105 protein-coding genes, 1 other RNA gene and 1 pseudogene (2 of these 107 cut by a window edge) are annotated in these 111,840 nt (G+C 72.7%); 51 read left to right on the top strand and 56 right to left on the bottom strand.

Annotated features, from left to right (window positions below; translation table 11 throughout):
• Positions 1–17, bottom strand: partial view of an MFS transporter gene (locus IG05_RS0109940; protein WP_030341148.1) — the start only. The gene continues 1,726 nt to the left of window position 1, outside the view; only the first 17 of its 1,743 coding nucleotides appear in the window; the start codon lies at positions 15–17; the stop codon falls past the left edge of the window.
• A gap of 163 nt (positions 18–180) precedes the next feature.
• Here IG05_RS0109940 and IG05_RS0109935 point away from each other — a divergent pair, with 163 nt between their 5' ends.
• A complete protein-coding gene (locus tag IG05_RS0109935) occupies positions 181–1,374 on the top strand; it encodes a lipid-transfer protein (protein ID WP_030341146.1) in 1,194 nt (397 codons plus the stop codon).
• 106 nt (positions 1,375–1,480) lie between these two features.
• Here IG05_RS0109935 and IG05_RS0109930 read toward each other — a convergent pair whose 3' ends face one another.
• A complete protein-coding gene (locus IG05_RS0109930; protein ID WP_030341144.1) occupies positions 1,481–2,122 on the bottom strand; it encodes a response regulator transcription factor in 642 nt (213 codons plus the stop codon).
• A 152-nt stretch (positions 2,123–2,274) separates the two neighbouring features.
• On the opposite strand from IG05_RS0109930, the gene IG05_RS0109925 reads away from it, so the two are divergent.
• Both IG05_RS0109925 and IG05_RS0109920 read left to right on the top strand, forming a co-directional pair.
• Positions 2,275–2,904 (top strand): TOPRIM nucleotidyl transferase/hydrolase domain-containing protein, encoded by a 630-nt coding sequence (locus tag IG05_RS0109925; RefSeq protein WP_030341142.1) that lies wholly within the window; start codon positions 2,275–2,277, stop codon positions 2,902–2,904.
• A 228-nt stretch (positions 2,905–3,132) separates the two neighbouring features.
• Entirely contained in the window at positions 3,133–4,671 is a 1,539-nt protein-coding gene (locus IG05_RS0109920; protein WP_199808282.1) for an alpha-L-arabinofuranosidase B, read from the top strand.
• Here the strand turns inward: IG05_RS0109920 and IG05_RS0109915 are convergent.
• Entirely contained in the window at positions 4,637–5,923 is a 1,287-nt protein-coding gene (locus tag IG05_RS0109915; protein ID WP_051789693.1) for a sensor histidine kinase, read from the bottom strand. The genes IG05_RS0109920 and IG05_RS0109915 overlap by 35 nt on opposite strands.
• 291 nt (positions 5,924–6,214) lie before the next feature.
• On the opposite strand from IG05_RS0109915, the gene IG05_RS0109910 reads away from it, so the two are divergent.
• Genes IG05_RS0109910 through IG05_RS0109900 form a run of 3 tightly spaced genes read left to right on the top strand, consistent with a single transcriptional unit; the run spans position 6,215 to position 9,139 of the window.
• Complete coding sequence (locus IG05_RS0109910; RefSeq protein ID WP_030341138.1) at positions 6,215–7,090, top strand: MaoC/PaaZ C-terminal domain-containing protein; 876 nt, start codon at positions 6,215–6,217, stop codon at positions 7,088–7,090.
• Between the two features lie 24 nt (positions 7,091–7,114).
• Positions 7,115–8,191 carry a Zn-dependent alcohol dehydrogenase gene (locus tag IG05_RS0109905; protein ID WP_030341136.1) on the top strand — a complete coding sequence of 359 codons (1,077 nt, stop codon included), beginning with the start codon at positions 7,115–7,117 and terminating at the stop codon, positions 8,189–8,191.
• Positions 8,192–8,200: 9 nt separating this feature from the next.
• Positions 8,201–9,139: a 3-oxoacyl-ACP reductase gene (locus tag IG05_RS0109900; protein WP_030341134.1), complete on the top strand. Its 939-nt coding sequence runs from the start codon at positions 8,201–8,203 to the stop codon at positions 9,137–9,139.
• Between the two features lie 194 nt (positions 9,140–9,333).
• On the opposite strand, the gene IG05_RS48305 is transcribed toward IG05_RS0109900, so the two are convergent.
• Both IG05_RS48305 and IG05_RS0109890 read right to left on the bottom strand, forming a co-directional pair.
• A complete protein-coding gene (locus IG05_RS48305; RefSeq protein ID WP_199808281.1) occupies positions 9,334–9,489 on the bottom strand; it encodes a hypothetical protein in 156 nt (51 codons plus the stop codon).
• A 97-nt stretch (positions 9,490–9,586) separates the two neighbouring features.
• Positions 9,587–10,744, bottom strand: coding sequence for a hypothetical protein (locus tag IG05_RS0109890; RefSeq protein ID WP_030341133.1), 1,158 nt, complete (start codon positions 10,742–10,744; stop codon positions 9,587–9,589).
• Between the two features lie 187 nt (positions 10,745–10,931).
• Here IG05_RS0109890 and IG05_RS0109885 point away from each other — a divergent pair, with 187 nt between their 5' ends.
• The 3 genes from IG05_RS0109885 to IG05_RS0109870 are packed head-to-tail and all read left to right on the top strand — an operon-like array spanning position 10,932 to position 14,107.
• Entirely contained in the window at positions 10,932–11,771 is an 840-nt protein-coding gene (locus IG05_RS0109885; protein ID WP_030341132.1) for a Nif3-like dinuclear metal center hexameric protein, read from the top strand.
• Positions 11,772–11,784: 13 nt separating this feature from the next.
• The gene (locus tag IG05_RS0109875; protein WP_078894016.1) at positions 11,785–12,528 is read left to right on the top strand and encodes a zinc ribbon domain-containing protein; all 744 of its coding nucleotides are present in this window, start codon (positions 11,785–11,787) and stop codon (positions 12,526–12,528) included.
• A 16-nt stretch (positions 12,529–12,544) separates the two neighbouring features.
• Entirely contained in the window at positions 12,545–14,107 is a 1,563-nt protein-coding gene (locus tag IG05_RS0109870; RefSeq protein WP_030341130.1) for a bifunctional RNase H/acid phosphatase, read from the top strand.
• On the opposite strand, the gene eda is transcribed toward IG05_RS0109870, so the two are convergent.
• Together eda and yaaA are read right to left on the bottom strand one after the other, a co-directional pair.
• Entirely contained in the window at positions 14,079–14,741 is a 663-nt protein-coding gene (eda, locus tag IG05_RS0109865) for a bifunctional 4-hydroxy-2-oxoglutarate aldolase/2-dehydro-3-deoxy-phosphogluconate aldolase (protein ID WP_030341129.1), read from the bottom strand. The genes IG05_RS0109870 and eda overlap by 29 nt on opposite strands.
• A 77-nt stretch (positions 14,742–14,818) precedes the next feature.
• Complete coding sequence (gene yaaA / locus IG05_RS0109860; RefSeq protein WP_030341128.1) at positions 14,819–15,601, bottom strand: peroxide stress protein YaaA; 783 nt, start codon at positions 15,599–15,601, stop codon at positions 14,819–14,821.
• A gap of 102 nt (positions 15,602–15,703) precedes the next feature.
• Here yaaA and IG05_RS0109855 point away from each other — a divergent pair, with 102 nt between their 5' ends.
• The 3 genes and pseudogenes from IG05_RS0109855 to rnpB all read left to right on the top strand — a co-directional run bounded on the left by IG05_RS0109855 (position 15,704) and on the right by rnpB (position 17,857).
• The gene (locus tag IG05_RS0109855) at positions 15,704–16,531 is read left to right on the top strand and encodes an AraC family transcriptional regulator (RefSeq protein WP_030341127.1); all 828 of its coding nucleotides are present in this window, start codon (positions 15,704–15,706) and stop codon (positions 16,529–16,531) included.
• Between the two features lie 17 nt (positions 16,532–16,548).
• A pseudogene (locus IG05_RS50535) lies at positions 16,549–17,328 on the top strand (DMT family transporter); the annotation flags it as partial.
• Between the two features lie 115 nt (positions 17,329–17,443).
• Positions 17,444–17,857: RNase P RNA component class A (gene rnpB / locus IG05_RS43630), an RNA gene on the top strand.
• Between the two features lie 46 nt (positions 17,858–17,903).
• Here the strand turns inward: rnpB and IG05_RS0109845 are convergent.
• Positions 17,904–19,238 carry a hypothetical protein gene (locus IG05_RS0109845; RefSeq protein WP_030341125.1) on the bottom strand — a complete coding sequence of 445 codons (1,335 nt, stop codon included), beginning with the start codon at positions 19,236–19,238 and terminating at the stop codon, positions 17,904–17,906.
• A 244-nt stretch (positions 19,239–19,482) separates the two neighbouring features.
• Between IG05_RS0109845 and IG05_RS0109840 the strand changes: the two genes are divergently transcribed.
• The gene (locus IG05_RS0109840) at positions 19,483–19,857 is read left to right on the top strand and encodes an ATP-binding protein (protein WP_234335817.1); all 375 of its coding nucleotides are present in this window, start codon (positions 19,483–19,485) and stop codon (positions 19,855–19,857) included.
• 215 nt (positions 19,858–20,072) lie between these two features.
• On the opposite strand, the gene IG05_RS0109835 is transcribed toward IG05_RS0109840, so the two are convergent.
• Positions 20,073–20,618 (bottom strand): DoxX family protein, encoded by a 546-nt coding sequence (locus IG05_RS0109835; RefSeq protein WP_030341123.1) that lies wholly within the window; start codon positions 20,616–20,618, stop codon positions 20,073–20,075.
• Between the two features lie 129 nt (positions 20,619–20,747).
• Between IG05_RS0109835 and IG05_RS0109830 the strand changes: the two genes are divergently transcribed.
• The 3 genes from IG05_RS0109830 to IG05_RS0109820 all read left to right on the top strand — a co-directional run bounded on the left by IG05_RS0109830 (position 20,748) and on the right by IG05_RS0109820 (position 23,528).
• Entirely contained in the window at positions 20,748–21,074 is a 327-nt protein-coding gene (locus IG05_RS0109830; RefSeq protein ID WP_030341122.1) for a hypothetical protein, read from the top strand.
• A gap of 93 nt (positions 21,075–21,167) precedes the next feature.
• Complete coding sequence (locus IG05_RS0109825) at positions 21,168–22,175, top strand: aldo/keto reductase (RefSeq protein ID WP_030341121.1); 1,008 nt, start codon at positions 21,168–21,170, stop codon at positions 22,173–22,175.
• Between the two features lie 132 nt (positions 22,176–22,307).
• Positions 22,308–23,528: a D-alanyl-D-alanine carboxypeptidase family protein gene (locus tag IG05_RS0109820; protein ID WP_234335816.1), complete on the top strand. Its 1,221-nt coding sequence runs from the start codon at positions 22,308–22,310 to the stop codon at positions 23,526–23,528.
• Positions 23,529–23,631: 103 nt separating this feature from the next.
• On the opposite strand, the gene IG05_RS0109815 is transcribed toward IG05_RS0109820, so the two are convergent.
• Both IG05_RS0109815 and IG05_RS0109810 read right to left on the bottom strand, forming a co-directional pair.
• Complete coding sequence (locus IG05_RS0109815; protein WP_030341119.1) at positions 23,632–24,390, bottom strand: SDR family oxidoreductase; 759 nt, start codon at positions 24,388–24,390, stop codon at positions 23,632–23,634.
• 56 nt (positions 24,391–24,446) lie between these two features.
• Positions 24,447–25,460: a Gfo/Idh/MocA family protein gene (locus IG05_RS0109810; protein WP_199808286.1), complete on the bottom strand. Its 1,014-nt coding sequence runs from the start codon at positions 25,458–25,460 to the stop codon at positions 24,447–24,449.
• A 120-nt stretch (positions 25,461–25,580) separates the two neighbouring features.
• On the opposite strand from IG05_RS0109810, the gene IG05_RS0109805 reads away from it, so the two are divergent.
• The 5 genes from IG05_RS0109805 to IG05_RS0109785 all read left to right on the top strand — a co-directional run bounded on the left by IG05_RS0109805 (position 25,581) and on the right by IG05_RS0109785 (position 30,519).
• The gene (locus IG05_RS0109805; protein WP_030341117.1) at positions 25,581–26,888 is read left to right on the top strand and encodes a multidrug effflux MFS transporter; all 1,308 of its coding nucleotides are present in this window, start codon (positions 25,581–25,583) and stop codon (positions 26,886–26,888) included.
• A complete protein-coding gene (locus IG05_RS0109800; RefSeq protein WP_030341116.1) occupies positions 26,828–28,009 on the top strand; it encodes a serine hydrolase domain-containing protein in 1,182 nt (393 codons plus the stop codon). The genes IG05_RS0109805 and IG05_RS0109800 overlap by 61 nt, the downstream gene beginning before the upstream one ends.
• A gap of 46 nt (positions 28,010–28,055) precedes the next feature.
• Positions 28,056–29,033, top strand: a complete 978-nt coding sequence (locus tag IG05_RS0109795) for a small ribosomal subunit Rsm22 family protein (RefSeq protein ID WP_030341115.1) — start codon at positions 28,056–28,058, stop codon at positions 29,031–29,033.
• A 31-nt stretch (positions 29,034–29,064) separates the two neighbouring features.
• Positions 29,065–29,679 carry a TetR/AcrR family transcriptional regulator gene (locus tag IG05_RS0109790; RefSeq protein ID WP_030341114.1) on the top strand — a complete coding sequence of 205 codons (615 nt, stop codon included), beginning with the start codon at positions 29,065–29,067 and terminating at the stop codon, positions 29,677–29,679.
• Between the two features lie 102 nt (positions 29,680–29,781).
• Positions 29,782–30,519: a bifunctional DNA primase/polymerase gene (locus IG05_RS0109785; protein WP_030341113.1), complete on the top strand. Its 738-nt coding sequence runs from the start codon at positions 29,782–29,784 to the stop codon at positions 30,517–30,519.
• A gap of 12 nt (positions 30,520–30,531) precedes the next feature.
• Here IG05_RS0109785 and IG05_RS0109780 read toward each other — a convergent pair whose 3' ends face one another.
• Genes IG05_RS0109780 through efeO form a run of 4 tightly spaced genes read right to left on the bottom strand, consistent with a single transcriptional unit; the run spans position 30,532 to position 34,770 of the window.
• Complete coding sequence (locus IG05_RS0109780; protein WP_078894014.1) at positions 30,532–31,524, bottom strand: hypothetical protein; 993 nt, start codon at positions 31,522–31,524, stop codon at positions 30,532–30,534.
• Positions 31,484–32,356, bottom strand: a complete 873-nt coding sequence (gene efeU, locus IG05_RS0109775; RefSeq protein WP_030341111.1) for an iron uptake transporter permease EfeU — start codon at positions 32,354–32,356, stop codon at positions 31,484–31,486. Before efeU ends, IG05_RS0109780 begins: the two co-directional genes overlap by 41 nt.
• Before the next feature lie 3 nt (positions 32,357–32,359).
• Positions 32,360–33,616 (bottom strand): iron uptake transporter deferrochelatase/peroxidase subunit, encoded by a 1,257-nt coding sequence (gene efeB, locus IG05_RS0109770; RefSeq protein ID WP_030341110.1) that lies wholly within the window; start codon positions 33,614–33,616, stop codon positions 32,360–32,362.
• A gap of 17 nt (positions 33,617–33,633) precedes the next feature.
• Positions 33,634–34,770: an iron uptake system protein EfeO gene (efeO, locus tag IG05_RS0109765; protein ID WP_030341109.1), complete on the bottom strand. Its 1,137-nt coding sequence runs from the start codon at positions 34,768–34,770 to the stop codon at positions 33,634–33,636.
• 198 nt (positions 34,771–34,968) lie between these two features.
• Here efeO and IG05_RS0109760 point away from each other — a divergent pair, with 198 nt between their 5' ends.
• Complete coding sequence (locus IG05_RS0109760) at positions 34,969–35,613, top strand: PhzF family phenazine biosynthesis protein (protein WP_030341108.1); 645 nt, start codon at positions 34,969–34,971, stop codon at positions 35,611–35,613.
• Between the two features lie 116 nt (positions 35,614–35,729).
• Positions 35,730–35,924, top strand: a complete 195-nt coding sequence (locus IG05_RS0109755; RefSeq protein WP_030341107.1) for a hypothetical protein — start codon at positions 35,730–35,732, stop codon at positions 35,922–35,924.
• A 71-nt stretch (positions 35,925–35,995) separates the two neighbouring features.
• On the opposite strand, the gene map is transcribed toward IG05_RS0109755, so the two are convergent.
• The gene (gene map, locus IG05_RS0109750; RefSeq protein ID WP_030341106.1) at positions 35,996–36,853 is read right to left on the bottom strand and encodes a type I methionyl aminopeptidase; all 858 of its coding nucleotides are present in this window, start codon (positions 36,851–36,853) and stop codon (positions 35,996–35,998) included.
• A 58-nt stretch (positions 36,854–36,911) separates the two neighbouring features.
• On the opposite strand from map, the gene IG05_RS0109745 reads away from it, so the two are divergent.
• On the top strand, positions 36,912–37,145 hold the full coding sequence (locus tag IG05_RS0109745) for a hypothetical protein (RefSeq protein WP_030341105.1): 234 nt from the start codon (positions 36,912–36,914) through the stop codon (positions 37,143–37,145).
• A 58-nt stretch (positions 37,146–37,203) separates the two neighbouring features.
• Here the strand turns inward: IG05_RS0109745 and IG05_RS0109740 are convergent, their stop codons facing one another.
• Positions 37,204–37,800: a hypothetical protein gene (locus IG05_RS0109740; protein ID WP_030341103.1), complete on the bottom strand. Its 597-nt coding sequence runs from the start codon at positions 37,798–37,800 to the stop codon at positions 37,204–37,206.
• A gap of 79 nt (positions 37,801–37,879) precedes the next feature.
• On the opposite strand from IG05_RS0109740, the gene IG05_RS0109735 reads away from it, so the two are divergent.
• The 3 genes from IG05_RS0109735 to IG05_RS0109725 all read left to right on the top strand — a co-directional run bounded on the left by IG05_RS0109735 (position 37,880) and on the right by IG05_RS0109725 (position 39,965).
• On the top strand, positions 37,880–38,956 hold the full coding sequence (locus tag IG05_RS0109735; protein WP_030341102.1) for a sialidase family protein: 1,077 nt from the start codon (positions 37,880–37,882) through the stop codon (positions 38,954–38,956).
• A gap of 37 nt (positions 38,957–38,993) precedes the next feature.
• Positions 38,994–39,707: an NADPH-dependent F420 reductase gene (gene npdG / locus IG05_RS0109730; protein WP_030341100.1), complete on the top strand. Its 714-nt coding sequence runs from the start codon at positions 38,994–38,996 to the stop codon at positions 39,705–39,707.
• 72 nt (positions 39,708–39,779) lie between these two features.
• Entirely contained in the window at positions 39,780–39,965 is a 186-nt protein-coding gene (locus IG05_RS0109725) for a hypothetical protein (protein WP_030341098.1), read from the top strand.
• Here the strand turns inward: IG05_RS0109725 and IG05_RS0109720 are convergent.
• A complete protein-coding gene (locus IG05_RS0109720; protein ID WP_030341097.1) occupies positions 39,955–40,758 on the bottom strand; it encodes a site-2 protease family protein in 804 nt (267 codons plus the stop codon). The two genes, IG05_RS0109725 and IG05_RS0109720, sit on opposite strands and share 11 nt — an antisense overlap.
• Before the next feature lie 110 nt (positions 40,759–40,868).
• Between IG05_RS0109720 and IG05_RS0109715 the strand changes: the two genes are divergently transcribed.
• Positions 40,869–41,345, top strand: coding sequence for a DUF6578 domain-containing protein (locus tag IG05_RS0109715; protein WP_234335815.1), 477 nt, complete (start codon positions 40,869–40,871; stop codon positions 41,343–41,345).
• A 14-nt stretch (positions 41,346–41,359) separates the two neighbouring features.
• Positions 41,360–44,620, top strand: a complete 3,261-nt coding sequence (locus IG05_RS0109710) for a BTAD domain-containing putative transcriptional regulator (RefSeq protein ID WP_030341093.1) — start codon at positions 41,360–41,362, stop codon at positions 44,618–44,620.
• 4 nt (positions 44,621–44,624) lie between these two features.
• Here the strand turns inward: IG05_RS0109710 and IG05_RS0109705 are convergent, their stop codons facing one another.
• The 3 genes from IG05_RS0109705 to panB form a co-directional block, all read right to left on the bottom strand.
• The gene (locus tag IG05_RS0109705) at positions 44,625–45,500 is read right to left on the bottom strand and encodes an ABC transporter permease (protein WP_051789689.1); all 876 of its coding nucleotides are present in this window, start codon (positions 45,498–45,500) and stop codon (positions 44,625–44,627) included.
• Complete coding sequence (locus tag IG05_RS0109700) at positions 45,497–46,522, bottom strand: ATP-binding cassette domain-containing protein (RefSeq protein WP_030341089.1); 1,026 nt, start codon at positions 46,520–46,522, stop codon at positions 45,497–45,499. The genes IG05_RS0109705 and IG05_RS0109700 overlap by 4 nt, the downstream gene beginning before the upstream one ends.
• Before the next feature lie 160 nt (positions 46,523–46,682).
• Positions 46,683–47,549, bottom strand: a complete 867-nt coding sequence (gene panB, locus IG05_RS0109695) for a 3-methyl-2-oxobutanoate hydroxymethyltransferase (protein ID WP_030341087.1) — start codon at positions 47,547–47,549, stop codon at positions 46,683–46,685.
• A 179-nt stretch (positions 47,550–47,728) separates the two neighbouring features.
• Here panB and IG05_RS0109690 point away from each other — a divergent pair, with 179 nt between their 5' ends.
• From IG05_RS0109690 to IG05_RS0109675, 4 genes are all read left to right on the top strand, one after another.
• Positions 47,729–49,315, top strand: a complete 1,587-nt coding sequence (locus IG05_RS0109690; protein WP_199808280.1) for an MFS transporter — start codon at positions 47,729–47,731, stop codon at positions 49,313–49,315.
• Between the two features lie 85 nt (positions 49,316–49,400).
• Positions 49,401–50,030 carry a TetR/AcrR family transcriptional regulator gene (locus IG05_RS0109685; protein WP_030341083.1) on the top strand — a complete coding sequence of 210 codons (630 nt, stop codon included), beginning with the start codon at positions 49,401–49,403 and terminating at the stop codon, positions 50,028–50,030.
• 187 nt (positions 50,031–50,217) lie between these two features.
• Positions 50,218–51,267 carry an endonuclease/exonuclease/phosphatase family protein gene (locus tag IG05_RS0109680; RefSeq protein ID WP_030341082.1) on the top strand — a complete coding sequence of 350 codons (1,050 nt, stop codon included), beginning with the start codon at positions 50,218–50,220 and terminating at the stop codon, positions 51,265–51,267.
• A 94-nt stretch (positions 51,268–51,361) separates the two neighbouring features.
• Entirely contained in the window at positions 51,362–52,579 is a 1,218-nt protein-coding gene (locus IG05_RS0109675; protein WP_030341080.1) for an MFS transporter, read from the top strand.
• 37 nt (positions 52,580–52,616) lie between these two features.
• Here the strand turns inward: IG05_RS0109675 and IG05_RS0109670 are convergent, their stop codons facing one another.
• Genes IG05_RS0109670 through IG05_RS0109660 form a run of 3 tightly spaced genes read right to left on the bottom strand, consistent with a single transcriptional unit; the run spans position 52,617 to position 55,081 of the window.
• Positions 52,617–53,432: an ABC transporter permease gene (locus tag IG05_RS0109670; protein ID WP_051789686.1), complete on the bottom strand. Its 816-nt coding sequence runs from the start codon at positions 53,430–53,432 to the stop codon at positions 52,617–52,619.
• A complete protein-coding gene (locus tag IG05_RS0109665; RefSeq protein ID WP_030341076.1) occupies positions 53,429–54,400 on the bottom strand; it encodes an ATP-binding cassette domain-containing protein in 972 nt (323 codons plus the stop codon). The genes IG05_RS0109670 and IG05_RS0109665 overlap by 4 nt, the downstream gene beginning before the upstream one ends.
• Before the next feature lie 15 nt (positions 54,401–54,415).
• On the bottom strand, positions 54,416–55,081 hold the full coding sequence (locus tag IG05_RS0109660; RefSeq protein WP_030341075.1) for a DUF4097 family beta strand repeat-containing protein: 666 nt from the start codon (positions 55,079–55,081) through the stop codon (positions 54,416–54,418).
• A gap of 223 nt (positions 55,082–55,304) precedes the next feature.
• Here IG05_RS0109660 and IG05_RS0109655 point away from each other — a divergent pair, with 223 nt between their 5' ends.
• Positions 55,305–56,048, top strand: coding sequence for a helix-turn-helix domain-containing protein (locus tag IG05_RS0109655; protein ID WP_030341073.1), 744 nt, complete (start codon positions 55,305–55,307; stop codon positions 56,046–56,048).
• Between the two features lie 55 nt (positions 56,049–56,103).
• On the opposite strand, the gene IG05_RS0109650 is transcribed toward IG05_RS0109655, so the two are convergent.
• The 3 genes from IG05_RS0109650 to IG05_RS0109640 form a co-directional block, all read right to left on the bottom strand.
• Positions 56,104–58,047, bottom strand: a complete 1,944-nt coding sequence (locus IG05_RS0109650; RefSeq protein WP_030341071.1) for a S53 family peptidase — start codon at positions 58,045–58,047, stop codon at positions 56,104–56,106.
• Positions 58,048–58,260: 213 nt separating this feature from the next.
• On the bottom strand, positions 58,261–58,893 hold the full coding sequence (locus tag IG05_RS0109645; RefSeq protein WP_030341068.1) for a DUF305 domain-containing protein: 633 nt from the start codon (positions 58,891–58,893) through the stop codon (positions 58,261–58,263).
• On the bottom strand, positions 58,890–59,573 hold the full coding sequence (locus tag IG05_RS0109640; RefSeq protein ID WP_030341066.1) for a DUF3105 domain-containing protein: 684 nt from the start codon (positions 59,571–59,573) through the stop codon (positions 58,890–58,892). Before IG05_RS0109640 ends, IG05_RS0109645 begins: the two co-directional genes overlap by 4 nt.
• Before the next feature lie 136 nt (positions 59,574–59,709).
• On the opposite strand from IG05_RS0109640, the gene IG05_RS0109635 reads away from it, so the two are divergent.
• Positions 59,710–60,159: an RrF2 family transcriptional regulator gene (locus IG05_RS0109635; protein ID WP_030341064.1), complete on the top strand. Its 450-nt coding sequence runs from the start codon at positions 59,710–59,712 to the stop codon at positions 60,157–60,159.
• Positions 60,160–60,304: 145 nt separating this feature from the next.
• On the opposite strand, the gene IG05_RS0109630 is transcribed toward IG05_RS0109635, so the two are convergent.
• Positions 60,305–61,489 (bottom strand): globin domain-containing protein, encoded by a 1,185-nt coding sequence (locus IG05_RS0109630; protein WP_030341062.1) that lies wholly within the window; start codon positions 61,487–61,489, stop codon positions 60,305–60,307.
• A gap of 307 nt (positions 61,490–61,796) precedes the next feature.
• On the opposite strand from IG05_RS0109630, the gene glnA (IG05_RS0109625) reads away from it, so the two are divergent.
• Positions 61,797–63,158 (top strand): type I glutamate--ammonia ligase, encoded by a 1,362-nt coding sequence (glnA, locus tag IG05_RS0109625; protein ID WP_030341060.1) that lies wholly within the window; start codon positions 61,797–61,799, stop codon positions 63,156–63,158.
• 392 nt (positions 63,159–63,550) lie between these two features.
• Here glnA (IG05_RS0109625) and IG05_RS0109620 read toward each other — a convergent pair whose 3' ends face one another.
• The 4 genes from IG05_RS0109620 to IG05_RS0109605 form a co-directional block, all read right to left on the bottom strand.
• A complete protein-coding gene (locus IG05_RS0109620; RefSeq protein WP_030341058.1) occupies positions 63,551–65,908 on the bottom strand; it encodes an Orn/Lys/Arg decarboxylase N-terminal domain-containing protein in 2,358 nt (785 codons plus the stop codon).
• A 143-nt stretch (positions 65,909–66,051) separates the two neighbouring features.
• The gene (locus IG05_RS0109615; RefSeq protein WP_030341056.1) at positions 66,052–67,071 is read right to left on the bottom strand and encodes a TolB family protein; all 1,020 of its coding nucleotides are present in this window, start codon (positions 67,069–67,071) and stop codon (positions 66,052–66,054) included.
• Positions 67,068–68,321, bottom strand: coding sequence for an MFS transporter (locus tag IG05_RS0109610; RefSeq protein WP_030341054.1), 1,254 nt, complete (start codon positions 68,319–68,321; stop codon positions 67,068–67,070). Before IG05_RS0109610 ends, IG05_RS0109615 begins: the two co-directional genes overlap by 4 nt.
• A 1-nt stretch (position 68,322) precedes the next feature.
• Positions 68,323–69,267 carry an alkaline phosphatase family protein gene (locus tag IG05_RS0109605; RefSeq protein ID WP_420707575.1) on the bottom strand — a complete coding sequence of 315 codons (945 nt, stop codon included), beginning with the start codon at positions 69,265–69,267 and terminating at the stop codon, positions 68,323–68,325.
• An 80-nt stretch (positions 69,268–69,347) separates the two neighbouring features.
• Here IG05_RS0109605 and IG05_RS0109600 point away from each other — a divergent pair, with 80 nt between their 5' ends.
• A complete protein-coding gene (locus tag IG05_RS0109600) occupies positions 69,348–70,214 on the top strand; it encodes a DUF72 domain-containing protein (protein WP_030341050.1) in 867 nt (288 codons plus the stop codon).
• Between the two features lie 727 nt (positions 70,215–70,941).
• Positions 70,942–73,962: a bifunctional [glutamine synthetase] adenylyltransferase/[glutamine synthetase]-adenylyl-L-tyrosine phosphorylase gene (locus IG05_RS0109595; protein WP_030341048.1), complete on the top strand. Its 3,021-nt coding sequence runs from the start codon at positions 70,942–70,944 to the stop codon at positions 73,960–73,962.
• Here the strand turns inward: IG05_RS0109595 and IG05_RS0109590 are convergent.
• Both IG05_RS0109590 and IG05_RS0109585 read right to left on the bottom strand, forming a co-directional pair.
• Positions 73,944–74,804, bottom strand: coding sequence for a phosphatase PAP2 family protein (locus IG05_RS0109590; RefSeq protein WP_199808279.1), 861 nt, complete (start codon positions 74,802–74,804; stop codon positions 73,944–73,946). The genes IG05_RS0109595 and IG05_RS0109590 overlap by 19 nt on opposite strands.
• 68 nt (positions 74,805–74,872) lie before the next feature.
• Positions 74,873–75,907: a LacI family DNA-binding transcriptional regulator gene (locus IG05_RS0109585; RefSeq protein WP_030341044.1), complete on the bottom strand. Its 1,035-nt coding sequence runs from the start codon at positions 75,905–75,907 to the stop codon at positions 74,873–74,875.
• Between the two features lie 380 nt (positions 75,908–76,287).
• Between IG05_RS0109585 and IG05_RS0109580 the strand changes: the two genes are divergently transcribed.
• The 7 genes from IG05_RS0109580 (at position 76,288) to IG05_RS0109550 (ending at position 88,892) form a co-directional block, all read left to right on the top strand.
• Positions 76,288–77,562 (top strand): extracellular solute-binding protein, encoded by a 1,275-nt coding sequence (locus tag IG05_RS0109580; protein WP_030341042.1) that lies wholly within the window; start codon positions 76,288–76,290, stop codon positions 77,560–77,562.
• Between the two features lie 106 nt (positions 77,563–77,668).
• A complete protein-coding gene (locus tag IG05_RS0109575; protein WP_030341041.1) occupies positions 77,669–78,673 on the top strand; it encodes a carbohydrate ABC transporter permease in 1,005 nt (334 codons plus the stop codon).
• 19 nt (positions 78,674–78,692) lie between these two features.
• Positions 78,693–79,598: a sugar ABC transporter permease gene (locus tag IG05_RS0109570; protein ID WP_030341039.1), complete on the top strand. Its 906-nt coding sequence runs from the start codon at positions 78,693–78,695 to the stop codon at positions 79,596–79,598.
• A 136-nt stretch (positions 79,599–79,734) separates the two neighbouring features.
• A complete protein-coding gene (locus tag IG05_RS0109565) occupies positions 79,735–81,444 on the top strand; it encodes a glycoside hydrolase family 13 protein (RefSeq protein WP_030341036.1) in 1,710 nt (569 codons plus the stop codon).
• Positions 81,445–81,618: 174 nt separating this feature from the next.
• Positions 81,619–82,995 (top strand): alpha-amylase, encoded by a 1,377-nt coding sequence (locus tag IG05_RS0109560; RefSeq protein ID WP_030341033.1) that lies wholly within the window; start codon positions 81,619–81,621, stop codon positions 82,993–82,995.
• Between the two features lie 93 nt (positions 82,996–83,088).
• Positions 83,089–88,497: a pullulanase-type alpha-1,6-glucosidase gene (gene pulA, locus IG05_RS0109555; protein WP_030341030.1), complete on the top strand. Its 5,409-nt coding sequence runs from the start codon at positions 83,089–83,091 to the stop codon at positions 88,495–88,497.
• Positions 88,498–88,529: 32 nt separating this feature from the next.
• On the top strand, positions 88,530–88,892 hold the full coding sequence (locus IG05_RS0109550) for a 5-carboxymethyl-2-hydroxymuconate Delta-isomerase (protein ID WP_030341028.1): 363 nt from the start codon (positions 88,530–88,532) through the stop codon (positions 88,890–88,892).
• Between the two features lie 7 nt (positions 88,893–88,899).
• Here IG05_RS0109550 and IG05_RS0109545 read toward each other — a convergent pair whose 3' ends face one another.
• From IG05_RS0109545 to IG05_RS0109525, 5 genes are all read right to left on the bottom strand, one after another.
• Positions 88,900–89,589, bottom strand: a complete 690-nt coding sequence (locus tag IG05_RS0109545) for a TetR/AcrR family transcriptional regulator (protein ID WP_078894012.1) — start codon at positions 89,587–89,589, stop codon at positions 88,900–88,902.
• Between the two features lie 36 nt (positions 89,590–89,625).
• Positions 89,626–90,675, bottom strand: a complete 1,050-nt coding sequence (locus IG05_RS0109540) for a PDR/VanB family oxidoreductase (RefSeq protein WP_030341023.1) — start codon at positions 90,673–90,675, stop codon at positions 89,626–89,628.
• Positions 90,675–91,553, bottom strand: coding sequence for a metal-dependent hydrolase (locus IG05_RS0109535; protein ID WP_030341021.1), 879 nt, complete (start codon positions 91,551–91,553; stop codon positions 90,675–90,677). Before IG05_RS0109535 ends, IG05_RS0109540 begins: the two co-directional genes overlap by 1 nt.
• Before the next feature lie 70 nt (positions 91,554–91,623).
• Entirely contained in the window at positions 91,624–93,537 is a 1,914-nt protein-coding gene (locus IG05_RS0109530; protein ID WP_030341018.1) for a hypothetical protein, read from the bottom strand.
• 49 nt (positions 93,538–93,586) lie between these two features.
• Positions 93,587–94,105: a tetratricopeptide repeat protein gene (locus IG05_RS0109525; RefSeq protein ID WP_030341016.1), complete on the bottom strand. Its 519-nt coding sequence runs from the start codon at positions 94,103–94,105 to the stop codon at positions 93,587–93,589.
• 97 nt (positions 94,106–94,202) lie between these two features.
• Here IG05_RS0109525 and IG05_RS0109520 point away from each other — a divergent pair, with 97 nt between their 5' ends.
• A complete protein-coding gene (locus IG05_RS0109520; RefSeq protein ID WP_030341013.1) occupies positions 94,203–94,601 on the top strand; it encodes a hypothetical protein in 399 nt (132 codons plus the stop codon).
• An 80-nt stretch (positions 94,602–94,681) separates the two neighbouring features.
• On the opposite strand, the gene IG05_RS0109515 is transcribed toward IG05_RS0109520, so the two are convergent.
• From IG05_RS0109515 to IG05_RS0109485, 7 genes are all read right to left on the bottom strand, one after another.
• Positions 94,682–96,247 carry a DUF1996 domain-containing protein gene (locus tag IG05_RS0109515; protein WP_030341011.1) on the bottom strand — a complete coding sequence of 522 codons (1,566 nt, stop codon included), beginning with the start codon at positions 96,245–96,247 and terminating at the stop codon, positions 94,682–94,684.
• A gap of 136 nt (positions 96,248–96,383) precedes the next feature.
• Entirely contained in the window at positions 96,384–97,037 is a 654-nt protein-coding gene (locus IG05_RS0109510) for a LuxR C-terminal-related transcriptional regulator (RefSeq protein WP_030341009.1), read from the bottom strand.
• Positions 97,022–98,299 carry a sensor histidine kinase gene (locus tag IG05_RS0109505; protein ID WP_030341007.1) on the bottom strand — a complete coding sequence of 426 codons (1,278 nt, stop codon included), beginning with the start codon at positions 98,297–98,299 and terminating at the stop codon, positions 97,022–97,024. Before IG05_RS0109505 ends, IG05_RS0109510 begins: the two co-directional genes overlap by 16 nt.
• 31 nt (positions 98,300–98,330) lie before the next feature.
• Positions 98,331–99,374: an NAD-dependent epimerase/dehydratase family protein gene (locus tag IG05_RS0109500; protein ID WP_199808278.1), complete on the bottom strand. Its 1,044-nt coding sequence runs from the start codon at positions 99,372–99,374 to the stop codon at positions 98,331–98,333.
• 60 nt (positions 99,375–99,434) lie between these two features.
• Entirely contained in the window at positions 99,435–100,013 is a 579-nt protein-coding gene (locus IG05_RS0109495; RefSeq protein ID WP_030341003.1) for a winged helix-turn-helix domain-containing protein, read from the bottom strand.
• Positions 100,014–100,528: 515 nt separating this feature from the next.
• Positions 100,529–101,560, bottom strand: coding sequence for a glutamine synthetase (gene glnII / locus IG05_RS0109490; protein WP_030341001.1), 1,032 nt, complete (start codon positions 101,558–101,560; stop codon positions 100,529–100,531).
• Positions 101,561–101,755: 195 nt separating this feature from the next.
• Positions 101,756–102,250 (bottom strand): MarR family transcriptional regulator, encoded by a 495-nt coding sequence (locus IG05_RS0109485; RefSeq protein ID WP_051789684.1) that lies wholly within the window; start codon positions 102,248–102,250, stop codon positions 101,756–101,758.
• Positions 102,251–102,297: 47 nt separating this feature from the next.
• Between IG05_RS0109485 and IG05_RS0109480 the strand changes: the two genes are divergently transcribed.
• Positions 102,298–103,152, top strand: coding sequence for an alpha/beta fold hydrolase (locus IG05_RS0109480; protein ID WP_030340998.1), 855 nt, complete (start codon positions 102,298–102,300; stop codon positions 103,150–103,152).
• A 3-nt stretch (positions 103,153–103,155) separates the two neighbouring features.
• Here IG05_RS0109480 and IG05_RS0109475 read toward each other — a convergent pair whose 3' ends face one another.
• Positions 103,156–103,875: a hypothetical protein gene (locus IG05_RS0109475; RefSeq protein WP_030340996.1), complete on the bottom strand. Its 720-nt coding sequence runs from the start codon at positions 103,873–103,875 to the stop codon at positions 103,156–103,158.
• A 119-nt stretch (positions 103,876–103,994) separates the two neighbouring features.
• A complete protein-coding gene (locus IG05_RS0109470; protein WP_030340994.1) occupies positions 103,995–104,363 on the bottom strand; it encodes an ArsC/Spx/MgsR family protein in 369 nt (122 codons plus the stop codon).
• 218 nt (positions 104,364–104,581) lie between these two features.
• On the opposite strand from IG05_RS0109470, the gene IG05_RS0109465 reads away from it, so the two are divergent.
• Entirely contained in the window at positions 104,582–104,896 is a 315-nt protein-coding gene (locus IG05_RS0109465; protein WP_030340992.1) for a hypothetical protein, read from the top strand.
• Between the two features lie 177 nt (positions 104,897–105,073).
• On the opposite strand, the gene IG05_RS0109460 is transcribed toward IG05_RS0109465, so the two are convergent.
• A complete protein-coding gene (locus IG05_RS0109460) occupies positions 105,074–105,853 on the bottom strand; it encodes an alpha/beta hydrolase (protein WP_051789681.1) in 780 nt (259 codons plus the stop codon).
• Between the two features lie 118 nt (positions 105,854–105,971).
• Between IG05_RS0109460 and IG05_RS0109455 the strand changes: the two genes are divergently transcribed.
• A complete protein-coding gene (locus tag IG05_RS0109455) occupies positions 105,972–106,259 on the top strand; it encodes a hypothetical protein (protein ID WP_030340990.1) in 288 nt (95 codons plus the stop codon).
• Positions 106,260–106,278: 19 nt separating this feature from the next.
• On the opposite strand, the gene pspAB is transcribed toward IG05_RS0109455, so the two are convergent.
• The 4 genes from pspAB to IG05_RS0109435 form a co-directional block, all read right to left on the bottom strand.
• Positions 106,279–106,863 carry a PspA-associated protein PspAB gene (pspAB, locus tag IG05_RS0109450; protein ID WP_030340989.1) on the bottom strand — a complete coding sequence of 195 codons (585 nt, stop codon included), beginning with the start codon at positions 106,861–106,863 and terminating at the stop codon, positions 106,279–106,281.
• 2 nt (positions 106,864–106,865) lie between these two features.
• Positions 106,866–107,783 (bottom strand): zinc metalloprotease HtpX, encoded by a 918-nt coding sequence (gene htpX / locus IG05_RS0109445; RefSeq protein WP_030340988.1) that lies wholly within the window; start codon positions 107,781–107,783, stop codon positions 106,866–106,868.
• A gap of 119 nt (positions 107,784–107,902) precedes the next feature.
• Positions 107,903–108,157, bottom strand: a complete 255-nt coding sequence (locus tag IG05_RS0109440; RefSeq protein WP_030340987.1) for a hypothetical protein — start codon at positions 108,155–108,157, stop codon at positions 107,903–107,905.
• 99 nt (positions 108,158–108,256) lie between these two features.
• The gene (locus IG05_RS0109435) at positions 108,257–109,246 is read right to left on the bottom strand and encodes a GlxA family transcriptional regulator (protein WP_030340986.1); all 990 of its coding nucleotides are present in this window, start codon (positions 109,244–109,246) and stop codon (positions 108,257–108,259) included.
• A gap of 115 nt (positions 109,247–109,361) precedes the next feature.
• On the opposite strand from IG05_RS0109435, the gene IG05_RS0109430 reads away from it, so the two are divergent.
• Entirely contained in the window at positions 109,362–109,952 is a 591-nt protein-coding gene (locus IG05_RS0109430) for an isochorismatase family protein (RefSeq protein WP_030340984.1), read from the top strand.
• A 94-nt stretch (positions 109,953–110,046) separates the two neighbouring features.
• Here the strand turns inward: IG05_RS0109430 and IG05_RS0109425 are convergent, their stop codons facing one another.
• Together IG05_RS0109425 and IG05_RS0109420 are read right to left on the bottom strand one after the other, a co-directional pair.
• Positions 110,047–110,319 (bottom strand): hypothetical protein, encoded by a 273-nt coding sequence (locus tag IG05_RS0109425; RefSeq protein WP_158838836.1) that lies wholly within the window; start codon positions 110,317–110,319, stop codon positions 110,047–110,049.
• Positions 110,320–110,341: 22 nt separating this feature from the next.
• Positions 110,342–110,962, bottom strand: coding sequence for a DUF6313 family protein (locus tag IG05_RS0109420; RefSeq protein ID WP_063760075.1), 621 nt, complete (start codon positions 110,960–110,962; stop codon positions 110,342–110,344).
• 340 nt (positions 110,963–111,302) lie between these two features.
• On the opposite strand from IG05_RS0109420, the gene IG05_RS50530 reads away from it, so the two are divergent.
• On the top strand, positions 111,303–111,599 hold the full coding sequence (locus IG05_RS50530) for a hypothetical protein (RefSeq protein WP_078894008.1): 297 nt from the start codon (positions 111,303–111,305) through the stop codon (positions 111,597–111,599).
• Positions 111,600–111,747: 148 nt separating this feature from the next.
• On the opposite strand, the gene glnA (IG05_RS0109415) is transcribed toward IG05_RS50530, so the two are convergent.
• Positions 111,748–111,840, bottom strand: partial view of a type I glutamate--ammonia ligase gene (gene glnA / locus IG05_RS0109415; protein ID WP_030340978.1) — the 3' end only. Its footprint extends 1,317 nt past the window's final position; the window shows 93 of its 1,410 coding nt (coding positions 1,318–1,410); its start codon lies beyond the right edge, outside the window; it ends in the stop codon at positions 111,748–111,750.

The following is a 111,840-nucleotide window of genomic DNA, read 5'->3' as shown; positions in this document are numbered from 1 at the left end:
GTCGTCGTGTCTGGCATGGGGTGAGGCCTTCCGCGTGGCATAAGTGCCGGGTAAACCTCGTATGCACAGGCAACTATTCCGTTGCTTCGGGCCTCTAACGAATCCTTGACCGTTCCATGGCATTCTGACTCGGTGTCAGGGTCTGGTGTGTTGGTGGAACACGTTCTAGCCTGGCGCGCCATGAAGGCCTATGTCGCCGGGGTCGGAATGACCCGCTTCGAGAAGCCCGAGACCAGGCAGTGGCAGTACTGGGACATGGTGCGCGAGGCGGGCAGTGCCGCACTGGCGGACGCGGGCGTGGCCTACACCGACGTGGAACAGGTTCCCGTCGGCTACTGCTTCCAGCCCTCGACCGCCGGCCAGCGCGCCGCCTACGAACTCGGCCTGACCGGCGTCCCCGTCTACAACGTCAACAACAACTGCGCGACCGGCGCGACCTCGCTCATGCTGGCCCGGCAGCTGGTCGAGGGCGGCGCGGCCGACTGCGCCCTGGCCCTCGGCTTCGAACGGATGAAGAAGGGGGCGCTCGGGGCGGGGACCGGCGGCGGCGACTTCGCGGCGTCCCCGGTGGCCCGGCACTACGGCGTCATGGCCGCCCGGCACGGCTTCGCGGCGAGCCCGCCGACCGCGCAGATCTTCGGCGCCGCGGCCCGCGAGCACAGGGAGCGGTACGGCACCACCGAGGCGCAGCTCGCCGCCGTCGCCGCCAAGAACCACCGCCACTCGGCGCACAACCCCTACGCCCAGTTCCGGGACGTGTACGAGGTGGACGACGTCCTCGCCTCCCGTACGGTCCACCGGCCGCTCACCAAGCTCCAGTGCTCGCCCACCTCGGACGGCGCGGCGGCGGCCGTGGTGGTGTCGGAGCGGTTCGCCGAGCAGCGCTCCCTGACCGGCCTGGTGGAGATCGTCGCGCAGGCCATGACCACGGACACCGAGGAGTCCTTCGCCTCCGGGTCCTGCATCGACGCCGTCGGGCAGCCGATGTCCCGGGCGGCGGCCCGGCAGGTCTACGACCGCTGTGGGCTCGGCATCGAGGACGTCGACGTGATCGAGCTGCACGACTGCTTCTCCGTCAACGAACTGCTGACGTACGAGGCGCTCGGCATGTGCGCGCCGGGGGAGTCGGGCGGCCTGGTGGAGTCGGGTGCGACGACCTACGGCGGGCGGTGGGTGGTGAACCCGTCCGGCGGGCTGATCTCCAAGGGCCATCCGCTGGGCGCGACCGGTCTGGCGCAGGCGGCCGAGCTGGTGTGGCAGCTGCGGGGCGAGGCGGGCGCACGGCAGGTGCCGGGGGCGCGGGTCGGGCTCGCGCACAACATCGGGCTGGGCGGTGCGGCGGTGGTGACGGTGCTGCGGGCGGTGGAGGCGTAGCGGCCACGGGGCGTCGGCCGGGGAAAGTCATCGCGTTCCGCGGACCTCTGGTTCGTGTGCGTCGCCGCGGACGTGACGAAGTGACCGGGGACGCGACAGGCACCGCTCACAGCCAGCCCTGCTGCCGGGCCTCCCGTACCGCCTCCGCCCGGTTGCGGGTGCCGGTCTTGCCGATCGCGGAGGAGAGGTAGTTGCGGACGGTGGACTCGGACAGGTGCAGCTTGCCGGCGATGTCGGCGACGGTCGCCCCGTCCACCGACGCCTGGAGCACCTCGCACTCGCGGGCCGTCAGCGGATTCGGCCCGGCGCCGAGCGCGGCGGCGGCCAGCGCCGGATCGACCACGGTCTCCCCGGTGAGCACCCGCCGGATCGCCGCGGCCAGTTCCTCCACCGGCCCGTCCTTGACGAGGAATCCGGCCGCACCGGCCTCCATGGCCCGGCGCAGATAGCCCGGCCGGCCGAAGGTGGTGAGGATCAGCACCCGGCAGTCGGGCGCCTGGTCCCGCAGCTCGGCCGCCGCGTCCAGCCCGCTCCTGCCCGGCAGTTCGATGTCCAGCAGGGCCACGTCAGGCCGGTGCGTGAGCACGGCGTCCACGATGCCGTCCCCCGCCCCCAGCTGGGCCACGACCTCGATGTCCTCCTCCATGCCGAGCAGCAGGGCGAGAGCGCCACGCAGCATGCCCTGGTCCTCGGCGAGCAGCACCCGGATGCACTTGGCGGGCCGACGGTCCCGGGGCAGCTCGTTCATGGAGCCAGATTACGGCGGAGCGGGGGTGAACGGGGGCGGGCCGGCGAAGGGTTGCCGCCCCGGCACGCCAGGGCACCGGCGTCCGGCCGGGCCGTCGCGGGTCCGGTGGAAATCGGCTGTCCGCGGGGCGGGGAAGGGCGGAGACTCGTCCCATGACCGACATGAGGGCGTTCCGGGAGGCGGTCACCGCGTGGGCGGCCGGAGGCGCCGAGGGCCCCGCGCGGGAGCTGGCGGCGCGGCTGTCCGTCCGGACGGCCGTCCTGCTGGAAGGGCCGAGCGACGCCGCGGCGGTCGGCGCGCTGGCCGCGCGCCGCGGCCGGGACCTGGCGGCCGAGGGGGTCTGCGTCCTGTCGATGGGCGGGGCGATGAACGTCGGGCGCTTCGCCCGCCTCCTCGGGCCCACCGGGCTGGACCTGCGCCTCACGGGGCTGTGCGACGAGCGTGAGCGCGGCTATTACGCCCGCGGCTGGGAACGGGCCGGCGCGGCACGGCACGGGTTCTTCGTCTGCGCGGCCGACCTGGAGGACGAGCTGATCCGGGCGCTGGGCGTGACCCGGGTGGCGCAACTGGTCCGGGCGGAGGGCGACCTGCGCGCCCTGGAGACCTTCCTGCGCCAGCCCGCGCAGCAGGGCCGCAGTCCCCAGCAGCAGGTGCGGCGCTTCCTCGGCACCAAGAAGGGCCGCAAGATCCACTACGGCCGGGTGCTGGTCGAGGCGCTCGACCCCGACCGCGTCCCGGCCCCGCTCGACGGCCTGCTCGACGGGCTGCTCGCCGGTTCGTGAAAGCCCGGCGGTGAGGGCCCGGCGGTGAAGGCCCGGCCGTAAAGAATCGGCATGGTCCGGTGCGGCGGGGGTTGACGGCTCCGGGAGGCACCCAAACAATCGCCTCTGCCTTCGCAGGAATCCCGGGAATCTCGCCACGTGAACAGGTTCGGTATATCGGCCGAACAACGTCCGATATCTCGAACGTCTTGAACGCCCCCTTCGATGAACCCGAGGTGCACCGTACCGATGAGAACCCCCCGCGCTCTCCTCTGTCTCCTGGCCGTCTGCGCCACCCTCACCGCGCTGCTCCTCGGCACCGGCGCGCCCCCGGCAGCCGCCGCGAGTTCGCTGCCCTGCGACCTCTACGGCGCCGCCGGCACCCCCTGCGTCGCCGCGCACAGCCTGGCCCGGGCGCTGTACGGGTCGTACAACGGGCCGCTGTACCAGGTGCGGCGGGCCTCGGACGGGGCGAAGAGGAACATCGGTCTGCTGACCGCCGGCGGGTACGCCGACGCCGCCGCCCAGGACTCCTTTTGCTCCGGCACGACCTGCATCGTCACCGAGATCTACGACCAGTCCCCGCGCCACAACGACCTCACCGTCGAGGGCGCGGGCGGGGCCGGGGCCGCCGATGTGGGGGCGCCCGCGGACGCCCTGCCGGTGACCGCCGGCGGCCATCAGGTCTACGGCCTGGAGATCTCCGCCGGCATGGGCTACCGGGACAACTCCACCTCGGGCGTGGCCGTGAACGGACAGGCCGAGGGGATGTACATGGTCACCTCGGGCACGCACGTCAACAACCGCTGCTGCTTCGACTACGGCAACGCCGAGACCAACAACCTGGACACCGGCAACGGCCACATGGACGCCATCAACTTCGGCACCGAGTGCTGGTTCTCGCCCTGCTCCGGGCAGGGCCCGTGGGTGCAGGCCGACCTGGAGAACGGGCTGTTCCAGTCCGACGCCGGCTACAGCAGGAACACCTCCGACACCGGCACCGGACCGCTGCCGTTCGTGACCGCGCTGCTCAAGAACAACGGTCAGAACCACTTCGCGCTGAAACGCGGCAACGCCCAGTCCGGCGGGCTGACCACCACCTATTCCGGGGGTGAGCCGACCGCGGGCGGCTACTCGCCGATGCATCAGGAAGGCGCGATCGTCCTCGGCACCGGCGGCGACAACAGCAACGGCTCCATCGGCTCCTTCTTCGAGGGCGTGATGACCTCCGGCATCCCGACCGACGCCGCCGACGACGCCGTCCAGGCCGACATCGTCTCCGTCGGCTACGGCGGCCCGACCGGCAGCACCGGCACGCTCGGCCCTGCCTCGGAGATCTCCCTGCGCGCCACGACCTCCTGCTGCACCAGCGACTACGTCCGCCACCAGAACGACGCGGCCCTCATCTCGCCGGTGTCGTCCGGCAGTTCGTCCGTCGACAAGGGTGACGCCACCTGGATCGTCCGCCGGGGTCTGGCCGACGGCTCCTGCGTCTCCTTCGAGTCGCGGAACTACCCCGGTGACTTCCTGCGCCACTTCAACTACCGGGTCTACCGGCAGCCCATGGACGGCACCGCCCAGTTCCGGGCCGACGCCACCTTCTGCCCGCAGACCGGCAAGAGCGGCGCCGGTACCTCGTTCGCCTCGTACAACTACCCGACGAGGTACCTGCGCCACTACGACCACAACCTCTACATAGCGAGCAACGGCGGATCCAACGCCTTCGACAGCGCCACGTCCTGGGCGAACGACGTCAGCTGGGCGGTCGGTGCGCCCTGGGCGCCGTAACCGCGGCCGGCACCGCCTCCGCACCGCCGGCCGGGAGGTCGGCGGTGACCGCGAAGCCGCCGCGCGGCGCCGGGCCGGCCGTGAGGGAACCGCCCGCCGCCGCGAGGCGCTCGGTCAGCCCCTTCAGCCCGGTACCGCCGACACCCCCGCTCGTGCCGGTGCCGGTGCCCTCGCCGTCGTCCGTGACCGTCAGCCGCACCCGTTCGGCGGCTCCCTCCACGGTGATCTCGCAGCGGCTCGCGCGGCTGTGCCGGACGACATTGGTGACCGCCTCGCGCACCACCCAGCCGAGCAGCGCCTCGGTCTGCGGGGCGAGCGGTGCCCCGGACTGGCGGACCACCGGCCGCACGCTCGCCGCGGACAGCGCCGACCGGGCCCGGGTCAGCTCGGTGGCCAGGCTGCCCTCGCGGTAGCCGGTCACCGCCTCCCGGATCTCGGTGAGCGCCTGCCGGCCCACCGACTCGATGTCCGAGATCTGCGCCAGCGCCGCGGCCAGATCACGCGGGGCCAGCCGGCGGGCCGCCTCGGACTTCACCACGACCACGGACAGCGTGTGCCCGAGCAGGTCGTGCAGATCCCGGGAGAAACGCAGCCGCTCCTGCTCCACCGCGCGCCGGGCCAACTCCTCGCGGGCGGCCCGCAGTTCCCGCACGGCTTCGGACAGGCTGAGGATCGCGGCCGTCACCATGGCGGAGATGAAGGTGCCGTAGGCCATGGTCGTCGCGTTCGCCCAGTCGTCGCGGACAGCGGAGACGGCCCCCGCGTACACCGCCAGCAGGATGCCGGTGCGGCCCAGCCAGGGCCCGCGCAGGACGGCGCCGGTGGCCAGCCCCAGCAGCGGGAAGAACATCAGCCAGCTGCCGCCGTAGCCGAGGGCGAGGCCGGTGGTGAGCAGTGCGAGCAGGCCCAGCGCCACCCGTGTGCTGACCGACTCCCGCCTGGCCCGGTCGAAGGCGCGGAAGGTGACGTAGACGTACAGCGAGTTGAAGGCCAGCAGGCCCAGGCCGCCGATCCACGGGTTCGCGGTCCGGCCCTGGAGCAGGTTGGAGAAGGAGCCCATGCCCATCAGCAGCCAGGGCAGCAGGGAGAACCCGGTGGGCGGCGGGCCCGGATGGTCCACGGCGGCGGGATCCGCGCCCCGCTTCCGGGCGGCGCGTCGGGCGGCCCTGAACCGCTCCAGGTCGGCCCGCCACCGACGGCGCTCGGTCCGCAGGGCCCGTATGTGGCAGCGTGCTCTCCGCATCCACGTCATGTTCGATGTTTCCCCCGGTCAGATGGTCCCCGCCGACGGCGGTACGACAGCACAGCGTACGAACAACCGCCCCGTCCCCGGCAGACACACATGTACGGACCCGGGCGGGACAAATGTCACAGCCGCCGCCACCGGAGCTGACACGGCGTCAGGAGCCTTCACAACTGTGGAGCGCTGGGCTATACAGAGGGCGCCGGACTGGAACGCGTTCTAGGTCCGCACGTGGACGACCTCGGTGCGGCCGACGGTGCGGACGTCCGCACCGAGGTCTTGAGACCCGTCAGGAGCCCCATGCCCATCGACGCAGCCCAGGCCCTCGCCGCCGAACCCCGCTCCGGTGAGATCGGCTGGACCGCCAAGGACGTCCAGCTCTACCACCTCGGCATCGGCGCGGGCGCCAACCCGGACAAGGACGGTCCCGCCACCGATCCGGACGAGCTGCGCTACACCCTGGAGAGCCGGCTGCACGTCCTGCCGAGCTTCGCCACCGTCGCGGGCGCCGGCTCCCCCGGGGTGATCAGCGGACTGTCCATGCCGGGCGTCGACGTCGACCTGGCCAAGGTCCTGCACGGCGGCCAGAACCTGACCCTGCACCGGCCGATCCCGGTCGCCGGCACCGCCACGGCCGGCAGCCGGATCGCAGCCGTGTACGACAAGGGCAAGGCCGCCGTCCTCGTCCTGCGCACCGAAGTCACCGACGCCGACGGCCCCTTGTGGACGAACGACGCCCAGATCTTCGTACGCGGCGAGGGCGGCTGGGGCGGTGACCGCGGGCCCTCCGCCCGCCCGGAACCGCCCGCCGGCGACCCCGACCGGACCGTCGACCGGCCCGTCCGCCCCGACCAGGCCCTCCTCTACCGGCTCTCCGGCGACTACAACCCCCTGCACGCCGACCCCGAGTTCGCCAAGCTCGCCGGCTTCGACAAGCCGATCCTGCACGGCCTGTGCACCTACGGCATCACCCTCAAGGCGGTCGTGGACACCCTGCTCGGCGGCGACGTGACCCGGGTGCGCGGCTACGCCACCCGGTTCGCCGGGGTCGTGTTCCCGGGGGAGACCCTGCGCGTGCGGATGTGGCGCGAGGAGGGACGGGTGCGGGTCACGGTGGGAGCCGTGGAACGCGGGGACGCTCCGGTGCTCGCCGACACCATCGTTCAGCACTCCTGAGAAGCCTGTGAGGGGAGCCGCACCATGCGCGCAGCCGTACTGCACGAGATCGGCCAGGAAAAGCTGGAGGTCCTCGACGACGTCGAGGCGGTGGGCTTCGGCCCCGGCAAGGTCAGGGTCCGGGTGCGCGCCACCGGGCTGTGCCACTCGGACCTGTCCGCGATGAACGGCGTGCTGCCCCAGCCGGCCCCCTTCGTGCCCGGCCACGAGGGCGCCGGCGAGATCCTCGACGTGGGCGACGGCGTACGGCACCTGAAGCCCGGGGACCGGGTCGTCCTGTGCTGGCTGCCGGCCTGCGGTGCCTGTCCCGCCTGCAAACGCGGGCAGACCCAGCTCTGCCTGGCCGGGTTCATGAACGCGGGCACCCCCAACTTCCGGCGCCCCGGCGGCGACGTGTTCGGCTTCGCGGGCACCGGCACCTTCGCCGAGGAGGTCGTGGTCGACGCCGGCTGCGCCGTGCCGATCCCCGAGGACGTGCCCTTCGACATCGCCGCCCTGATCGGCTGCGGGGTCACCACCGGGCTCGGCGCCGCCCTCAACACCGCCGACGTGGCCGCCGGTTCGTCGGTCGCCGTCATCGGGTGCGGAGGCGTCGGCATCTCCGCCGTCCAGGGGGCCCGGCTGAAGGGCGCCGCCGAGATCGTCGCCGTCGACCCGGTCGCCGCCCGGCGCGAGTCGGCCCTCCGGTTCGGCGCCACCAGGGCCGTCCCGCCGGAGGAGCTGGCCGACGCCAAGCAGCAGGTGACCGGCGGCGAGGGCTTCGACTACGTCTTCGAGGTCGTCGGCAGGTCCGCCACCGCCCGCACCGCCTACGACGCCACCCGGCGCGGCGGCACCCTCGTCGTGGTCGGTGCCGGCGCCATGGACGACGTCCTCCAGCTCAATATGTTCGAGCTGTTCTTCGACGAGAAGCGCATCCTGCCGTCCCTGTACGGCGGCGGCGACGTGCTGCGTTCCTACGAGCGCGCGATCGCCCTGTGGCGGGCCGGCCGCGTCGACCTCGCGGGCCTGATCACCCACCGGGTGCCGCTCGCCGGGATCAACGAGGCGCTGGACCAGATGCGCACCGGGACCGCCCTGCGCACCTGCATCGAGATCTGAGGACGCCGCATGTCACAGCCACTGGCGGGCCTCTCCGCGATCGTCACCGGCGCCGGACGCGGGCTCGGCCGGGCCGAGGCCCTGGAACTCGCCCGGCTCGGCGCGGCGGTCGTCGTCAACGACTACGGGCAGCCCGGACGGGACGGCTCGGGCGCCGCGTCGGCGGGGCCCGCCGAGCAGGTCGCGGCGGAGATCCGGGCGGCCGGCGGCACCGCCGTGCCGCACACCGGGGACGTCTCCGACTTCGCACAGGCACGGGAACTGGTCGAGTCGGCGATCGCCCAGTTCGGCAAGCTGGACATCCTCGTCAACAACGCCGGCATCCTGCGCGACCGCATGGTCTTCTCCATGACGGAGGACGAGTGGGACTCGGTGATCCGCGTCCACCTCAAAGGCCACTTCAACACCACCCGTTTCGCCGCCGCGCACTGGCGGGAGCGGGCCAAGGCGGCCGGGGGACCGGTCTACGGGCGGATCGTGAACACCTCCTCGGAGGCGTTCCTGGCGGGATCCGCCGGGCAGCCCAACTACGCGGCCGCCAAGGGCGGGATCGTCGGCCTCACCACCTCCACCGCCCTCGCCCTCGCCAAGTACGGCGTCACCGCCAACGCCGTCTGCCCGCGCGCCCGGACCCGGATGACCGAGGACGTCTTCGCCGGCCTGCGGAAACCGGACGAGGGCCTCGACCCGCTCGCCCCCGAGCACGTCGCCCCGCTCGTCGGTTACCTGGCCGCACCGGCCGCCGCCGGGGTCAACGGCCAGCTGCTCGTCGTGCACGGCGGCATGGTGGCCGTGGTGGAACGGCCGCGGGTGCGCGCCCGCTTCGACAGCGCGCAGGAAACCTTCACCTACGACGAACTCGACGCGCTGCTCACCCCGCACTACGCGGACCGGCCGCCGGGGGAGACCTTCGCGGCGACGGAGGTGCTGGGGCTCAGGCGGGGGTAGCGCCCGGGGGCCCGGGCGGCGGTCGTGCCCGGGGAGCCGGATGCGGGCAGTGCTCAGGGGCTCGGGCGGCGGTCGTGCTCGGGGAGCCGGATGCTGATGGCGTCCAGGGACCCGGGCGGGGGAGCACGGCGTTCGGGCGGGGGAACGGCGAAGGGGGCGCCCGTCGAGCGGACGCCCCCTCTTCCTCACTGCCGTCAGGCAGCCGCCTCGACCGTCTCCTGGACCGGCTTGCGGTGCCGGCCGTGCGGAGCCGTGTCGCTCTCCTGGGCCGCGACCGGGCCGCGGTGCCGGCCGTGGCCGGCGGTCTCGGAGCCGGCAGACAGCTGCTCAGTCGTGCTGGTGTCGCTCATCGGACGTATTCACCCCGTCAACCATGATCTTTCGTACAGCCGAGCGAGTGTAACCGGCACACCACGGGCCGAATCCAGGCGCACACGCCGACCGGCACTAGTTCGTTACAAGACGTCCCAGAGGTGCCTGCTGCAACGGCACGGGACGGGTCACCGGCCGTACCGCGGGCTCCGGTTGGGCCACCGGCGGGACCGGCCCGGGCACCGGCTCGGCACCGCTTTCCCGGCCGGGATCCGCCGGCGCCGCCAGGTCCGCCACACCGCACGGCGTCTCCCGCGTCGCGTACGGCAGCCGCAGCAGCCCCTCCCGCGTCCACACCCCGGCCCCCGCCAGCCAGCCCTCGGGCGCCGGAAGGTGCCGGACCCGGCGCTCGGCCGGCCGCCAGGTGCCCACCCAGGTGCCGAAGGCGCCGTCGAACCGCAGGCCCACCGCGCAGTCCTCCGGCATCAGCACCTGCCCCGGCTGGATCGCGAACGGCGTCACCACGCAGTCCGGCACCCGCAGGCACTCCGGGAACCGCACCGGCAGGGTGCTGCCGAGCACGCCCCAGCCCAATCGTTCCTGCCCCGGCGAGGGCGCGTCGGAGGAGATCAGCAGCAGGCCGCTGTCCTGGTCGGCGAGCAGCAACCGGTCGTCGCTGCCCTCCGCGATCTGCAACAGCGGCGAGACCTCCGCGCGCTCCAGGTCGAGCACCACCGTCTTGGTGTGCCCGCCCAGCTCCCGGTCGAGCGCCAGCAGCCGCCCGGCGCCGTCCAGCCAGACCCCGCCCGAGCAGCGTCCCGGCACCTCGGCGAGCCGCTCGGGGCCGAACGCCCCGCCCGCCACCAGCCACACCGAGCTGGAGCGCGGCCCGACGGCGAGGGCGTACGCCCGCACGCCCCCCGGCGCCGGCGGCAGCAGGGTGAGCCGGGTGCCGGGCTCGGGGCACTCCACCGCGCCCAGCGGCAGCTCACCGGTGCCGGGACCGGTCGGGTACAGCAGCGCGAAGACGTGCCGCGGCTGCACCGGACGGTGGATCAGCACCCGCCCGTCGCCTATCGGCTGCACCTCGGTGCCGGGCGGCTCCGGCTGGTCGCCGGGCAGCGGTACCGCGTACGGCTCCGGGCCGTCCAGGGTCCAGCGCTCCGGGTACCAGGAGTCACCGTCCCGCGCGAGCCGGGCGGCGTACGCACCGTCCGCCGTGATCGCGCACCCCGCTCCCGGCACGCCGTCGGCCCCGCCCGTGGACGGTGGTTCGATAGCACAGGCCGTCATCGTTCGGTCACCTCCGGCGACGAAGCTAGTTTTCGCACGCACAGGCGGGGCTCCCCCTGTCCCACGCTTCACACATACGGGTGGCGCAGAAGCGATTCACCTGAGGAAACCGGGGCGTCTGTGCTGACCGGGGACAGACCGGACGCATGCGGTACGGCCCCGCCGGGCAGCCAGGTAGCCTTGGGCCGTGCCCCGTCTGTCTGAAGTCATCGCCGCGCTGGAGAACCTGTGGCCCGCCGAGCGGGCCGAGTCCTGGGACGCGGTCGGCACGGTGGTGGGCGACCCCGAGCAGGAGGTCACCCGGGTCCTGTTCGCCGTCGACCCGGTCCAGGAGATCGTCGACGAGGCCCTGAAGCTCGGCGCCGACCTGCTCGTCACCCACCACCCGCTCTACCTCCGCGGGACGACCACGGTCGCGGCCACGCACTTCAAGGGCCGGGTCGTGCACACCCTCATCAAGAACGACATCGCGCTGCACGTCGCCCACACCAACGCCGACACCGCCGACCCGGGGGTCTCCGACGCCCTCGCCGGAGCCCTCGACCTCCGCGTCGTACGGCCCCTCGTGCCGGACCCCACCGACCCGCACGGGTGCCGGGGCCTCGGCCGCGTGTGCGAACTCGACCACCCCCTCACCGTCCGCGAACTCGCCGCCCGCGCCGCCGAGCGGCTGCCCGCCACCGCGCAGGGCATCCGGGTGGCCGGCGACCCCGACGCCGTCGTCCGTACGGTCGCCGTCAGCGGCGGCTCCGGCGACGGCCTCTTCGACCAGGTCCGCGCGGCCGGCGTCGACGCCTTCCTCACCGCCGACCTGCGCCACCACCCCGCATCCGAGGCGGTGGCCCACAGCCCCCTCGCGCTGCTCGACGCGGCGCACTGGGCCACCGAGTGGCCCTGGTGCGAGCTGGCCGCGAGCCAGCTCGACGAGATCTCCGACCGCCACGGCTGGGGCCTGCGCGTCCACGTCTCCAAGACGGTCACCGACCCCTGGACCGCCCACGCGGCGTCCACCACCCCCTCTAGCTAACAGGAGCCCCCAACTGAACGCCGCGCCCGCCGACCAGATCCGTCTCCTCGACGTCCAGGCCCTCGACGTCCGCCTGCAGCAGCTCGCGCACAAGCGGAGGTCCCTGCCCGAGCACGCCGAGATCGAGTCGCTGACCAAGGACCTCACACAGCTGCGCGACCTGCTCGTGGCCGCGCAGACCGAGGAGAGCGACTGCGCCCGCGAGCAGACCAAGGCCGAGCAGGACGTCGACCAGGTGCGCCAGCGCGCCGTCCGTGACCAGCAGCGCCTGGACTCCGGCGCGGTCACCTCGCCCAAGGACCTGTCCAACCTCCAGCACGAGATCGCCTCCCTCGCCAAGCGGCAGGGCGATCTGGAGGACGTCGTCCTGGAGGTCATGGAGCGCCGCGAGGCCGCGCAGGAGCGGGTGAACGAGCTGACCGGGCGGGTCGCCTCCGTGCAGTCGAAGATCGACGACGCGACCGGCCGCCGGGCCGCGGCGTTCGAGGAGATCGACGGCGAGGTGGCCTCGGTGACGAAGGAGCGCGAGGTCGTCGCCGCGTCCGTCCCCGCCGACCTGCTCAAGCTGTACGAAAAGCTGCGCACGCAGCAGGGCGGCATCGGCGCGGCCAAGCTGTACGCGCGCACCTGCCAGGGCTGCCGGCAGGAGCTGGCCATCACCGAGCTGAACGAGATCCGCTCGGCGGCGCCGGACACGGTCGTCCGCTGCGAGAACTGCCGCCGCATCCTGGTGCGTACGGCGGAGTCGGGTCTATAGGCAAGGAGTGGGGCCGGTGCGGGAGTTCATCGTCGAGGCCGACGGCGGCTCGCGGGGCAACCCCGGGCCCGCGGGCTACGGGGCCGTGGTCTGCGACGCGGCGACGGGGCAGACCCTGGCGGAGGCGGCCGAGTACCTCGGCGTCGCCACGAACAACGTCGCCGAGTACCGCGGCCTCCTGGCCGGCCTCCGCTCCGCCCACGCCCTCGACCCCACCGCGCGGGTCCACGTCCGCATGGACTCCAAGCTCGTCGTCGAGCAGATGTCGGGCCGCTGGAAGATCAAGCACCCCGACATGAAGCCCCTGGCCACGGAGGCGAGGTCGGTCTTCCCGCCGGACCAGGTCAGCTACGAGTGGATCCCGCGCGAGCGGAACAAGCACGCGGACCGCCTGGCGAACGAGGCGATGGACGCGGGCGCGAAGGGCCGGCAGTGGTCCCCGTCCGAGTCCAGGGCGGCCTTGGACACCCCGCCCGCCGCCCCCGCGCCGTCGGGGCCGCCCGGGGACGCGGCGGCGGGAGCGGCGAAGGCCCGCGCGGCGCTCGCGGAGGGCCGGACCGGCGGTCCGGTGCGGCCGGTGGCGGCTGCGGCCGAGGACGACGCCGAAGCGGAAGCGGTACGCGAGACGGATACCACCGCCCCGGCACCCACCGGCGAGCCGCGCGTGGCCAGTGCCTCCGGTGAGCCGCGCCTGACCGGTACCTCCGGCGAGCAGCGCGTGGCCAACGCTCCTGACGAGCAGCGCGGAACCGGTACGCCCGGCCAGCAGCGCCTGCCCAGTGCCTCCGGCTCCGGCGAGCAGCGCGTGACCAACGCCCCTGGCGAGCCGCGCGGGACCGGTACCTCCGGCGAGCCGCGCCTGCCCATCGCCCCCGGTGAGCCGCGCCTGCCGAGCACCCCCGGTGAGCAGCGTGTGGTCAGTACCCCGGGCTGGAGCTCCGCCCCCGATCTCGGTGCGCCCGCCACCCTCGTCCTGCTCCGGCACGGCGAGACCCCCCTCACCCCCCAGAAGCGCTTCTCCGGCAGCGGTGGCAGCGATCCCGGCCTCTCCGCCGCCGGCCGCGAGCAGGCGCACCGCGTCGCCGAGGCACTCGCCAGGCGCGGCACGATCCAGGCGGTCGTGGCCTCCCCCCTCGCCCGTACCCGCGAGACCGCCGGCATCGTCGCGGCCCGGCTGAACCTGGACGTCACGATCGAGGACGGTCTGCGCGAGACGGACTTCGGCGCGTGGGAGGGCCTGACCTTCGGCGAGGTCCGCGAGCGTCACCAGGACGACCTGAACGCCTGGCTCGCCGACCCGGAGGCGCACCCCACGGGCGGCGGCGAGAGCTTCGCCGAGACGGCCACCCGGATCGCCGCCACCCGGGACAAGCTGGTCGCGGCCCACGCGGGCCGCACGGTCCTGCTGGTCACGCACGTCACCCCGATCAAGACCCTGATCCGGCTCGCCCTGGGCGCCCCGCCCGAGTCGCTGTTCCGGATGGAGCTCTCGGCGGCCTCCCTGTCGGCGGTGGCGTACTACGCGGACGGCAACGCGAGCGTACGGCTCTTCAACGACACCTCCCACCTGCGTCCCTGAGCCCGGCCGCGGCCCGCGCCAGCCGCTCGACCCGGTCCCAGTCCCCGGCGGCCACCGCCTCCGCCGGGATCATCCAACTCCCGCCCACGCAGCCGACGTTGGACAGGGCCAGGTACTCCGGCGCGGTCTGCGGGCCGATCCCGCCGGTGGGGCAGAACCGGGCCTGCGGCAACGGCCCCGCGAGCGACCTCAGGTACGCCGTACCGCCCGCCGCCTGCGCCGGGAAGAACTTCATCTCCCGCACCCCGCGCTCCAGCAGCGCGACCACCTCCGAGGCGGTCGACACCCCGGGCAGGAACGGCACCCCGGACCCGCGCATCGCCGCCAGCAGCGCCTCCGTCCAGCCGGGACTGACCAGGAACCGCGCCCCGGCCGCCGTACTCGCGTCCACCTGCTCCGGTGCGATCACCGTGCCCGCCCCGACCACGGCCTCCGGGACCTGCTCGGCGATCGCCCGGATCGCGGCCGGCGCCGCCGGGGTCCGCAGGGTCACCTCGATCGCCGGCAGCCCGCCCGCCACCAGCGCCCGCGCGAGCGGTACGGCGTCGGTGGCGTCGGCGAGCACCACGACCGGCACGACGGGGGCGAGATCCAGGACGGAGGCAGCCGGGGAGGAGGGCAGCGGCGAGGTCATGCCCTCATCGTGCCCAGCGGCTGCATCACCCGCAATGAGCGTTGCACATGCTGCAACGCCCTGCGGTGACCGTGCGTTTAGTGGACCTCCTCCACCAGCACGTCCAGCGCCCACGCCTTGCCCGCCTTCCCGGGCGCCTCCGCCTCCACGGCGTACCCCAGGTCCCGCAGCGCCGCGACCAGCTCGGCGGGCCCCTCCGGCACGGCCCCGGCGGTCAGCAGGCTGCGCACGATCCGGCCCTTCGTCGCCTTGTTGAAGTGGCTGACCACCTTCCGGGTCGGCGCGTGCAGCACCCGCACCGTCGCCGTCCGCCCGGCCACCTCGCCCTTCGGCCGCCAGGCCGCCGCGTACGCCGAGGACCGCAGGTCCAGTACCAGCCCCGCCCCGGCCGCCTCCGGCAGCACCTCGGCCATCGGCGCCCGCCAGTGCCCGGCCAGCGCACCGAGTCCCGGCAGCTTCACGCCCATCGAGCAGCGGTAGGAGGGGATCCTGTCCGTCACCCGCACGGCGCCCCACAGCCCGGAGAACACCAGCAGCGAGTCCGCCGCGCGCCGCCGGGCGGGCGCGTCCAGCGTGGCCAGGCCCAGGGCGTCGTAGAGGACACCGGTGTAGATCTCCCCGGCGGGGCGGGCGCCGGCCGTGCGCAGCCCGGCGTTCTTCGCGACCTCGCCCCGCAGGCCCTCGCTCAGCCCGAGCACCTCGCGGGCCTTCTCCTCGTCACCGGAGCACAGCTCCACCAGCTCCCCGAGCACCGCCTCCCGGGCGGCGGTCAGCCCCGGCAGGGACAGCGACCCGAGCTCCAGCGGGGCGCCCCCGCCCGAATTCGCCTTGCCTTCCGAGGGCGGCAGCAGGACCAGCAACACGTACTCCTCACGTAGACCTCCGCGCCAGGGTACGACGGCATGGAATCGGGGCCGTACGGCGTTGCACCCTGGGCAGGGCGACGCGAAGGAGAAGGACCGATGGGGGAACAGGCACGGTGGACACGGGCCCGGCTGGGCCGCTGCGGGCCCCCGCTCGACCTGCTCACCGCGAGCTTCCGCCGGCACGTCTACGCCCCGCACGCGCACGACGAGTACACCATCGGGGTCTGCGTCGGCGGCTCCGAGGTCATCGACTACCGGGGCGGCCACATCCGCACCGGCCCCGGCCGGATCGTCGTCCTCGAACCCGGCGAGATGCACACCGGCGGCCCCGGCAACACCACCGACGGCTACGCCTACCGGGCCCTGTACGCCGAGCCGTCCCTGCTGGCCGACGGCACCCTCGGCGGCCTGCCGCACTTCCGCGAACCCCTCATCGACGACCCCGCGCTGGCCACGGCCCTGCGCACCGCCCACACGGAGCTGAGCGCCTGCCCCGACGCCCTGCACGCCGAGTCCGTCCTGCCCTGGCTGCTGAGCGCCCTCGCCCGGCGCCACTCCACCGCGCGACCGGCCGCCGACCGCGTCCCCGGCGCCGACGCCATCGCCCGCACGGTCCGCGACCGCCTCGCCGGCGAACTCACCGACCCGCCCTCCCTCGCCCTGCTCGCCACCGACCTCGGCCTTTCCCGCTACCAGCTGCTGCGCGCCTTCCGCACGACGATGGGCATACCCCCCTACGCCTGGCTCGCCCAGCACCGGGTGACCAAGGCGCGGGTCCTGCTGGAGAGCGGCCTGCGGCCCGCCGAGGTGGCCCCCCTCGTCGGCTTCGCCGACCAGGCGCACCTGACCCGCTGGTTCCGCCGGGTGCTCGGGGTGACCCCGGCGGTCTATCGCAACAGCGTTCAAGACAGCCGGAGGCCGTGAGGCCGACACTCGGCCGCATGACTGCACGCGGCTGGTTCCTGTTCTCCCTGATGGGAGTGGTCTGGGGCATCCCCTATCTGATGATCAAGGTGGCGGTGGACGCGGTGTCCCCGCCGGTGGTGGTCTTCACGCGGTGCGCGCTCGGCGCGCTCCTGCTGCTCCCGTTCGCCCTGCGGCAAGGCGGCTTCGGCACCGCGATACGGACCCACTGGCGCCCGCTGCTGGCCTTCGCGGTCCTGGAGATCATGATCCCCTGGTTCACCCTCACCGACGCCGAACGGCACCTGTCCAGCTCGACGGCGGGCCTGCTGATCGCGGGCGTGCCGATCGTCGGCGTGGTCCTGGCCCGGCTCCTCGGCGACACCGAGCACCTCGGCGCCCGCCGCGTGACGGGCCTGGCCCTGGGCCTCGCCGGGGTCGCGGTCCTCACCCTGCCGCACCTCACCGGCGGCGACAGCCGCTCCCTGCTGGAGGTCCTGCTGACGGTCCTGGGCTACGCCACCGCGCCCCTGATTGCGGCCCGCCGTCTCAAGGAGGTCCCGTCCCTCCACCTGACCGCCGCCTGCCTGACCCTGGCCGCCCTGGTCTACGCCCCCGCCGCCGCGCTGACCCGCCCGTCCGCCGTGCCCGCGCCCACCGTGCTGGCCGCGCTGGCCGGACTGGGTGTGATCTGCACGGCGGTGGCCTTCGTCGCGTTCCTGGAGCTGATCAGGGAGGCCGGCCCCACCCGGGCCACGGTGATCACCTACGTCAACCCGGCGGTCGCGGTGGCCGCGGGCGCGCTGTTCCTGCACGAGCCGCTCACCCTGCCGGTGCTGGCGGCGTTCGCGCTCATCCTGGCCGGCTCGGTCCTGGCCACCGCCGCCGGTCCCCGGTCCGGTTCGCGCCGGGTACCATGGTCGGCACGGCAGACGAGCCGGGCGGACGGCCGCGTGGAGTCCCCCTAGGGGGCTTCCCGAGGAACGTCCGGGCTCCACAGGGCAGGGTGGTGGCTAACGGCCACCCGGGGTGACCCGCGGGACAGTGCCACAGAAAGCAGACCGCCCGGGGCTTTGGCCCCTGGTAAGGGTGAAACGGTGGTGTAAGAGACCACCAGTGCCCAGGGTGACCTGGGCAGCTAGGTAAACCCCACCCGGAGCAAGGTCAAGAAGGGGCCGCCTTTCTCACGAAGGGCGTCCCTGCGCGGACGATCGAGGGCTGCCCGCCCGAGTCCGCGGGTAGACCGCACGAGGCCGGCGGCAACGCCGGCCCTAGATGGATGGCCGTCGCCCCGGCGTCCGCGAGGACACCGGGGAACAGAACCCGGCGTACAGCCCGACTCGTCTGCCCCATAAGCCCTGCCCTGCGGCAGGGCGTGAAGGGCCCGTGCCGGTCAGGCTGCCGCTTTCAGCCGGGCCACGTCGCGGGCTCGCGCGTCCAGCGTGCGCACGGCCGGCAGGGAGACGTACGGGCGGATGGATGTCCGGAGGGTGGCGAAGTGCTCGTCCCCCCGCGCCGAGGAGATGCCGGCGTAGTCGTCCAGGAACGCGTTCCACTCCCGGGAGGCCTCTTCCACGTGCCTCATCTCCATGAGCCGGGCGGCAAGGAGACCGGTGGCGTGTACGCGACCCTGCCGCTCACCTGACGGCCTGGCCTTGTTGGACCGACGCAGCGCCTTCACCGACCCGGGCCGGTCACCCAGCTCCCACAGGACGTGGGCGACGTGGAACTCGTAGGCGGCGCGGTCGTAGCCGCCGATGTGGTCGTTGCGGCCGTCCGCCTGCGACAGCGCTTCCTCGGTCTCCTTCAGCCGGGCGAACGCCTGCCGACGGTCCTTGACCATGGCCGCGCCGTGGGCCTGTTGACCGCGCAGGAACGCCACCAGGCGCGGCCCCGACGCCGGGGCGGCTTCCGCGGCGGAGTCGGCGAGTTCCAGCGCCTTCGGGCCGTAGCCCAGGTTCGACGCCTGCATTGCCATGCCGCGCAGGGTGCGGCAGTAGGTCACGTGATCCTCGGCCGCGCCGGCAAGCTTGAGGGCCTTGACGTAGTACCGCTGGCCGACGCCGTGCTCCCGCTCGTACATGGCCATCCAGCCCGTCAGGTACGTGAGATCGGACGCGGCGGCCCGCATCGCCCTCCTCACCTCGTCCGTACCGTCCGCCCTCAGGTAGGGGCCCACGGTGTTGACGAGGAAGGCTGCTGCCATCGGTCGGGCGTGGCCGCCTCCGAGGTCGTCGAGGATGTCCGCGATCCGCTCCGTCATCCGCTCCACGGTCTCCACCTCGGACCGGCCGATACGGACGGTGCGACCGGCGGCCACGTGTTCCATCCGGCCCGTCACGTCGTCGTACCGCGGGATGGCCAGTGCCGCCGAGTACAGGCCCGCGCCGAGCACAGCGCGCCGGGACGGATCCATGTCCGCCCTTCCGAGGTCGACAATCCCCGACACCGCGTCCGGGGACCCGGCGTCGGTGTCCCAGCCGAGTTCAGCCGACGTCACGGGCCGCGCGAGGAGCCGTGAGAGCGCTTCGGTGACAGCGGGGCGCGCTTGCCGTTTCGGCCGGTGGCCCTTCAGCCACTGCGAGACCGCCGTCTTCGTGTAGGTCAGGCTCAGGCCGAGTTCCCTGCCGGTGGCGTTGACCCGCCGTGCTAACTGGTCGTTCTGGATGGCCCCCTCTCGCATCAGCGCCGCAAGGGCGTCGTTCGGCATGAGTGGCTGACGTCCCATCGAGACTCCCGAGCGTGTGCAACCAGTGCAACTCACCCTCCACTCTGCTCCCTTACCCGATGAAGCGCAGCGGAGTTGAGTGATTACCGGCCGTCCGGTGATCGCTTACCGGTGGCCAACGGCCGTGGTGGTCACTCCTCCCCGGGGACCACCACGGCATCCCCCCATCCCCGAGCGAGACATGACGATGACGATGGCGATCGCGGAACCGAAACCGACAGGCCACCCCGGCTACAACCTGACGATGTCCTCGACGCCGGAGGCGGCGGCCGAAGCCCGGCGCCTGGTACGCCGGAGCTGCACCCTGTGGGCGTTCGATGACGAGACCGGCGAGACGGCCGCGCTCCTCATCTCGGAACTCGTCGCCAACGCAGTCGTGCACGGGCGCAGTCACTCCATCCGGGTGATCATCGCCCGCCCGGCTGCCGACCGGGTCCGGATCGCCGTCGTGGACAGGAAGCGCTGCATCGTGGAGGCCATCGCTCGCAGCGCTGACGACGTCTCCGGCCGGGGCCTGGTCCTGGTCGACGCCCTGAGCGGCAAGTGGGGAACGGATCTGCTCCACTGGGGCAAACGCGTCTGGGCCGAGATCCATGTGAAACGGCACGACGTCTCGTGACGGGCCGCCACAGGATGCCCGGGGCTGACGGCCGTACCGCCGGTGCAACCCTTCTCGGGGCCGTCGCCGCCGGGCTCGGCCTGGTCGTATGGGCGCCGCCACCAACTTGCGCGCCGCGCCCGCCCGGTCCACGGCCGACCAGGGAACGCGCCCCGACCTGCCGTGGATGTCGGGGCGCGGCGCCGTCCCCGAAGCCGGGCTGCCCGCAGGCCCCCTCACTCCTCGAACAGCGCCTCCTGTTCGCCCTCCTGCTGCCGCCGTACCCGCCGGTTCCGCGCGCCGACCACCACGGCCGTCGCCGCCGCCGTCGCGCCGAGGGCGGCCGGGACCATCCAGCCGCGGTCGAAGACGTGCCCGAGGGCGTGGTCGAGGGAGAGCCGGCCCGGGCCGGTGACGGCGAGTCCGGCGGCGGCCAGGCCCAGGCTCGCCGCGTGCTCGTAGCCGCCCTCCTGGGCGAAGAAGCCGCTCGGCATGTGGACCGCGGCGGCCCCCGCCATCGCCCCGGCCGCCGCCGCGCCCGCCGCCGGGGTGGCGAGGCCCAGCGCCAGCAGCACGCCGCCGCCCGTCTCCGCCAGGCCCGCGGCCGTCGCACTCGCCTTGCCGGGCGTGTAGCCGACGGACTCCATGAACTGGCCGGTGCCCTCGATGCCGTGCCCGCCGAACCAGCCGAACAGCTTCTGCGCGCCGTGCGCCGCCAGTACTCCGCCGGTGCCCAGCCGGAGCAGCAGCAGGCCCAGATCACGTCGGTCGTAACAGGTCACGGTGACTCCCCAGCAGACAGGCGGACAGGTCCCCTCCCGCGTCCCCACCCTCGCACCGCCGGCGGCGTCCGGCTCGCCCTGGCTGCCGTTCGGGTGGCGGGACCGGGGGAGCGGTGTGAGCCTGGCGCCATGACGATTCAGCCAGCCAAGCTGAGCGACCCGGCCGTCCGGGCGTTCGTGCACGCCGTCAACTCGCACGACCGCGAGGGCTTCATGTCCTTGCTCGCGCCCGGCGCGACGATGGCCGACGACGGCTCCGACCGGGACCTCGCCGAGTGGATCGACCGGGAGATCTTCTCCTCCCACGGCCACATGGAGGTCGACAACGAGTCCGACGGCGGCCGGACCCTGCTGGCCCGCTACAGCAACGACGCCTGGGGCGAGATGCGCACCAAGTGGTACTTCACCGTCGACGACGACGGGCGGATCTCCCGGTTCGAGACCGGCCAGGCGTAACGGTCCTCGTGACAGGGCCTCGTAGCAGGGCTTCGTGACAGGGCTTCGCGGGGCTTGTGTTCGCGTGCACTTGAGCCCCTAGCGTCCACGCCCATGACGACACGGACGACAGCTACGACCCGGGCGACCCGGGCGTTGGGACGCAGTGGCATCGAGGTGAGCGCGCTCGGCTTCGGGTGCTGGGCCATAGGGGGCGAGCACCGGACCGCCGACGGGCAGCCCGTCGGCTGGGGGAAGGTGGACGACGACGAGTCCGTACGGGCCGTCCGCCGGGCGCTCGACCTGGGCGTCACCTTCTTCGACACGGCCGACTGCTACGGCACCGGGCACAGCGAGGAGATCCTCGGCCGGGCCCTCGGCAAGCGGCGCGACGAGGTCGTCCTCGCCACCAAGTGGGGCAACGTCTTCGACGCCGGCACCCGCACCCTCACCGGCACCGACGACACCCCGGAGTACGCCCGCCGGGCCCTCACCGCCTCCCTGCGCCGCCTCGGCACCGACCGCGTCGACCTGTACCAGCTGCACCTCTCCGCCGCCGACCCGGCGCGTGCCGCCGAACTCCGTGACGCCTGCGAGGACTTCGTGCGCGAGGGACTCGTACGCGGCTACGGCTGGAGCACCGACGACCCCGCGCGTGCCGCCGTCTTCGCCGAAGGCCCGCACTGCACCGCCGTGCAGCACGCCCTCAACGTCCTGCAGGACGCGCCCGGGCTCGTGTCACTGTGCGAGCGGCGGGAACTGGCCAGTGTCAACCGCAGTCCGCTGGCCATGGGTCTGCTGGCCGGGCGGCGCGGCGGGGCGCTGGAGGCCGGGGACATCCGCAGCCGGCCGCCCGCCTGGCTCCCCGGGTTCGCGGACGACGGCTCCGGCGCCGATCCCGAGTGGCTGGCCCGGATCGACGCGGTCCGTTCCGTCCTCACCAGCGACGGCCGCACCCTCGCCCAGGGCGCCCTCGCCTGGCTGTGGGCCCGCAGCCCGCGCACGGTGCCCATCCCCGGATTCCGGACCGTCGCCCAGGCCGAGGAGAACGCGGGCGCGCTCGCGAAGGGGCCGCTCGCCGCGGACCAGTCGGCCGAGATCGACCGCCTGCTGGGCCGGTGAACGACTCCTGGTAAGAGAGGTGTAAGGCGCGGGAAACCGGGTAGAGCATCGGATTTTCATAACGCGGCAAATTCCGCGCCGTATCGGCCTCCGCTCGCGAATCCCCTGCTCGAAGCGGTGTACGGTCCCCGGGTGCGCGAATGTTCCCGGCTCAGCCGGCGTGCCGTCCTCGGGCTGACGGCCGCCGCCCTTCCCCTGTCCACGGCCACCGAGGCCGCCGCCGCGACCGCCACGGTCGTCGGCGGCGCGCGGCTGGCCCGCACCGGCGTCCAGGTGCGCGGCGCCTCCGGACTGCCCAGGAAGCTCACCGCACGCTCCTGGCTGGTCGCCGACTGCGCGAGCGGGGAGGTGCTCGCGTCGTTCGACGCGCACCGGCGGCTCGCGCCCGCGTCCACGCTGAAGATGCTGTTCGCGGACACGGTGCTGAAGAAGTTCGACCGGAACCAGCGGTACCGGGTCACCGACGCCGACCTCGCCGACGTCCCGGCCGGTTCCAGCCTCGTCGGCATCAAACCCGGCATCACCTACACCGTCGAGCAGCTGTGGCAGGGCGTTTTCCTGCGCTCCGGCAACGACGCCGTGCACGTGCTGTCCCACATGAACGGCGGCATCGCGAAGACCGTCGCCGAGATGCAGGCCAAGGCCGCGGACCTGCAGGCCCTGGACACCCATGTGGTCAGCCCCGACGGCTTCGACCACGCGGGGCAGCTCTCCTCGGCGTACGACCTCACGCTCTTCGCCCGCCACGGCCTGAAGGACGCCGACTTCCGCGGCTACTGCGGCACGCGGACCGCCGACTTCCCGGCGGGCGGCAAGAAGACCTTCCAGATCCAGAACACCGACCGCCTGCTGACCGGGGCGTGGGGTCTGAAGACATACGACGGGCTGATCGGTGTCAAGAACGGCTACACCAGCCATGCCGGCAACACCTTCACCGGCGCGGCGACCCGGGGCGGGCGCACCCTGCTGGTCACCGTGATGCACCCCGACGCCGGCGGCAACGCCGTCTACGAGCACGCGGCGGCCCTGCTCGACTGGGGCTTCACCCACGGGCGTGCGGCGCAGCCGGTCGGCCTGCTGGTCGAACCGCTCAGCGAGGGCGGGGCGAGCGCGAGCCCGGCACCCGGGCGCAAGACCGTCCAGGCGGCGGCCGGCGCGCCCGGCCCGGGGTCCGGGGGCGGCTCGGCGTGGCAGGTCACGGAGGGCGCCGCCGGGGCACTCGCGGTGCTGGGCCTGGGCGCCTGGGCTCTGCGCAGGCGCCGGACCCGGGCGGCGTCGGCCGCGGAGGGCGGCGAGCCGGGGGCACGCGGCACCCGGGACGCGGGCGACGCGGAGGGCGGACACCGGTCCTGAACGGCCGTGCCGTGCGCCGGGGATGCCGTAAGGACACGTCGTGCGGCGGCCGTTCCACCGGCCAGCGGGCACCCGCGGTGCGCCGCGAGGTCCACTGCGTGGTTCAGCCCCGCCCGAGGTACGGCATCGTCGTCGCCAGCACCGTCGCGAACTGCACGTTCGCCTCCAGCGGCAGCTCCGCCATGTGCCGTACGGTGCGCGCCACATCGGCCACGTCCATCACCGGTTCGGGAGCCACCTGCCCGTTCGCCTGGAGCACGCCCGCCTGCATCCGGGCCGTCATGTCGGTGGCCGCGTTGCCGATGTCCACCTGCCCCACCGCGATCCGGTACGGCCGCCCGTCCAGGGACAGCGACTTGGTCAGGCCGGTCAGCGCGTGCTTCGTCGCGGTGTAGGCGACCGAGTGCGGGCGGGGCGTGTGCGCCGAGACGGAACCGTTGTTGATGATCCGGCCGCCCCGCGGCTCCTGCTCCTTCATCCGCCGGTAGGCCGCCTGCGCGCACAGGAAGGCCCCGGTGAGGTTGACGTCCACCACCTGCCGCCAGTCGTCGTACGACAGCTCCTCGACGGGGACCTCGCGGGGCCCGTTGATCCCCGCGTTGTTGAACAGCAGGTCCACCCGCCCGAACCGCTCCACGGCCGCGGTGAACAGCGCGTCCACGTCCTGCGGCCGGGACACGTCGGCGGGTACGGCGAGGGAGGTCGCCTCCGGCACCAGCGCCGCCGTCTGCGCGAGCGGCCCGGGGCGCCGGCCGGCCAGCGCCACCGACCAGCCGGCCCGCAGCAGCTCCACGGCGACCGCCCGCCCGATGCCCGAGCCGGCGCCGGTCACCACCGCGATCTTCGTATTCCTGTCGGTCATGACACCGCAGCGTAGGCGGAACCTCCGCCATGCGGAATCCGGTGTCCGCGATACGGTTACGCGGCCGGAGCGACCGCGTCCCCGGGATACCGCACCCCGATCCGCTCCCGCACCGCGTCCAGCGTCCGCATCACCGCGAGCGTCCCGTCCAGCGGCACCAGCGGCGACTCCTTCTCGCCCGCCCGCAGCGCCCGCATGACCTCCTCGGCCTCGTGCCGCATGCTGGTGCGCGGCCCGTCGGCGGGGTCGGCGGCGAACTCCTCGGGGTCGCGGCCGTCGCGGTGCAGCACCAACCGGTCCGGATGGAAGAACCCGGACGGGATGTCGATCCGGCCGCGCGTGCCGGTCACCGACGCGGTGGCCCCGGTACCGCCGACGATCGAGCAGTGCACCGAGGCCAGCGCCCCGCTGTCCCACGACAGCAGCGCGCCCGTCTGCAGGTCCACGCCCTCCTCCGACAGCACCGCGCGCGCGGCGACCCCGTCCGGCTCACCCAGCAGCAGCTGCGCGAACGACACCGGGTACACCCCCAGGTCCAGCAGCGCCCCGCCGCCCAGTGCCGGATCCCGCAGCCGGTGCGCCGCCGGGAAGGGACCGGCCAGCCCGAAGTCGGCCTGCACGGTGCGCACGTCACCGATCGCCCCGTCGTCCACCAGCGCCTTCAGCCGCCGTACCAGCGGATTGCAGTACATCCACATCGCCTCCATCAGGAAGCGGTCGTGCTCCCGCGCCAGCGCGACGAGTTCCTCCGCCTCGCGCAGGTTCAGCGTGAACGGCTTCTCGCACAGCACGTTCCGGCCCGCCGCCAGGCACAGCCCGGCCGCCGCCCGGTGCGCCGAGTGCGGGGTGGCCACGTACACGACATCGATGTCCGGGTCCCTGGCCAGCGACTCCCAGTCCCCGTAGGCCCGTGCCACCCCGAACCGCTCCGCGAACGCCTCCGCCGGCTCCCGCCGGCGCGAGGCCACCGCCACGATCTCCGCGTCCGGGAGATCGACCAGATCCGCCGCGAACGTCGCCGCGATCCCGCCGGTCGCAAGGATCCCCCACCGCACGCTCTGCTCCGCCATCGCCGCCCCACCCTCGCTCATGTGTGCCTCGGCAGTGTGTACGAGCTGAGAGCATAGGTGCCGGTCGGGTCGGCGACACCGATGTCAGACGAAGCAGGGGCGAGCATCAGGGAGGGACACATGCCGGAGCACGCGGCGGCACCGACACCGGATCAGGACCGTCCGTCCCCCTCCGCACCGGCACCGGCCGGCGCCCCGCGCCGCACCGGCCCGCTCGTCACCTTCCTGCTGGGCGGCCTCACCGCGACGACCCCGCTCGCCATGGACATGTACCTGCCGTCGCTGCCGCAGGTCACCCGCTCCCTCGACGCGCCCGCCGTCACCGTCCAGCTCACCCTCACCGCCTGCATGGCCGGGCTCGCGCTCGGCCAGCTGGTCGTGGGCCCCATGAGCGACCGCTGGGGCCGGCGCCGCCCGCTGCTCACCGGGCTCGCCGTCTATCTCCTCGCCACCGCCCTGTGCGCCCTCGCGCCCACCGTCGAGACGCTGATCGCCTTCCGGCTGGTGCAGGGCCTCGCCGGCGCGGCCGGGGTGGTCATCGCCCGGGCCGTCGTCCGCGACCTGTACGACGGGGTCGCCATGGCCCGCTTCTTCTCCACCCTGATGCTGATATCCGGCGCCGCGCCCATCGTCGCGCCGCTCGTCGGCGGGCAGATCCTCCGGGTGACGGACTGGCGGGGCGTCTTCGTGGTCCTCACGGCGGTCGGCGCCGTGCTCACCGCCCTGGTCTGCGCGCGGCTGCCGGAGACCCTGCCCCCGGCCGAACGGCACCGCGGGGGAGTGGGCGAGGCCCTGCGCGCGATGCGCGGCCTGCTCGCCGACCGGCCCTTCACCGGCTACACGCTCGCCGGCGGCTTCGCCTTCGCCGCGCTGTTCGCCTACGTCAGCGCCTCCCCGTTCGTGATCCAGGAGATCTACGGCGCCTCCCCGCAGACCTTCAGCCTGCTGTTCGGCCTCAACTCCGTCGGCCTGGTGGCCGCCGGCCAGCTCAACGGAAAGGTGCTGGTCGGCCGGGTCAGCCTGGACAAGGTGCTCGCCGCCGGACTGACCGTGATCGTGCTCGCCGCGACCGCGCTGCTGCTGATGGCCACCGGTGCCCTCGGTGACACCGGGCTCGTGCCCGTCGCCGCCGCCCTGTTCGTCCTGATGTCCGCCATGGGCGTCACGCTGCCCAACGCCCAGTCCCTCGCCCTGCTGCGCACCCGGCACGCCGCCGGCTCCGCCTCAGCGCTGCTCGGCACCTCCTCCTTCCTGGTCGGCGCGATCGCGTCCCCGCTGGTCGGGGTCGCCGGGGAGCACACCGCCGTCCCGATGGCCGTCGTCCAGCTGGCGGGAGCACTGGTCGCGGCGGCCTGCTTCGTGGGACTGTGCCGTCCCTGGACGGCACGGGAGACCACCCGTGCCGGGTCGGAGGGAGACGAGAGCTGAGCGCACCGAGACTGCGCACCGGCACACCGGAACGAGCCGGGCTCGACCCCGTCGCGCTCGGGCATCTGGTCGAGGAGGTGCACGCCCTCACCGTCGGCGCCCGCCCCTGGGCGGCCGGAGCCGTCGTGCTGGCCGGCCGCGGCCCCGTGATCGCCGTCGCCGAGGCCACCGGCTGGGCGGTGCGCTACGCCTCCTACGACCCCGAGACCGGCACCGGAGTGGAACTGCCGCCGGCCGCCCGGGTCCCGGCCACCCTCGGCACCCCCTTCGACCTGGCCTCCCTCACCAAGCTGTTCACGTCCGTCGCCGCCGTGCAGCAGATCGAGCGCGGCACCCTCGGCATGGACGCCCGGATCGGCGACTACCTGCCCGACTTCCACGCCGCCGCCGCGCACGGCATCACCGTACGGCAGCTGCTCACCCACACCTCCGGTCTGCGCCCCGAACTGCCCCTGTACGACTGCGCCGACGACGCCACCCGCCTGGACCTGCTGCGCGCCGAGGCCCCGTCCGCCGAGCCGGGCCGCCACCTCTACTCCGACCTCAACATGCTCCTGCTCCAGTACGTCCTGGAGCGCATCACCGGCCGCACCCTCGACGTGCTCGTCCGCGACGGCATCACCCGGCCGCTCGGCATGACCGCCACCGCGTTCGGGCCCTGCCCCGGCGCCGCGGCCACCGAGGACCAGCGGCGGCCCTGGGCCAAGGCCGACCGGGGGATGCTGCGGGGCGTGGTCCACGACGAGAACGCCTGGGCGCTCGGCGGGGTCGCGGGCCACGCCGGCCTGTTCTCCACCGGGCCCGACCTGGCCGTCTTCTGCCGCACCCTGCTCGCCGGCGGCTCCTACGGTCCCGCGCGCATCCTCGGCCCCGACTTCGTGGAACTGCTGTTCACCCCGCCCGGGCTGGGCTTCGCCCTGGACCAGCCGTGGTTCATGGGCGAGCTGGCGGGCCGCGGCGCGGCGGGCCACACCGGCTTCACCGGCACGTCCCTGATCCTCGACCCGGCCACGGACACCTTCCTGATCCTCCTGGCCAACACGGTCCACCCCCGCCGCCGCCACCCGGAGCACGTCCCCCGGGCGACCCTGGCGACGCTCCTGGCCAAGGCGGTGGTCTGACCCCCGGACGTGCCGGCACCGGAGCCGGGCGCCATAGAATCACCGGGTGAACGACCCCCTGCGCACCGCGCTGGCCGAGCTGCTGGACGGTCTGCCCCCCACGGAGGTGACCGCCGCCGTGGACCGCCTGATCACCCACTACCGCGGCGACACCCCCACCCACGCGCCGATCCTGCGCGACCGCGCCGACGTCGCCGCGTACGCCGCCTACCGCATGCCGGCCACTTTCGAAGCGGTCCGCTCCGCACTGGAGGCGTTCGCGGCCACCGTCCCCGGCTGGACCCCCGGCAGCCACGTCGACATCGGCGGCGGCACCGGCGCCGCGACCTGGGCCGTGGCGGAGACCTGGCCCGGCGCGCGCGCCGTCACCGTGCTGGACTGGGCCGAGCCCGCCCTCACCCTGGGCCGGCAGCTCGCCGCCGCCCACCCGGACCTCGGGGACGCCCGCTGGCAGCGCGCCCGGATCGGCGCCGACCTCGCACTCGACGACACCGACCTGGTCACGGTGTCGTACGTCCTCAACGAACTCGCCGGACCCGACCGCGCAGCCCTCGTCGACGCCGCCGCCGGCGCCGCGCGGACCGTCGTCATCGTCGAGGCCGGCACCCCGGCCGGCTACGGACGGATCATCGAGGCCCGCGACCGGCTGATCCGGGCCGGTTTCCGCGTCGCCGCCCCCTGCCCGCACAGCGCCGCCTGCCCCATCGCGCCCGGCACGGACTGGTGCCACTTCTCCGCCCGGGTCGGCCGCTCCTCCCTGCACCGCCAGGTCAAGGGCGGCTCGCTGGCGTACGAGGACGAGAAGTTCAGCTACGTCGCCGCGACCCGGCTGCCCGCGGAGCCGGCCCCGGCCCGGGTGGTCCGCCGCCCGCAGATCCGCAAGGGCCAGGTGCTGCTCGACCTGTGCGGGGCCGAGGAGCGGCTGAGCCGCACGACGGTCACCAAGCGCCACGGCGAGCTGTACAAGGCGGCCCGGGACGCCGACTGGGGCGACGCCTGGCCGCCGTACGGCTCCGCGTCGTAGCCCGCCGCCGCGGCTTGTTACTTTCGACCCCATGGTCGACAAGCCCGCCCCCGACGCCACCCGCCGCAGCGAGAAGTCCCGCAGGGCGATCTACGCCGCCGCCCTCGCCCTGGTCGGGGAGGTCGGCTACCCGAGGACCACCGTCGAAGGGATCGCCGCCCGCGCCGGCGTCGGCAAGCAGACCATCTACCGCTGGTGGTCCTCCAAGGCGGACGTCCTGCTGGAGGCGTTCCTCGACCTGTCCCGGCAGGCGGCCCGGGACGCCGGCCAGGAGCCGTACGCCATCCCGGACACCGGTGACCTCGCCGCCGACCTCAAGACCGTGCTGCGGATCACGGTGGACCAGCTGCTCGACCCGCGCTTCGAGGCGCCCTCCCGGGCGCTGGCCGCGGAAGGCCTCGTCAACGAGCAGCTCGGCCGCGAGGTCGTCGGCACCCTCCTCGAACCGCAGCTCCAGCTGTACGTGGCCCGCCTGCGCTCCGCGCGGGAGGCCGGGCAGGTACGGCACGACGTCGATCCCCGGATCGCCCTGGAACTGTTCGTCTCGCCGCTCGCCCAGCGCTGGCTGCAGCGGACCGGGCCGGTCTCGTACGCGTACACGGACACCCTCGTCGAGTACGCCCTGCACGGACTCGCGCCCCGCTGACCACCGCCCGCCCCCCGGTTCCGCCGGATTCCAGACCCCCGAAGCACGTGAAGATGGGACGATAGGGCATGCTGTCCGCACAACAGCGAGGCGAGGGGATAGATGAGCGCGACGTTCGGCGGCCGGAGCGGCCGGCAGGGCAAACTCTCCCAGTGGCTGCTCGGACGCCGCCCGCAGGAGGCCGCCGACGAAGGCGGCCGTGAGGCCCTGCTGCTCGGCGCCGCCGCGGCGGGACTGCCCCTCGCCCCCGCCGCGCACCCCACCGACGGTTACCGCTGCTCCTGCGACCGCGTGGGCTGTCCCACCCCCGCCCGGCATCCGGTGTCGTTCGCCTGGCAGACGCAGTCCACCACCGACCGCGCCCAGATCGAGCGCTGGGCCCGGCACCAGCCGGAGGCGAACTTCATCACCGCCACCGGCATGGTCCACGACGTGCTGGACGTGCCGCTGGAGGCGGGCCGGGAGGCCCTGGAGCGGCTGCTCGGCTCCGGCGTCGAGGTCGGACCGGTCGCCGAGAGCGACGACGGCCGCATGCTGTTCTTCACCCTCACCCGGGGCACCCCCGAGGACGAGGACGAGTGGTGGCCGTGCGAGCTGGACTGCCACCCGGAGACGATGGACGAGCACCCCGGCCTGCGCTGGCACTGCCGGGGTTCCTACGTCCTCGTACCGCCCGCGCGGCTGCCCGGTGACGCGGACCGGCAGGTGCGCTGGCTGCGCGGCCCGGAGCACGCGCTGCCCGACCCGCTCACCCTGCTGGAGACACTCACCGACGCCTGCGCCCGGCACGTGGGCACCGGAGCCGGCCACCAGGGCGCGGCCTGGCCCCTGCACCGCTGACGGGCCGGCCGGTTATTCGCCCTGCGCGGCCGTCAGGCCCTGCACGCGCCCCAGCATCCGCACCGGGCCGCTGCCGGCCGGGTCGAGCACGGCCTCGTTGGCGATCGACTCCAGCGTCAGGGACTGCTTCGCCTCGCCCTTGACCAGCGCCTGCACGTCCTTGTTCGGGACCGACACGGAGCCGCCGGTGTAGGCGGTCTGCTTCTCGTAGTGGTGGGTGGTGAAGAACACCAGCGCCCCGCCGTCCGCCGTGCGCAGCGCGAGCGGCGCGTAGTCGCGGTGGGTGAGGGGTTCGTCGATGAACTGCCGGACCAGGCCCGGCTTCTCCGCCGCCTTCCTGCGGTCCGCGCGCAGCCCGCTGGTGTCGCGGCCGTCCGCGAAGGCCCGCCCGCCGCTCTTCAGGTAGGCGGCGTACGTCCTGCTCAGCTCGTCCGGCCGGACGGCCAGTTGCGTCGTGTCGGCCGGTACCGCCTCGGCCCAGCCGTCCGCGTCCTTCCTGAACTCCGGTACGGTGCCGGGCGCCATCAGCGTCAGATAGCTCACCTGCCACCGCTCGCCGAGGTCGTTGCGGGTGAACACCAGCACCCAGCGGAAGTTCCCGCCCTTGTTGCCCAGCCCGTCGGCGACGAACCAGCGCGGCCAGCCGGCCTTCTTCGGGATCGTGTACTTCACGTCCGTCAGCTTCAGCGGCGCGTGGGCCCGGTTCCCGGACGGGCTGTTGACGTGCCCGGCCCGCAGCCGGGCGGAGTCGATGTCGGCCACGGCGCCGGTGACGTAGGGCGCGTCCAGGGAGCTGTCGAAGGCCTTGTCGGCCTTGTTGTACGCGGTCGTGAAGGCGGTGAGTGCCTCGGCGGCCTCGGCGCGGGTGCTCGCGGGGAGCACGACACGCTCCCCGTGCACCACCACGCATCCGCTCGCGGTCAGCGACAAAGCGGTCAGCGAGGCCGCTATGAGTGCGTTCCGGTCACGCCTGCGACGCCGCTGACGGCTGCGTTCCCTGGTCATCGGGCTCCTTCACCTTCCCCTTCCCGGAGGCGAACCCTACCGGGGAGAGGAACAGCGCGAGCACCGGGACCAGGTACAGCGCCCACACCGTGATCTGGACGACCGTCGGATCCGGCTGGAAGTTGAAGACGCCCTTGAGCAGGGTGCCGTACCAGCTGTCCGGCGGGATGGTGCCGCTGATGTCGAAGGCCAGGTGGTTGATGCCCGGGACCCAGCCGGCCTCCTGGAGGTCGTGGAAGCCGTACGCGAGCACGCCCGCCGCGACCACGACCAGCATGCCGCCGGTCCAGGTGAAGAACTTGGCCAGGTTGATCTTCAGGGCGCCCCGGTAGAACAGCCAGCCGAGGAGCACCGCCGTGGCGAGGCCGAGGGCGACCCCGACCAGCGGGCGCGGGGTGCCGTCGGAGGCCGCGTGCACCGACGCCCACACGAACAGCGCGGTCTCCAGCCCCTCCCGGCCGACCGCGAGGAACGCGGTGGCGACCAGCGCGCCCGTGCCGAGCGCGAGGGCCGCGTCCAGCTTGCCGTGCAGCTCCGACTTCAGGTGCCGGGCGGTGCGCCGCATCCAGAACACCATCCAGGTGACCAGGCCCACGGCGACGATCGACAGGGAGCCGCCGAGGGCCTCCTGCGCCTGGAAGGTCAGCTCCTGCGAGCCGAACTCCAGGGCGCAGCCGAAGCCCATGGCGATGGCGATCGCGATGCCGATGCCGATCCAGATCGGCCGCAGGGCGTCCTTGCGGCCGGTCTTGACCAGGTAGGCGATCAGGATGCAGACGACGAGCGACGCCTCCAGCCCCTCGCGCAGGCCGATCAGGTAGTTGGAGAACACGGGCTACGCCTCCTTCGAGAACAGCGTGCGGCCCCACCAGTCGCCGGAGTCCCGGACGCCGGGCGGGACCGCGAAGACCGCCGAACCCACGTGCTGGATGTACTCGTTGAGCGCGTCGTGCGCGGCGAGGCTGCGCTGGAGCGGGATGAACCCCTTGCGCACGTCCCGCTGGTAGGCGAGGAAGAACAGACCCGCGTCCAGCCGGCCGAGACCGTCGGTGCCGTCGGTGAAGGAGTAGCCCCGGCGCAGGATGGTGATCCCGTTGTTGGAGTCGGGGTGCGCGAGTCGCACGTGCGCGTCCGGCTTCATCGCCTTCAGGAACGGCTCGTCGTGCTCCTTGGCCTTGCCGACCGGGGCACCCTCGCGCTTGTCCCGGCCGAACACGTCCTCCTGCTCCTGGAGCGAGGTGCGGTCCCAGGTCTCGATGTTCATCCGGATGCGCCGGGCGACCAGGTACGACCCGCCGGTCATCCAGTCCGGTCCGTCCTCGCCGCCGACCCACACGAACTCCTTCAGCCGGCCGGTCTCGGTGCCCGCGATGTTGCGGGTGCCGTCCTTGAAGCCCATCAGGTTGCGCGGGGTCTGCGCGTCCGGGGTGGTGGAGGAGGTCTTGCCGAAGCCGAGCTGGGACCAGCGGATGGCGACCTTGCCGAAGCCGATGCGGGCGAGGTTGCGGATGGCGTGCACGGCGACCTGCGGATCGTCGGAGCAGGCCTGGACGCACAGGTCGCCGCCGGTGCGGGACCGGTCCAGGTTGTCGCCGGGGAACTTGGGCAGGTCGACCAGGGCCTCGGGCCGCCGGTCCTGCAGCCCGAACTTGTCGAACAGCGACGGGCCGAACCCGATGGTCAGGGTCAGCCGGGACGGCTTGAGCCCCAGCGCCTCGCCGGTGTCGTCCGGCGGGGCCTCGGCGAGCCCGCCGTAGGCGCCCTCGCCGACCGGCTTGCCCGCGGTCATCCGGCGGGCCGCGTCGGTCCAGTCCTTGAGCATCTGCACGAACTCGTCGCGGTCCCCGGTCTTCACGTCGAACGCGGCGAAGTGCAGCCGGTCCTGCACCGGGGTGGCGATGCCGGCCTGGTGGGCGCCGTGGAACTCCACCGCGCCACCGGTCTCGGCGGCGGCCGGGTCCATGTCGTCGCCCGTCCTGGCCATCGCCACGGCCCCGCCGGCCGCGGCGGCCCCGAGCGCGAGCCCGGCACCGCCCCAGCCGATCAGCGCGCGGCGCGACGGAGCGGCCTGGGTCTCCTGGGTCTCGGTCATCGCCCTGTCCCCCTTGCTTACTTCGCGACCGCGGCGGCGAGCTTGGACAGCGGCTCGGCGAGCGCGTTCACCGCGTCCGACAGCTCCTTGCGCTGGTCCTTGGTGACCTTGTCGTAGGAGACGAAGTCGTACGCGTTCTTGTCCGAGCGGTACGTGTCGAGCAGCGTGTCCAGCGCCGCGAACTGCTTGTCCAGTTCCTTGGCCAGCGCCGGGTCGTTCTTCGCGGCGACCGGCTTCAGCAGCTCGTACGCCTTCTGGGCGCCCTCGACGTTGCCCTTGAAGTCGACCAGGTCGGTGTGGGCGTAGCGGTCCTCCTCGCCGGTGACCTTGCCGGTGGCGACCTCGTCCAGCAGCTCCTTGGCGCCGTTGGCCATGGAGGTCGGGGTGATCTCGGCCTTGCCGACCCGGCCCTGCCAGTCCTTGAGGTCGGTCAGCAGCCGGCCGGCGAGGGCCTTCTCCTCGGCGCCGATCTTCTTGTCGTGCCAGAGGGCCTTCTCCAGCCGGTGCCAGCCGGTCCACTTCTGGCCGTCCTCCAGGCCGTCCTCGCGGACGTCGACCTTCGGGTCGATGTCACCGAAGGACTCGGCGACCGGCTCGGTGCGCTCCCAGCCGAGGCGGGAGAGGCCGTAGGCCTTCTTCGCGGCGTCCAGGTCGCCGGCCTCGACCGCCTTCACGAAGGTCTCGGCCTTCGGCAGCGTCTCGTCGGCCTGCTCCTGGGCGTACCGGCGGTACTCGGCGACGGCCGAGTCCAGCTTCGGGTCCCGCTCGGCGGTGCTGCCGCCGCCGGTCACGGTCAGCTTCTGCCGGATGCCGTGGCCCTTCATGCCGGGCCGGCAGGCGATCTCGTACGCGCCGGCCTTCACCTCGGCGGTGAGCGTGTACTTGGTGCCGGGGCCGATGTTCTCCTTCTCGGAGACGATCCGGTCGTCCGGGAACAGGATCTCGACCTCGGTGGCCTTGGAACCCTTGTTCTCGATCTTCAGGGTCACCTGGCCGGCCGGCACGGACGTGCTGGAGGTCTTGCACGCGGAGTCGGCGGCCGTGACCTGGATGGCGTCACCGTCCTTGGCATCGCTTTTCGCGGTGCAGGCCGAGAGGGCGGTCAGAGCCGCCGCGGTGGCGGCGGCGGTGACGGTCAGTCGGACGGCGCGCATGCAGGCTCCAAGCGGATCTGGTCTGGTGAGGCTGCCCTAACTTACATGAGGCTAACCTCACCCATATCCGCCGGGGTCGTGATTCAGCTCTCACGGGAAGACCACGGACACGGCTTGATCGCGATGTCTCAAAAGAGACGGCAACGGACGGCAAAGGCGGCGCCAAGCGGGGCCGGCCCGCGATGTTTCAATTTCCCGGTGACTGACTACGACGTACTCCGCGTCTTCTGCGGGCCTGACGGCGGCTACGGCAACGAGCTGGGCGTCGTCCGTGACGGCTCGGTGCTGCCCGAGCGGAGCGACCGGCAGGAGCTGGCGGCCAAGCTCGGCTTCAGCGAGACCGTGTTCGTGGACGACCCCGAGCGCGGAGTGATCGACATCTACACCCCCACGCTGCGCCTGCCCTTCGCCGGTCACCCCTGCGTGGGCACGGCCTGGCTGCTCGACGTACCCGAACTGGTCACCCCGGCCGGGGTCGTCGGGACCCGGCTGGACGGCGAGTTCAGCTGGATCGAGGCCCGCGCCGAGTGGGTGCCGCCACGCACCCTGCGCCAGTACGCGAGCGCCGCCGAGGTGGACGCGCTCCCGGTGCCGCCGAAGGGGGAGTGGATCTACGCCTGGGCCTGGGAGGACGAGGCCGCCGGACGGATCCGGGCCCGCGCCTTCCCGGGGCGCGACGACGGCATCGAGGAGGACGAGGCCACCGGTGCGGCCGCCCTGCTCCTCACCGAGCAGCTGGGCCGGGCCCTCAACATCACCCAGGGCCGGGGCTCGCAGATCCTCACCGCGCCCCAGCCGCACGGGTGGACCGAGGTCGGCGGCCGGGTCCACCTGGAGCGCTGACGCGTACGCGCGTCCGGGTGGGCGTCCGCGCCCCCGTTCGGGGGGACCCGCGTGTGCGTGCGAAGGCGAACGGGGACCTCTGGGCATGACCACTCCGCCTCCCCGAGAGGAGCACCATGCACATCAGATCTGTCCTGGCAGCGACGGTCCTCGCCGCCGCCCTCGCCGCCACCGGCGCGACGACGGCCGGCGCGACCGCCCACGACACCCGGGACGACGAGGCCGTCTGCAGCCCGTACGCCGGCGAACTCAGCTCGCTGGAGAACCACATCTCCTGGTCCGGCGCCCACTGCAGCGGGTACCTGCGCTGATGCGAACCGGGTCCCCCTCGCGCAGGCGGCGGGGGACCCGGTCGCCCAGGCTCGGCCACCTGGGCCGCCGGTCAGGGCAGGGTCAGGATCTCCGCGCCGGTCTCCGTGACCACCAGGGTGTGCTCGAACTGCGCGGTCCGCTTGCGGTCCTTCGTCAGGACCGTCCAGCCGTCGTCCCACATGTCGTACTCGTGGGTGCCGAGCGTCAGCATCGGCTCGATCGTGAACGTCATCCCCGGCTGCATCACCGTCGTGGCGTGCGGGCTGTCGTAGTGCGGGATGATCAGCCCCGAGTGGAACGACGTGCTGATGCCGTGCCCGGTGAAGTCCCGGACGACGCCGTAGCCGAAGCGCTTGGCGTACGACTCGATGACCCGGCCGATGACATTGATCTGCCGGCCCGGCTTCACGGCCCTGATCGCCCGGTCGAGCGCCTCACGGGTGCGCTCCACCAGCAGCCGGGACTCCTCGTCCACGTCACCGACCAGGTAGGTGGCGTTGTTGTCGCCGTGCACCCCGCCGATGTACGCCGTCACGTCCAGGTTGACGATGTCGCCGTCCCTGAGGACCGTCGAGTCCGGGATGCCGTGGCAGATGACCTCGTTGACCGACGTGCACAGCGACTTCGGGAAGCCGCGGTAGCCCAGCGTGGACGGATACGCCCCGTGGTCGCACAAGTAGTCGTGGGCGACCTTGTCCAGCTGGTCCGTGGTGACCCCGGGCGCGATGATCTTCGCGGCCTCCGCCATCGCCTGCGCGGCGATACGGCCGGCGATCCGCATCGCCTCGATGGTCTCGGGGGTCTGCACCTCCGGCCCGGTGTACGGCGCCGGCGCGGGCTTGCCGACGTACTCGGGGCGGCGGATGTTTCCGGGGACCGAACGGGTGGGGGACAGCTCCCCTGGTACGAGCAGCGACTGGCCAGACATGCCAGCGAGTCTAACCAGCGGGCATGGGGGAACATGTCGGTGGCGAGAGGAGCTGTCCATGGCCTTGTTCAAGAAGCGCACCGCCGGCAAGCCGGGGGAGTGGTACTACTGCCTGGAGCACCAGAAGGTCGAGGAGGGCCCGGACTGCCCGGGCAAGGACCGCTTCGGGCCGTACGCCTCCCGTCAGGAGGCCCAGCACGCGATGGAGACCGCCGCCGAGCGCAACCTCCAGTGGGAGAACGACCCGCGCTGGCACGACGCGCCGTCCGGCGGCAAGACCGACGAGGACTGATCCCGCACCGAGACCTGACCTGACTGGTTCCGGGCCGGTTCCCGGCCGACGGGAGCGGTCACCAAGGGGCCGGCGGGGGTGCCGTCAGGGCTTCCGTGAGACGGGCCAGTCTGTCCCGGAAGCCCCGCCGCGCCCGCGGAGAGCCCCCGTTCTCGCCGGCCGCCGCGCTGACCAGGTGCTGGACGGTGTCGAGGTCCAGCTCCGCCCCCTCCGGCACGGCCAGCGTGTCGTGCGCCATCGCGGCCAGCTCGCCCCCGCCCGCGCCCAGCGTCAGCACCGTCACCCCGGCCCGCCGGGCGTCGTGCACCCGCTCCAGCAGCGGCGCGGGCTCATCCCGCGCCACGACCAGCAGGGTCTCGCCGCGCCGCGCCGCCGCGATCCGGCCCGGTCCGACGGCCAGGTGGGGCGGGTCGGAGGGGCTCGCGCGATGCCGTACCAGCGTCGGCGCCAGCTCGGGCGTACCCGACCACGCGGCCTCGTCCACCAGGTGCGCGGCCAGGTGCCAGGGTTCGTACCGGGGCGTGCCGACCAGCAGCAGCCCGCCCCCGTGTGCCACCACCGACCCGCGCAGCACCCCCGCGAACCTGCGGGTGGCCCCCAGCCACTCGGTCCCGGCGAGCACTTCGCGCAGCAACGCGACCCGTACGGCGTCCATGTGACCGCATACTGCCGCAACCGGTCACTCGTGACGTGGAGTTCACCCCGAATTCGCCCGACCCGGGGAGGGTGACGGGATGACCGACGTGACCGTCCCCTTCCGCGCGGGCCACGAGGGGTACGCCAGTTTCCGTATCCCGGCCGTCGTCGCCACCCGGTCCGGCACGCTGCTCGCCTTCTGCGAGGGCCGCGTCGACTCCGCCGCCGACCACGGGCACATCGACATCGTGCTCAAGCGGTCCACGGACGGCGGCCGCACCTGGGGGCCGCTGCGGGCCGCCGCGCCGGGCGGCGGCAACCTCGCCGGCAACCCCGCCCCGGTCGTCCTGGACACCGGCCGGATCCTGCTCGTGCACGTCCGGGCCGCCGCCTCCGCGACCGAGGCCGCCGTCCTGCGCGGCCAGGTCGCGGACGCCGACGGACGGCGGGTGTGGGTGCAGCACAGCGACGACGACGGAGTGACGTGGTCCCCGCCCAGGGAGATCACCCGGCAGGTCAAGCGGCCCGGCTGGCGCTGGTACGCCACCACCCCCGGGCACGCCCTCCAGCTCACCTCCGGCCGCGTCCTCGTCCCGGCCAACCACACCCTGCCGCCCACCGGCACCGACACCGGCGCCGAGGCCAGGTACAACAGCGGCCACTGCCTGCTGAGCGACGACCGCGGCGAGAGCTGGTACCTCGGCTACCTGGACGAGAACACCGACGGCTACGTCAACGCCAACGAGACCACCGCCGCCGAACTCCCCGACGGCCGCGTCTACCTCAACACCCGCAACGACTCCCCGTCGCCCGGCAACCGCGCCGACGCCCACTCCGGGGACGGCGGGAAGACCCTCGTGAAACCCTTCCGGCCGCAGGCCGGTCTGACCGCACCCGTCTGCGAGGCCTCGGTCCTCCAGCTCCGCGACCCCGACCTGCTGCTCTTCTCCGGCCCCGCCGACCCCGGCGGGGCCCGCGCCCTGATGACGATCCGCACCTCCGCCGACGGCGGCACCACCTGGCGCCCGGCGTTCACCGTCGACGGGCTGCCCGCCGCCTACTCCGACCTGGTCCGCGTCGACCCGCACACCGTCGGGCTGCTCTACGAGACGGGCGACTTCGGCGCCTACGAGACGATCACCTTCCGCCGGGTGCCCGTGCACCGGCTGACCTGAGCCGGTACGCGCCCGGCGGCGGACGTAGAGTCGGCCCATGACCTCTACCGACAGCGCACAGACCCCTGCCAAGGCCCCCGCCAAGGACCCCTGGGACCTGCCCGACGTCTCCGGGTACGTCGTCGGCGTGCTCGGCGGCACCGGACCGCAGGGCAAGGGCCTCGCCTACCGGCTCGCCCGGGCCGGCCAGAAGGTGATCATCGGCTCCCGCGCCGCCGAACGCGCGCAGGCCGCCGCCGGGGAACTCGGCCACGGCATCGAGGGCGCCGACAACGCCGAGACCGCGCGCCGCAGCGACATCGTGATCGTCGCCGTCCCGTGGGAGGGCCACGGCGACACCCTGAAGTCCCTGCGCGACGAACTGGCCGGCAAGCTCGTCGTGGACTGCGTCAACCCGCTCGGCTTCGACAAGAAGGGCGCCTACGCGCTCAAGCCGGAGGAGGGCAGCGCCGCCGAGCAGGCCGCCGCCCTGCTGCCCGGCTCCCGGGTCGCCGCCGCCTTCCACCACCTGTCCGCCGTCCTGCTCCAGGACCCGGAGATCGAGCAGATCGACACCGACGTGATGGTCCTCGGCGAGGAGCGCGCCGACGTGGAGATCGTGCAGGCGCTGGCCGGCCGCATCCCCGGCATGCGCGGCGTCTTCGCGGGCCGGCTGCGCAACGCCCACCAGGTCGAGTCGCTGGTCGCGAACCTGATCTCCGTCAACCGCCGGTACAAGGCACACGCCGGGCTGCGCGTCACCGACGTGTGAGCGGGCCCCGGCCATGGGGGACACTGGTGACCTCGAGCAGTGTCCCCCCGACCGGATCCGGAGCCGACCCCCATGCCCCGCATCGCCCTCTGCACCCTGATCGTCTGCCTCCTCGCGGTGGCAGCGGCCGTCGTCTCCTTCGTCCAGGGCAGCTGGCTGGGGATCGTCTGGGTGCTGCTGGCGGGCCTGTCGTCCAACATGACCTGGTACTACGTCAAGCGCGAGAAGGCGGCCCGCGGCAGGTCCGTCACGAGCTGACCGCGGCGCAGTACTCGTTGCCGCCCTGCCAGAACCGGTACAGGTCCTGGCCGCAGTAGCGGGAGAAGTCGTCGACGTTCAGCGCCCGCATGATCGAGTCGATCACGTCGAAGAACGCGTTGTTGACCGACGGCAGCCACAGCAGCGCGAACACGAACAGCAGGCCGAACGGCGCGAACGGCTCCACCTGCCGCTTCACGTTGTACGACAGCCAGGGCTCGATCACGCCGTAGCCGTCCAGGCCCGGCACCGGCAGGAAGTTCAGCAGCGCGGCCGTCACCTGGAGCAGGGCGAGGAACGCCAGCGCGAACCGGAAGTCCGCGGGCACCCCGTCCAGCGCGTGCAGCCAGAACGGGGCCGTGCACACCGCGGCGAACAGCACGTTCGTCAGCGGGCCCGCCGCCGAGATCAGGCTGTGCCGCCAGCGGCCCCGGATCCGGTCCCGCTCGATGAACACGGCACCGCCCGGCAGACCGATCCCGCCCATGATCACGAACAGCACGGGGAGCACGATGCTCAGCAGCGCGTGCGTGTACTTCAGCGGGTTCAGGGTGAGGTAGCCCTTCGACCCGACCGTGATGTCCCCGCTGTGCAGGGCGGTGCGCGCGTGCGCGTACTCGTGCAGGCACAGGGAGACGATCCAGGCCGCGGTCACGAACAGGAACACCGCGATGCCCGGCTGCGCGGCGAACCCGGTCCAGGTGGCCCAGCCGGTCACCGCCGTCACGGCCAGGATGCCGACGAAGACGGGACTGACCTGCCGGTCGCCGCGGCGGGTGGTGGCGGTGGTCATGGGCGAGCTCCTGTGCGGGCCGGTGACGGTCGGGAACTGCGACCGTACCGGCCGCGGACACGTGGGGAAAACGCCTCGCGGTGGCCGCCGGGTTCCTGGACCCTGGGGGAATGCCACGGACGAGGGTGTTCTACGACTGCGCGGAGATGGAGTGCTGCGGTACGCCGTTCGCCGTCGGTGACGAGGTCTCCTGGCGGCTGCTCCGCACGGCCGGGGCGGACGGCCACTACGGCGCCGCCGCCCGGGTGGAGAACCACGGCGGCCCCGACCGGGCGACCACCGGCCGGGTCCGGGGCATCGACCTGGTGCACCAGGAGTACCTCGCCCACCACGACCCGCGCGCCGTCGCCCCGCCCGCCGCGGAACCCGGCGAGGTGATCTTCGTCGCGTCCGGGCGCGCCCTGGAGCCGGTGCCCGGCGCCACCGTCCTGGAGCCCGTCGACGTCTGCCCGAAGTGGTTCGACGCGTTCGAGCAGGAGGATCAGCCGCCACGGCGGGTCCCCTACCGGGTCCGCCTCGCCGTCGGCGTCCTCGTCACCCTGGACGTCCCCGGCGCCACACCGGGGCAACCCGGTGACCGCCGCTGACCACACCGGAGACAATGGACCCCGTGCGCTTCTCGCTGCTCGGCACCACCCAGGCGATCCGCCCCGACGGCACGGCCGTCCCGGTCGGCGGGGCGCGGCTGCGTGCCCTGCTGAGCGTGCTCGCCCTGCGGGCCGGCCGGACCGTGCCCGCGGGCGTCCTCGTGGACGAGGTGTGGGGCGCCGACCCGCCCGCCGACGCCGCCGGCGCCCTGCAGGCGCTCGTCGGCCGGCTGCGGCGGGCACTCGGCCCCGACGCGGTCGCCTCCGTCGACGGCGGCTACCGGCTCACCGCCGCGCCCGACGACGTCGACCTCGCCCGCTTCGACCGGCTGACCGGCGACGGCCTGCGCGCCCTGGCCGACGGCGACCCCGCCAAGGCCGCCGCCGTCCTCGACGACGCCCTCGCCCTGTGGCGCGGGCCCGCCCTCGCCGACCTGCCCGACCGCACCGCCGAGGCGGCCCGCTGGGAGACCCGCCGGCTGGACGCGCTGCGCGCCCGGCACACCGCCGCCCTCGCCCTCGGCGCGGCCGAGCAGGCGCTGCCCGAGCTGACCGCGCTGTGCGACAGCCACCCGCTGGACGAGCCGCTCCAGGCGCTGCGGCTGCGCGCCCTGCGCGACACCGGCCGCCCCGCCCAGGCGCTCGCCGCCTACGAGGACGTACGCCGCCTGCTCGCCGACCGGCTCGGCTCCGACCCGGGCGGCGAACTGCGCGCCCTGCACACCGAGCTGCTGCGCGAGGAACCGGCCGAGCGGCCGCCCGCGGCCCGCCTGGGCAACCTGCCCGCCCGGCTGACCTCCTTCGTCGGGCGGGAAGCCGACATCCGGGCCATCGGCGCCGACCTCGCCGCGGCCCGCCTGGTCACCCTGCTCGGACCCGGCGGCGCCGGCAAGACCCGGCTGTCCCAGGAGGCCGCGGAGGCGGTACGGCACACCGTCCGGGACGGGGTCTGGCTCGCCGAGCTGGCCCCCGTGGACGACCCCGAGGCCGTACCGCAGGCCGTGCTCACCGCGATCGGCGCCCGCGAGACCGTGCTGCACGGCACCGGCGTGGACAGCATGCGCGCGGTCACCGACCGGCACGACAACCCTCTCGAACGGCTCGTGGAGCACTGCGCCCGGCGCCGCATGCTGATCATTCTCGACAACTGCGAGCACGTCGTGGACGCCGCCGCCCGCCTCACCGAGCGGCTGCTGGCCCGCTGCCCGGAGCTGACCGTGCTCGCCACCAGCCGGGAACCGCTGGGTGTGCCGGGCGAGTTGCTGCGGCCGGTGGAGCCGCTGCCCGAACCGGTCGCGCTGCGGCTGCTCGCCGACCGCGGTGCGGCGGCCCGGCCCGGCTTCCGGACCGAGGACGACCCCGAGGCGTGCGCCGAGATCTGCCGCCGCCTGGACGGACTGCCCCTCGCCATCGAGCTGGCGGCGGCCCGGCTGCGCATGCTGACGCCCCGTCAGATAGCGGACCGGCTGGACGACCGCTTCCGGCTGCTCACCTCGGGCAGCCGCACCGTACTGCCTCGCCAGCAGACCCTCAGGGCCGTCGTCGACTGGTCCTGGGACCTGCTGGACGCGGGGGAACGGGACGTCCTCGCCCGGCTGTCGGTGTTCGCCGGCGGCTGCGACCTGGCCGCCGCCGAGGCCGTGTGCGGGCCGGGCGCGCTGGACGCCCTCGGCTCCCTGGTCGACAAGTCCCTGGTGGTGGCCGCGCCCGCCGCCGACGGAGGCATGCGCTACCGGCTGCTGGAGACCGTCGCCGAGTACGCCGCCGAACGCCTCGCCGAGACCGGCGGCCGACCGGAGGCCGAGCGCGCGCACCTGATCTACTACCGAGAACTGGCCCGCGCCACCGACCCGTTGCTGCGCGGTCCCGAGCAGCTCGCCGCCATCGACCGGTTCCAGCTGGAGTACGAGAACCTGCGCACCGCCTTCCGGCACGCCGTCGCCGAACGCGACGAACAGGAGGCGCTCTGCCTGATCCTGTCCCTGCTGTGGTTCTGGCAGATGCGCGACCAGCGCATCGAGACCCGCACCTGGTGCCGGGAGGTCATGGCGCTCGGTCCCGACCCGTTCGGCGAACCGGTCCGTCCCGCCGAACCGGTGTGGCGGCGCTGCACCGACACCCCGCCGCCGTACGCCGGGGAGGTGCTCGCGGAGGCCCGGCGCGGGGTCCACCTGGCCCATCTGGCCTGCATGGACACCGAGCTCGACGTCTGGCAGACCCCCGAGGCGCAGGCGAAGCTCCGCGCGGTCGCCCGGACCTACGAGCCCGGCCTGCCGCAGATCTGCCGGCCCCCGGGCATCCTGTGGTTCTTCGCCGAGCTGCTGACCGGCGGCGCCACCCGGCTGCGCACCATCGCCGACGCCTGTGTGCAGACCTGCCGGGACACCCCCGGCTACGAGTGGGAGCTGGCCGGCGCCCTCCAGCTGCGCGCCAACCTCCTCGCCAACCGCGCCGACTGGGCCGGAGACGCCACCCGCGACGCCGACGAGGCCCTGGAGATCTACCGCCGCCTCGGTGACGCCTGGGGCACCACCGAGGCCCTGTCCGCCCGCGGCGAGGCCCGGGAACGCAAGGGCGACCACCACGAGGCCGCCGCCGACTACCGGGCCGCCATCGAGCACGCCGAGCGCCTCGGCGCCCGCGCCCAGGTGGCCGTGCTCCGCGCCCGGCTCGGCGGCAGCCTGCTGGAGGCGGGCGAGAGCGAACGCGGGGAGCGGATGCTGCGGGACGTCATCGCCAGCAAGGAAAGCACCCACAACGAGGCCATGCCCGCCGCCCGGCTCTTCCTGGCCGGCTGGCTCGGCCTGACCGGCCGCACCGCGGAGGCCCGCGACCACCTGCGGCTGCTGCGCGACGAGGTCCGCATCGCGCGCTTCGTCGTCTTCGACGCCGTCATCCTCTGCCAGGAGGCCTGGCTGGACGCGGTGGAGGAGCGCACCGAGGAGGCCCTCGGCCGGGCCCGCGCGGCGCTGCGCCTCGCCGCCGACCCGCTGAGCCGGGCCATCACCCCGCACCTGCACTCCGTGGTCCTCGCCGTCGCCGCGATGGCCCTCGCCCCCGCCGACGGCCGCGCCGCCGACGCCGCCCGCTGCCTGGGCGCCGCCGAAGCGCTGCTGCCGGCCGGCCACGTGCCCTCCGGTGTGGAGCGGCGGGCCCGCGACCTGACCGAGGCGCGGATCCGCGAGCGGCTCGACGCCCGGTCGTACGAGGCCGCGTACGCCGAGGGCGGCGGCCTCTCCCTCGTGGAGGCCACCGCCCTCTTCGGAGCGTCCTGAGAGGTCAGCTCTTCGTACGGAACTTGTGGATCGCCACCGGCGCCATGACCGCGGTCAGACCCACCGACCAGATCAGCGTCACCCACAGGTCGTGCGCGACCGGACCGCCCTCCATCAGACCGCGCGCGGTGTCGGCCAGCGCGGACAACGGGTTGTAGTCGGTGAACGACTGCAGCCAGCCCGGCATCGACGCGGTCGGCGCGAAGATCGACGAACCGAACTGCAGCGGCATCAGCACCAGGAAGCCCATCGCCTGCACCGACTGCGCGTTCTTCATCACCACGCCGAGGGTCAGGAACACCCACATCAGCGCCGAGCCGAACACCGCGGACAGACCCACGGAGGCCAGCAGACCGGTCCAGCTGTTGATGTCGTAGCCCACGAGGAGGGCCACCACCAGCAGGACCACGGTCGCGAACAGCATCCGCATCAGCTCCACCGCGATCTTCGCGAAGAGGACGGAGCCGCGCCCGATCGGCAGGGACCGGAAGCGGTCCATGACACCGGAGTTGAAGTCCTGGTTGAAACCGGTGCCCACGCCCTGGGCCATGTTCATGCCCATCATGGCCATGAGTCCGGGCACCACGTACTGCACGTACTGGTCCTGCCCGCCGCCCAGCGACTTGCCGATGGAGCCGCCGAAGACGTACACGAACAGCAGGGTGAAGACGACCGGGAACAGGATCGCGTCGAACATCGACTCCGGGTCCTGCCGGATCCACAGCAGGTTGCGGCGGATCAGCGCGCCGGTGTGCCGCAGGTGCGCCCGCAACGGGATCGGCGTGTCGGTCTTCGTCGCGGCGGCGGGGGAGAGAGTGTTCGAAGGGGCGGCGCGGAGCGCCTCGTCCAGGGTGGCGGTGGGTGACGGGTGGGCACTCATACGGCGACCTCTTCGCGGGTGTCGGCGGGCACGGCGTCCTGCGGGGCACTGGCACGGTGGCCGGTGAGGGACAGGAACACCTCGTCCAGGCTGGGAAGTTCGGTGGTGATGGAGGAGATCGTGATGCCGCGCGCGGTGACCGCGCCGACCACGGCGGTCAGCTGCTCGTCGCTCAGGATCGGCACCAGCAGGGTGCCGGTCTCGCTGTCCACGGTGGTGGCCGCGAGCCCGGTGATGCCGAGGTCGTCCAGCATCGCTGCGAGCGGGCGCACCTCCAGCGGGTCGACCGGCCGCACGCGCAGGGTACGGCCGCCGACGCGGGCCTTCAGCTCCTCGATGCCGCCGTTCGCGATGACCTTGCCCCGGTCCACCACGGTCAGCTCGGAGGCGAGCTGCTCGGCCTCCTCCATGTACTGGGTGGTGAGCAGCACGGTGACGCCGTCGCCGACCATCGCCTTGACCTCGTCCCACACCTCGTTGCGGGTGCGGGGGTCGAGACCGGTGGTGGGCTCGTCCAGGTACAGCACGGCCGGGCGGCCGATCATGGAGGCGGCCAGGTCCAGTCGCCGCCGCATGCCGCCGGAGTACGTGCCCGCGGGCCGCCTGGCCGCCTCCGTCAGCGAGAACCGCTCCAGCAGTTCGCCGGCGCGGGCGCGGGCGTCCTTGCGGGACAGGTCCAGCAGGCGGCCGATCAGGTACAGGTTCTCCCAGCCCGGGAGCTTCTCGTCCACGGACGCGTACTGGCCGGTGAGGCCGATGACCCGGCGCAGCTGGCGGGGCTGGCGGATGACGTCGTAGCCGGCCACGGTGGCCTGTCCGGCGTCGGGGGTGATCAGGGTGGACAGGATGCGGACGAGGGTGGTCTTGCCGGCGCCGTTCGGCCCGAGCACACCCATCACGGTGCCCTCGCGCACGTCCAGGTCGACGCCGTCCAGTGCCTTGGTCTCGCCGTAGTGCTTGACCAGTCCCCGTACGGTCACGGCGGAGCGGCCGCCGGCGGGGTTGTCGTCGATGCGTGTCATGCCGATGACAGTGCCAGCCCCCACCGACAAACGGCCTACAGCCGGCCTACACCGGCCGACACCCGGCCGACGGACCACCGACACCGGTTCGGGCGGGCAGAACAGCAGCAGCCCGCCGACGGGGGACGATCGGCGGGCTGCTCTGTGGTGCCGCAGTGGCTCAGTGGACGGAGTGCTCCTCCAGCGGGAAGGTCCCGCCGACGACGTCCTCCGCGAACGCCTTCGCCGCGTTGCCCATGACCTCACGCAGGTCGGCGTACTTCTTGACGAACTTCGGCACCCGGCCGGAGGTCAGGCCCAGCATGTCGGTCCACACCAGCACCTGCGCGTCCGTCTCCGGGCCCGCCCCGATGCCGACGGTCGGGATGTGCAGCACCCGCGTCACCTCGGCCGCCAGCTCCGCCGGAACCAGCTCCAGCACCACCGCGAACGCTCCCGCGTCCTGCACGGCCTTGGCGTCGCGCAGCAGCTGCTGCGCGGCCTCCTCGCCGCGCCCCTGCACGCGGTAGCCCATCGCGTTGACGGACTGCGGGGTCAGCCCGATGTGGGCCATGACCGGGATGCCGGACTCCACCAGCAGCCGGATCTGCTCGTGCGAGCGCTCGCCGCCCTCCAGCTTGACCGCGCCGACCCCGGCCTCCTTGACCAGCCGGGTCGCCGAGCGCAGCGCCTGCACCGGACCCTCCTGGTAGGAGCCGAAGGGCAGGTCGCCGACGATCAGGGCGCGCTGCGTGCCGCGTACGACGGCGGCCGACAGCATGGTCATCTCGTCGAGGGTGACGGGCACGGTGGTCTCGTACCCGAGGTGGCAGTTCCCCGCCGAGTCGCCGACCAGCATCACCGGGATCCCGGCCTCGTCGAAGACGGACGCGGTCATCGCGTCGTAGGCGGTGAGCATGGGCCACTTCTCGCCCCGCTCCTTGGCGAGGGCGATGTCGCGGACGGTGATGCGGCGGGTGCCCTTCCCCCCGTACAGCGCCTTGCTGCCGTCGGAAGGCTTGTTCTGGGCAGCCGAAAGCTGCGTCATGGCAACGGCTCCTTCAGTCATCTCGAGGCACCCTGACGGCGTCCCCGGATCGACTCCATGGTGGCACCTCGTGCCATTCGGGGCCAGGGGTACCCCCTGTGAGGCGAGCCGTGTAAGGCCTTGGTAAAGAAATAAGATACGAGACCGTTCCGTATCGAAATGATCGTAACCTCGGACACATGACAAGTCCCGTCCCCGCCCCCCGAATACCGGAAGCGGTGCACCGGCGCCGCTGGGCGATCCTCGGCGTACTGATGCTGAGCCTGCTCATCGTGGTGCTCGACAACTCGATCCTGAACGTCGCCATCAAGACCATCGCCACCCCCGCGCCGACCGGTCTCGGCGCCACCCAGAGCGAGATCGAGTGGGCGATCAACGCCTACACCCTCGTCTTCGCCGGCCTGCTGTTCACCGCCGGACTCGTCGGCGACCGGGTCGGCCGCAAGAAGGTGCTGCTCGGCGGCATCGCCGTGTTCGGCATCGGCTCCGCGCTCGCCGCCGAGTCCGGCTCGCCGGCCCAGCTGATCGCCTACCGCGCGCTGATGGCCCTCGGCGCCGCCTTCGTCATGCCCGCCACCCTCGCCGTCCTCATGAACGTCTTCGAGCGCGAGGAGCAGCCCAAGGCCATCGGCATCTGGGCGGGCGGCGTCGGCCTCGCCATCGCCATCGGTCCGATCACCGGCGGCGCGCTCCTGGACCACTTCTGGTGGGGCTCGGTCTTCTTCATCAACGTGCCCATCGTGATCCTCGCCCTGGTCCTGATGGTCTGGCTGGTGCCCGACTCCCGCGACCCGCGCCCCGGCCGCCTCGACCCGGTCGGCGTCGTCCTGTCCGTGGTCGGCCTGGTGCTGCTGGTCTACGGCATCATCAAGGGCGGCGAGCTGGCCGACTTCACCGACGCCAAGGTGCTGGCCACCATCCTCGCCGGGCTCGCCGTGCTGGCCGGTTTCATCGTCTTCGAGAAGCGCAGCGACCACCCGTCGCTGGACGTCACCTACTTCCGGAACAAGGTCTTCTCGGCCGCCATGAGCGCCATCGCGCTGGTCTTCTTCGCGCTGATGGGCGTCACGTTCTTCAGCGTCTTCTACACGCAGAGCGTGCGCGGCTACTCGCCGCTGCAGTCAGGTCTGCTGATGCTGCCGCTGGCCGCCGCCCAGATGATCTTCGCGCCGCGCGCCCGGCTGGTCGTCGACCGGTTCGGCAACAAGGCCACCACCACCGTCGGCCTGCTGCTGATCGCGGCGACCCTGGCCGTCTTCGCCACCTTCGAGGCCGACACCCCGATCTGGCTGCTGGAGGTCGTCTTCTTCCTCATGGGCACCGGCATGGCCCACATCATGACGCCGACCTCCGTCGTCATCATGCAGGCCCTGCCCCGCGAGAAGGCCGGCTCCGCCTCCGCGCTCAGCAACACCTTCCGCCAGGTCGGCGGCGCCCTCGGCATCGCCGTCCTCGGCTCGGTGCTCGCCGCCTCCTACCGCGACGGCATCGAGGACAAGCTCGGCGCGTTGCCGCCGGGCCTGCGCGACACCGCCGCCGAGTCCGTCGAGGCCACCCTCGGCATCGCCGAGAAGCTCGGCCCGCGGGGCGAGGCCCTGGTCGCACCGGCCAACGACGCCTTCCTGCACGCCATGCACCTCACCGCCCTGTGCGGTACGGGCGTCGCGCTGATCGGTGCCCTGGTGACCGCCCTGTTCCTGCCGGGCAAGCCGCCGGCCGGTCAGCGCGACGACGCCGAACCGGAGTTGGTCACCGCCGCGGAATGACGGGACCCGCCCCGGGGGGCGGGTCCACGGGGGAAGGAGGGCGCTGCGGGACAATTCCCGCACCGCAGTGAGAGGACGGAACGACGTGACCCTTGCCGACAGCCGGCCACGGCCGGACGGCCCCGCCCGGGGCCGGCCGCGCAGCGAAGCCGTGGAACGGGCCATCCTGGAAGGCGTGATGAAGCTCCTGGAGGAGGGCGTGCCCCTCGCCGAGCTGTCCATCGAGCGGGTCGCGCGCACGGCCGGGGTCGGCAAGGCCACCATCTACCGCCGCTGGAGCGGCAAGGAGGAACTGTTCGTCGACGTCGTACGCGCCGCCGAACCCCCCGACCCCGAACTCCCCGGCACCTGCCTGCGAGACGACCTCGTCGTGCTGCTGGAGTCGCTGCGCCAGCGCGGCCTCATGCACCGCTCCTCGGCGATCCTGCACAACGTGTACGCCCAGATGAAGACCGCCCCCCGGGTCTGGGCGGCGTACCACGCGGGCGTCATAGCGCCCCGGCGGGCCATCGCCCTGGAAGTGCTGCGCCGGGCGCGGGACAACGGCGAGATCCGGGCGGACGTCGACCTGGAGCTGGCCAACGACATGTTCGTCGGCCCCATGCTCGTCCGCTCCGTCATGCGCCCCGACGCCGACCTGCCCGAGGGCCTGGCCGAGCAGATCGTCGACACGGTCCTGGAGGGCCTACGACCCGTCAGGTCGACAGCCTCGTAGCACTCGTGTGCGCGTTTCGTCACAGACCGCGCCGTCCGCGGGGTAACCGGAACTCGCGGCACCGGCTCGTTCGTCCTCGTCTTCCGTACGGCCGTCATGGGACGGCGGGAACGAGCCGATCATCCCCTAGGGTCGTCAGGAGCACGGGGGGCGAACGGTGTGCACGGCAGGCAGTGAGGCAGACGGTATGGCGCAGCAGGCGTACATGACGGAGACGGCGGGCGACGGCTCGGGGCCCGAGCGGCCGGGATCCCGGCTTCGGCGCCTCGCGCACCGCCTGTTCTCCGGCTGGCGGAACGATCCACGGATCTGGCGGCGCGGCCTCGTCCTCGCCGCACTGGCCCTGCTGCTCGCCCTGGTGATGCTGGTGCACGCCCACATCCCCAACCGGGTGGGCAACCTCGGCTCGCTCACGGAGACGTTTCTGCCCTGGCTGGGCCTGGCCGTCCCGGTGCTCCTGGTGCTCGCCCTGGTCCGCAGGTCGGCGACCGCGCTGATCGCGCTCGTCCTGCCGGCGACCGTCTGGCTGAACCTCTTCGGCGGCCTGCTCACCGACAAGGCGGGCAGCGGCGGCGACCTCATGGTGGCCACCCACAACGTCAACGCCGACAACCCCGACCCGGCCGCGACCGCCACCGACGTGGCCGCCTCCGGAGCCGACGTCCTGGCGCTGGAGGAGCTGCCCGCCTCCGCCGTGCCCGTCTACGAGAAGGCGCTCGCGCAGACGTACAAGTACCACGCGGTGGCCGGCACGGTCGGCCTGTGGAGCAAGTACCCGATGAGCGGGGTGGACGCCGTCGACATCAAGCTGGGCTGGACGCGCGCGATGCGGGCCACCGTCGCCACGCCCCGCGGCCCGGTCGCGGTGTTCGTCGCCCACCTGCCCTCGGTGCGGGTGAAGATGGAGGCCGGGTTCACCGCCCGGCAGCGGGACAAGAGCGCCGACGCGCTCGGTGAGGCGATCGCCGACGAGCCCCTGAAGCGGGTCGTGCTGCTCGGCGACCTCAACGGCACGATGAACGACCGCTCGCTCAACGCCGTCACCTCCCAGCTGCGCTCCACGCAGGGCGCGGCGGGCAGCGGCTTCGGGTTCAGCTGGCCGGCGTCGTTCCCGATGGCGCGCATCGACCAGATCATGGTCCGGGGCGCCGAGCCCGAGAGCAGCTGGACGCTGCCGCGCACGAACAGCGACCACCTGCCGGTGGCGGCTCGTGTGAAGCTCGACACGGCCTCCTGATCCGCTGGAATTCCGGACCGGAGCGCGTTTGTTCAGTACGGGAACATACTGCGACACTCGAACCCGTACGGCACTCCGCTCTGAAAGGTCCTTCATGCCCCTCGCCCTGCTCGCCCTCGCCGTGGGCGCCTTCGGCATCGGCACGACCGAGTTCGTGATGATGGGGCTGCTCCCCGAGGTCGCGGACGACCTGCACATCTCGATCCCCACCGCCGGGCACCTGGTCTCGGCGTACGCGCTGGGCGTCGTCATCGGCGCCCCGCTGCTGGCCGCGCTGACCGCGCGGATGCCCCGCCGGACCGTGCTCATCTCCCTGATGGCCCTGTTCGTGGCGGGCAACGCCCTCTCGGCGTTCGCCCCCGGCAACGGCTCCCTGCTGGCCGCCCGCTTCCTGAGCGGCCTGCCGCACGGCGCCTTCTTCGGCGTCGGCGCGGTCGTCGCCACCGCGATGGTCCCGCCGGAGCGCAAGGCGCGCTCGGTGTCCCTGATGTTCCTCGGCCTGACCGTCGCCAACATCGCCGGCGTCCCCGCCGCCACCCTCATGGGCCAGCACTTCGGCTGGCGGGCGACGTTCCTCGCGGTCAGCGCGATCGGCCTGGCCGCGATCGCCTCCCTCGCCCTTCTCGTCCCGCACGACCGCGAGCACGCGGCCGCGTCGACGGGCCTGCGCGGCGAACTGGCCGCCCTGCGGTCCGTGCCGGTCTGGCTGGCCCTCGGCACGACGGTGGCGGGCTTCGGCGCGCTCTTCGCGGCCTACAGCTACATCACCCCGATGCTCACGGACACCGCCGGCTACGCCGAGACGAACGTGACCCTGCTCCTGGCCCTCTTCGGCGTCGGCGCCACGGCCGGCAACCTGCTGGGCGGCCGGCTGGCGGACCACTCGCTGCGCGGCACCCTGTTCGGCGGCCTGGTCTCGCTGGGCGTCGTACTGCTGCTGTTCCCCCTGCTGATGCGGGCGGAGTGGAGCGCGGCCCTCGCGGTGACCCTGCTGGGCACGGCGGCGTTCATCACCGGCTCCCCGCTCCAACTGATGGTGATGGAGAAGGCCGCCGCGGCCCCCTCCCTCGCCTCCTCCGCCAACCAGGCGGCCTTCAACCTGGCCAACGCCGGCGGCGCCTGGATCGGCGGCCTCGCCCTGGCGGCCGGCTTCGGCACGACCTCCCCGGCCCTCGCGGGCGCGGCCCTGGCGGTGCTCGGCCTGGGCGTGGCGAGCGTGGCCTACGCGGTGGACCGCCGCCGGGAGACCCCGTCCGCGGGACGCGTGGTGACGTCCCACGTGCCGGACGGGGCGGGCACGCTGCACCGGTGACCGCCGCCGCACCGGTGACCGCGGCCGGGCGCCGCGGTCACTTCGGGTCCCGCTTGAACGTCGAGGTCGACCAGGCGTAGCCGAGGACCGTCAGGGCCAGGCACCAGGCCACCGCCAGCCAGCCGTTGTGCCCGATCCCCGTGCCGAGGAGGAGGCCCCGCAGGGTCTCGATGGCCGGGGTGAACGGCTGGTACTCGGCGACCGGCCGGAACCAGCCGGGCAGGGCGTGCAGCGGGACGAAGGCGCTGGACAGCAGCGGCAGCAGGATCAGCGGCATCGCGTTGTTGCTCGCCGCTTCGGCGTTCGGGCTGACCAGCCCCATGCCGACCGCGATCCAGGTGAGCGCCGTGGCGAAGAGCACCAGCAGTCCGAACGCCGCCAGCCACTCCAGGGCGGTGGCGCCGCTGGAGCGGAAGCCGATCGCCACCGCGACGGCGCCGACGAGGACGACGCTGACGACCGACTGCAGCACGCTGCCGACGACGTGCCCGACGATGACCGAGCCGCGGTGGATCGCCATGGTGCGGAAGCGGGCGATGACGCCCTCGGCCATGTCGGTCGAGACGGACACCGCGGTGCCGATCGTGGTGCTGCCGATGGTCATCAGCAGCAGGCCCGGGACGATGTAGGCGATGTACCCGGCACGGTCCGGGGCGCCGCCGATGCCCGCGCTCATGGTGTCGCCGAAGACGTAGACGAAGAGCAGCAGCAGCATGACCGGGGTCAGCAGCAGGTTCAGCGTGAGCGACGGGTAGCGCCGGGCGTGCAGGAGGTTGCGGCGCAGCATCGTCGCGCAGTCCCGTACGGCCAGGGCGAACCGGCTCGGGTGGACGGGGGCCGGGGGAGTGCTCATCGGACGGTCTCCTCGGTCTGGGTCGGCTGGTGGGGGACGTTCGCGCCGCCGGTCAGCGCGAAGAAGACGTCGTCGAGGTCGGGGGTGTGCACCGTCAGCCCGTCCGCCTCCACGCCGGCCGAGTCCAGCCGGTCGAGGAGGGCGCGCAGCTCGCGCTGACTGCCGTCGCCCGGGATCCGCAGGGCGAGGGACTCGTCGTCCCGGGAGGCCTCGCGCAGCGCGGCGGCGGCGCTCCGGTACGCGGCCGGGTCGGTGAAGCGGAGCCGGACGTGGCCGCCGGGGACGATCCGCTTCAGCTCCTCGGCGGTGCCCTCCGCGGCGATCCTGCCGTCGTGCAGCACGGCGATGCGGTCGGCGAGCTGGTCGGCCTCCTCCAGGTACTGCGTGGTGAGGAAGACGGTGACGCCGTCGGCGACCAGCTCGCGGACGATCTGCCACATGGTGTGCCGGCTGCGGGGGTCCAGGCCGGTGGTCGGCTCGTCCAGGAAGATGATCCGCGGGCCGCCGACCAGGGTCATCGCGATGTCCAGGCGGCGCTTCATACCGCCGGAGTAGGTGGAGGCGGGCTTGCGCGCGGCCTCGGTGAGGTCGAAGCGCTCCAGCAGTTCGGCGGTGACCTGCCGGCGCCCGCTTCCGGACAGGTGGTGCAGGTCCGCCATGAGGAGCATGTTCTCCTCGCCGGTGATCAGGCCGTCGACGGCGGAGAACTGCCCGGTGACGCCGATCGCGGCGCGCACCGCCTGCGGGTCGGTGACCAGGTCGTGGCCGCCCACGCGGATCTCACCGGAGCCGGGGCCGGGGGAGACGAGCGTGGAGAGGATCTTGACGGCGGTGGTCTTGCCGGCGCCGTTCGGGCCGAGCAGGGCGAAGACGGTGCCGTGCGGTACGGCCAGGTCGACACCGTCGAGGACGGTCCTGCCGTCGTAGGACTTGCGCAGCCCGGTCGCCGCGATGGCCAGGTCGGTCATGGGGAGTGCTCCTGTTCAGAGGCTGCGGGCGGTGATGTCGCCGTGCGAGGTGGTGGCGCGGATGTCGAGTTCGGCGGTGCCGTCGTTGCGGAGGGCGTTGCCGATGCGGCCGTGGCCGGTGCCGGCGTCCAGGGCGGCGGAGACTCCGCGGGCCGCGCCGACCGCGATGTCGCCGGACCGGGTGTGCAGCACGACCGTCCCGCGTCCGGCCTCCGCGATGCGGATGTCGCCCCGTGCGGTGCTGATCTCCGCCGGGCCGTCCAGCCGGCCGATCTCGACGTCACCGTCGACCGCGGTGAGGTGGACGCTCGCGGCTTCGTCGAGCTTGATCCGGCGGTAGGCACCGTCGAAGGCGACGTCGCCGAGGCGGCCGACACCGCGCAGCTCGCAGGCGGACGACTTGCCCTCCACCCGGGAGCCGGCGGGCAGCTGGACGGTCACCTCGACGGAACCGGAGGCGCCGAAGAGCTGGTTCGCCGCCGCCGGGGCCGCGATCCGCAGGACGCCGTCGCCGTACTCGACCTCGATCTGCTCCGCCGCCTTCACGTCACGGCTCCTGGCGGCGTCCGCGGGCCGGACCTCGACCGTGGTGTCGGCCCGGTCCGCGGCGATGAACTGGACGCGTCCGGCGGGGATGTCCAGGACGGCGGAGACGGGGGCGGGGGTGGTGAACTTCTGCATCGTGCGCTCCTACGGCTTGTTGTTTCCGATGACGGAAACGCTACGTTGCGTTCGAGGGAGCAGCAATAGGTTTGTTGCATGCAGTGCATGTAACTGCAGTTCAGAGCGTAGAAATCATTGCAATAGGGCTGACGATAACGCAACGCACGCCTCGCTCCGCGTTGCAATGAAATGCAGGTGAACGCTAAGCTGCCGGTGCCGCAGACCGATGAAGGAGGCCGTGATGCCGGGAGGCAGGCTCACCCAGCAGGAACGTCAGCAGATCGCACTGGGACTGGCCGACGGCCTCGCCTACGCGGAGATCGCCAGACGGCTCGACCGTCCGACCTCGACCGTCACGCGCGAGGTCATGCGCAACGGCGGCCCCACCGCCTACCGCGCCGACCTCGCCCACCGTGCCACCGAACGCCGCGCCCACCGGCGCCGGCCGGCCGCACCCCGCGGGACGGAGGCGCCCCCGCAGGGCTACGGACGCGATCCCGAGGCCGTGCGCGCGTACGAGGAGACGCTCACCACGGTCTTCATGCAGTCGGGCACCCCCCACATGATGGCGCGGGTGATGGCCTGCCTGACCATCAGCGACACGGGCAGCCTCACCGCGTCCGAACTCGTCCGGCACCTCCAGGTCAGCCCGGCGTCCGTCTCCAAGGCCGTCGCGTACCTCGAAGGCCAGGACCTGGTCCGCCGGGAACGCGACGAACGGCGCCGTGAGCGCTACGTCGTCGACGACGAGGTCATGTACCAGGCGATGATGGCCAGCGCCCGGTCCACCGCCCAGGTCGCCGAGACCGCGCGGCAGGGCGTGGGCGTCCTCGGTCCCGGCTCTCCGGCCGGCGCCCGCCTGGAGAACACCGCCCGCTTCCTCGACTTCGTCGCCGAGAGCCTCGCCCGCGCCGCGGAGCAGGCCCGCGAGATCCTCCACACGAAACCCGGGGCGCCCGCGGACGGCCCCGCCGCGGCCCGGTGACGCGGAAGGGGCGTGGGGTCACCAGGACCCCACGCCCCTCGGGCGATCCGGAGGATCAGCGCCGGCGGAACGACTGGACGTAGCCGTTCGCCGGGGAACCGACGCCCGTCACGTCGTCGTAGCCCTTCACCGCGGACAGCGAGCTGTCCTTGCCGAGGCTGCGGACCGAGGTCGCGAGACCGCCGGAGGCGTCGAGGCCGTTGACGAAGTCGATCCGGGCGACCGCCAGGCCGGAGCCCGTCGGGCTGTCCGTGACGTCGTGGAAGACGCCCTTCTTGCCGTACTTGGCGTAGATGGCCGGGTTGGCGAAGCCGAGGGCCTTGCCGCCGCGGGCCTCCTGGGCCAGTGCCTGGACGGCCGCGATGACCGGGGCGGCCAGCGAGGTGCCGCCGATGCGGTACTCGCTGTACTGCTCGGTGCCGTCCGGGAACGTCTGGGTCTGGCCGACGAGCAGGCCGGTGTTCGGGTCGGCGATGGCCGCGATGTCCGGGACGACGCGGTTGCCGTCGGCGCTGTTGGCCTTGGCGAGCGAGTCCGGGACGACGCCCTTCTGGTAGTACGGCTGCGGCACGGTCTTGCTGGTGCCGCCGCCCGCGCCCGAGGTGAACGTGCCGGGGAAGTTCGTCCAGCTCTTGCCGTCGGCCGACAGCGAGGCCTTCTCGGTGCCCCAGCCGGTCTCCCACAGGTACGAGTCGCCCTTGCCGACGGCCAGCGAGGTGCCGCCGACCGCGGTCACCCACGCCGAGTTGGCCGGGGTGTCGACCTGCTTCGTCCCGGTGTTGGCGACCTCGTCGCCGTTGTCGCCGGAGGAGAAGTAGAAGCCGATGCCCTGCACCGCGCCCAGCTGGAAGACCTGGTCGTAGGCCGCCGCGAGGTCCGGCGTCTGGTTGGCCTCGATGTCGCCCCAGGAGTTGGAGACGATGTCGGCCAGGTGGTTGTCGACGATCTTGCTGAGCGAGTCCAGCAGGTCGTCGTCGTAGCAGGAGGCCGCGCCCACGTAGGTGACGTCGGCGCCGGGAGCGACCGCGTGGACCGCCTCGACGTCGAGGGTCTCCTCGCCGTACCAGCCGGCCGCGCCGCACTCCTTGGTCTTGGTGTAGTTCTTCGGCAGCACCTGGTGCAGCTGGCCGGTCCTCCACGCCGCGTCGCCGTGCTTCTTCGCGTAGGTGCCGGCGTCGTAGGCGATCGTCGGGGAGGCGTACGCGTCCGTGATGGCGATGCGGACGTTCTTCCCGGTGTAGGTGCCCGCACCGTACGCGGCGCGCAGCTGCTTGCCGGTGTAGCCCTTGATCGCGTACGGGACCTTCTGGCCGTACGCGTCCGGGAGCGTGGTCGCGGTGTTCGAGCCGTAGTACGAGGAGAACGGCCCGGAGTTCTTGAACACGGCGTCCGGCGGCGGCAGCTGGTCGTCGTGGTTCGCCTTGTGCGGGGCGTTGTCCAGGCCGGTGACGGTCAGGACGGCGCCCTTCAGGGCGGCCGGGACGGAGGCCGTGCGCGCCGGGGCGCGGTAGGTCTTCGAACCCTTGGCGAAGTCGTGCAGCTGGGTGCCGAACGCCTTCTCGGCGGCGGCCACGTCACCGGAGACGGCGACGTAGTGCGGGGTGACCGCGGTGACGGTCAGGCCGGCCGACTTCAGCCAGGACGTGACGGCGGCCACCTGGGCCCTGGTCGCCCCGAAGCGGGCCTGTGCCTTCTTGCCGCTCAGGTACTTGCCGTACAGCGGCGAGCCGGGGTCGGACACCGCCTTGGCGTAGGCGGCCAGGCCGGCCGGGTCCTGCCCCGCGAGGTAGACGCGGGCCTTGACCCGGGCACCGTCCGGGGTGGCGCCCTTGTCCGCCTTGGCCGTCGCCCAGAGCGGCTTGGTGCCCTTCAGAACGTCACGAGCGGGGCTGTCCGCGGCGTGCGCCGCGGGTATGCCCAGCGCCAGTGCGCCGGCGATCATGGGCAGTGTCGCTGCCATGCTCACGCCGGCGCGCACGGTGGCGCGGTTGGATCTCATAGAACCCCCTGCGATGCGGTTCGCATGCATGTCGTGGTGGTCGGTACGTCGCGCTCCCGCGCGCCGGCCCGCGGCGGTGTCGGCCGGCGAGTGGATCACACGATGGGGGCCACTCTTTCGATGAACCGTTCATGCCAGGGGAAGGGGAAAGTCAAGAGAAGCTCAAGTAACCGCCATCCAGGGCGGTTTGCCGCATTCATCCTTACGGCGGTGTTACGAACGGGCTTGCGCCCCCCGCTCCTTGAGCATCCCGGCCATCAGCTCGATCTCCGACTGCTGCGCGTCGACCATGCCCTGCGCGAGCCGCTTCTCCACGCCGACGGTGCACTTGGCGACACAGCCCTCCGCCATGTGGATCCCGCCCTGGTGATGGGCCGTCATGAGCTGGAGGTACAGGACCTCGGCCTGCTTGCCGCTGAGCGACTGGAGCTTCTTCAGCTCGGTGTTCGTGGCCATGCCCGGCATCAGCGCGCCGTCCTTGCCGGAGGCCATGTCACCCATGCCCATCCAGGTCATCGGCGGATCGGCCGACACCTTCGGCAGTCCCCACAGGTCCAGCCAGCCCAGCAGCATCCCGCGCTGGTTGGCCTGCGTCTGCGCGATGTCGTACGCGAGCCGCCGGACCTCCTCGTCCTTCGTGCGGTCCCGCACGATGTACGACATCTCGACGGCCTGCTGGTGGTGGACGGCCATGTCCCGGGCGAACCCGGCGTCGGCGGACCGCGCGTCCGGCGTCCTCGTCTCCGGCGCGCCGGTGTCCTCGGCCACGGAGTACGTGATCGCGCCGGCCGCGACGAGCACCGCCGCCGCGGCCCCCGCGACCCAGCCGATGTGCTGCCGCCTCACTTCATGACCCCGCCGGTGCACGAGGCGCCGGGCTCGGGCGTCTGCTGCCCCTGCACGTAGGCGGCGAAGAACTTGTCCACTTCCGGATCCTTGGCGCTCTTCACCGCGACCTGGTGGCCCCACGCCGACAGGATCAGCGGGGCGTCCTGGTTCTCGTACGGGCTCATCAGCGAGTACGGCGTCTTCTTCACCTTGGCCGCGAGCGCGCCGACGTCCGCCTTGTCCGCCTTGTTGGTGTACGTCACCCAGACCGCGCCGTGCTCCAGCGCGTGCACGGCGTTCTCGTCCGCGACCTGCTTGGTGTAGACGTCGCCGTTGCAGTTCAGCCAGACCGGGTTGTGGTTGCCGCCGACCGGCGGGTGCATCGGGTACGACACCTTGGTCGTCACATGCGTCCGGGACAGCTTGCCCGACCAGGTCTTCACGCCGTCCTTGCCGGTCGTGAAGTGCCCGGCGTCCCCGGCGCCCTTGGCGTCACCGCTCGGCGTCGCCGCGTCCTTGCCGGAGTCACGCTGCGAGTCCACCAGGACCACACCGCCGACGACGAGACCGGCGACGACCACCACGCTGGCGGCGATGGTGAGCACCCGGTTGCGGCGCTCGCGGGCACGCTCCTCGCGCCGCATCTCCTCGATGCGCGCCTTGCGCGCCGCGGTGCTGCTGTTCTTGCCGGAACCCATGAGGCGTGTCCTTCTTCAGAAGGGGACGTGGACGGTGGGGCCCGCTGATCGTAATGCGCGGGGGCCGCGCTTCCGTAGGGAGGGCGCGGGAACCGGATAATTTGAAGCCAGGATGCGCATTACCTACGCTCACGGTATGCGGCTGCTGCGCTCCACCGACCTGGCCCTGCGCGTCCTGATGCGACTCGCCGTGGCCGACGCCACCCCCACGACCCGCCAGGTCGCCGCCGACATGGACGTCCCCTACACCCACGCGGCGAAGGTCGTCGCCGAACTGCAGCACCTCGGCCTGGTCGACGCCCGGCGCGGGCGGGGCGGGGGGCTGACGCTGACCGAGCGGGGGCGTACGGCGTCGGTGGGCGCCGTCGTGCGGACCTTCGAGGGCGACGGCGACGTGGTGGACTGCGAGGGGACGCAGGGCACGCCGGCCTGCCCCCTGCGCTCCGCCTGCCGCCTGCGGGGCGCGCTGCGGGGGGCCCGGGAGGCGTTCTTCGCCTCGCTGGACCCGGTCACGATCGCCGGCCTCGTGGTCGAACCGACGGGACCGCTGCTGCTCGGGATCGCCCGGCGGCCGGAGTCGGCCTGAGCGGGATCGGTGGGAGCGGGGGCGGTCCGAGCGGGGCCGGTGGGAGCGGGCGGGGGCGGTCCGCGCACACGGCGAGGTGCCACGACAGGCCGCCTGGCGGGTGCGGCGCCGTCGTGGCACTTGCGCCCTCACGGGGCGCTGTCGCTCAGCCCCCGGCCAGCCACAGGTCGGGGCCGAAGACCTCGTAGTGGATGTCCGCCGGGGCGACGCCCTTCGCCGTCAGCTGGGCGCGGACGGCGCGCATGAAGGGCAGCGGGCCGCACAGGTACGCGCGCGTGCCGGGGTGTACGGCGATGTCCGCCAGGTCGACCAGGCCGGTCCGGGTGCCGGGCCCGGCGTCCCGCTCGTAGAAGAGGTGCACCGAGGCGTCGGGCAGCTTGCCGGCCCAGGCCGTGTGGTCGGCGCGCAGGGCGTGCTCGGCGGGGGAGCGGTCGCCGTGCACCACGGTGACCGGGGCGCGGTGGCCGCCGGCCGCGAGGCCGGCCAGCATCGCGACCATCGGGGTGACGCCGATGCCCGCCGAGGCGAGCAGCAGGGGGGTGTCCGGCGCGCCGGACAGGACGAGGTCGCCGTACGGCTCGGACAGCTCAAGGACGGCACCGGGCCGCACGTGCGCGTGGAGGTGGTGGGAGACCTCGCCGTCGGGCGTGGCCGCGCCGTGCACGCGCTTGACGGTGATCTGGCGTACCGCCTCGCCGGGCGCCCCGGACAGGCTGTACTGCCGGATCTGCCGGGCCCCGTCCGGCAGGGTGACGCCGACGGAGACGTACTGCCCGGCGCGGAAGCCGGCCACCGGGCCGCCGTCGGTCGGCCGCAGCCGGAGGGTGACGACGTCCGCCGTCTCCTCGACCCGCTCCACGACCTCCCACGGGCGCAGGCCGGGGCCGCCGCCCTCCTCGTACAGCCGCTTCTCGATGGCGATCAGCGCGTTCGCCATCAGCCAGTACACCTCGTCCCAGGCGGCGGCCACCTCGGGCGTGACGGCCTCGCCGAGGACCTCGGCGATGGCGGCGAAGAGGTGCTCATGGACGACGTCGTACTGCTCGGGGGCGACGCCGAGGGAGGCGTGCTTGTGGGCGATGCGGGCGAGCATCGCGTCCGGCCGCCGGTCCGGGTGGTCCAGCAGGTGCGTGGCGAAGGCGGCGATCGAACCGGCGAGGGCCTGCCGCTGGGTGCCGGCCGCCTGGTTGCCGCGGTTGAACAGGTCGCGCAGCAGGGCGGGGTGGGCGTCGAAGAGGCGCGTGTAGAAGCGCTCGGTGATCTCGCCGATCGCCCCGCCGACGGCGGGCAGGGTGGCACGGACGGTTGCTGCGGACTGCTCGGTCAGCATCGGGACTCCTCGGAGAACTCGGCTCAGCCGCACGCTATGAAAACTTGCATTTGAGATGCAAATTTAACGGCCGTGGTGTCGGTCACGGAGGAAGGGGATCGGCCATTACGGATGCCGGTCCGAGCAGGCAAGATGGGCGAGAGTGCAGTACAGCTGCCGTACGAGAGGCGTTCAGCACGAGGACGCCCGGGCGATCAAGGTCCGCAACGCGCGTGAAACGGTGTTGTGGTGGGATGCTCAGGTGCCCGACCGCCTCCCGTGGTACCGGGGACAGGCGGCCTGACCAGCAAGGATGGGGAAGCGGAAGATGGACAAGCAGCAGGAGTTCGTGCTCCGGACCTTGGAGGAGCGCGACATCCGGTTCGTACGCCTGTGGTTCACGGACGTGCTGGGCTTCCTCAAGTCCGTCGCCGTGGCCCCCGCTGAACTCGAACAGGCCTTCGACGAGGGCATCGGGTTCGACGGCTCCGCGATCGAGGGCTTCGCCCGGGTCTACGAGTCCGACATGATCGCCAAGCCGGACCCGTCCACCTTCCAGGTCCTGCCCTGGCGCGCGGAGACCCCCGGCACGGCCCGCATGTTCTGCGACATCCTCATGCCGGACGGCTCCCCGTCCTTCGCCGACCCGCGCTACGTCCTCAAGCGTGCCCTCGCCCGCACCTCCGACCTGGGCTTCACCTTCTACACCCACCCGGAGATCGAGTTCTTCCTGCTGAAGGACCGCCCGCTGGACGGCTCCCGGCCCACCCCCGCCGACAACTCCGGCTACTTCGACCACACGCCCACCAACGTCGGCATGGACTTCCGCCGCCAGGCGATCACCATGCTGGAGTCCATGGGCATCTCGGTGGAGTTCTCCCACCACGAGGGCGCGCCGGGCCAGCAGGAGATCGACCTGCGCTACGCCGACGCGCTCTCGACGGCCGACAACATCATGACGTTCCGCCTGGTCATGAAGCAGGTGGCGCTGGAGCAGGGCGTCCATGCGACGTTCATGCCGAAGCCCTTCTCCGAGCACCCCGGCTCCGGCATGCACACCCACCTGTCCCTCTTCGAGGGCGACCGCAACGCCTTCTACGAGTCCGGCGCGGAGTACCAGCTCTCCAAGGTCGGCCGCTCCTTCATCGCGGGCCTGCTGCGGCACGCCGCGGAGATCTCCGCGGTCACCAACCAGTGGGTGAACTCCTACAAGCGCATCTGGGGCGGCTCCGAGCGCACGGCCGGCGCGGGCGGCGAGGCCCCCTCGTACATCTGCTGGGGCCACAACAACCGCAGCGCCCTGGTCCGCGTCCCGATGTACAAGCCCGGCAAGACCGGCTCCGCCCGCGTCGAGGTCCGCTCCCTCGACTCCGGCACCAACCCCTACCTGGCCTACGCCGTCCTCCTCGCCGCCGGCCTGAAGGGCATCGAGGAGGGCTACGAACTCCCGCCGGGCGCCGAGGACGACGTCTGGGCCCTGTCCAACGCCGAACGCCGCGCCATGGGCATCGAGCCCCTTCCGCAGAACCTCGGCGAGGCCCTGACCCTCATGGAGAGCAGCGACCTGGTCGCCGAAACCCTCGGCGAGCACGTCTTCGACTTCTTCCTGCGCAACAAGAAGTCGGAGTGGGAGGAGTACCGCTCCGAGGTGACGGCCTTCGAACTGCGGAAGAACCTGCCGGTGCTGTAGCGCAGCTCGGGGCGGGGGTCCGCCGGAACGACCCTCGGGGCCGACGGCCGTGGACCGTCGGCCCCGAGGCGTTCCGCCCCGGGGCCACCGAGGCGGATATCCACCGCAAGGCAGTGCCGAGGCGGTTCGTTCGGCCATGGCCGCCGAGTCCGACGCCGCCCGCGCGATGGAGCCGAGCGAGGAGACGCTCCAGCAGTTCCGTCACTCCGTCACCGCCCGTGTCGCCCTACACGGCAAGGTCTCTGCTGAGGGCGATTCGTCGGGCCTGGGGTCTGCCGGTGCAGGAACCGGCCCGCCCGCGGCCGGGGTCCTCCGGCCGCCCTGGGTCCATCCCCGGGCAGCCGGGTCCGTGACGGGCCGGGCGGCCGCGTGCCGACGTCGACGCGGGCCCGTCACTCCGGGCGCAGTACCTCGATCTCGTAGTCGCCGCTGTCCTCGTCGATCGTCACGCCGTGGGTTTCGCTGCGGAAGCCGGGGAAGCGGCGGTCGAAGGTCTCCAGGGCGGTGAGGTAGCGCAGGAGGGGGCCGTCGGGGGTGCCGGTGGACTCGCCCGGCATGAGGACCGGGATGCCGGGCGGGGTGACCGTGACCATCGCGGCCGCCACCCGGTGCGCCGCGTCGGCGATGCGGATGCGTTCCGTGCCGCCCCGCACCAGCCGCTGGTAGCAGTGCTGGGGCGGGTGGACCGGTTCCGGGAGCTGCTGGAACGCGGTTTCGAGCAATTCCACCAGACGTGCCGAGCGCAGCTGCTCGTGCATCTGCCGGCACAGCTCGCGCAGGGTCAGACCGGCGTAGCGCTTCGGGTGCGCGGCGACGGCCTCGGGCAGCACCCGGTCCAGCGGGGCGTCGGAGTCGTACAGGGCCTTGAAGTCCATCAGGGCGTCCAGCAGCGTGCCCCACTTGCCCTTCGTGATGCCCATGGAGAACAGGATCAGCGTGGTGTAGCTGTCGGTCTTCTCGACGACGATGTTCCGGGTGGCCAGGTACGCGGTGAGGATCCGGGCCGGGATGCCCTCCTCGGCCATCTCCCCGGTGGCGGTGATGCCCGGGCAGGTCAGCGTGACCTTGACCGGGTCCAGCATGCAGTGGCCCTCGGTCAGCCCGGGGAAGCCGTGCCAGGCGGCGCCCGGTTCCAGCAGCCAGCAGGACTGCTCGGTGCGCAGCAGCTCGGGCGGGGCGTCCGCGAAGGACAGCCGTTCGCCCGTCGCCGGGTCGGTGACCTCCTCCGGCTGCCACACGCCGAAGAACCACGGCGGCCGGTCCCCGGCGTTCGTCACCCGCCGCCCCAGCCGCACCATCTCCTGACGGAAGCGGATCGCCTCCGTCACCGCCTCGTCCAGCAGCCACTCGCCCTGCGGGCCGTCCATCATGGCCGTCGCCACGTCCAGCGAGGCGATCATCGGGTAGAGGGGCGAGGTGGTGCCGTGCATCATCAGCGCCTCGTTGAAGCGGTCGTGCTCCACGGGCGCCCGCGGCGCCGGCCGTACGTGCACCATCGCCGACTGGGACAGCGCGGCCAGCAGCTTGTGCGTGGACTGGGTCGAGAAGACCGTGGGCCGGTCCGGGCCGGGGAAGGCGCCGGCGTCCACCGACATGCCGTAGCGGCCCCGGTACAGCGGATGGAAGCGGGCGTACGCGAACCACGCCTCGTCGAAGTGCACCCGGGGCGTGCTGGCCGCGAGCGCCTTCGCGACCGGTACGGCGGCGTAACACAGGCCGTCGTAGGTGGAGTTGGTGAACACCGCGTACTGCGGGTCCCGCGAGACGGCGCCCTCGGCGAGCGGGTGCGCGCCGATCCGGCCGGCGATCGAGTCCGCCGCCAGCTCGGCCGGCGGGAGCGGGCCGGCGAGACCGTAGCCGTTGCGGGTGGGCACCAGGTAGACGGGCCGGGCGCCGGAGACCACCAGGCCGTGCAGCACCGACTTGTGGCAGTTGCGGTCCACCAGGGCGAGTTCGTCGCGGGTGACGCTGAAGTGGCCCACCAGCCGGTTGCAGGTGGAGTCGCCGTGCAGCACGAAGTAGCTGAGGTCGGCGCCGAAGACGCGGGCCGCGTTGCGCTCCGCCTCCCCGATCGGGCCGCTGTGCTCGAACAGCGAGCCCAGTTCCTCCACCGAGATCGACAGGTCGGAGCGGAGCAGCCGTTCGCCGAAGTAGTCGTGGAAGGCGCGCCCCGCGGGTGACTTGAGGAAGGCCACGCCCCCGGAGTGGGCGGGGGTGTGCCAGGAGTACTCGTGGGCGTCGTGGAAGCGGCGCAGCGCCCGGAAGAACGGCGGCAGCACGTCCTCCCGGTAGGCACGGGCGGCGCTGCTGATCCGGCCCGCGATGAACCCGGGGGTGTCCTCCAGCGGCCACACGTACCCGACGACCGTCTCCGACACCCACAGCGGCAGTTCCCGCAGGCCCTCCTCGGCCATGACGAGGAACACCGGCAGGTTCTGGTACCGCCGTCCGATCCGGCGCAGCACGGTGGCCCCGCCCGCAGCTCCGTCGACGGCCCCGTCCGGCACGGCGAGCGCGGCCCCGGGCCCGTCACCGGCGGCCCGCCCGCCGGGCAGGTCCCAGGCGACCAGGGCCGCGGCCAGGCCCGCCTCGGTCCGCAGCACCGCGTCCGCGTCCTCGGCGGTGACCGCCCAGCGCACCCCGAAGCCCTCCGCCTCCACCGCGTCCCGGATCTTCCGCAGCTGCTCGGCCCCGGCGCCCTCGGCGCGCGGGTGCTCCGGTACCGCGACCAGGATCCTGCTGTCGGCCATCCCGTGCCCTCGTTCTCTCCCGGCCGCCGCCCGGCCGCCGCCGCGGCAAGTCTCCGGCGCGGCGGTCCGGTGCCCCGGCAGCCCACGGAGGTGAACCACCGTGATGGCGGAAACCGGGGGCGCCGGGTTGACTCCCGGCGGGGCTAACCGAGGTACGCCGGTGACACCGCGGCCGGGCTGATCCGGCGGGGCCGGCCCGAGCCGTCCGCGGGGACCTCGTAGAGGTCGGCGCCGTAGTCCCCGGGCAGCGCGTACACGAGCGTGCGCGCGTCCTTCCACAGGGCCTGGTCGTCCACGCTGCGCGGCTCGGCGAGCGGGGTCTCCCGCATGGTCCGCAGGTCCAGGACGTACAGCCGCCAGGGCGCGTCCTTCGGCAGGCCCGCGACCCGCTTCTTGTACGCGACCCGGGTGCCGTCCGGCGACAGGGACGGGCACTCCACGTTCGTGTGCAGCGTGGTGACCGTGCGGCGGCGCAGATCGCCGCGGACCAGGTACGTCCGCCCCCCGCTCGCCATCGTCGCGTAGAAGGTGCGGTCGTCGGCCGCGAACGTCACGCCCCAGAAGTTGACGTCCGCCGCCCGGTACGGACGCCCGTCCCTGACGATCCGGAACGCCTCCAGGGACGGGATCAGCTCCCCGCTGCGGGTGTCCACGATCGCCGCGCGCGTGGAGAAGTCGGTCCCGGCGTACGAGTCGCCGCCCACGAACGCCGTCCAGGCGGCGAAGTGCCCGGTGGGGGAGACCCGGGCGCGTGAGGGGATGCCCGGCACGTCGTAGCGGTCCACGGTCCGCAGCCGGGCGTCCAGGATCAGCGCGCGGTAGGTGTCCGAGACGGGTCCGTGCACGGCCTGGAGGCACACGCCGGTGCCCGAGGCGGCGTGGAAACGGAGGCACTTGAGGCCGGCGGCGGTGCGCGGCCCGCCCGGGTCGCCCGCGGGGACGGCCGTCAGCTCGTCCCGGTGCGGCCCCCACGCCATGTTCCGGAACACCAGCCGTCCGGCGCCGCGCAGCGTCACCGTGCCCGGGGTGACGCGCGGTCCGCCCGCCTGCGGGTGGTCACGGCGGTCCGCCCGCGCGGAGGCGTGCAGCACGGAGGCCAGGGCGACGGCCGCGAGCACGGCGACGGCCGAGACGAGGACGAGGACGCGGCTGCGTACGGTCATGCGGGCACCGGCCCCTTCGGGCGCAGGGTGAGGGAGAACGCGGCGCACGCGGCCAGCGCCGCCGCCGCCCCGGCCAGGGCCGCCCGGTCGCCCCACACCGTCCAGGCCGCGCCGAACAGCAGCGAGCAGGCGAACCGGGTCAGCGCCTGCCCGGTCTGTACGACGGCCAGCCCGGAGGAGCGCAGTGCGTCCGGCACGCTGTCGGAGGCGGCGGCCATCAGCACCCCGTCGGTGGCCGCGTAGAAGCCGCCGTGCAGGGCGAGCACCAGACCGGGCAGCAGCGTGCCGTGCCAGGAGGTCAGCAGCAGCCCGTAGGCCAGCAGCAGGGCGCCGTGGCCGGCCAGGAAGACCGGCCAGCGGCCCACCCGGTCCGCGAGCCGGCCGAGCGGCACCGCCAGCAGCAGGAACGCGGCGGCCGTGCCCAGCGGCAGCAGCGCGAACCAGCGGTCGGGGACGCCGAGGCGGCGCTGGAGCAGCAGGTAGACGAAGGAGTCGCTGACCGTGGCCAGGCCCAGCAGCAGCGCGCAGCCGGTGATCCGGCGCAGGTCGCGGCGGCGCAGCAGGGCGAACGCCGCCCGCAGCGTGGGCCGCTCCGCCGGGACCGGGCCGCGCCGGCCGCCCGGCACGAACAGGACCAGCACCAGGACGCCGAGTACGGCGACACAGAAGCTGACGGTGAACACCGCGTCGTACCCGTCCACGGTGGCCCGGAGGATCAGGAACGCCACCAGCGGCCCGAGCAGAGCCCCGGCGGTGTCCATCGCCCGGTGCACCCCGAAGGCCCGCCCGCGCGTCTCGGGCGTGCTGGACAGCGAGATCAGCGCGTCGCGCGGTGCCGTGCGCAGCCCCTTGCCCGTCCGGTCGGCGGCGAGCACCACCCCGATCGGCGTCAGCGAGTGCGCCACCAGCAGCAGCGGCTTGCACACGGCCGAGACGGCGTAGCCGAGCCCGGCGACCCACTTGTGCCGCCCGCCGCCCCGGTCGGCCAAGTGCCCGCCCACCAGGCGCACGAGCGCCGAGAACCCGTTGTAGATGCCGTCCAGCAGCCCGAAGCCCAGGGGTGACAGCCCCAGCCCGGTCACCAGGTACAGCGGCAGCACCGCCGTCACCATCTCCGACGACACGTCGGTGACCAGGCTCACCGTCCCCAGGGCGAGCACGGTGGGGGCGAGGGCCGCACGGCGCCGCCCGGCGGAAGGCCGGACGGCGCCCTGAGCGGACGTACTGGCACGGCTGTCCGCTACGTACACGTCAGGACGCCCAGATGCCGGAGATGTCCTTGGCGGAGGCCGCGTTGCCCGCGTGCGTGCTCAGGCCCTGGCTGTCCTCCAGGGTGCGCAGCAGGTCGTAGTGGTTGTACGTGGTGGCGGAGCTGGACCCGGGGGTCACGGGCTGGCCGTAGAGCACGGTCGGGATCCGGTTGCCGCTCAGCCGGTTGTCCTCGTCGAAGGTGACGACGAGCAGGCTGTTGTGGGTCTTGGCCCAGGTCGCGTAGGCGCCCAGGTTGTTCTTCAGCCAGGTGTCACCGGTGGACACCGAGCAGTCGTGCATGTCGCTGCACAGGTTCGGCACCACGAACGACACCTGGGGGAGCGTCGTGTAGTCGGCCGGGAACTGCGTGAAGGTCTTCGCGGTCGAGGTCGGCACGTTGCTGAAACCGAACCACGGGTTGTGCTTGCGGGCGTAGTCGCCGCTGCTGCACGTCGTGGAACCCTGGCTCGGCAGCGTCTCGTTGTAGCTGGCCCAGGTGCGGCCGGCGGCGATCAGCTCGGAGGCGAGGTTGGGCGCCGACGAGAAGCCCGGGGTGTAGCAGCTGTCGTCGGTGATGCCCTGGGTCGAACCGGAGAACAGCGCGAAGTAGTTGGGCTGGCTGGGGTGGGTCTCGGCGTACGACTGGGTCAGGTTGGCGCCGCCCGTCTTCAGCGAGTTGATGTACGGCGCGCTGGAGGACCCGATGACCTGGCTGTACGCATGGTTCTCGAAGACCACGACGACCACGTGGTCCGGGCTGGGCACGGCGCCCGCGGCATGGGCGGACTCGCCGCCGAGCCCGGTCCACAGACCGACGGCGGCTGCGGCGAGGGCCGCGGCGGACGCCACGGCGGTACGGGCACGGCGATACGCCGAACGTGCAGAACTGCCGGACACATCAACCTCCGGGGAATGGATGGACGGCTGGCGGTGCGGACAGAGCATGCACACGCCAACATTCCCGCGGCCCACGCAAGCCAACCTCACGGGTGAAGACCCGATGAACGCCGGGTACTTGGGCTCCCATGGCGAAGATCCTCATCGGCACCTGCGGCTGGACCGACCCGGACCTGCTCAGGAGCGGCTGGTATCCCCCCGGCCACCGCGACACCGAGAAACGCCTGCGGTACTACACGACCCGCTTCCCGCTGGTGGAGGTCGACTCCCCGTACTACGCCCTGCCCAGCCCCCGCACCACCGCCCTGTGGGCCGACCGCACGCCGACCGGCTTCCGCTTCGACGTCAAGGCGTTCTCCCTCCTCACCGGCCACCCCACCCGTCCCGCCGCCCTCCCGCCGGACCTGCGCGGCCACCCCCGGGACGAGGACCTGCGCACCGAGATCTGGAACCGCTACGCCGAAGCGCTGGCCCCCCTGCGCCACTCCGGCCGGCTGGGCACCGTCCTCTTCCAGTACCCGCCCTCCCTCACTCCCGGCCCGAAGGCCGAGAGCTTCGTCCGCACCGCCCGCGAGCGCGCCCGCGACTGGCCGTTCGCGGTGGAGTTCCGCGACCCCGCCTGGTGGCACCCCGACCGGGCGGACCGTACGGCCGCCTTCCTCAGGGACCTGCACGCGACCGCCGTGGCCACGGACACCTACGAGGGCGTCCAGCCCGCTCCCGTGACGACCCCCGGCCTGTCCGTCATCCGCTTCCACGGCCGCAGCCCCCACTGGGGGAAGGGCACGAAGGAGGACCGCTTCCGGCACGCCTACACCGAGCGGGAGCTGACCGAATGGCTGCCCGGCATCCAGGCCCTGGCGGAGGCCGCCGACGAACTGCACGTCCTCTTCAACAACTGCTGCGCGGACGCGGCGCCCACGGCGGCCCGGACGCTCCAGGACCTCCTGCGGACGCCGCACCAACGCGGCACCACCAGCCGCACCGCGCCCTGACCGGGGGCCGCGCACGGCGGGGAGGGAACGTGCCGTTCCACCGCCCCCCGGCACAGGCCGGCCACCCTCCGGCGGCACACCCCGGCCAGGCCGCCGCACGCAGAAGGGACACCGCCCGACGCGTCCCGGCCCACCACGGGCACGCCGCACGACCCGGCCCACCGCAGGCACGCCGCACGCCCCGGGCCGCCGCGGGCACGGCGGCCGCGCCGCACGCCCCCGGGTGCCGGCACCGGCTGCCGCACGCCTCGGCCCACCGGCGCCGGTCGCCGCGGGGACGGCGGGCGTCCCCCGCACCGCGCGCGGACGGCGAGCCGCCCCCCCGTGCGCAAACCGGCCCCGCAGGCGTGGCAGGTGCGCCACGGGCCAGCACGCACCGGTGCCGGTCGCCGCGGGCATGGCCGGCGCACTCGCACCGCGCGCACGGCGAGCCCCCCCCCGCGAACCGGCCCCGCAGGTGCGCCACGGGCCAGCACGCACTGGTGCCGGTCGCCGCGGGCATGGCCGGCGCACCCGCACCGCGCGCACGGCGAGCCCCCCCGCGAACCGGCCCCGCAGGTGCGCCACGGGCCAGCACGCACTGGTGGCGGTCGCCGCGGGCATGGCCGGCGCACCGCCATCGCGCGCGGACGGCGCCCCCCGTGCGCGAAGCCGCCGTCGCTGCCTCCGGTTAGGCTCTGGCCAGGACGAGCTCGATCCGAGACGTACGCAAGGGGAGGTCACGGACATGACGCCGGGGCGCAGGAGCAGCACCTTCACCCGTCTGCTGCGGCACGGCTTCACGGACCCCTCCGCCGCCGAGCGCCTCCTCGACGGCCCCGAACTGGCCCCCGTCCGCGACGACCCCGTCCTCCTGGAAGCCCTCGGCGCCACCGCCGACCCCGACCTCGCCCTGCACGGCCTGGTCCGCCTCCTGGAGGCCCAGCCCGGCGCCACCGCCCACCGCGAGCTGCTGGACACCCTCATCGCGGCCAAACCCCTCCGCGACCGCCTCCTCGGCATCCTCGGCGCCTCCGCCGCCCTGGCCGACCACCTGGCCCGCCACCCCGGCGACTGGCAGGCCCTGGTCACCTACGAGCCGCACGACCTGCACCCCGGCGTCACGGAGTTCGAACACGGCCTGGCCGAGGCCACCGACCCGGTCTCGCTCCGGATCGCCTACCGCCGCTGCCTGCTGTCCATCGCCGCCCGGGACGTCTGCGGCACCACCGACGTCGCCGAGACCGCCGCGGAACTCGCCGACCTGGCCACCGCCACCCTGCGCACCGCCCTGTCCCTGGCCGAGCGGGCCGCACCCGAGGACGCCGCCGCCTGCCGCCTCGCGGTGATCGCGATGGGCAAGTGCGGCGGCCACGAGCTGAACTACGTCTCCGACGTGGACGTGATCTTCGTGGCGGAGCCGGCCGAGGGCGTCCCCGAGCACCAGGCCCTGCGGTCCGCCACGAGACTCGCCTCCCACCTGATGCGGATCTGCTCCGAGACGACCGTCGAGGGCTCCATCTGGCCGGTGGACGCCAACCTCCGCCCCGAGGGCCGCAACGGCCCCCTCGTCCGCACCCTCAGCAGCCACCTCGCCTACTACCAGCGCTGGGCGAAGACCTGGGAGTTCCAGGCCCTCCTCAAGGCCCGCCCGGTGGCCGGCGACCGCGCGCTCGGCGAGGCGTACGTCGACGCCCTCGAACCCCTCGTCTGGAAGGCGGCCGAGCGCGAGAACTTCGTGGCGGACGTCCAGAAGATGCGCCGCCGCGTGGTCGAGAACATCCCCGCCGCCGAGATCGACAGGGAACTCAAGCTGGGCCCCGGCGGCCTCCGCGACGTCGAGTTCGCCGTCCAGCTCCTGCAGCTGGTGCACGGCCGCACCGACCCGGGCCTGCGCAGCGGCACCACCCTGGACGCCCTCCAGGCCCTGGCCGCCGGCGGCTACGTCGGCCGCGAGGACGCCGCCCGCCTGGACGAGGCGTACCGCTTCCTGCGCTCCATGGAGCACCGCATCCAGCTGTACCGGCTGCGCCGCACCCACCTCGTCCCCGAGTCCGAGCCGGACCAGCGCCGCCTCGGCCGCTCCCTGGGCCTGCGCACGGACCCGGTGACCGGCCTGAACCGCGAGTGGAAGCGGCACACCGGCGTCGTACGCCGGCTGCACGAGAAGCTCTTCTACCGCCCGCTGCTCGACGCGGTCGCCCAACTCGCCCCCGGCGAGGCCCGGCTGCGCCCGGAGGCGGCCCGCGAACGGCTGGAGGCGCTCGGCTACGCCGACCCGGCCGCCGCCCTGCGCCACCTGGAGGCCCTGGCCTCCGGCGTGACCCGCAAGGCGGCGATCCAGCGCACCCTGCTCCCGGTCCTGCTGGGCTGGTTCGCCGACTCCGCCGACCCGGACGCCGGCCTGCTGAACTTCCGCAAGGTCTCCGACGCGCTCGGCAAGACGCCCTGGTACCTGCGGCTGCTGCGCGACGAGGGCGCGGCGGCCGAGAACCTGGCCCGCGTCCTGTCGGCCGGCCGCCTCGCCCCCGACCTGCTGATGCGCGCCCCCGAGGCGGTCGCCCTGCTCGGCGACGGCAGCGGCGCCGGCCCGGCGGCCCTCGGCGGCGGCCTGGCGCCCCGCGACCGCGCCCAGCTGGAGCAGGAGATCCTGGCGGCCGTGGGCCGCGCCGAGAACGCCGCGCAAGGCGTCACCGCGGCCCGTGGCGTCCGCCGCCGCGAGCTGTTCCGCACCACCGCCGCCGACATCATCAGCTCCTACGGCACCGAGAGCAGCCCCGTCGTGGCCGACCAGGGCGCCCTGGTGGACCGGGTCGGCGCGGCCGTCTCCGACCTGACCGCGGCCACCCTCGCCGGCACGCTGCGCGCGGTCGTCCGGGACGGCTGGGGGGACACCCTGCCCACCCGGTTCGCGATCATCGGGATGGGCCGCTTCGGCGGCCACGAGCTGGGCTACGGCTCCGACGCGGACGTGCTGTTCGTGCACGAACCCCGGGACGGCGTCGACGAGCACGAGGCGGCCGCGGCGGCGAACCGGGTCGTCGCCGAGATGCGCCGCCTGCTCCAGCTGCCCAGCGCCGACCCGCCGCTGCTCATCGACGCCGGCCTGCGCCCGGAGGGCAAGTCGGGCCCCCTGGTGCGCACCCTGAAGTCGTACGAGGCGTACTACCGCCGCTGGTCCCTGGTCTGGGAGTCACAGGCGCTGCTGCGCGCCGAGCCGGTCGCCGGCGACGAGGACCTGGCCCGGCGGTTCGTGGAGCTGGCCGACCCGCTGCGTTACCCGGCCAAGGGCCTCGGCGAGGACGCGGTCCGCGAGATCCGCCGACTCAAGGCCCGCATGGAGTCCGAGCGGCTGCCCCGCGGCGCCGACCCCAAGCTGCACACCAAGCTCGGCCCCGGCGGCCTGTCCGACGTCGAGTGGACCGTGCAGCTGATCCAGCTCCGGCACGGCCACCGCGTCCCCGGCCTGCGCACCACCCGCACCCGGCAGGCCCTGGCCGCCGCCCGCGAGGCCGGGCTGCTGGCCGCGGAGGACGCCGGGATCCTGGACGAGGCGTGGGTGCTGGCCACCCGGGTGCGCAACGCGGTGATGCTGGTCCGCGGCCGGGCCGGGGACACCTTCCCGACCGAGCCGCGCGAGCTGGCCGCCGTCGGCCGCTACCTGGGCCACGGGGCCGGGCACGCCGGGGACATGCTGGACGCCTACCGCCGTACCGCCCGCCGGGCGCGCACGGTGGTGGAGGAGCTGTTCTACGACGACAGGGCCTGAGCCGGCGCGGGCGGCCGGGCCGGCACCAGCCGGGGCAGCGCGTGCGGCAGGCGGCCGTACCACACCCGGGCGACCGCGCAGCCGAAGGCCAGGCAGAGCACCCCGCCCACCGCGTCGAGCCAGAAGTGGTTGGCCGTGGCGACGATCACCAGCAGGGTGGCCGCCGGATACAGCAGCCCCAGCACCCGCGCCCACGGCACCGAGGCCAGCGCGAAGACCGTCAGCCCGCACCACAGCGACCAGCCGATGTGCATCGACGGCATCGCCGCGTACTGGTTCGACATGTGCTTGAGGTCGCCGGAGGCCATCGAACCCCAGGTGTGGTGCACCGTCACGGTGTCCACGAAGTGCCCGCCGTGCATCAGCCGGGGCGGCGCGAGCGGGAACAGGTAGTAACCGACCAGGGCCACACCCGTGGTCGCGAACAGCACCATCCGGGTGGCCGCGTACCGGCCGGGATGCCACCGGTACAGCCAGACGAGCACCCCGAGCGTGACGGCGAAGTGCAGGGTGGCGTAGTAGTAGTTCATCCCCACGATCAGCCAGGACACCGAATTCACGGCGTGGTTGACCGACTGCTCGACGGCGACGCCGAGCGAGTGCTCGGCGCGCCAGATCCAGTCCGCGTTGCGCAGGGCCTTGCCCCGCTGCTCCGGCACCGCGTTGCGGATCAGCGAGTACGTCCAGTAACTCACCGCGATCAGAAGGATCTCGAACCACAGCCGGGGCCGGCGCGGGCGGCGCAGGCGGTCCAGCGGACCGGGCCGGTCCCCGCCCGTGACGGTTCCCGGAACGGCCACCTGCTCGTGCCCCTCCGGCCCTGTCACGGTCGAGTCACTCATAGGCACAGAGTCTGCCAGATGCGGCATCCCCGGCCGATCATCCCAAGGCCGGGTCCGCGGCGCACCTTCTACGACGCGCGGAGGGCGTGCGGGGCCGAAGCGGTGGAGCCGCGCACCACCAGTTCCGGCATGAACACGAACTCGCTGTGCGGTGCCGGGGTCCCGCCGATCTCCTCCAGCAGGGTGCGCACGGCGGCCTGCCCCATCGCCGGGACCGGCTTGCGGACCGTGGTCAACGGCGGATCGGTGAAGGCGATCAGCGGGGAGTCGTCGAACCCGACCACGGACACGTCCCGGGGGACCTCCAGGCCCCGCTGGCGGGCCGCCCGTATGGCGCCCAGCGCCATCATGTCGCTGGCGCAGACCACGGCCGTGCAGTCCCGGTCGATCAGCGCGCTCGCCGCCGCCTGGCCGCCCTCCAGCGTGTACAGCGAGTGCTGCACCAGCTCCGTCTCGACGGTCTGCGGGGGCAGGCCCAGCTGGTCGTGGACGGCCCGGACGAAGCCCTCGATCTTGCGCTGCACGGGCACGAACCGCTTCGGCCCCAGCGCGAGCCCGATCCGGGTGTGCCCCAGCGACACCAGGTGGGTCACCGCGAGCGCCATCGCCGCCCGGTCGTCGGGGGAGATGAACGGCGCCTGCACCTTCGGCGAGAAGCCGTCCACCAGTACGAACGGCACGCCCTGGGCGCGCAGCCGCTCGTAGCGCTGCATGTCGGCGGTGGTGTCCGCGTGCAGCCCGGAGACGTAGATGATCCCGGCGACCCCGCGGTCCACCAGCATCTCGGTCAGCTCGTCCTCCGTGGACCCGCCCGGGGTCTGCGTGGCGAGCACCGGCGTGTAGCCCTGGCGGGTCAGCGCCTGGCCGATGACCTGGGCCAGGGCCGGGAATATCGGGTTCTCCAGCTCCGGCGTGATCAGCCCCACCAGGCCCTCGCTGCGCTGCCGCAGCCGCACCGGGCGCTCGTAGCCGAGCACGTCCAGCGCGGCGAGCACGGACTGGCGGGTGGTGGCGGCGACGCCCGGCTTCCCGTTGAGGACCCGGCTGACGGTCGCTTCGCTCACCCCCGCCTGCGCAGCGATGTCGGCAAGCCGTGTGGTCACGCCACTGGACTGTACCGGTCGTATCCGCCCTTGCACACCGCTCGGGCGCCGGTCGCGGGCGGGCGCACGGCCTGCCGTGGGTTGCTGCGTCATCGCGCTCCCTCGGGATTCTTCGTGGCAAGAGCTTGCAAGTCTTGCACAGCTGCCGTCCAGACCGCTCAGCTCCTGCACCACCGGGTTGCGTCCCGGTCGCCGGGCGGTCACGGCGGGGTAACCATCGTGTCGCCTTGCACTTTTTTTCTGCAAGGTCTTTCGCAACGCTTACACGGCTGTTACGTTCCCACTCGCCCGGCGGCCTCCTCCACGCTCGACTTCGCTCGCGCTGGGGGACCCCCATCGGCGCAGTGGCAACACTCGGGCTTAACCCTCAAGGAGAACTCATGCGGCGTGGCATAGCGGCCTCCGCGCTGGTGGCGTCCCTCGCCCTGACGGCGACGGCGTGCGGCGGAAGCGACAGCGACAGCGGGAAGTCGGACGGCCCGGTCACCATCACCTGGTGGGACACCTCCAACGCCACCAATGAGGCGCCGACGTACAAGGCCCTGGTCCAGCAGTTCGAGGCCGCCAACAAGAACATCAAGGTCAAGTACGTCAACGTGCCCTTCGACCAGGCGCAGAACAAGTTCGACACCGCGGCCGGCGCCACGGGTGCCCCGGACGTGCTGCGCTCCGAGGTCGGCTGGACCCCGGCCTTCGCCAAGAAGGGCTTCTTCCTGCCGCTGGACGGCACCGACGCCCTCGCCGAGCAGGGCAAGTTCGAGCCGAACCTGATCAAGCAGGCCCAGTACGAGGGCAAGACCTACGGCGTGCCGTTCGTCACCGACACCCTCGCGCTGGTCTACAACAAGGCCCTGTTCAAGAAGGCCGGCATCACCGAGGCCCCCAAGACCTGGGACGACCTGAAGGCCGACGCCGCCAAGATCAAGGACAAGGCCGGGACCGACGGCTACTGGGGCTCCACCCAGGCCTACTACGCCCAGACCTTCCTCTACGGCGAGGGCGCCGACACCGTCGACGTCGCCGCCAAGAAGATCACCGTGAACTCGGCCGCCGCCAAGAAGGCCTACGGCACCTGGCTGAGCCTGTTCTCCGGCAAGGGCCTGCACAAGGCCGACGCCACCGCCGACGCCTACGCCCACATCCAGGACGCGTTCGTCAACGGCAAGGTCGCCGCGATCATCCAGGGCCCCTGGGAGATCACGAACTTCTACAAGGGCAGCGCCTTCAAGGACAAGTCGAACCTCGGCATCGCCACCGTCCCGGCCGGCTCCGCCGGCAAGGCGGGCGCCCCGACCGGCGGCCACAACCTCTCGGTCTACGCCGGCTCCGACAAGGCCCACCAGCAGGCGGCCCTGAAGTTCGTGAAGTACATGACCTCGGCGCAGGCCCAGGAGACCATCGCGCTGAAGAACTCCACCCTGCCCACCCGCTCCGACGCCTACACCGACAAGGTCAAGACCGACCCGGGCATCGCCGGCTACCAGGGCGTCCTGGCCGCCGCGCAGCCCCGCCCGGCGCTGCCCGAGTACAGCTCCCTGTGGGGCCCGCTCGACACCGAGCTGCCCAAGATCGCCAGCGGCAAGGAGTCGCTGGACAAGGGCCTGGGCAACGCCGAGCTGGCCATCTCCAAGCTGGTCGACGGCTTCAGCAAGTGAGTCCGAGTGGCCGTCGGACCCTCCCCGTGCGAACGGGGAGGGAAGGATCCGGCGGCCACCGCCCTGTGCCCAGCCCAACCCCTTGAACGTTTGAAGGTGTCGAACCATGACAGTCGCCATCGACCGCGCGACCGGCAAGCGCCGCGGTGACCGCGCGCCTCGTCCCGGGCTGGGGCAGCGCGTCAGGAACAGCTTCCAGAGGTACTGGTACGCCTACGCGATGATCGCCCCGGTGGTCCTCGTGCTCGGCGTCCTCGTGGGCTATCCGCTGGTGCGGGGCTTCTACCTCACCCTCACCGACGCCAACAGCCTCAACTCGGCGCGCACGATCGGCGTCAACCACATCGACGCCACCTACAAGTTCATCGGCCTGGACAACTACAAGGACATCCTGTTCGGCCCGACGGCGTACGACCGGTTCTGGTCGCACTTCCTGTGGACCGTGTTCTGGACGGTGGCCTGCGTCGCCCTGCACTACACCATCGGCCTCGGCCTCGCGCTCATGCTCAACCAGAAGCTGCGCGGCCGTACCGTCTACCGGCTGCTGCTCGTCCTGCCCTGGGCCGTGCCGACCTTCGTCACCGTCTTCTCCTGGCGGATCATGCTCGCCGACTCCGGCGCGCTCAACCAGCTCCTCGGCAGCCTCCACCTGCCCCAGCCGGAGTGGCTGGAGGACACCTTCTGGCAGCGGTTCTCCGCGATCATGGTCAACACCTGGTGCGGTGTGCCGTTCATGATGCTGTCCCTGCTCGGCGGCCTGCAGTCCATCGACTCCACGCTCTACGAGGCCGCGGAGATGGACGGCGCCACCGCCTGGCAGCAGTTCCGGCACGTCACCCTGCCCGGGCTGCGCTCGGTCGGCTCCACCGTCGTGCTGCTCGGCATCATCTGGACCTTCAACCAGTTCGTCATCATCTTCCTGCTGTTCGGCAAGAACTCCGCCCCGGACGCCCAGATCCTCGTCACCTGGGCCTACGCCCTGGGCTTCGGCCAGCAGCCGCGCGACTTCGCCCAGTCCGCCGCGTACGGCGTGCTGCTGCTGTCGATCCTGACCGTCTTCACCTCCTTCTACTTCCGCTGGCTGAAGCGCAATGACCAGCTCGCCGTCTGACGCCGCAGGAGCCGCCGCCATGAGCACCACCACCCTGGACACGACCGAGACCGCCCCGGCCCCCGCACCCGCGCCCCGGCGCCGGGGCCGCCGGCGCGGCGAGCGCGGCCCGGCCGGCACCGCCCTGCTGCACGGCGGCCTCGTCGTGGCGAGCCTGATCGCCCTGGCCCCGGTGGCCTGGCTGTGCTACCTCTCCCTCGGCCCGGACAAGGAGGACTACCTGCACCCGGGCGGGATCGCGGGCAAGGCGACCTTCTCCAACTACAGCTTCGTGCTGGAGCACACCGGGTTCCTCGACTGGTTCAAGTCGACCATGATCGTGGCCCTCGGCACCACGCTGATCGGTGTCCTGGTCGCCGCGACCACCGGCTACGCGGTCTCCCGGATGCGCTTCCCCGGCTACAAGCAGCTGATGTGGGTCCTGCTGCTCACCCAGGCCTTCCCGATCGCCATCCTGATCGTGCCGATGTACGAGATCTTCAGCGAACTCGGCCTCATCGACAGCTACTGGGCGCTGATCCTCATCAACTGCACCACCGCGGTGCCGTACAGCGCCTGGCTGCTCAAGGGGTACTTCGACACCATCCCCTTCGAGATCGACGAGGCCGGACGCGTGGACGGGCTGAGCCCGTTCGGCACCTTCTTCCGGCTCATCCTGCCGCTGGCCCGCCCGGGCCTGGCCGTGGCCGCGTTCTACAACTTCATCACCGCCGTCGGCGAGGTCGCCTTCGCGACCACCTTCCTGCTGGACGACTCCAAGTACACGTTCGCCGTCGGCCTGCAGACCTTCGTCAGCGAGCACGACGCCCAGTGGAACTACATGGCCGCCACCGCGGTGCTGATCGCGATACCCGTGACCGTGTTCTTCTACCTCGTGCAGAAGAACCTCGTCACCGGTCTCACCGCCGGCGGCACCAAGGGCTGAGGCCCGCACCCCGACCAGGCGGGCCGCTGTGCCATCCGACCCCGCTGTACCGCGGCCCGCCTCGCAGTCCCTCCCGGCCGCCCGCCGCCGCACCCACCGCCCGACCACCATGCCCCTGTTACGTATCAAGGACACCATGAGCCAGCAGCACCCTGCCGCACCGGCCCGCCACTCCGCCGTCGCCACCGTCGCCGCCCGCCATGACTGGTGGCGGGACGCGGTCATCTACCAGGTCTACCCGCGCAGCTTCGCCGACAGCAACGGCGACGGCATGGGCGACCTGGAGGGCGTACGCTCCCGTCTGCCCTACCTGCGTGACCTCGGCGTCGACGCCGTGTGGCTCAGCCCCTTCTACGCCTCCCCGCAGGCCGACGCCGGCTACGACGTCGCCGACTACCGCGCCGTGGACCCGATGTTCGGCACCCTGCTGGACGCCGACGCGCTGATCCGCGACGCCCACGCGCACGGCCTGCGCATCATCGTGGACCTCGTCCCGAACCACTCCTCCGACCAGCACGAGTGGTTCAAGCGCGCCCTCGCCGAGGGCCCCGGCTCCCCGCTGCGCGAGCGCTACCACTTCCGCCCCGGCAAGGGCGAGGACGGCGAACTCCCGCCCAACGACTGGGAGTCCATCTTCGGCGGCCCGGCCTGGACCCGGGTCACGGAACCCGACGGCACGCCCGGCGAGTGGTACCTGCACCTCTTCGCCCCCGAGCAGCCCGACTTCAACTGGGAACACCCGGCCGTCGGCGACGAGTTCCGCTCCATCCTGCGGTTCTGGCTGGACATGGGCGTGGACGGCTTCCGCATCGACGTCGCCCACGGCCTGGTGAAGGCCGAGGGTCTCCCCGACCTGGGTTCCCACGACCAGCTCAAGCTGCTGGGCAACGATGTCATGCCGTTCTTCGACCAGGACGGCGTGCACGCCGTCTACCGGCAGTGGCGCACGATCCTCGACGAGTACTCCCCCAGCCTCCGGCCGGGGGGACCCCCAGAACGCATCTTCGTCGCCGAGGCCTGGACGCCGACCGTCGAGCGCACCGCCAACTACGTCCGCCCCGACGAGCTCCACCAGGCCTTCAACTTCCAGTACCTGGGCACGGAGTGGGACGCGGCCGAGCTGCGCGGGGTGATCGACCGGACCCTGGAGGCCATGCGCCCGGTCGGTGCCCCCGCCACCTGGGTGCTGTCCAACCACGACGTCACCCGGCACGCCACCCGCTTCGCCAACCCGCCCGGCCTCGGCACCCAGATCCGCACGGCGGGCGACCGCGAACTGGGCCTGCGGCGCGCCCGGGCGGCCACCCTGCTGATGCTGGCGCTGCCCGGCTCGGCGTACGTCTACCAGGGCGAGGAACTGGGCCTGCCGGACGTCGTGGACCTGCCCGACGAGGTGCGCCAGGACCCGGCGTACTTCCGGGGCGCCGGCCAGGACGGCTTCCGCGACGGCTGCCGGGTGCCGATCCCGTGGACCCGGGAGGGCTCGTCGTACGGCTTCGGCAGCGGCGGCAGCTGGCTCCCGCAGCCGGCGGGCTGGGCCGAGCTGAGCGTGGAGGCGCAGACGGGCGTGCCCGGCTCGACGCTGGAGCTGTACCGGGCCGCGCTGCGGGCGCGCCGCTCGCACCCGGACCTGGGCGCCGGTGACGCGGTGGAGTGGCTGCGGGCGCCCGAGGGCGTACTGGCCCTCCGGCGCGGCGACTTCGTGTGCGTCGCGAACACCACGGGCGAGTCGGTGACGACCCCGGCGTACGGCCGTGTGCTGCTCGCCAGCGGGGAGATCGCCGAGACCGGCGGCGAGGCGAAGGTGCCCGCCGACACGACCGTGTGGTGGACGACGGCGGAGTGAGACCGGGCCGGCGGCCCCGGCTGATGCCCGCTCTGAAAGTTCTTTCATGAACTTCACTACGGCCCGCTGCCTTTCGGGCAGCGGGCCTTTAACATCTGCGTCACCGCAAGTTTGCTGAAAGATTTCAGCAAGCGCCGTCAGCGGTCCTTGCCTTCAACGTCGAAGGAACCCCACATGGCACGCAGAACCCTCCCCGCGGCGGTCGCCCTCACGGCCGCCGCCCTGATGAGCATGACCCCGACCGCCGCCGAGGCCTCCCCGCCCGGCACCAAGGACGTCACCGCCGTCCTGTTCGAGTGGAACTACGCCTCGGTGGCCAAGGAGTGCACCACCACCCTCGGGCCCGCCGGCTACGGCTACGTCCAGGTCTCCCCACCCGCCGAGCACATACAGGGCTCGCAGTGGTGGACGTCGTACCAGCCGGTGTCGTACAGGATCGCGGGCCGCCTCGGCGACCGCACGGCGTTCCGGGACATGGTGAACACCTGCCACGCGGCCGGTGTGAAGGTCGTCGTCGACACGGTGGTCAACCACATGTCGGCGGGCAGCGGCACCGGCACCGGCGGCTCGTCCTACACGAAGTACGCCTACCCGGGCCTGTACTCCTCCTACGACTTCGACGACTGCACCTCCCAGGTGTCGAACTACTCCGACCGCTGGAACGTGCAGCACTGCGAACTCGTCGGCCTGGCCGACCTGGACACCGGCGAGGAGTACGTCCGCAAGACGATCGCCGGCTACCTGAACGACCTGCTCACCCTCGGGGTCGACGGCTTCCGCATCGACGCGGCCAAGCACATTCCCGCCGACGACCTCGCCAACATCAAGAGCCGCCTGACCAGCCCGTCGGTCTACTGGAAGCAGGAGGTCATCTACGGCGCGGGCGAGGCCGTCCAGCCCTCCGAGTACACCGGCAACGGGGACGTCCAGGAGTTCCGCTACGCCTACGACCTCAAGCGGGTCTTCACCAGTGAGAAGCTCGCGTACCTCACCAACTACGGCGAGGGCTGGGGCTACCTGAACAGCTCGGCCGCCGGCGTCTTCGTGGACAACCACGACACCGAGCGCAACGGCAGCACCCTGAACTACAAGAGCGGCGCCGACTACACGCTGGCCAACGTCTTCATGCTCGCCTGGCCCTACGGCGCCCCCGACATCAACTCCGGCTACGAGTGGTCGGACGCCGACGCCGGCCCGCCCAACGGCGGCCGGGTGAACGCCTGCTGGCAGGACGGCTGGAAGTGCCAGCACGCCTGGCCGGAGATCATCCGCATGGTCGCCTTCCGCAACGCGACCCGCGGCCAGGCGGTCGGCAACTGGTGGGACAACGGCAACAACGCGATCGCGTTCGGCCGGGGCGCCAAGGGCTACGTGGCCATCAACCACGAGTCCTCGTCGCTGACCCGCACCTACCAGACGTCCCTGCCCGCCGGGACGTACTGCAACGTCCAGAACAACACCACGGTGAGCGTGAACTCCAGCGGACAGTTCACCGCCACCCTCGGCTCGGACACGGCCCTGGCGATCTACGCCGGCAAGTCCAGTTGCTGAAACCGTTGCTGACGGTGCGTGAAACCCCTTTCGGGCGGTTTCACGCCCCTTGCTGCAAGTCCCCGTCGCAATCCCCCTGAGGAGTCACGACCCGTGATACCGAGATGGCCGGCGCCCCGCACGCGCCGTACGCCGCATGGCAGAAGAAGGGCCGCCGCTCTCACCGGCCTGGCCCTCGCCGCCGCCCTGGTCCAGGCACCGGCGGCCCGGGCCGCCACCCCGCCCGCACCCCCCTCGGACGCGAAGCTCGCCGCCGTGCCCGCCCGGCACGACGACACCCGCGAGCAGTTCTACTTCGTCATGCCGGACCGGTTCGCCAACGGGGACACCTCGAACGACCGGGGCGGACTCACCGGCTCCCGGCTCAGCACCGGCTACGACCCCACCGACAAGGGCTTCTACCAGGGCGGCGACCTCAAGGGCCTGACCGGGAAGCTGGACTACATCAAGGGGCTCGGCACCACCGCCATCTGGCTGGCCCCCATCTTCAAGAACCGCCCGGTGCAGGGCACGGGCAGCAACGCCTCCGCCGGCTACCACGGGTACTGGATCACCGACTTCACCCAGGTCGACCCGCACTTCGGCACCAACCAGGACCTCAAGACCCTCATCGCCAAGGCGCACGCCAAGGGCATGAAGGTCTACTTCGACGTCATCACCAACCACACCGCCGACGTCGTGGACTACGAGCAGAAGTCCTACGACTACCTGTCCAAGGGCGCCTTCCCGTACCTGACGAAGGACGGCAGGCCCTTCGACGACGCGGACTACGCCGACGGCAGGCGGCCCTTCCCGGCCGTCGGCACCGGCTCCTTCCCGTACACCCCGAAGGCCGCCGACAGGAGCAAGGTCCCGGCCTGGCTCGACGACCCGGCGCTGTACCACAACCGGGGCGACTCGACGTACGCCGGCGAGTCCGCCACCTACGGTGACTTCTCCGGCCTGGACGACCTGTGGACCGAGCGTCCCGAGGTCGTGCACGGCATGGAGAAGATCTACGAGCGGTGGGTGCGGGACTTCGCCGTCGACGGGTTCCGGATCGACACCGTCAAGCACGTGAACATGGAGTTCTGGACCCAGTGGGCGACCGCACTGGACCGGTACGCGGCACAGCGCGGGCGGAAGAAATTCTTCATGTTCGGCGAGGTCTACTCCGCCGACACCTCCGTCACCTCGCCGTACGTCACCCAGGGCCGGCTCGACGCCACCCTCGACTTCCCCTTCCAGGACGCGGCCCGCGCCTACGCCTCCCAGGGCGGCAGCGCGCGGAAGCTGGCGGGCGTCTTCGGTGACGACTACCGGTACACCACCGACAAGGCCAACGCGTACGAGCAGGTCACCTTCCTCGGCAACCACGACATGGGCCGCATCGGATACTTCCTGAAGCAGGACAACCCGAAGGCGACCGACGCCGAGATCCTGGCCAAGGACAGGCTCGCCAACGAGGTGATGTTCCTCAGCCGGGGCAACCCGGTCGTCTACTACGGCGACGAACAGGGCTTCACCGGCTCCGGCGGCGACAAGGACGCCCGCCAGACCATGTTCGCCTCCAAGGTCGCCGACTACCTGGACGACGACGAGATCGGCACCGGCCGCACCCACGCGAGCGCCGCCTACGACCGCGGCGCCCCCCTCTACCAGGACATCGCCGCCCTCGCCAAACTCCGGAAGGACAACCCGGCGCTCACCGACGGCGTGCAGACCGAGCGGTACGCGGCCGACGGCGCCGGCGTCTACGCCTTCACCCGGACGGACGCACGCTCCGGCACCGAGTACGTCGTCGCCCTCAACAACGCCGGCGAGGCGAAGACCGCCACCTTCGAGACCGGTTCCGCGGGCATGACGTACCGCGGGATCTACGGCACGCACGCCGCGGCGGACTCCGACGCCGACCGCAAGGTCACGGTCACCGTCCCGGCCGGCTCCGCCGTCGTCCTCAAGGCCGCCGGCCCCCTGGCCGAGCCCACCGCCAAGCCGTCCCTCACCTTGAAGGCCCCGGACGCCGGCGCCACCGGCACCGTCGAGCTGTCCGCCGACGTCGAGGGCGGACAGCTGAACCGGGTCGTCTTCGCCGCCCAGGTCGGCAACGGCGCCTGGCACACCCTCGGCTCCGCCGACCACGCCCCGTACAAGGTCACCCAGACCATCGGCAAGGGCGTGAAGGCGGGCACCGTCCTGCGCTACAAGGCCGTCGTCGTCGATTCCGCGGGACGCACCGCGAGCGCCACGGCGACCAGCGCCACCGGCACCGCGCCCGCGCCCGAGGTCCCCACCGCCTCCTCCCGCGACTACGCGGTCGTCCACTACAAGCGCACCGACGGCGACTACGACAACTGGGGCCTGTACGCCTGGGGCGACCTCGCCGACGGCGAGGCCACGAACTGGCCCGCCAGTCACCCCTTCGTGGGCCGGGACGCCTACGGCGCCTTCGCCTACGTCAAGCTCAAGCCCGGCGCCTCGAACGTCGGCTTCCTGGTCATCGACAAGGACGGCGACAAGGACGTCTCCGCCGACCGGAGCATCGACGTCACCAGGACCGGCGAGGTGTGGATCGAGCAGGGCAAGGCCGACGTCCTGACCACGAGGCCCGACTACCCGGCGCAGGACGAGACCAAGGCGGTCATCCACTACCACCGCGCCGACGGCGACTACGCCGGCTGGGGCCTGCACGTCTGGACCGGCGCGGCGAACCCCACCGACTGGTCGAACCCGCTGAAGCCGGTGAAGACTGATGCCTATGGCGCGGTCTTCGAGGTGCCGCTCAGCGCGGGTGCCACCGGTCTCAGCTACATCATCCACAAGGGCGACGAGAAGGACCTGCCCACCGACCAGTCCCTCGACCTCAAGTCGGACGGCCACGAGGTGTGGCTGTTGAACGGCCAGGAGGAGCACCTGCTGCCGCAGCCCGCGGGCAGCGCGGCCGCGCTCGACCTGAGCACCTCCAAGGCGATCTGGATCGACCGGGACACCGTCGCCTGGAACGGCGTCGAGGGCGCCGCCTCCACCCAGCTCCTCTCCTCCCACGACGGCTCGATCACCGTCAGGGACGGTGCGCTGACCAGTGACGACGAGCGCTGGCTGCGATTGGCCAAGACCACCCTGACCGACGCCCAGAAGGCGAAGTTCCCGCACCTGAAGGACTACACCGCCTGGTCCGTCGACCCCCGTGACCGGGACCGGGTGCGCGGCGCGCTCGCCGGGCAGCTCGTCGCCACCCAGCGGGCCGCGAACGGCGCCGTCCTGGCCGCGACCGGTGTGCAGACCGCCGGCGTGCTGGACGACCTGTACCCCGGGGCGACGAAGGCCGCCCTCGGGCCGGCCTTCCACGACGGCAGGCCCACACTGGCCGTCTGGGCGCCGACCGCGCAGAGCGTCCACCTCGACCTCGACGGCACGTCCGTGAGGATGCACCGCAACGACACCACCGGTGTCTGGTCCGTCACCGGTCCGGCGTCCTGGAAGGGCAAGCCTTACCGGTATGTGGTGAGGGTGTGGGCGCCCAGCGTCCGCAAGGTGGTCACCAACAAGGTCACCGACCCCTACTCGGTCGCGCTGACCGCGAACTCGGCGCGCAGCCTCGTCGTGGACCTGAACGACAAGAAGCTCGCCCCGCGCGGCTGGGCGGCTCTGCGCAAGCCCAGGGCGGTGCCGTTGAGGGGCGCGCAGATCCAGGAGCTGCACATCCGGGACTTCTCGGTGGCCGACAAGACCGTTCCGGCCGAGGACCGGGGCACCTACCTGGCGTTCGCCGACAAGAACAGCGACGGTTCGAAGCACTTGCGGGCGCTGGCGAAGGCGGGGACGTCGTACGTGCATCTGCTGCCTGCCTTCGACATCGCCACGATCCCCGAGAAGCGGGCCGATCAGGCGACGCCGGACTGTGACCTGGCCTCCTACCCGGCCGATTCCGACAAGCAGCAGGAGTGCGTGGCGAAGACCGCCGCGAAGGACGCCTACAACTGGGGTTACGACCCGTACCACTACACGGTCCCGGAGGGCTCCTACGCCACCGACCCGGACGGCACCGCCCGTACCGTTCAGTTCCGCACGATGGTGAAGGCGCTCAACCAGGACGGCCTGCGGGTCGTCATGGACGTCGTCTACAACCACACGGCGGCCGCCGGCCAGGCCGAGACCTCGGTGCTCGACCGGATCGTGCCCGGTTACTACCAGCGGCTGCTGGCGGACGGCTCGGTGGCCACCAGTACCTGCTGTGCCAACACCGCGCCGGAGAACGCGATGATGGGCAAGCTGGTCGTGGACTCGATCGTCACCTGGGCCAGGCAGTACAAGGTCGACGGGTTCCGTTTCGACCTCATGGGCCATCACCCGAAGGCCAACATCCTGGCCGTCCGCAAGGCCCTGGACGCGCTCACGCCCGAGAAGGACGGCGTGGACGGCAGGAAGATCGTCCTGTACGGCGAGGGCTGGAACTTCGGCGAGGTCGCGAACGACGCCCGGTTCGTGCAGGCCACGCAGCAGAACATGGCCGGCACCGGCATCGCCACCTTCTCCGACCGTGCCCGGGACGCGGTGCGCGGCGGCGGCCCCTTCGACGCCGACCCCGGCGTGCAGGGTTTCGCGTCCGGGCTGTACACCGACCCCAACTCCTCCGCGGCCAACGGCACGAGGCAGGAGCAGAAGGCCCGGCTGCTGCACTACCAGGACCTGATCAAGGTCGGTCTGAGCGGCAACCTCGCCCGGTACCGCTTCACCGACACCGACGGCAAGGACGTCACCGGCGCCCAGGTCGACTACAACGGCCAGCCCGCCGGCTACGCGGCAGCGCCCGGCGACGCCCTCGCCTACGTCGACGCGCACGACAACGAGTCACTGTTCGACGCGCTGGCCTACAAGCTGCCCAAGGACACCCCGGCCGCCGACCGGGCCCGCATGCAGGTCCTGGCGATGGCCACCGCGGCCCTCTCCCAGGGCCCGGCCCTCTCCCAGGCCGGCACCGACCTGCTGCGCTCGAAATCCCTGGACCGCAACTCCTTCGACAGCGGGGACTGGTTCAACGCCATCCACTGGAACTGCGCGGACGGCAACGGCTTCGGCCGCGGACTGCCACCGGCGGCCGACAACGCCTCCAAGTGGGACTACGCCCGGCCGCTGCTCACCAGCGTGAAGGTCGGCTGCCCGCAGATCACCGGGGCCTCGGCCGCCTACCGGGACCTGCTCAGGATCAGCACGACGGAGAAGGCGTTCTCGCTCGGCACGTCCGCGCAGGTGCAGCAGCACCTCTCCTTCCCGCTGTCCGGCAAGGACGAGACCCCGGGCGTGATCACCATGCGCCTCGGTGACCTGGTCGTCGTCTTCAACGCCACCCCCGAGCGGCAGGAACAGCGGATCCCGGCGCTGGCCGGGCGGCACTACCGGCTGCACCCGGTGCAGGCCGCCGGCGCCGACCCGGTGGTGAAGACCTCCGCCTACACGGCCGGCCCGGGCACGTTCAGCGTCCCGGCGCGGACCGTCGCGGTGTTCACGCGGGCGGGGAAGTAGGGTCGGGCCGACGCCGTAGAACAGGAGTGCGCATGCCGCAGATCACCATCGACTACTCGGACATCGTGGAGAACGCCTTCGACCGCGAGGGCTTCGCCCGGGCGCTGCACGAGGCGACCGTGGAGATCGCGGCGGCGAAGCCGGAGGCCTGCAAGACGCAGATCCGGCCGAGCGCGTACACCGTGTTCGGGTACGAGGATCCCGGGGCGCGCGGGCACGCCGTCGTGCACGTGACGATCGGGCTCCTCGCCGGACGCAGCGACGAGACGAAGGCGCGGCTGGCGGAGGCGGTCCTGGAACTGCTCCGCAAGCACGTGGCGGACACGGCCTGCGCCGTGCACGCCTCCGCCGAGATCCGTGACCTCGACGCGTCGTACCGGAAGTTCGACCGCTAGGACACGCTCACGAACCGAGGGCGATGAGCCGGCCGACCAGGTCCGCGAAGGGGCCGTCGGCCGGCTCGTCCTTCACCATCGTGCGCAGCAGCCCGGCCATGTCCGGGTCGTAGGCCGCGCTGACGGCGGCCAGCGCGGCGAAGTCGTGCACGAGCTGGACCTCCAGCTCGGCGCGCGGAACGCGCCGGCCGTCCAGCCAGAGCAACGCCGTGGACTCGGCGAGCGAGATCCAGGAGCGGACCACCAGCTCCAGGCGCGGGGACGCCTGCCGCACGCCCAGGTGCGACAGGATCTGGTCGTACGCGGCCTGCCGCACGGAGTCGATGAGCGCGTTCGTGGTCGAGGAGCCGACGGCCGGGCCGCCGCGCATCAGGGCCGAGAAACCGGGGCCGTGATCGTCCACGAAGTCGAAGTAGCGGCCCATCACGCGCAGCAGCCGGGCGCCGAGCGGCCCCTCGTGCGGCTCGGCGAAACGGCTCGCGAGGTCCTCCGAGGCACGCTGCAACGCGGCCTCGTACAGGCTGAGTTTGCCGGGGAAGTAGTGGTAGACGAGCGGGCGGGAGATGCCCGCCGCCGTGGCGATCTCGTCGATGGAGACGTCGTCGGGCGAGCGTCGGCTGAACAGGTCGAGGGCGACACCGATCAGCTGCTGCCGCCGCTCCTCGACGCCCATCCTGCGGCGAACCCCGGTACTCATGCGAACACTTTACCGATCGGTTCCGGCCGTCCGCGGTCACATGTCGAGCACCAGGCGATCGCCCCGCGCCCGGGACACGCAGATCAGCATCGAGTCCGACCGTTCCGCGTCGATCAGCAGCTCGTCCCGGTGATCGATCTCCCCGTCCAGCACCCGCTGCCGGCAGGTCCCGCAGAAGCCCTGCTCACAGGAGTAGGCGGTGTCCGGCAGCTCCCGGCGCACGGCGGCCAGCACCGTCGAACCGGCCGGCACGGTCAGCGTCCGTCCGCTGCGCCGCAGTTCCAGCTCGAACGCGGTGTCGCCACCGGCCGGCGCACGCGGAGCGAACCGCTCCAGGTGCAGGTCGGCCCCCTCGGGCAGTGCCTCCTGCACCGCCGCCGTCAGGCCGTCCGGGCCGCAGCAGTACACCGCCGCACCCGCGGCCGTGCCGGCGAACAGCGCGGCCAGATCCTGCCGGCCGTCCTCGTCCTCCGCGACGACCGTCAGCCGGTCCCCGGCCAGTCCCCGCACCTCCTCCAGGAACGGCATCGACGCCCGGGTCCGCCCGCAGTACAGCAGCCGAAAGTCGGTGCCGTCCGGCAGGGACCGCAGCATCGGCAGGATCGGGGTGATGCCGATGCCGCCGGCGACGAACACGTACGAGGGCGCACCGGCCAGCGGGAAGCGGTTCCGGGGGCCGCGCACCTCCAGCTCCATGCCCTCGGCGAGCCGCTCGTGCACCTCGCGGGAGCCGCCCCGGCCGTACGGCACGAGCCGCGCGGCCACCGTGTAGGAGGAGGTGTCCCCGGGGTCCCCGCACAGCGAGTACTGGCGCACGAGCCCCGACGGCAGCACCAGGTCCAGGTGCGCCCCGGGCTCCCAGCGCGGCAGGTCCGCGCCCTCCAGCCGCAGTTGTACGACCCCGTCGGCGATGGTCTCGTGCGCGGTGAGCAGCAGCCGCCGGGCCCGCGGGCGCGGCCGGCCGGAGAGCGGCGGGTCCAGGGCGGGCAGCGGCCACAGCGGGGAGACCCTCACGCGGCGGCGCAGGGCCCGCCGGGTGAGCAGGGCGGCGCCCGCGACGAGCGCGACGGTACGCGGCTTCGCTATCACGCGGCCCTCTTCTCCGCCGCGATGGCCGCGGGCGAGGAGGCCAGGTAGGCGACGGCCTGCTCGGTGTCGCCCTCCTGCGAGGGGTGGTAGTCGCGGCGCAGGTAGCGGGGGACGGACCTGAGCATGTCCCCGGTCGAGGGCAGCAGGCCCCGCCTGCCGCGGACGTACAGGTCCTTGAACGAGGCCTTGCCGTCGACGAGGGCCGGGTCGTTCGCCATGAAGAAGCGCGTCCCGCGCTGCCACAGGAACACCAGCGCGGTGAAGGCGGTGGCCCAGGTCCGCACCCGCCGGCGGTAGCCGCCGTCGAGGTGCATGAACAGCTCGAAGGCGACCGAGCGGTGCTCGACCTCCTCCGCGCCGTGCCAGCGCAGCAGGTCCAGCATGGTCGGGTCGGCGCCGTGCCGGTCGAGCGCCTCGGCGCCCAGGACCCAGTTGCCCAGGAACGCCGTGTAGTGCTCGATGGCCGCGATGAGGGCGACCCGCTCCATCAGCCACCACCTGCGCGGCCTGCCCGGGGGGAGGGTCCGGTCGCCGAGCAGCTTCTCGAAGAACCAGTCGACCTGCGCGGTGTACGGCGTCGGATCCAGGCCCAGCTCCCGCAGGTGGGGCAGCACCTCGTCGTGGGCCTGGGAGTGCATCGCCTCCTGGCCGATGAATCCGAGGACGTCCGCGCGGAGCCGCTCGTCCCGGATGTACGGCAGCACCTGCTTGTACACGTGCACGAACCAGCGCTCCCCGGCCGGCAGCAGCAGGTGCAGCACGTTGATGGTGTGCGAGGTGAAGGGATCCCCCGGCACCCAGTGCAGCGGTGTGCCCTCCCAGGAGAAGGACACGTTGCGCGCCTGGAGCGGCACCCGGGCCTGCGTATGAGACATGGCGTCAATGTACTGGCGGGTAGGGTGACCTGAGAACCCCTGTGCGGCAGCTTGTTGACGCCAGTGTCAACTAGTGCAGCCCGCTGATCTCCCGCCCGTCCGCCAGCCTCCCCGTCAGGTCCGCCCGCGCCCCCTGCGCGGCCTTCACGGCCAGCAACGGCCCCGGCGCGGAGGCGGTGACCCCGCCCGAGGCCCCGATCGACGCGGTGTTCCTGCTCCCCGCCGCCAGCAGGTACCAGGAGCCCGCCGCCGACTTCCACAGCACCCCGGCCAGCACATGCGGATCACGCGGCCCGCAGGCCGGCACGTCCGTACCCTTGGCGACGACCGTCCCGGCCGCCCTGCCCGGCGTGCGGAACAGCGCCAGCGCGGCCGTGCCGTCGCCCCGCCAGGTCTCCGCCCGGGTGCACACCCAGGTACCGGAGCCGCTGCCGTCGGGCAGCGGCTGCGCCGCGTACGCCCAGGCGTTGACGCTCCGGATGCCCGCCGAGCGCTCGGCCGCCAGGGAACAGGCGAACGGCGCCCACGTGCGCAGCCCCTCGGGGCCGGACACCTCCCCGGCTGCACCGGGCCGGCCGGCCGTGAGGTGGGCCGGGACCAGCTCGCCGAGGTCGGTGGTGAGCTGCGTGCCGGAGGCGCCGGTCAGCTGGAGCACGTTCCACGAGGTGCAGGCGCCGGGCCGCAGGGCGGGGCTGGCCAGCGGCACGGTGACCCCGTCGGCCAGGGCGAGCGGCGTCACGGCCGCGTCCGGCTTCGTCAGGTCCCGCTCGGCCGCCTTCGTCACCCAGGGAGCGGTCAGATAGCGGACGTTGCCGTCGGAGCGGCCCAGCACCAGCGCGCCCGCCGCGCCGCCCGCCGCACCGTCGACCCGGGCGAAGTCCAGGGCCGCGCCCTGCGTACCGCTCTTCGGCTCGGCGTACCGGGCGATGCGCAGGCCGTCGTAGAGGATCACCACCCGGGCGGTGTCGATCTCGCCCGCGTACAGCAGCTGGGGCGGGCCGGCCGGGCCGCCGGTCTGGGTGCCGGGGGTCGACGACACCCGGACCGTCTCCCCGGGGCGGGCCCAGACCGCGAGGGCACGGCGCAGCAGGCCCTTGTCCCCGGTGAGCGGGCCGCGCGCGGGCCAGACGGAGAAGTCGGTGCGGGCCGAGGTGCGCCAGACGGCGGGGGAGACCCGGGTCAGCCGGCCGGGGTCGAGGGCGGCCTCGGCGGCCGGGTTCTCGGCGTAGGCGGGCGCGGCGGCGCCGTCGGGGCCCCAGCCGCCGCCCGGTACGGCGATCAGCGCGCCGCACACCGCGAGCGCTCCGGCGGCGGCCAGCACCGCCTTGGTGTGCTGGCGGCGGCGCATCAGGTCGGTGGGCCGGGCCTGCAGCGAGCACGGGTCGAACTCGGGGGAGGACAGCAGCCCCGGCTGGGCGGGCACGCTGTTCGCCGCGGCCAGCGCACCGCCCGGGTCGGCCACCCCGGCGGCTTCGAGGAGGTCGCGGACGTCCGGGTCGGGCAGCTGCTCCAGGCCGCGCAGCACGTAGGCGGCGCGGGCCGGTCCGGACAGGGCGGACAGCCGCTGGTCCAGGGCGAGTTCGTCGGCGCCGCCCGAGCGCGGGAACAGCCGGAGGCCCCACACCTGGGGCAGCAGCGGCGGCAGCTGGGCGAGCCGGGGCAGGCCCTTGCGCGGGCGGGCCGCCTCCAGGGCCGTGCGCAGCACCCGCTCGCGCAGGTAGGCGTACCCGGGGTCGCCCGCCCGGCCCGGGGTCTGGGCCGGGATCACGGACGGCTGCTTGCGGCCCCGGGGCAGCGCGCGCTGGGTGAGGGCGTGTGCGGTCAGCACGCGGCGGCTGCGGCCGAGGCCCGGCGGCAGCACGAGGTAGGCGAGCCGGACCAGCCGGGGGTAGTGCTCGACGAGCGCGGCCTCGGCCTGCTCGACGTCGACCGGGCCGGTGCCGCCGGCGGTGGGGGGACGCTGGGATACATCCTGTGACTGCACGTCCGGGAGAACGAGCGAGCCGGTGGTTGGTCACCGCCGGACGAGTGGTTCACCCCCGGGGTTCGACCAGGGCGCGCGCGTAGTTGGCCATCGACCGCTGGTAGCGCGGCAGATGGGGGGCGAGCGCGCCGAGCACGAGGGACAGGCCCTCGCGGTCACGGCCCAGGCTGGACAGGCACAGGGCGAGACAGGCCCGTACCGCGTCGTCCAACTCGTCCGAAGGGCCGTCCAGTTCGGGTGTGAGGATCTTGACGCCCTCCTCGGCGTGCCCGGTGTTCCGCAGCGAACTCGACAGCTGGATCTTCGCCCGGCGGCCCCGGTAGCCGTCGAGCCCGCGGGCCAGCGCCTCCCGGTACAGCGGCACCGCCCTGTCGGAGTGCCCGGTGGAGTCCCAGGCGCAGGCCTGCTCGAAGGGGCCCAGCGGACTGTCGTCCGGCAGCTCGGCCACCAGTGCGTCGATCAGCGCGCGGAACTCGTGCGCGCGCTCCTCCGGATAGTCGTCGAACGCGGCCCAGGCGGCGGCCACACGGTCTTCCCATTTCTCGTTCACCGCGCCACCTTCGCACACCCGTACGCGCCCGGTCACCGGATTTGAGCGCACCGCGCGCGGGAGCCGTATCCGAAGGAGCTGGGGCATGCTTGGCACACCAGGACCGGAGGAACAGATGAGGTTGACAGGACTGCTGCTCGGCGTCGCGGCCGTCGTGACGCTGGCGGGCTGCGGCTCCGGCTCGGGCGGGCACGGCGATGCGGTGCCGCCCACCGCGACCGGCAGCCTGGAGCGCCTGGCCGCCGAGGTGAAGTGCAAGCCGGACATGCAGACCGACGCCGACGAGATCCGCCAGGCCATCTGCCGCAACGGCGACGGCAGGTTCATCCTCGCCACCTTCGCCACCGACCGCGGCCAGCGTGAGTGGATCAACGACGCGAAGGACTACGGCGGTCACTACCTGGTCGGCCGCAAGTGGGTCGCCGTCGGCGACGACGGGGTGGTCCAGGCGCTGCGCGGCACGCTCGGCGGCGACCTGGAGGAGGGCACCGACCACCACGCGCACAGCGGCTGACCGCGATGCCGGGGCATGACGAAGGCCGGTGACGGGAGGGGGGTTCGTCACCGGCCTTCTGTCCTGCGTCCGTTACCGGATCACGCGCAGTTCTGACCGCTGTTGAGGCAGTTGGCGATCTTGTTGGCCAGACCGTTCTTCGTGACGCTGATGAAGTCGTCGTGGTCCGTGGCCGCCTTGTGCAGCTGCTCCGGGAAGCCGTCCACGGCGTAGGCGTTCTTCACCTGTCCGTTCTGGATGGTCGGCGGGCTGATGTTGTAGACGAGCCGCATGGTCAGCTGCGGGATCGCCTTGAACCCGTTCGGGCAGACACCGCTCGCCGGGTCGGCGAACGCCACGTGGGTGCGGTGGTTGGCGCTGTCGGTGTTCTGCCCGTCCCAGCAGCTCTGGAAGGCGAACGTGCGCACCACCTTGCTGCCCTGCGGACAGATCGGGTACTGCTGCGTCAGCTGCACCTTGTTCTCGAAGCCGGTGCAGCTCCAGTGCGCGTTGGCGTTCGCCAGACCGTTGGTGGTGGTCTTGGCGTCACCGGTGATGATGCGCAGGAACTGCGGCATCGCGACGACCTTGCTCGCCGGGCTGCCCACGTACTTGATCTGGGCCTGGGCCGGCGTCAGGATGCGGCCGACGTTGCCTTCCTTGCCGCCGCCGTCCTTGTTCTGGTCGAAGTCCTGCGTGCCGTCCTGGATGCGGACCACCGGCCAGTAGTACGACGACAGGTCGCTGCGGTTCTGGCAGCTGGTGCCGCCCTGCAGGAACGTGTTGTTGCTGGCGAACGCGTTGATCTTCTGGTTGCCGACGTAGTCGTGCAGGTGGTGCGCGCCGTTGGTCACGCCGGGCGCCACGATCACGTTGTCGGTGTTGAAGTTCTTGTTCGCGTTCACGCCGCAGCGCGTGGTGAAGGTGCCGGTCGAGGCGTTGCCGGTCTTGCGCGGTTTGCCCTGGACGTTCGGCGCCACCTTGGTGATGTCGACGAAGTCCGCCGCGACCGGGCCGTTGCCGGCCTGCCCGCCGATGTTGCCCTGCTGGCCGTTCTGGCCCTGCTGCTGGCCGCCGTTCTGCTGCTGGCCGTTCTGGCCCTGTTGCTGGCCGCCGTTCTGCTGCTGGCCGCCGTTCTGGCCCTGCTGCTGCCCGCCGTTCTGCTGCGAGCCGCCGGCGTTCGTCTGGTTGGCGGTCTGCGTCGTACAGGCGGCGAGCTGCTTGAGCGCGTTGTCGAAGGAACCGCCGACCCGCTGGATGTCGATGCGGATCCGGTCGATCGTCGCCGACCGCTTCTCCTTCAGGGGGCCGACGATCGCGTTCTGTACGAAGCTCGCGTCCTGCTGCTGGGCGTTCCTGGTGGAGGCGAGCCGGTTGTAGGCCTCGGTGATCTGCTTGTCGAGGTTCGCCAGCTCCGTCGCCACGCCCTGCCGGGCCGCGTTCGGCACGTTCGTCAGCTTCTGGCCGACGTCCGGGCAGGAGATGGTCGCGGCCTGCGCCGTCGCGGCCTTGGTCTGGTTGCCTCCCCACGACTGGTTGTTCGACTCGTGCGCCGAGGCGTAGAAGTTCGCCCAGATCAGCCCGCCCCCACCGAGCGCTAGGGCCGCCGATGCGGCAATGGCCTTGGTGGCCAGCGGCGTACGGCGTTTTCGTGTGTTGCGTCCCATGGAACTCCTCTGACTTCCTTGCGGGGCAGCATCGAGGCGCCCGACAGGAGTGAAGCGGCGCCCTTCCATACGGACGCCGCCCCCAAGGTGTTCACCGGTCTCACAAATTCCCCTCGGAAACAGCGGAGTTGCGAGATCACCGGTCACGGTCCAGATGGGCGAGCACCGCCAGCACGCGCCGGTTGTCGTCGTCGGACACCTCAAGGCCCAGCTTGGCGAAGATGTTGGAGGTGTGCTTGGCGACGGCCCGCTCCGTCACCACGAGCTGGGCCGCGATCCCCGCGTTGGACCGGCCCTGCGCCATCAGCTCCAGCACCTCCCGCTCGCGCGGGGTCAGCCGGGCCAGCGGCTGGTCGCCGGCCGACCGCCGGGACAGCAGCTGCTGGATCACCTGCGGGTCCATCGCCGTACCGCCGGCCGCCACCCGCCGTACGGCGTCCACGAACTGTTCCGCGTCGAACACCCGGTCCTTCAGCAGGTAGCCGACCCCGCCCGTGCCGTCGGCGAGCAGCTCGCGCGCGTACAGCTGCTCCACGTGCTGGGAGAGGACCAGCACCGGCAGCCCGGGCCGTGCCCGCCGGGCCGCGAGCGCGCACTGCAGACCCTCGTCGGTGTGCGTCGGCGGCAGCCGCACGTCCACCACCGCCACGTCCGGCGCCGACTCGGCCAGCGCCCGGCTGAGTTCCGGCCCGGACTCGACGGCGGCGGCGATCTCGAAGCCGTAGGCCTCCAGCATCCGCACCAGCCCGTCACGCAGCAGGAAGAGGTCTTCGGCTAGGACAACACGCACGGGATCTCCAGGGTCACCATGGTGGGACCGCCGGCGGGACTGCTGACGGCCAGGACTCCGTCGAAGGTACCGAGCCGGCGCTCGATCCCGGCGAGCCCCGAACCGGCCCCGGCCACCGCGCCGCCCTGTCCGTCGTCGGTGACGATGATCCGCAGCCGGCCGTCGGTGTGGTGCAGGTCGACCCGGATCCGGTCGGCACCGGAGTGCTTGACGGCGTTGGTGAGCACCTCGCTCACCGCGAAGTAGGCGGCCGACTCGACCGGCGCGTCCGCACGGCCGGGCAGCTCCACGGTGACCTCCGTGGGAAGGGGCAGCCGCAGCGCCAGCGCCCGTACGGCGTCGCCGAGTCCGCGTTCGGCGAGCACCGGCGGGTGGATGCCGCGCACCAGGTCGCGCAGCTCCGCCAGGGCGTCGGCGGAGTTGCGGCGGGCCTGGGCGAGCAGCCGCTTCGCCTGCGCCGGGTCCCGTTCGACCAGCATCTCGATGGTGCCGAGGTCCATGCCCATGGCGACCAGCCGGGCCTGGGCGCCGTCGTGCAGGTCCCGTTCGATGCGGCGCAGTTCGGCGGCGGAGGTGTCGACCGCGTCCCGCCGGGTCTCGGTCAGCACCCGGACCCGCTCGGCGAGTTCGGCGTGGGAGGCGCCGATCACGGCCCGGGCGAGCCGGAAGTGCGCGGTGAGCAGGCGGGGGGTGAAGCGCCAGGTGACGGCGAGGACGAGGGCACCGAACGCGGCCGCGCCGAGGGCCGTCGCCTGGCCGGTGACCGGCACGAAGCCGTACCAGTAGACGTCGCCCGGTTCCCGGACGTACGCCCGCCACAGCCCGGCGCCCACCAGGAAGCCCTGGAGCGGGAAGAACACCAGCACGGCCGGTGCCAGCGCGGTGACGAAGCCCGCGGTCATGTCCACCGGCAGCCAGAGCACGTCCCGCCGTACCTGCGGGTCCCGGAGCAGCGCGACGGTGCGCGTCCAGGGGTTGGCGCGCTCCGGGAGCGGCCGGTACGCCGCCGGGATGCCGATCCCGCACCACTGGGCCGCGAGCCTCCTGCGGGCGTCGGCCAGCGCCCGTACCCCGGTGAGGACCGCCGGAGTGGTGAGGAGGCCGATGCCGATCGGTATCAGGGCGACGGAGAGGAGGGTCAGGACGAGGAAGGCCACACCGCACGGCAGCACGACGACGGCCAGCACCAGCCCCTGTACGGCGGCCAGCAGCGCCTCCCTGGCCTGGGAACGGAAGGCGGCTCGGTCTGAGTCGGTGTTCATGCGGCCAGTCTTGCCGACGGCGGCGGCCGGGTCAGTCGTCCGAGGGCCCCTCCTGGGGGGTGGTGCCAGGTACACCCCCCGCCCGGGCCAGCACCTTCGCCTCCACCTCCGGGTCCAGGCCCGGACGGGGGCGGTCCGGCCGCCGGGGCGCGCTGCCGCCGGACCCCGTCAGCCAGCGCCAGGTGTCCGCCACGGTCTCGTCCACCGGCCGGCACACCAGTCCCGTCGCCAGCGCCCGCGACACGTCCGCGCAGTGCACGGCGTCGAACATCTCGCCGCCCGGCGGCACCCACACCGGCAGCTCGGTCCACGGCTCGATCCCGGCGGCCAGGATCGGCTCCGGGTCGGTCCAGCACAGCTCCGCGTCCGCGCCGGTGACCCGCAGGCACGCCCCGAGCAGCTCGCCCATCGTGGCGTGGCCGGGCGGCCCGACCAGGTCGTACGGCCCGGACAGACCGCGCTCCAGCGCGCCGAGCAGCCACCTGGCGAGGTCGCGCGCGTCGACGTACTGCAACGGCAGTTCGCGCGGGCCGGGGGCCAGTACGGGACCGCCGCGGGCGATCCGGGTCAGCCACCAGGGCAGCCGGCCCACGTTCTCGTACGGGCCGAGGATCAGGCCGGCCCGGACCAGCAGCGAGCCGGCCGCGCCGAAGGCCCCGACGGCGGCCAGTTCGCCGCCGCGCTTGTCCGCCGCGTAGTCCGTCGCTCCGGCGTCGGCGGCGCCCTCGACCAGCGGGGCGTCCTCGGCGGCGCCGCGCGGCCAGGGCCACGCGTAGACCGACCGGCTGGAGACGTACGCGTACCGGCCGGCCCGGCCGCGCAGCAGCCGGGCCGCCTCGTGCACGGCACGCGGGGCGGACGACCAGGTGTCGACCACGGCGTCCCAGCCGGAACCGTCCGCCGTGAGCGCGGTGAGACCGTCGGGCGCGGTGCGGTCGCCGTGCAACGACCGCACCCCGGGCGGGGGCCGGTGCCGTCCCCGGTGGAAGACGGTCACCTCCCAGCCGCGCCCGAGCGCGGCCTCCACCACGGCCCGCCCCACGAACTCCGTACCGCCCAGCACCAGAAGTCTCATGCCGGGATCGTGCCCGGTCCGGGGCCGCGGGAGCACCCGGCTCTGCCGACGGCAGAACGGTCAGCGGCCGGCCGGCGGCGTGTACTTGTAGCCGACGCGGCGCACCGTCTGGATCGCGTGCCGGTGCTGGGCGCCCAGCTTGCGGCGCAGGCGGGCGATGTGCACGTCGACGGTGCGGCCGTCGCCGACATGGCCGTAGCCCCACACCGTGGTGACCAGCTGGTCGCGGGTGTGCACCCGGTGCGGGTGCGCCACCAGGTGCGCGAGCAGCTCGAACTCCAGGTAGGTAAGGTCGAGTTCGCGGCCGTCGACGCTGGCGGTGCGCTGCACGGTGTCGATCCGCACCAGCGGGTCGGTGCCGTCGGGGCCCGCCGTGGGCTCCGGCTGGTCCGGGACCGCGACCGGCAGGAACGGGGGCCGCTGGTCGGCCGGGACCAGCACCAGGTAGCCGACCATCGGCGGCTGGCCGGGCAGGGTCGGCAGGGTGTGCTGCGGAGCGGGCAGCCAGGTGGCGCCCGGCGGCAGGAAGTCCGCGACGTCGACCACCTCGTCCCGGTCGACGGCGCGGAGCCGGTGCCGGGCGCCGTTCGGGGCGGGGTCGGCCAGGGTGGCGGTGGAGAGGGAACCGGAGGTCGCCATGAGAGGTCAGCTCTTTCGCGCGAGGAGTTCGTCGGGAGGATCGGCGGCCGCGATTCGTGGTCGGGCGCGCCGGAGGACGTACGTCGTTCCGCGCTGGCCGAAGGCCGGGGGTGTACGGCTTTAGAGGGCCCGCGCGTTCATCGCGCGGCGACACACACGGTCGAAGTCGTGGTGCTGTCGGGAAGGCCAGAACGGCTCAAGGTCGTCGCGACCCGTCGCGGTGATCTTCTGGAAGCCGGCCATGGCCCCATTGAAGCAGAGGCGCGCGGCGGGCAGGAGACTCCTCTCACTGCTTGGACGCTTCCGCGGTGTGAAATCGGCATGGCACCCCCCTGGTCCCCCGGTGTTACGCCCTGGTCAGGGGCGTGACGGCGGCCGACCGCGGACGGAACGCCGTCTCACTCCTCGGGACGGCGGCGGGCCGGTGCGGCCGGGAACCGGCGCGCACGGGGGCGCGACATGCGCGAGGGGCGCCCGCTGTGACAGCGGGCGCCCCTCGGTGCGGTGACGGTGGATCAGACCTGGCCGGCCTTCTCCAGTGCGGCGCAGCAGGTGTCCACCAGCAGGCGGGTCACCACGTACGGGTCGACGTTGGCGTTGGGGCGGCGGTCCTCGATGTAGCCCTTGCCGTCCTTCTCGACCTGCCACGGGATGCGGACCGAGGCGCCGCGGTCGGAGACGCCGTAGGAGTACTTGTCCCAGGGGGCGGTCTCGTGCAGGCCCGTCAGGCGCTCGTCGATGCCGGCGCCGTAGTTCTTGACGTGGTCCAGCGGCTTGGAGCCCTCGCCGAGCGACTCGCACGCGGTGATGATGGCGTCGTAACCCTCGCGCATGGCCTTGGTGGAGAAGTTGGTGTGCGCGCCCGCGCCGTTCCAGTCGCCCTTCACCGGCTTCGGGTCCAGGGTCGCGGAGACGCCGAAGTCCTCGGCGGTGCGGTACAGCAGCCAGCGGGCCACCCACAGCTGGTCGGAGACCTCCAGCGGGGCGAGCGGGCCGACCTGGAACTCCCACTGGCCCGGCATGACCTCGGCGTTGATGCCGGAGATGCCCAGACCGGCCTTCAGGCAGTGGTCCAGGTGGGCCTCGACGACGTCGCGGCCGAAGATCTCGTCCGCGCCGACGCCGCAGTAGTAGCCGCCCTGCGGGGCCGGGAAGCCGTTCTCGGGGAAGCCCAGCGGGCGGGAGCCGTCGAAGAAGGTGTACTCCTGCTCGATGCCGAAGATCGGCTCCTGCGCGGCGAACCGTTCGGCGACCTCCGCGAGCGCGGCCCGCGTGTTGGAGCGGTGCGGCGTCATGTCGATGTCGAGCACCTCGCACAGCACCAGGATGTCGTCGCCGCCGCGGATCGGGTCCGGGCAGGTGAAGACCGGCTTGAGCACGCGGTCCGAGGAGTGGCCCTCGGCCTGGTTGGTGGACGACCCGTCGAAGCCCCAGACCGGCAGCGTGTCGAGACCGGCGAAGGCACCCGTGACGATCTTCGTCTTGGAACGCAGCTTGGCCGTCGGCGCGGTGCCGTCGATCCAGATGTACTCAGCCTTGAAGGTCACGGGGCCACATCCTCCGGGGGTGGTCGGGCGCACTCGCGGGTGCCGCGGCGCTGCGGCACGGGGCGCCGCTCGATCTGCCGGGCAGCCTGTCAACAGGCCGTTTCCCGTCCATTGCCCGAATGTGAACCCCGTGTTACCCGGCCCCGTTGTGGCCGGGCTCACCCGGTGCGGCCCGCCGGGTGGCGCGAGGACCGCTCACCGGGCCGCGGCGGCGGCCTCCCGTACGCCGGTGAGGAAGTCCCGGATCGCCGCGAGCTGGTGGTCGTCGTAGCCGCGCAGCAGCTCCACCGACCGCTCGATCAGCGGCCCGAAGAAGGCCCAGCCGAGGTCCATCGCGCGGTCCTCCACCTCCACCACGACCCTGCGCCGGTCCTCGCGCCCGCGCACCCGGCGCACCAGCCCGGCCCGCTCCAGCCGGTCGACGAGCGCGGTCGTACCCGCGGAATTGAGCCCGAGCAGGCCGCCGAGCCGCCCGGCGCTCGTCTCCTCGCCCGCGCGCCGCGCGTCCATGAGCGCGATCAGGGCGCGTACGTCGGTGGGATGCATGCCGTTGCGGTGCGCGAACCGGGCGCTGTGCAGGCCGAGTTCGACGGCGGCGGCGCGCAGCAGGTGGACGGTCTCCAACTCGGGCCCCGGGGCGGGGCCGGACGGGGCGGGCGGGGTGGACACGAGCAGCCTCCCGGCTATCATCTCGCTCGGCGAATATCTTGCTGAGCGAGATGATAGGGGGCGGCGCCATGTCCGGACACGACCGTGCGGCGTACCGGATCGCGTACGACAGGGTCATGGCGAAGTGGCCGGCCGACCGTACGGCGCTGCCGGTCTCCACGCCCTTCGGCGAGGCCCACGTCAACGCCTGCGGCCCGCGCGACGCACCGCCGCTGCTCCTGCTGCCGGGCGGCGGCGGGGCGACCTCCGCCTCCTGGTACGCGCAGGCCGCCGGCCTGGCGCGCACGCGCCGCGTGTACGCCGTGGACCTGCCCGGCGCGCCCGGGCTGAGCCCGGCCGGCGACCGCCACCCCCGTACGGTCGCCGACCTGGCCGACTGGGTGGACGCCGTCCTGGACGGCCTCGGCATCACCTCGGCCGACGTCGGCGGCCATTCCTACGGCGGCTGGATCGCCCTGCACCACGCGCTGCGCGCGCCCGCCCGGGTGCGCCGTCTGTTCCTCCTGGACCCGACCCAGTGCTTCGCCGGGTTCAAGACGGCGTACCTGCTGCACGCGCTGCCGATGCTGCTGCGGCCCGCACCCCGCCGGATCCGCGCCTTCCTGGAATGGGAGACCGGGGGAGCGGCGCCCGATCCCGACTGGCTGGCCCTCCAGGAGGCCGCCGCCGGCTTCCCGGCCGCGAAACCGGTGACCGGCCCGCGCCCGGCGCCGGACGCGCTGCGCGCCCTGAGGGTGCCGGTCCTGCTGCTCGTGGCCGCGAACAGCAGGACCCATGACCCCTGGGAGGTGGCGACGCGGGCCGGTGCGCTGCTGCCGCTCGCGGAGACGGCCGTACTGCCGGACGTCTCCCACCATGCGCTGCCGCAGTCGGCGTCACCCGCCCTGGTCCGCCGCCTCACCGGTTTCCTGACGGCTGCCTGAGCCTCACCCCACCTTCTCGATCACGGCGCGGCGGATGAGGAACTTGCCCGGTTCCCGGACCTGTTCGAAGGCCGCGTTGTTGAGCAGCACGCAACTGCCGGAGACGGAGGTCACCTTCACCGTGGTGGACTTGTTGTTGTCCAGGTTGGTGACCTTCAGGGTGGTGCCCGCCGGGAACTGGTTGCTGGACGCCGCCGGGGCGCCGCCCTCGCCGGAGAGGGTCACCGTGGAGCCCTTGCACACCTGCTGGCCGGAGGCGGCGCCGGCGCCGTTGTCTCCCGCGGCGGCCGGCTGCGAGGGCTGCGCGGACTGCTGGGCGCCCCCCGCCTGCTGACCGGCACCCGCCTGCTGACCGCCGCCCTGCTGGGCGTTGCCGCCCTGCGCCGCCTGGGAGCCCTGAGCCGATTCCCCAACGGTGCAGCCGGCCGCCTTCTGCTGGACCTCGATCTGCTTGATGACCGCCTCGCGGTTGGCGATCCGGGCCGCCGACTGCGCGTCCGGTTTCGCCCTCTGGTCCGCGATGAACTTGTCGTTGTTGCCGTGGGCCGTGGCCAGCCCCTGGCAGACGGTGGAGTCCCCGGCGGACAGCGTCTTGGCCTGCTGCGGGCTCTGCGCGGCGTTCGAGGTGGACGCCAGCGCGAAGGCCCCGCCGCCCGCCACCGCCGCGGCGCTGACGAGCAGCGCGATCTTCTTCTTCGTACCGAGAGTTCTCCTGCGCGACATCCGCGCCTCCTGAAGAGGTAGGGGAGCGTACGCCGCTATGTACGAGATACCGAACGAGGTTGCTCAGCGGTCGCGGATACCGTCCGAGTAACCTGCGTCACAAGGGAGTTGAGCCGTTCTCAGCTCTTGTTGTGCGCCAGGGCCTCCCGTACGGCCTCCTCGGTGCGCGCCACCAGCGCCGTTCCGTCGTCCGCCGTGATGATCGGGCGCTGGATGAGCCGGGGGTGCTCGGCGAGCGCGGTGATCCACCGGTCCCGCGCGCCCTCGTCCCGCGGCCACTCCTTGAGCCCCAGCTCCCCGGCGACCGGTTCCTGGGTGCGGGTGATGTCCCAGGGCTCCAGGTTCAGCCGCTCCAGCACGGCCCTGATCTCGTCCTCGCCGGGCACGTCCTCCAGGTAGCGGCGGACGGTGTAGTCGGCCTGCTCCGCGTCGAGCAGGCTGAGCGCGCTCCGGCACTTGGAACAGGCCGGGTTGATCCAGATCTCCATGCGGGACACGGTACTCGGCGGGGGTCGTGTTCGATTTTGTGACACCTCGGCAGTCCCGTCGCCCCCACCCGTGACAGTGAGTCAATATCCGGCTCCACCTGCGGATTCTCGCCCTCTCGCAGACCCCCGATTGTCAGTGCCCGCCGGTAGACTGGAATCAGTGTTCGAGGAGGTCGCCGGAGCCCCGGGGACCGCCTGACCGCGACAGGAGGATGCCTGTGCCCGCTGCCGCCCTGAAGGCCAAGCCGTTGCCGACCCAGTCCACCGCCCAGCGCGCCGTGCTGTTCGACTCGCCCTACGAGCCCGTGGCGAAGCGACCGCTGCCGGCCGGACGGCCGCGCGAGTGGTACGTCACGCACAACCGGCGCCTGAAGGCCATGCGCCTCGCCATAGCCCTGCTCGACTCCGGCGTCTACCTGCCGGACCAGGCCCGGAACGAGACGATCCGCAGCACGGCCGAGCGGATCGGGATGCGCCCCCCGTCGGACACCACGTGCCACATGGTGCGGACGCTGATGCGTTACGCGCGCTGAACCACCCGCCCTGCCGGGTGCCCCGCACCGCCGGTACGGGACACCCGGCACCCGGCCGTCACCTCGTCACGCCGTCGACTGCCACTGCGGCGGCGTACGGAAGCGCGGGACGGCCCGGGTGCTGCAGTGCGGTGTGCCGGTGTGCCGCCGTCCCCCCGTCAGGCCGGCCTGCCCGGCTCACGACCCGGTGCCGCCGGGGTCGCCGGTGCCGCCGGTGCCGCCGACCAGCGGGCCCGGCACCCGGGGCGGCCCGTCCAGCAGTGCCGTCACGAAGGCCTTCCGGTCCTCGGCGTGGTCGCGGAACCACCGGCCCAGGAAGTGGTCCGCCCCGGGGAGTTCGAAGCGGGTGAACCGGCTGCCGGCCGACAGCGCCTCCTGTACGGCCGCCGTCACCGCCGGCGGGATGACCGTGTCGGTCCCCGGGACCGCCAGCACCGCCCGGCCCTCGTAAGCGCGGTACGCCTCCAGGGCGGGGGAGCGCCGCCAGCTGTCCGGGGTGCGGATCAGCGCGGAGAAGCGGCCCGCACCGGTGCCGAACGGGAGCTCCCAGGCCTCCCGCGTGTACACGGCGGGAGCGCACAGACCCACCGCCGCCACCCGGCGCCCGTAGTGCCGTACCAGATCCGCCACCGTCTGGCCGCTCATGCTGAAACCGACCAGCACCAGGGGATCACCGGCCGGGACGTGCGCGTCGAGCACCGCCACCGCCTGCTCGAACCGCCGGCGCAGGCTCAGCTCCGCGAGCGCGCCCGTGCTCCCGCCGTGGCCGGAGAAGTCGAACGCCAGGGCGCGGCAGCCCCGGTCGGCGAAGTCGGTGACGAACGGCAGCAGCCGCTCCTTGCTGCCGTTGCCGGCGCCGTGCAGCAGGAGCGCCGTGGTCCGGCCGGGCCGTCCGGCGCTCACCCCGCTGAGCCGTTCGCCGTCGTACTGGTGGCTGAAGTCGGTGAGTTCATCCATGCGGGCCATTCACTCACGGCCGTCCACACCCCCGGAAAACGGGGTGCACCGAACGTCACGGCCTGCCTACGCTGAGCACACGCAGGCACGTCCCCCGACTCACCCCAGGAGGTCCGTCATGCGTGGAACGCTCGCGACCGGGACCGTCGTCCTGGTGATCCTCGGAATCGGGAACCACCTCTGGTGGCTCGCCGCCGTCGTCCTGCTCTACCTGTACGCGACACACGGACGCGGCTCGCCCGGCACGGCACCGCCCGGCACGACACCGCCCGCGGGCTCCGGCGCCCCGCCCGACAGCTACCGGGCGTACCGGGAGCGCCGGGACCGGCAGGCCCGGTGGGAGCGCCGCTACCGCCGTGAACGGCCCCGCGAGGCCTGGCAGGAGCGGGGCGGGAGCACGAAGTGAGCGGGGGCGCCCCCGGCCGTCAGAGGCCGGGGGCGCCCCACACCGGGAACCAGCGGCCCAGGTCCGGCTCGATCCGCAGGTCGCCCCCGAGCACCGCCCTCAGCTGGAGTTCCAGCGCGGTGTCCCGCCGCTCGGCGGCACCGGGCAGCGGGGCGAACGGATAGAAGGTGCCGCGCTTGTAGAGGTAGACGAGCGCCAGCCTGCGGCCCGTCCCGTCGGTGAACCCGGCCAGCGAGCACAGCAGTTGCGGGCCGAAGCCGTTGACCTCCAGCGAGGTGTTGACCGCGTGCAGGTCGTTGACCAGCTCGGGCAGCCGGCCGGGCGTACGCCGGGACACCAGCCAGGAGTAGCCGTAGCCGTCCCGGCGCAGCTCCACCGGCGGCCCGGTGCGCTCGGTGTCCGCGTCCAGCAGCGCCTGCACCTCCCGGTGCATCTGCTCGAAGGCCGCCCCCTCGACCGTGGCGAAGCACACCGCCCCGTCCCCGGTCGGCGTGAAACCGGCCGCGGCCTCCAGCGTCACGGCCGCCGACGGCAGCGCGAACAGCCGGTCCAGATCGGGCGCGGCCGGTTTCGAACGGCCCAGCAGGATGTCCAGCAGCCCCACGGTCAGCCCGCCTTCCCCGGGGTGGCGGCCTCGCCCAGCTCCGCCGAGATCCGGCCCAGCTGCTCCAGCCGCTGCTCCAGGCTCGGGTGCGTGGAGAAGAACCGCTCGATGCCGGGCTCCCGGCCGGTCGCCGGAGTGAAGTAGAACGCGTTGAACGCCTGCGCCGTCCGCAGGTCCTTGGTCGGGATCCGCGCGATCTCCCCGGTGACCTTGGTGAGCGCCGCCGCCAGCGCCGAGGGCCGGCCGGTCAGCAGCGCCGCCGCACGGTCGGCCGCCAGCTCCCGGTACCGCGACAGGGCCCGGATCAGCAGGAAGCTGATCGCGTACACGGCCGCGGAGACGCCGAGCACCGCGGCGAACACGGCGGCGGTGTTCTGGTCGCGGCGGCCGCCGAAGACCTGCGAGTAGAACGCGAACCGTACGACCAGACCCGCGACCACCCCCAGGAACGAGGCGATCGTGATCACGGCGACGTCCTTGTGCCGCACGTGGGACAACTCGTGCGCCAGCACGCCCTCCAGCTCCGCCGGCTCCAGCCGGCGCAGCAGCCCGGTCGTCACACAGACCACCGCGTGATCGGCGCTGCGGCCGGTCGCGAACGCGTTCGGCATGTCCATCGCGGACACGGCGACCACCGGCTTGGGCAGGTCGGCGAGCGCGCACAGCCGGTCCACGACGGCGTGCAGCCCGGGATACTCCTCCCGCTCCACGACCCGCCCGCGCATGGCGAACATCGCGATCCGGTCCGAGAACCAGAACTGCGCCACGAACATCGCCCCGATCAGGACGGCGACCAGCACCCAGGACTTCAGCAGCACGATCAGCGCGGCGACGAACCCCACGTACAGCAGCCCGAGCAGGAACATCGTCAGGCCCATACGCACGGCCAGCCGCCGATCACTCCGGAACCGGCTCCGCATCTCGCATCACCCCGCAGTCAGGCACTCGCCCCGCTGTCCAGTGTGCACCTGCGGATTCCCATGAAGCGGTCGCGAACGGCCCCAGGGGCGGCAAAGGGCCGTCGCCGAACCGCCGGGCGTCAGTACGGCGAGCGCATCTGGGCGTAGCCGAGGAGGACGATGACCACCGCCACGCAGCCGAGGACCACGGCGGTCGAGACCCAGGACGAGCGGCGGGGGGCCGGGTCGGGGTCGGCCCGGAAGGGGGTGGGGTCCGGGGGATTCTCCTTCCAGCGGGCGGCGAGCATGCGGGCCCGGGCGGAGGGTTCCTTGTGCTCGGCCGAGTTCGCCCATCTGTGATCGAACTCGTGCTCCCAGTCGTCCTGTTCCGGCATCCCCGTTCAACCTCTCTCGTCCGACACGATCCGGAGGGATGATCCCCCGACAATAGGAAGTTTGAGAAGTGCGAAAGGTTGCACGGTTGCGGGACCCGGTCAGCCGGAATGGCGGAAACGGGTGCGGTACTCGGTGGGTGTGGTGTCGAGCTTGCGGCGGAACGCCCGGATCAGGGTGTCGGTCGTACCGAAACCGCACGCGGACGCGATCCGGTCGAGGGTGTCGTCCGTGGTCTCCAGCCGGTTGCGGGCGGCCTCCACGCGGGCCGCCTCCAGATAGGCGGCCGGGGTCATGCCGAGTTCCGCCTTGAAGACGCGGGCCAGCTGGCGCTCGCTGACGTGGGCGTGCCGGGCGAGGTCGGCGAGGGTCAGCGGCCCGGTGAGGTGCTCGGCGACGAAGTGGCGCAGATCGGCCATGCGCCGGGTGGTCGAGACGGGCTCGACGGGCACGCTGAACTGGCTCTGGCCGCCCGGCCGCTTCAGGTACATGACCAGCTGACGGGCGATCCGCAGGGCGACGGCCTCCCCGAAGTCCTCCGCGACCAGTGCGAGGGACAGGTCCAGGCAGGCGGTGATGCCCGCGCCGGTCCACACCCCGCCGTCCCGGATGAAGATCGGGTCGGCGTCGACCTCGACCGAGGGGTGCTCGGCGGCGAGCTGCCCGGCGGTCGACCAGTGGGTGGTGGCCCGCCTGCCGTCCAGCAGACCGGCGGCGGCGAGCAGGTGCGCGCCCACGCAGACGGAGGCGACGCGCCGGCTGCGGGCGGCGAGCGTCCGCACCCGGGCGACGACGCCGGGATCGGCGAGGGCGTGCACCCGGCGCTCCTCGTCGACCTCGACCGAGCCCGGCACCAGCAGCGTGTCGATGGCGCGCCCGGACAGCTCCGCGAAGGTGAGGTCGGGCAGCATCCGCACGCCGGCGGCGGTGGTGACGGGCTCCAGGGTCTCGGCGGCCAGCGCCACCTCGTACCCGCTGGCGCCGTCGGTCTCCCTCCGCAGCAGCGCGAACACCTCCGGGGGACCGGTGACGTCCAGCAGGTCGACGCCGTCGAACAACATGATCACGATCAACCGCCGGACCCCGCCCATGTCCCCCGCCCCCTCTCCCGATGTCCGGATCTGCAAGTTACCTGACATTGCCGCCATCAGGACCGGCTCCTAGCGTGGTCGCCGTACCCACGCCACCACCCGAGAAGGGGCCGACATGCCCACCACGACCCTGCGCGACCTGAACGGCCTCGACCAGAGACCGGCCTCCCTCGCCGGTGCCACGCTGATCCTGGTCGACTACCAGAACACCTACACGCGCGGCGTGCTGGAGCTGGACGGCTGGCGGGCCGCCCTCGACGCCGCGGCCGGCCTGCTCGCCAGGGCCCGGGCCGCGGGCGCCCGGGTCGTCCACGTCATCCACGACGGCGGCGAGGGCACCCCGTACGACATCCGCGCCGAGATCGGCCGCATCCACCCCCGCGTCGCCCCCCTCGACGGCGAACCCGTCGTCGTCAAGACCGCCCCCGACGCGTTCCACGGCACCGACCTCGCCGAACACGTGGACGCCGCCGGCCACCGGGACGTCGTGATCGCCGGCTTCATGACCCACATGTGCGTCCTGTTCACCGCCCAGGGCGCCTTCCTGCGCGGCAACCGCCCCACCGTGGTCGCCGACACCTGCGCCACCCGCCCCCTGCGGACACCGCTCGCCGAGGTACCCGCGGCCCAGCTCCACCACAGCGCCCTCGCCACCGTCACGGACCTCTACGGCGTGGTCGTACCGTCGGCATCCGCCCTGACCTGACCCCGACGACGCCGGGGCCCCGCCGTCCCGGGGGAGCGGCGGGGCCGTCGTCGGCGCTGCGGGGCGTCTGTCACACGTCGAAGAAGTGATGTGGTCAGCCCCGCTGTGATGGCGCACGCCAGGTCCGTGCGGTATCACGAACTTCGGCGGCCAGAACGACGTTGTCCGGCACTTGCCTCTCTTGGGACGCGAAGGCCAGATCGATGTACATGATCGCGGCGGCCGAGTTGTCGAGCTGGGTTCCGTGACCTTCGACTCCCCAGCGGGCGAGGTGACGTGCCCCCTCATCCAGACCGTCCTCGGGAGCGGTGGGAAAGATTTCGCGCAGGGCGGCGCGAGCGATCTCCACAACGCTTCGTGTCTGCATCGTAAGGGTCCTTCCTGAAGGGTCACGGGTGGTTGGCGCGCGCGGTGCACACGAGGCACTTGTCCTGGTAGCCGGTCAGCCACATCACGGCGCGGGCGAAGCTCTCGGCGGATTCCAGTGCCTCGGTGCGGTCCAGTTCAGCAAGTTCGACCGTGCAGAGTACGTCCCGGACCAGGATCTCCCAGTGGTCCTGGGCCTTCTTCCAGTCTCCCCGGTGGGCCCGCCTCACATAGCGGTCCAGGAACTCCTGGTCCACCGCGCTCTTGAGGTGGAGCGACTCGAGGAAGGTGATCCTTCCCGGCAACTTGAGCCGGCAGGCGAGGCCCCTCTGCTGGAAGAGGTGATTGGTGGCGATTTCCTTGACCCGCTGCATCCGGGTAGCGATCACATGACCGGCCACTCCACCGATGAGGGCGGGAACAAGCAGCCAGCCGAGAACCGACGCGCCCCACGACGATTCGTGCACGGGCGGGTCGATGAGCGTGAACGCCCTGTAAATGCCGCTCCAACCCTTTTCGGATCGGCTGGCACCGAACACCCAGACGAACCCGATGAGCAGGGCGATCGGTATACCCCAGTCGATGAACCACTGTGTGACGCCTGACAGCGCCTTGCGTGAGCGGAACGTACGCCGTATCCACACCGCTGGTGACTGCCCGCGCAGCGGTGGCAAAGATGGCGGCAGAGGCGGCTGAGGTGGTGATGGCAACGGAGGCCCTCCAGGGGGGCGACAGGGCTCGGTCACCGCAAGTGACGCTTTCATGCGGTCTGTGGTTGCAGGTACCTCAGCTGCTGCCGGTACCGGACCCTCACCGGCCACACCATGACGACCCGCCCACCACGAAGACGCGTTGCCGTCACTGCCATCGGAGGTCGGAGTGGACGATCTTGCGTCGGCCACCGCATCCCGGACCGGTCGACGCAATCCTTCGGCCCTGCCTCCCGCCGGCGGTCGCCACGATCCGGGTTTGGAAGATCGCGCAATGCGGATGGCTGCTGACCTGGCACGCAAGGGGCACGCACGGCCCGCTGCGGACCGCCTCAAGCGCCTTCAGCCCACCCTCGCGGCACCAACGCCCACCCGCACAGCAAGAAGAGCACCCGGCGCGAACATCAAGGCCCTGGCCGAGTACCTCGGTTACTCCGGCCCGGGGTTCACGCTCCGGACGTACACGCACCTCATGCCGAACAGCCAAGGCCGTGCCCGCAGGGCCAGCGACGCCGCGTTCGGCGTGCCGGATGCGGACACCGGCCCCGGCGGAGCCGGTGCGCAGAGCTGAGCGGCGGCGGGGCCAGAGCGCTCGACAGCCGTTCGCGGCGCAGGGCCCGAAAAAGGCCGTCGGCCGTGCCTTCCCGAGGGGGAAGAACACGGCCGACGGCCCACAGGCGGCCCAGGGGAGCGGTTACCCGCTCTGACCTGGGGCGATATCACACGTCGAAGTACAGCTCGAACTCGTGCGGGTGCGGGCGCAGCTGGAGCGGGGCGATCTCGTTGGTGCGCTTGAAGTCGACCCACGTCTC

The organism is Streptomyces sp. NRRL S-1022 (genome assembly GCF_000720135.1).
GTDB lineage: Bacteria > Actinomycetota > Actinomycetes > Streptomycetales > Streptomycetaceae > Streptomyces.
This window is presented reverse-complemented; position numbering and strand designations above follow the sequence as displayed.

What these genes read in the sequence shown, in the direction of transcription:
- IG05_RS0109935 (WP_030341146.1), top strand. Translation starts at nt 181, where the DNA reads ATGAAGGCCTATGTCGCCGGGGTCGGAATGACCCGCTTCGAGAAGCCC.
- IG05_RS0109930 (WP_030341144.1), bottom strand. Translation starts at nt 2,122, where the DNA reads ATGAACGAGCTGCCCCGGGACCGTCGGCCCGCCAAGTGCATCCGGGTG.
- IG05_RS0109925 (WP_030341142.1), top strand. Translation starts at nt 2,275, where the DNA reads ATGACCGACATGAGGGCGTTCCGGGAGGCGGTCACCGCGTGGGCGGCC.
- IG05_RS0109920 (WP_199808282.1), top strand. Translation starts at nt 3,133, where the DNA reads ATGAGAACCCCCCGCGCTCTCCTCTGTCTCCTGGCCGTCTGCGCCACC.
- IG05_RS0109915 (WP_051789693.1), bottom strand. Translation starts at nt 5,923, where the DNA reads ATGACGTGGATGCGGAGAGCACGCTGCCACATACGGGCCCTGCGGACC.
- IG05_RS0109910 (WP_030341138.1), top strand. Translation starts at nt 6,215, where the DNA reads ATGCCCATCGACGCAGCCCAGGCCCTCGCCGCCGAACCCCGCTCCGGT.
- IG05_RS0109905 (WP_030341136.1), top strand. Translation starts at nt 7,115, where the DNA reads ATGCGCGCAGCCGTACTGCACGAGATCGGCCAGGAAAAGCTGGAGGTC.
- IG05_RS0109900 (WP_030341134.1), top strand. Translation starts at nt 8,201, where the DNA reads ATGTCACAGCCACTGGCGGGCCTCTCCGCGATCGTCACCGGCGCCGGA.
- IG05_RS48305 (WP_199808281.1), bottom strand. Translation starts at nt 9,489, where the DNA reads ATGAGCGACACCAGCACGACTGAGCAGCTGTCTGCCGGCTCCGAGACC.
- IG05_RS0109890 (WP_030341133.1), bottom strand. Translation starts at nt 10,744, where the DNA reads ATGACGGCCTGTGCTATCGAACCACCGTCCACGGGCGGGGCCGACGGC.
- eda (WP_030341129.1), bottom strand. Translation starts at nt 14,741, where the DNA reads ATGACCTCGCCGCTGCCCTCCTCCCCGGCTGCCTCCGTCCTGGATCTC.
- IG05_RS0109855 (WP_030341127.1), top strand. Translation starts at nt 15,704, where the DNA reads ATGGGGGAACAGGCACGGTGGACACGGGCCCGGCTGGGCCGCTGCGGG.
- IG05_RS0109845 (WP_030341125.1), bottom strand. Translation starts at nt 19,238, where the DNA reads ATGGGACGTCAGCCACTCATGCCGAACGACGCCCTTGCGGCGCTGATG.
- IG05_RS0109840 (WP_234335817.1), top strand. Translation starts at nt 19,483, where the DNA reads ATGTCCTCGACGCCGGAGGCGGCGGCCGAAGCCCGGCGCCTGGTACGC.
- IG05_RS0109830 (WP_030341122.1), top strand. Translation starts at nt 20,748, where the DNA reads ATGACGATTCAGCCAGCCAAGCTGAGCGACCCGGCCGTCCGGGCGTTC.
- IG05_RS0109825 (WP_030341121.1), top strand. Translation starts at nt 21,168, where the DNA reads ATGACGACACGGACGACAGCTACGACCCGGGCGACCCGGGCGTTGGGA.
- IG05_RS0109815 (WP_030341119.1), bottom strand. Translation starts at nt 24,390, where the DNA reads ATGACCGACAGGAATACGAAGATCGCGGTGGTGACCGGCGCCGGCTCG.
- IG05_RS0109810 (WP_199808286.1), bottom strand. Translation starts at nt 25,460, where the DNA reads ATGGCGGAGCAGAGCGTGCGGTGGGGGATCCTTGCGACCGGCGGGATC.
- IG05_RS0109805 (WP_030341117.1), top strand. Translation starts at nt 25,581, where the DNA reads ATGCCGGAGCACGCGGCGGCACCGACACCGGATCAGGACCGTCCGTCC.
- IG05_RS0109790 (WP_030341114.1), top strand. Translation starts at nt 29,065, where the DNA reads ATGGTCGACAAGCCCGCCCCCGACGCCACCCGCCGCAGCGAGAAGTCC.
- IG05_RS0109785 (WP_030341113.1), top strand. Translation starts at nt 29,782, where the DNA reads ATGAGCGCGACGTTCGGCGGCCGGAGCGGCCGGCAGGGCAAACTCTCC.
- IG05_RS0109780 (WP_078894014.1), bottom strand. Translation starts at nt 31,524, where the DNA reads ATGACCAGGGAACGCAGCCGTCAGCGGCGTCGCAGGCGTGACCGGAAC.
- efeB (WP_030341110.1), bottom strand. Translation starts at nt 33,616, where the DNA reads ATGACCGAGACCCAGGAGACCCAGGCCGCTCCGTCGCGCCGCGCGCTG.
- efeO (WP_030341109.1), bottom strand. Translation starts at nt 34,770, where the DNA reads ATGCGCGCCGTCCGACTGACCGTCACCGCCGCCGCCACCGCGGCGGCT.
- IG05_RS0109755 (WP_030341107.1), top strand. Translation starts at nt 35,730, where the DNA reads ATGCACATCAGATCTGTCCTGGCAGCGACGGTCCTCGCCGCCGCCCTC.
- map (WP_030341106.1), bottom strand. Translation starts at nt 36,853, where the DNA reads ATGTCTGGCCAGTCGCTGCTCGTACCAGGGGAGCTGTCCCCCACCCGT.
- IG05_RS0109745 (WP_030341105.1), top strand. Translation starts at nt 36,912, where the DNA reads ATGGCCTTGTTCAAGAAGCGCACCGCCGGCAAGCCGGGGGAGTGGTAC.
- IG05_RS0109740 (WP_030341103.1), bottom strand. Translation starts at nt 37,800, where the DNA reads ATGGACGCCGTACGGGTCGCGTTGCTGCGCGAAGTGCTCGCCGGGACC.
- IG05_RS0109735 (WP_030341102.1), top strand. Translation starts at nt 37,880, where the DNA reads ATGACCGACGTGACCGTCCCCTTCCGCGCGGGCCACGAGGGGTACGCC.
- npdG (WP_030341100.1), top strand. Translation starts at nt 38,994, where the DNA reads ATGACCTCTACCGACAGCGCACAGACCCCTGCCAAGGCCCCCGCCAAG.
- IG05_RS0109725 (WP_030341098.1), top strand. Translation starts at nt 39,780, where the DNA reads ATGCCCCGCATCGCCCTCTGCACCCTGATCGTCTGCCTCCTCGCGGTG.
- IG05_RS0109720 (WP_030341097.1), bottom strand. Translation starts at nt 40,758, where the DNA reads ATGACCACCGCCACCACCCGCCGCGGCGACCGGCAGGTCAGTCCCGTC.
- IG05_RS0109715 (WP_234335815.1), top strand. Translation starts at nt 40,869, where the DNA reads ATGCCACGGACGAGGGTGTTCTACGACTGCGCGGAGATGGAGTGCTGC.
- IG05_RS0109710 (WP_030341093.1), top strand. Translation starts at nt 41,360, where the DNA reads ATGGACCCCGTGCGCTTCTCGCTGCTCGGCACCACCCAGGCGATCCGC.
- IG05_RS0109705 (WP_051789689.1), bottom strand. Translation starts at nt 45,500, where the DNA reads ATGAGTGCCCACCCGTCACCCACCGCCACCCTGGACGAGGCGCTCCGC.
- IG05_RS0109700 (WP_030341089.1), bottom strand. Translation starts at nt 46,522, where the DNA reads ATGACACGCATCGACGACAACCCCGCCGGCGGCCGCTCCGCCGTGACC.
- panB (WP_030341087.1), bottom strand. Translation starts at nt 47,549, where the DNA reads ATGACGCAGCTTTCGGCTGCCCAGAACAAGCCTTCCGACGGCAGCAAG.
- IG05_RS0109690 (WP_199808280.1), top strand. Translation starts at nt 47,729, where the DNA reads ATGACAAGTCCCGTCCCCGCCCCCCGAATACCGGAAGCGGTGCACCGG.
- IG05_RS0109680 (WP_030341082.1), top strand. Translation starts at nt 50,218, where the DNA reads ATGGCGCAGCAGGCGTACATGACGGAGACGGCGGGCGACGGCTCGGGG.
- IG05_RS0109675 (WP_030341080.1), top strand. Translation starts at nt 51,362, where the DNA reads ATGCCCCTCGCCCTGCTCGCCCTCGCCGTGGGCGCCTTCGGCATCGGC.
- IG05_RS0109670 (WP_051789686.1), bottom strand. Translation starts at nt 53,432, where the DNA reads ATGAGCACTCCCCCGGCCCCCGTCCACCCGAGCCGGTTCGCCCTGGCC.
- IG05_RS0109665 (WP_030341076.1), bottom strand. Translation starts at nt 54,400, where the DNA reads ATGACCGACCTGGCCATCGCGGCGACCGGGCTGCGCAAGTCCTACGAC.
- IG05_RS0109660 (WP_030341075.1), bottom strand. Translation starts at nt 55,081, where the DNA reads ATGCAGAAGTTCACCACCCCCGCCCCCGTCTCCGCCGTCCTGGACATC.
- IG05_RS0109655 (WP_030341073.1), top strand. Translation starts at nt 55,305, where the DNA reads ATGCCGGGAGGCAGGCTCACCCAGCAGGAACGTCAGCAGATCGCACTG.
- IG05_RS0109650 (WP_030341071.1), bottom strand. Translation starts at nt 58,047, where the DNA reads ATGAGATCCAACCGCGCCACCGTGCGCGCCGGCGTGAGCATGGCAGCG.
- IG05_RS0109640 (WP_030341066.1), bottom strand. Translation starts at nt 59,573, where the DNA reads ATGGGTTCCGGCAAGAACAGCAGCACCGCGGCGCGCAAGGCGCGCATC.
- IG05_RS0109635 (WP_030341064.1), top strand. Translation starts at nt 59,710, where the DNA reads ATGCGGCTGCTGCGCTCCACCGACCTGGCCCTGCGCGTCCTGATGCGA.
- IG05_RS0109630 (WP_030341062.1), bottom strand. Translation starts at nt 61,489, where the DNA reads ATGCTGACCGAGCAGTCCGCAGCAACCGTCCGTGCCACCCTGCCCGCC.
- glnA (WP_030341060.1), top strand. Translation starts at nt 61,797, where the DNA reads ATGGACAAGCAGCAGGAGTTCGTGCTCCGGACCTTGGAGGAGCGCGAC.
- IG05_RS0109620 (WP_030341058.1), bottom strand. Translation starts at nt 65,908, where the DNA reads ATGGCCGACAGCAGGATCCTGGTCGCGGTACCGGAGCACCCGCGCGCC.
- IG05_RS0109615 (WP_030341056.1), bottom strand. Translation starts at nt 67,071, where the DNA reads ATGACCGTACGCAGCCGCGTCCTCGTCCTCGTCTCGGCCGTCGCCGTG.
- IG05_RS0109605 (WP_420707575.1), bottom strand. Translation starts at nt 69,267, where the DNA reads ATGCTCTGTCCGCACCGCCAGCCGTCCATCCATTCCCCGGAGGTTGAT.
- IG05_RS0109600 (WP_030341050.1), top strand. Translation starts at nt 69,348, where the DNA reads ATGGCGAAGATCCTCATCGGCACCTGCGGCTGGACCGACCCGGACCTG.
- IG05_RS0109595 (WP_030341048.1), top strand. Translation starts at nt 70,942, where the DNA reads ATGACGCCGGGGCGCAGGAGCAGCACCTTCACCCGTCTGCTGCGGCAC.
- IG05_RS0109590 (WP_199808279.1), bottom strand. Translation starts at nt 74,804, where the DNA reads ATGAGTGACTCGACCGTGACAGGGCCGGAGGGGCACGAGCAGGTGGCC.
- IG05_RS0109580 (WP_030341042.1), top strand. Translation starts at nt 76,288, where the DNA reads ATGCGGCGTGGCATAGCGGCCTCCGCGCTGGTGGCGTCCCTCGCCCTG.
- IG05_RS0109575 (WP_030341041.1), top strand. Translation starts at nt 77,669, where the DNA reads ATGACAGTCGCCATCGACCGCGCGACCGGCAAGCGCCGCGGTGACCGC.
- IG05_RS0109570 (WP_030341039.1), top strand. Translation starts at nt 78,693, where the DNA reads ATGAGCACCACCACCCTGGACACGACCGAGACCGCCCCGGCCCCCGCA.
- IG05_RS0109565 (WP_030341036.1), top strand. Translation starts at nt 79,735, where the DNA reads ATGAGCCAGCAGCACCCTGCCGCACCGGCCCGCCACTCCGCCGTCGCC.
- IG05_RS0109560 (WP_030341033.1), top strand. Translation starts at nt 81,619, where the DNA reads ATGGCACGCAGAACCCTCCCCGCGGCGGTCGCCCTCACGGCCGCCGCC.
- IG05_RS0109550 (WP_030341028.1), top strand. Translation starts at nt 88,530, where the DNA reads ATGCCGCAGATCACCATCGACTACTCGGACATCGTGGAGAACGCCTTC.
- IG05_RS0109545 (WP_078894012.1), bottom strand. Translation starts at nt 89,589, where the DNA reads ATGAGTACCGGGGTTCGCCGCAGGATGGGCGTCGAGGAGCGGCGGCAG.
- IG05_RS0109535 (WP_030341021.1), bottom strand. Translation starts at nt 91,553, where the DNA reads ATGTCTCATACGCAGGCCCGGGTGCCGCTCCAGGCGCGCAACGTGTCC.
- IG05_RS0109520 (WP_030341013.1), top strand. Translation starts at nt 94,203, where the DNA reads ATGAGGTTGACAGGACTGCTGCTCGGCGTCGCGGCCGTCGTGACGCTG.
- IG05_RS0109515 (WP_030341011.1), bottom strand. Translation starts at nt 96,247, where the DNA reads ATGGGACGCAACACACGAAAACGCCGTACGCCGCTGGCCACCAAGGCC.
- IG05_RS0109505 (WP_030341007.1), bottom strand. Translation starts at nt 98,299, where the DNA reads ATGAACACCGACTCAGACCGAGCCGCCTTCCGTTCCCAGGCCAGGGAG.
- IG05_RS0109500 (WP_199808278.1), bottom strand. Translation starts at nt 99,374, where the DNA reads ATGAGACTTCTGGTGCTGGGCGGTACGGAGTTCGTGGGGCGGGCCGTG.
- IG05_RS0109495 (WP_030341003.1), bottom strand. Translation starts at nt 100,013, where the DNA reads ATGGCGACCTCCGGTTCCCTCTCCACCGCCACCCTGGCCGACCCCGCC.
- IG05_RS0109485 (WP_051789684.1), bottom strand. Translation starts at nt 102,250, where the DNA reads ATGATAGCCGGGAGGCTGCTCGTGTCCACCCCGCCCGCCCCGTCCGGC.
- IG05_RS0109480 (WP_030340998.1), top strand. Translation starts at nt 102,298, where the DNA reads ATGTCCGGACACGACCGTGCGGCGTACCGGATCGCGTACGACAGGGTC.
- IG05_RS0109475 (WP_030340996.1), bottom strand. Translation starts at nt 103,875, where the DNA reads ATGTCGCGCAGGAGAACTCTCGGTACGAAGAAGAAGATCGCGCTGCTC.
- IG05_RS0109470 (WP_030340994.1), bottom strand. Translation starts at nt 104,363, where the DNA reads ATGGAGATCTGGATCAACCCGGCCTGTTCCAAGTGCCGGAGCGCGCTC.
- IG05_RS0109460 (WP_051789681.1), bottom strand. Translation starts at nt 105,853, where the DNA reads ATGGATGAACTCACCGACTTCAGCCACCAGTACGACGGCGAACGGCTC.
- IG05_RS0109455 (WP_030340990.1), top strand. Translation starts at nt 105,972, where the DNA reads ATGCGTGGAACGCTCGCGACCGGGACCGTCGTCCTGGTGATCCTCGGA.
- htpX (WP_030340988.1), bottom strand. Translation starts at nt 107,783, where the DNA reads ATGCGGAGCCGGTTCCGGAGTGATCGGCGGCTGGCCGTGCGTATGGGC.
- IG05_RS0109440 (WP_030340987.1), bottom strand. Translation starts at nt 108,157, where the DNA reads ATGCCGGAACAGGACGACTGGGAGCACGAGTTCGATCACAGATGGGCG.
- IG05_RS0109435 (WP_030340986.1), bottom strand. Translation starts at nt 109,246, where the DNA reads ATGGGCGGGGTCCGGCGGTTGATCGTGATCATGTTGTTCGACGGCGTC.
- IG05_RS0109430 (WP_030340984.1), top strand. Translation starts at nt 109,362, where the DNA reads ATGCCCACCACGACCCTGCGCGACCTGAACGGCCTCGACCAGAGACCG.
- IG05_RS0109425 (WP_158838836.1), bottom strand. Translation starts at nt 110,319, where the DNA reads ATGCAGACACGAAGCGTTGTGGAGATCGCTCGCGCCGCCCTGCGCGAA.
- IG05_RS50530 (WP_078894008.1), top strand. Translation starts at nt 111,303, where the DNA reads ATGCGGATGGCTGCTGACCTGGCACGCAAGGGGCACGCACGGCCCGCT.